The organism is Neptunomonas marina (assembly GCF_004005935.1).
In the GTDB taxonomy this organism is placed as follows: Bacteria; Pseudomonadota; Gammaproteobacteria; order Pseudomonadales; family Balneatricaceae; genus Neptunomonas; species Neptunomonas marina.
In genome coordinates this window covers 804,791-920,133 of sequence record NZ_SACQ01000001.1, presented here as the reverse complement: position 1 = coordinate 920,133, position 115,343 = coordinate 804,791, and the positions used below count along the sequence as shown (strand labels likewise).

113 protein-coding genes and 1 pseudogene (2 of these 114 running past the window's edge) are annotated in these 115,343 nt (G+C 50.2%); 47 read left to right on the top strand and 67 right to left on the bottom strand.

Annotated elements, in window-relative coordinates; translation table 11 throughout:
* On the bottom strand, positions 1 to 101 hold the start of the coding sequence (gene hisI / locus EOE65_RS04390; RefSeq protein ID WP_127693069.1) for a phosphoribosyl-AMP cyclohydrolase. It extends 322 nt beyond the left edge of the window; the window shows 101 of its 423 coding nt (coding positions 1-101); the start codon lies at positions 99 to 101; its stop codon lies off the left edge, out of view.
* A gap of 137 nt (positions 102 to 238) precedes the next feature.
* Here hisI and EOE65_RS04385 point away from each other — a divergent pair, with 137 nt between their 5' ends.
* Positions 239 to 916 (top strand): DUF1826 domain-containing protein, encoded by a 678-nt coding sequence (locus EOE65_RS04385; protein WP_127693068.1) that lies wholly within the window; start codon positions 239 to 241, stop codon positions 914 to 916.
* 81 nt (positions 917 to 997) lie between these two features.
* Here the strand turns inward: EOE65_RS04385 and EOE65_RS04380 are convergent, their stop codons facing one another.
* From EOE65_RS04380 to aptA, 5 genes are all read right to left on the bottom strand, one after another.
* Positions 998 to 1,486 carry a DUF2569 family protein gene (locus EOE65_RS04380; protein ID WP_127693067.1) on the bottom strand — a complete coding sequence of 163 codons (489 nt, stop codon included), beginning with the start codon at positions 1,484 to 1,486 and terminating at the stop codon, positions 998 to 1,000.
* Positions 1,487 to 1,543: 57 nt separating this feature from the next.
* The gene (locus EOE65_RS04375; RefSeq protein ID WP_127693066.1) at positions 1,544 to 2,365 is read right to left on the bottom strand and encodes a 2-keto-4-pentenoate hydratase; all 822 of its coding nucleotides are present in this window, start codon (positions 2,363 to 2,365) and stop codon (positions 1,544 to 1,546) included.
* 26 nt (positions 2,366 to 2,391) lie between these two features.
* The gene (locus EOE65_RS04370) at positions 2,392 to 3,084 is read right to left on the bottom strand and encodes a hypothetical protein (RefSeq protein WP_127693065.1); all 693 of its coding nucleotides are present in this window, start codon (positions 3,082 to 3,084) and stop codon (positions 2,392 to 2,394) included.
* A gap of 180 nt (positions 3,085 to 3,264) precedes the next feature.
* Complete coding sequence (locus tag EOE65_RS04365; protein ID WP_127693064.1) at positions 3,265 to 4,755, bottom strand: CoA-acylating methylmalonate-semialdehyde dehydrogenase; 1,491 nt, start codon at positions 4,753 to 4,755, stop codon at positions 3,265 to 3,267.
* 51 nt (positions 4,756 to 4,806) lie between these two features.
* Complete coding sequence (gene aptA / locus EOE65_RS04360) at positions 4,807 to 6,153, bottom strand: omega-aminotransferase AptA (protein ID WP_127693063.1); 1,347 nt, start codon at positions 6,151 to 6,153, stop codon at positions 4,807 to 4,809.
* A gap of 514 nt (positions 6,154 to 6,667) precedes the next feature.
* On the opposite strand from aptA, the gene EOE65_RS04355 reads away from it, so the two are divergent.
* The 5 genes from EOE65_RS04355 (at position 6,668) to EOE65_RS04335 (ending at position 9,004) form a co-directional block, all read left to right on the top strand.
* Positions 6,668 to 7,264, top strand: coding sequence for a hypothetical protein (locus tag EOE65_RS04355; protein WP_127693062.1), 597 nt, complete (start codon positions 6,668 to 6,670; stop codon positions 7,262 to 7,264).
* A 140-nt stretch (positions 7,265 to 7,404) separates the two neighbouring features.
* Positions 7,405 to 7,593, top strand: a complete 189-nt coding sequence (locus EOE65_RS04350; RefSeq protein WP_127693061.1) for a hypothetical protein — start codon at positions 7,405 to 7,407, stop codon at positions 7,591 to 7,593.
* Positions 7,593 to 7,772 carry a hypothetical protein gene (locus tag EOE65_RS04345; protein WP_127693060.1) on the top strand — a complete coding sequence of 60 codons (180 nt, stop codon included), beginning with the start codon at positions 7,593 to 7,595 and terminating at the stop codon, positions 7,770 to 7,772. Before EOE65_RS04350 ends, EOE65_RS04345 begins: the two co-directional genes overlap by 1 nt.
* 113 nt (positions 7,773 to 7,885) lie before the next feature.
* Complete coding sequence (locus EOE65_RS04340) at positions 7,886 to 8,371, top strand: RDD family protein (RefSeq protein WP_127693059.1); 486 nt, start codon at positions 7,886 to 7,888, stop codon at positions 8,369 to 8,371.
* A 93-nt stretch (positions 8,372 to 8,464) separates the two neighbouring features.
* Positions 8,465 to 9,004: a cold shock domain-containing protein gene (locus EOE65_RS04335; protein ID WP_127693058.1), complete on the top strand. Its 540-nt coding sequence runs from the start codon at positions 8,465 to 8,467 to the stop codon at positions 9,002 to 9,004.
* Between the two features lie 302 nt (positions 9,005 to 9,306).
* Here the strand turns inward: EOE65_RS04335 and EOE65_RS04325 are convergent, their stop codons facing one another.
* The 8 genes from EOE65_RS04325 to EOE65_RS04290 form a co-directional block, all read right to left on the bottom strand.
* The gene (locus tag EOE65_RS04325) at positions 9,307 to 9,447 is read right to left on the bottom strand and encodes a VOC family protein (RefSeq protein ID WP_206052603.1); all 141 of its coding nucleotides are present in this window, start codon (positions 9,445 to 9,447) and stop codon (positions 9,307 to 9,309) included.
* Positions 9,448 to 9,546: 99 nt separating this feature from the next.
* Positions 9,547 to 9,852: a ribbon-helix-helix domain-containing protein gene (locus EOE65_RS04320; protein ID WP_127693056.1), complete on the bottom strand. Its 306-nt coding sequence runs from the start codon at positions 9,850 to 9,852 to the stop codon at positions 9,547 to 9,549.
* Positions 9,853 to 10,067: 215 nt separating this feature from the next.
* A complete protein-coding gene (phnX, locus tag EOE65_RS04315; protein ID WP_127693055.1) occupies positions 10,068 to 10,898 on the bottom strand; it encodes a phosphonoacetaldehyde hydrolase in 831 nt (276 codons plus the stop codon).
* 18 nt (positions 10,899 to 10,916) lie between these two features.
* Complete coding sequence (locus tag EOE65_RS04310; RefSeq protein WP_127693054.1) at positions 10,917 to 12,035, bottom strand: 2-aminoethylphosphonate--pyruvate transaminase; 1,119 nt, start codon at positions 12,033 to 12,035, stop codon at positions 10,917 to 10,919.
* Between the two features lie 143 nt (positions 12,036 to 12,178).
* Complete coding sequence (locus EOE65_RS04305) at positions 12,179 to 13,888, bottom strand: putative 2-aminoethylphosphonate ABC transporter permease subunit (RefSeq protein ID WP_127693053.1); 1,710 nt, start codon at positions 13,886 to 13,888, stop codon at positions 12,179 to 12,181.
* Entirely contained in the window at positions 13,885 to 14,964 is a 1,080-nt protein-coding gene (locus EOE65_RS04300; protein ID WP_127693052.1) for a putative 2-aminoethylphosphonate ABC transporter ATP-binding protein, read from the bottom strand. The genes EOE65_RS04305 and EOE65_RS04300 overlap by 4 nt, the downstream gene beginning before the upstream one ends.
* A gap of 79 nt (positions 14,965 to 15,043) precedes the next feature.
* The gene (locus tag EOE65_RS04295; protein ID WP_127693051.1) at positions 15,044 to 16,069 is read right to left on the bottom strand and encodes a putative 2-aminoethylphosphonate ABC transporter substrate-binding protein; all 1,026 of its coding nucleotides are present in this window, start codon (positions 16,067 to 16,069) and stop codon (positions 15,044 to 15,046) included.
* Between the two features lie 131 nt (positions 16,070 to 16,200).
* Complete coding sequence (locus EOE65_RS04290) at positions 16,201 to 16,920, bottom strand: UTRA domain-containing protein (RefSeq protein ID WP_127693050.1); 720 nt, start codon at positions 16,918 to 16,920, stop codon at positions 16,201 to 16,203.
* Positions 16,921 to 17,091: 171 nt separating this feature from the next.
* Here EOE65_RS04290 and EOE65_RS04285 point away from each other — a divergent pair, with 171 nt between their 5' ends.
* Positions 17,092 to 18,006, top strand: a complete 915-nt coding sequence (locus EOE65_RS04285; protein WP_127693049.1) for a patatin-like phospholipase family protein — start codon at positions 17,092 to 17,094, stop codon at positions 18,004 to 18,006.
* Here EOE65_RS04285 and pdxR read toward each other — a convergent pair.
* A complete protein-coding gene (gene pdxR / locus EOE65_RS04280; RefSeq protein WP_164847009.1) occupies positions 17,975 to 19,417 on the bottom strand; it encodes a MocR-like pyridoxine biosynthesis transcription factor PdxR in 1,443 nt (480 codons plus the stop codon). The two genes, EOE65_RS04285 and pdxR, sit on opposite strands and share 32 nt — an antisense overlap.
* A 113-nt stretch (positions 19,418 to 19,530) precedes the next feature.
* Between pdxR and EOE65_RS04275 the strand changes: the two genes are divergently transcribed.
* From EOE65_RS04275 to rimK, 4 genes and pseudogenes are all read left to right on the top strand, one after another.
* Positions 19,531 to 20,124, top strand: coding sequence for a pyridoxamine 5'-phosphate oxidase family protein (locus EOE65_RS04275; RefSeq protein WP_127693047.1), 594 nt, complete (start codon positions 19,531 to 19,533; stop codon positions 20,122 to 20,124).
* A 102-nt stretch (positions 20,125 to 20,226) separates the two neighbouring features.
* Entirely contained in the window at positions 20,227 to 20,697 is a 471-nt protein-coding gene (locus EOE65_RS04270; RefSeq protein ID WP_240656905.1) for an Lrp/AsnC family transcriptional regulator, read from the top strand.
* Positions 20,698 to 20,865: 168 nt separating this feature from the next.
* Positions 20,866 to 21,285 (top strand): annotated as a pseudogene (locus EOE65_RS18105) (ATP-dependent zinc protease family protein); the annotation flags it as partial.
* A gap of 81 nt (positions 21,286 to 21,366) precedes the next feature.
* Complete coding sequence (rimK, locus tag EOE65_RS18100) at positions 21,367 to 22,266, top strand: 30S ribosomal protein S6--L-glutamate ligase (protein ID WP_206052614.1); 900 nt, start codon at positions 21,367 to 21,369, stop codon at positions 22,264 to 22,266.
* Positions 22,267 to 22,321: 55 nt separating this feature from the next.
* Here rimK and EOE65_RS04260 read toward each other — a convergent pair whose 3' ends face one another.
* The 5 genes from EOE65_RS04260 to EOE65_RS04240 all read right to left on the bottom strand — a co-directional run bounded on the left by EOE65_RS04260 (position 22,322) and on the right by EOE65_RS04240 (position 30,128).
* On the bottom strand, positions 22,322 to 23,209 hold the full coding sequence (locus EOE65_RS04260; RefSeq protein ID WP_127693045.1) for a DMT family transporter: 888 nt from the start codon (positions 23,207 to 23,209) through the stop codon (positions 22,322 to 22,324).
* Between the two features lie 270 nt (positions 23,210 to 23,479).
* Positions 23,480 to 24,451: an IS5 family transposase gene (locus tag EOE65_RS04255; RefSeq protein WP_127693044.1), complete on the bottom strand. Its 972-nt coding sequence runs from the start codon at positions 24,449 to 24,451 to the stop codon at positions 23,480 to 23,482.
* A 123-nt stretch (positions 24,452 to 24,574) separates the two neighbouring features.
* Positions 24,575 to 26,281 carry an MBL fold metallo-hydrolase gene (locus EOE65_RS04250; RefSeq protein ID WP_127693043.1) on the bottom strand — a complete coding sequence of 569 codons (1,707 nt, stop codon included), beginning with the start codon at positions 26,279 to 26,281 and terminating at the stop codon, positions 24,575 to 24,577.
* 260 nt (positions 26,282 to 26,541) lie between these two features.
* Complete coding sequence (locus EOE65_RS04245) at positions 26,542 to 27,825, bottom strand: IS1380 family transposase (protein ID WP_127693042.1); 1,284 nt, start codon at positions 27,823 to 27,825, stop codon at positions 26,542 to 26,544.
* A 194-nt stretch (positions 27,826 to 28,019) separates the two neighbouring features.
* Complete coding sequence (locus EOE65_RS04240; protein ID WP_127693041.1) at positions 28,020 to 30,128, bottom strand: methyl-accepting chemotaxis protein; 2,109 nt, start codon at positions 30,126 to 30,128, stop codon at positions 28,020 to 28,022.
* 226 nt (positions 30,129 to 30,354) lie between these two features.
* On the opposite strand from EOE65_RS04240, the gene EOE65_RS04235 reads away from it, so the two are divergent.
* From EOE65_RS04235 to EOE65_RS04225, 3 genes are all read left to right on the top strand, one after another.
* The gene (locus EOE65_RS04235; RefSeq protein WP_127693040.1) at positions 30,355 to 30,780 is read left to right on the top strand and encodes an immunity protein Imm33 domain-containing protein; all 426 of its coding nucleotides are present in this window, start codon (positions 30,355 to 30,357) and stop codon (positions 30,778 to 30,780) included.
* Between the two features lie 120 nt (positions 30,781 to 30,900).
* Positions 30,901 to 31,320: an Hsp20 family protein gene (locus EOE65_RS04230; protein ID WP_127693039.1), complete on the top strand. Its 420-nt coding sequence runs from the start codon at positions 30,901 to 30,903 to the stop codon at positions 31,318 to 31,320.
* A 143-nt stretch (positions 31,321 to 31,463) separates the two neighbouring features.
* A complete protein-coding gene (locus tag EOE65_RS04225; RefSeq protein ID WP_127693038.1) occupies positions 31,464 to 34,148 on the top strand; it encodes a glycosyltransferase in 2,685 nt (894 codons plus the stop codon).
* Here EOE65_RS04225 and EOE65_RS04220 read toward each other — a convergent pair.
* Together EOE65_RS04220 and EOE65_RS04215 are read right to left on the bottom strand one after the other, a co-directional pair.
* On the bottom strand, positions 34,090 to 34,548 hold the full coding sequence (locus tag EOE65_RS04220) for a macro domain-containing protein (protein WP_127693037.1): 459 nt from the start codon (positions 34,546 to 34,548) through the stop codon (positions 34,090 to 34,092). The genes EOE65_RS04225 and EOE65_RS04220 overlap by 59 nt on opposite strands.
* Complete coding sequence (locus tag EOE65_RS04215; protein ID WP_127693036.1) at positions 34,545 to 35,486, bottom strand: LysR family transcriptional regulator; 942 nt, start codon at positions 35,484 to 35,486, stop codon at positions 34,545 to 34,547. The genes EOE65_RS04220 and EOE65_RS04215 overlap by 4 nt, the downstream gene beginning before the upstream one ends.
* A gap of 117 nt (positions 35,487 to 35,603) precedes the next feature.
* On the opposite strand from EOE65_RS04215, the gene EOE65_RS04210 reads away from it, so the two are divergent.
* A complete protein-coding gene (locus tag EOE65_RS04210) occupies positions 35,604 to 36,626 on the top strand; it encodes a zinc-binding alcohol dehydrogenase family protein (protein WP_127693035.1) in 1,023 nt (340 codons plus the stop codon).
* A 38-nt stretch (positions 36,627 to 36,664) separates the two neighbouring features.
* Here EOE65_RS04210 and EOE65_RS04205 read toward each other — a convergent pair whose 3' ends face one another.
* On the bottom strand, positions 36,665 to 37,084 hold the full coding sequence (locus EOE65_RS04205) for a BLUF domain-containing protein (protein WP_127693034.1): 420 nt from the start codon (positions 37,082 to 37,084) through the stop codon (positions 36,665 to 36,667).
* Positions 37,085 to 37,173: 89 nt separating this feature from the next.
* Between EOE65_RS04205 and EOE65_RS04200 the strand changes: the two genes are divergently transcribed.
* From EOE65_RS04200 to EOE65_RS04190, 3 genes are all read left to right on the top strand, one after another.
* Positions 37,174 to 39,021, top strand: a complete 1,848-nt coding sequence (locus EOE65_RS04200) for a sensor histidine kinase (RefSeq protein ID WP_127693033.1) — start codon at positions 37,174 to 37,176, stop codon at positions 39,019 to 39,021.
* 103 nt (positions 39,022 to 39,124) lie between these two features.
* Positions 39,125 to 39,793, top strand: a complete 669-nt coding sequence (locus EOE65_RS04195; protein WP_127693032.1) for a carbonic anhydrase — start codon at positions 39,125 to 39,127, stop codon at positions 39,791 to 39,793.
* A 108-nt stretch (positions 39,794 to 39,901) separates the two neighbouring features.
* Complete coding sequence (locus EOE65_RS04190) at positions 39,902 to 40,672, top strand: glycerophosphodiester phosphodiesterase family protein (protein WP_127693031.1); 771 nt, start codon at positions 39,902 to 39,904, stop codon at positions 40,670 to 40,672.
* Here EOE65_RS04190 and EOE65_RS04185 read toward each other — a convergent pair.
* From EOE65_RS04185 to EOE65_RS04125, 13 genes are all read right to left on the bottom strand, one after another.
* A complete protein-coding gene (locus EOE65_RS04185; protein ID WP_127693030.1) occupies positions 40,625 to 41,032 on the bottom strand; it encodes a DUF2391 family protein in 408 nt (135 codons plus the stop codon). The two genes, EOE65_RS04190 and EOE65_RS04185, sit on opposite strands and share 48 nt — an antisense overlap.
* A gap of 24 nt (positions 41,033 to 41,056) precedes the next feature.
* Positions 41,057 to 41,599: a hypothetical protein gene (locus EOE65_RS04180; RefSeq protein WP_127693029.1), complete on the bottom strand. Its 543-nt coding sequence runs from the start codon at positions 41,597 to 41,599 to the stop codon at positions 41,057 to 41,059.
* 82 nt (positions 41,600 to 41,681) lie between these two features.
* Positions 41,682 to 42,170, bottom strand: a complete 489-nt coding sequence (locus EOE65_RS04175) for a DUF1003 domain-containing protein (RefSeq protein ID WP_127693028.1) — start codon at positions 42,168 to 42,170, stop codon at positions 41,682 to 41,684.
* Positions 42,171 to 42,234: 64 nt separating this feature from the next.
* Positions 42,235 to 42,720: a GNAT family N-acetyltransferase gene (locus tag EOE65_RS04170; RefSeq protein ID WP_206052602.1), complete on the bottom strand. Its 486-nt coding sequence runs from the start codon at positions 42,718 to 42,720 to the stop codon at positions 42,235 to 42,237.
* 83 nt (positions 42,721 to 42,803) lie between these two features.
* Positions 42,804 to 43,370, bottom strand: coding sequence for a biliverdin-producing heme oxygenase (locus EOE65_RS04165; RefSeq protein WP_127693026.1), 567 nt, complete (start codon positions 43,368 to 43,370; stop codon positions 42,804 to 42,806).
* Positions 43,370 to 44,815, bottom strand: a complete 1,446-nt coding sequence (locus tag EOE65_RS04160; protein ID WP_127693025.1) for a GAF domain-containing protein — start codon at positions 44,813 to 44,815, stop codon at positions 43,370 to 43,372. The genes EOE65_RS04165 and EOE65_RS04160 overlap by 1 nt, the downstream gene beginning before the upstream one ends.
* A gap of 18 nt (positions 44,816 to 44,833) precedes the next feature.
* Complete coding sequence (locus EOE65_RS04155; protein WP_164847008.1) at positions 44,834 to 49,294, bottom strand: EAL domain-containing protein; 4,461 nt, start codon at positions 49,292 to 49,294, stop codon at positions 44,834 to 44,836.
* Positions 49,295 to 49,486: 192 nt separating this feature from the next.
* A complete protein-coding gene (locus EOE65_RS04150; protein WP_127693023.1) occupies positions 49,487 to 49,969 on the bottom strand; it encodes a GNAT family N-acetyltransferase in 483 nt (160 codons plus the stop codon).
* 8 nt (positions 49,970 to 49,977) lie between these two features.
* Positions 49,978 to 51,522, bottom strand: coding sequence for a cryptochrome/photolyase family protein (locus EOE65_RS04145; RefSeq protein ID WP_127693022.1), 1,545 nt, complete (start codon positions 51,520 to 51,522; stop codon positions 49,978 to 49,980).
* Positions 51,519 to 51,722, bottom strand: coding sequence for a DUF2256 domain-containing protein (locus EOE65_RS04140; RefSeq protein ID WP_206052601.1), 204 nt, complete (start codon positions 51,720 to 51,722; stop codon positions 51,519 to 51,521). The genes EOE65_RS04145 and EOE65_RS04140 overlap by 4 nt, the downstream gene beginning before the upstream one ends.
* Positions 51,673 to 53,160, bottom strand: a complete 1,488-nt coding sequence (locus tag EOE65_RS04135) for an FAD-binding domain-containing protein (protein WP_127693020.1) — start codon at positions 53,158 to 53,160, stop codon at positions 51,673 to 51,675. Before EOE65_RS04135 ends, EOE65_RS04140 begins: the two co-directional genes overlap by 50 nt.
* A gap of 6 nt (positions 53,161 to 53,166) precedes the next feature.
* On the bottom strand, positions 53,167 to 54,534 hold the full coding sequence (locus tag EOE65_RS04130; RefSeq protein ID WP_164847007.1) for a DASH family cryptochrome: 1,368 nt from the start codon (positions 54,532 to 54,534) through the stop codon (positions 53,167 to 53,169).
* A 45-nt stretch (positions 54,535 to 54,579) separates the two neighbouring features.
* On the bottom strand, positions 54,580 to 55,068 hold the full coding sequence (locus EOE65_RS04125; protein ID WP_127693018.1) for a MarR family winged helix-turn-helix transcriptional regulator: 489 nt from the start codon (positions 55,066 to 55,068) through the stop codon (positions 54,580 to 54,582).
* 251 nt (positions 55,069 to 55,319) lie between these two features.
* Between EOE65_RS04125 and ectA the strand changes: the two genes are divergently transcribed.
* From ectA to EOE65_RS04105, 4 genes are all read left to right on the top strand, one after another.
* On the top strand, positions 55,320 to 55,850 hold the full coding sequence (ectA, locus tag EOE65_RS04120; RefSeq protein WP_127693017.1) for a diaminobutyrate acetyltransferase: 531 nt from the start codon (positions 55,320 to 55,322) through the stop codon (positions 55,848 to 55,850).
* A 57-nt stretch (positions 55,851 to 55,907) separates the two neighbouring features.
* Positions 55,908 to 57,221, top strand: coding sequence for a diaminobutyrate--2-oxoglutarate transaminase (ectB, locus tag EOE65_RS04115; protein WP_127693016.1), 1,314 nt, complete (start codon positions 55,908 to 55,910; stop codon positions 57,219 to 57,221).
* A 15-nt stretch (positions 57,222 to 57,236) separates the two neighbouring features.
* Positions 57,237 to 57,632, top strand: coding sequence for an ectoine synthase (locus EOE65_RS04110; RefSeq protein WP_127693015.1), 396 nt, complete (start codon positions 57,237 to 57,239; stop codon positions 57,630 to 57,632).
* A 120-nt stretch (positions 57,633 to 57,752) separates the two neighbouring features.
* Complete coding sequence (locus tag EOE65_RS04105) at positions 57,753 to 59,189, top strand: aspartate kinase (protein ID WP_127693014.1); 1,437 nt, start codon at positions 57,753 to 57,755, stop codon at positions 59,187 to 59,189.
* 71 nt (positions 59,190 to 59,260) lie between these two features.
* Here EOE65_RS04105 and EOE65_RS04100 read toward each other — a convergent pair whose 3' ends face one another.
* From EOE65_RS04100 to EOE65_RS04090, 3 genes are all read right to left on the bottom strand, one after another.
* Entirely contained in the window at positions 59,261 to 59,593 is a 333-nt protein-coding gene (locus tag EOE65_RS04100) for a hypothetical protein (protein WP_127693013.1), read from the bottom strand.
* A complete protein-coding gene (locus tag EOE65_RS04095) occupies positions 59,586 to 60,134 on the bottom strand; it encodes a Spy/CpxP family protein refolding chaperone (RefSeq protein ID WP_127693012.1) in 549 nt (182 codons plus the stop codon). The genes EOE65_RS04100 and EOE65_RS04095 overlap by 8 nt, the downstream gene beginning before the upstream one ends.
* A 125-nt stretch (positions 60,135 to 60,259) precedes the next feature.
* On the bottom strand, positions 60,260 to 60,856 hold the full coding sequence (locus EOE65_RS04090; protein WP_240656904.1) for a hypothetical protein: 597 nt from the start codon (positions 60,854 to 60,856) through the stop codon (positions 60,260 to 60,262).
* Between the two features lie 224 nt (positions 60,857 to 61,080).
* Between EOE65_RS04090 and EOE65_RS04085 the strand changes: the two genes are divergently transcribed.
* Together EOE65_RS04085 and EOE65_RS04080 are read left to right on the top strand one after the other, a co-directional pair.
* Positions 61,081 to 64,407 (top strand): MHYT domain-containing protein, encoded by a 3,327-nt coding sequence (locus EOE65_RS04085; protein WP_127693010.1) that lies wholly within the window; start codon positions 61,081 to 61,083, stop codon positions 64,405 to 64,407.
* Between the two features lie 21 nt (positions 64,408 to 64,428).
* Positions 64,429 to 65,415: a response regulator gene (locus EOE65_RS04080; RefSeq protein ID WP_127693009.1), complete on the top strand. Its 987-nt coding sequence runs from the start codon at positions 64,429 to 64,431 to the stop codon at positions 65,413 to 65,415.
* 71 nt (positions 65,416 to 65,486) lie between these two features.
* Here EOE65_RS04080 and EOE65_RS04075 read toward each other — a convergent pair whose 3' ends face one another.
* The 4 genes from EOE65_RS04075 to EOE65_RS04060 all read right to left on the bottom strand — a co-directional run bounded on the left by EOE65_RS04075 (position 65,487) and on the right by EOE65_RS04060 (position 67,693).
* Positions 65,487 to 65,888 (bottom strand): MAPEG family protein, encoded by a 402-nt coding sequence (locus EOE65_RS04075; RefSeq protein WP_127693008.1) that lies wholly within the window; start codon positions 65,886 to 65,888, stop codon positions 65,487 to 65,489.
* 193 nt (positions 65,889 to 66,081) lie between these two features.
* Complete coding sequence (locus EOE65_RS04070) at positions 66,082 to 66,420, bottom strand: zinc ribbon domain-containing protein YjdM (RefSeq protein WP_127693007.1); 339 nt, start codon at positions 66,418 to 66,420, stop codon at positions 66,082 to 66,084.
* 132 nt (positions 66,421 to 66,552) lie between these two features.
* Positions 66,553 to 67,329: a GFA family protein gene (locus EOE65_RS04065; protein ID WP_127693006.1), complete on the bottom strand. Its 777-nt coding sequence runs from the start codon at positions 67,327 to 67,329 to the stop codon at positions 66,553 to 66,555.
* A gap of 166 nt (positions 67,330 to 67,495) precedes the next feature.
* Positions 67,496 to 67,693 (bottom strand): hypothetical protein, encoded by a 198-nt coding sequence (locus EOE65_RS04060; RefSeq protein WP_127693005.1) that lies wholly within the window; start codon positions 67,691 to 67,693, stop codon positions 67,496 to 67,498.
* A gap of 308 nt (positions 67,694 to 68,001) precedes the next feature.
* Here EOE65_RS04060 and EOE65_RS04055 point away from each other — a divergent pair, with 308 nt between their 5' ends.
* Complete coding sequence (locus EOE65_RS04055) at positions 68,002 to 69,624, top strand: methyl-accepting chemotaxis protein (protein ID WP_127693004.1); 1,623 nt, start codon at positions 68,002 to 68,004, stop codon at positions 69,622 to 69,624.
* On the opposite strand, the gene EOE65_RS04050 is transcribed toward EOE65_RS04055, so the two are convergent.
* Both EOE65_RS04050 and EOE65_RS04045 read right to left on the bottom strand, forming a co-directional pair.
* Complete coding sequence (locus EOE65_RS04050) at positions 69,614 to 70,018, bottom strand: nuclear transport factor 2 family protein (protein WP_127693003.1); 405 nt, start codon at positions 70,016 to 70,018, stop codon at positions 69,614 to 69,616. The genes EOE65_RS04055 and EOE65_RS04050 overlap by 11 nt on opposite strands.
* A gap of 11 nt (positions 70,019 to 70,029) precedes the next feature.
* A complete protein-coding gene (locus tag EOE65_RS04045; RefSeq protein WP_127693002.1) occupies positions 70,030 to 71,337 on the bottom strand; it encodes an MFS transporter in 1,308 nt (435 codons plus the stop codon).
* Positions 71,338 to 71,751: 414 nt separating this feature from the next.
* Between EOE65_RS04045 and EOE65_RS04040 the strand changes: the two genes are divergently transcribed.
* Positions 71,752 to 72,219 carry an SRPBCC family protein gene (locus tag EOE65_RS04040; RefSeq protein WP_164847006.1) on the top strand — a complete coding sequence of 156 codons (468 nt, stop codon included), beginning with the start codon at positions 71,752 to 71,754 and terminating at the stop codon, positions 72,217 to 72,219.
* 132 nt (positions 72,220 to 72,351) lie between these two features.
* Here EOE65_RS04040 and EOE65_RS04035 read toward each other — a convergent pair whose 3' ends face one another.
* From EOE65_RS04035 to EOE65_RS04025, 3 genes are all read right to left on the bottom strand, one after another.
* A complete protein-coding gene (locus EOE65_RS04035) occupies positions 72,352 to 72,711 on the bottom strand; it encodes a cupin domain-containing protein (RefSeq protein WP_127693000.1) in 360 nt (119 codons plus the stop codon).
* Positions 72,712 to 72,721: 10 nt separating this feature from the next.
* The gene (locus EOE65_RS04030) at positions 72,722 to 74,104 is read right to left on the bottom strand and encodes an NAD(P)/FAD-dependent oxidoreductase (RefSeq protein WP_127692999.1); all 1,383 of its coding nucleotides are present in this window, start codon (positions 74,102 to 74,104) and stop codon (positions 72,722 to 72,724) included.
* A gap of 238 nt (positions 74,105 to 74,342) precedes the next feature.
* On the bottom strand, positions 74,343 to 75,104 hold the full coding sequence (locus EOE65_RS04025) for an SDR family oxidoreductase (RefSeq protein WP_127692998.1): 762 nt from the start codon (positions 75,102 to 75,104) through the stop codon (positions 74,343 to 74,345).
* 192 nt (positions 75,105 to 75,296) lie between these two features.
* Between EOE65_RS04025 and EOE65_RS04020 the strand changes: the two genes are divergently transcribed.
* Positions 75,297 to 76,148 carry a DMT family transporter gene (locus EOE65_RS04020; protein WP_206052600.1) on the top strand — a complete coding sequence of 284 codons (852 nt, stop codon included), beginning with the start codon at positions 75,297 to 75,299 and terminating at the stop codon, positions 76,146 to 76,148.
* Here the strand turns inward: EOE65_RS04020 and EOE65_RS04015 are convergent.
* From EOE65_RS04015 to EOE65_RS03980, 8 genes are all read right to left on the bottom strand, one after another.
* Positions 76,128 to 76,535: an MmcQ/YjbR family DNA-binding protein gene (locus EOE65_RS04015; RefSeq protein WP_338067667.1), complete on the bottom strand. Its 408-nt coding sequence runs from the start codon at positions 76,533 to 76,535 to the stop codon at positions 76,128 to 76,130. The genes EOE65_RS04020 and EOE65_RS04015 overlap by 21 nt on opposite strands.
* On the bottom strand, positions 76,536 to 77,072 hold the full coding sequence (locus tag EOE65_RS04010; protein ID WP_240656903.1) for a uracil-DNA glycosylase family protein: 537 nt from the start codon (positions 77,070 to 77,072) through the stop codon (positions 76,536 to 76,538).
* Positions 77,073 to 77,107: 35 nt separating this feature from the next.
* Positions 77,108 to 78,028: a hypothetical protein gene (locus EOE65_RS04005; protein ID WP_127692996.1), complete on the bottom strand. Its 921-nt coding sequence runs from the start codon at positions 78,026 to 78,028 to the stop codon at positions 77,108 to 77,110.
* 125 nt (positions 78,029 to 78,153) lie between these two features.
* A complete protein-coding gene (gene tcdA, locus EOE65_RS04000) occupies positions 78,154 to 78,933 on the bottom strand; it encodes a tRNA cyclic N6-threonylcarbamoyladenosine(37) synthase TcdA (RefSeq protein ID WP_127692995.1) in 780 nt (259 codons plus the stop codon).
* 13 nt (positions 78,934 to 78,946) lie between these two features.
* A complete protein-coding gene (locus EOE65_RS03995) occupies positions 78,947 to 79,165 on the bottom strand; it encodes a hypothetical protein (RefSeq protein ID WP_127692994.1) in 219 nt (72 codons plus the stop codon).
* Between the two features lie 5 nt (positions 79,166 to 79,170).
* Positions 79,171 to 79,866, bottom strand: coding sequence for a TIGR01621 family pseudouridine synthase (locus tag EOE65_RS03990; protein ID WP_127692993.1), 696 nt, complete (start codon positions 79,864 to 79,866; stop codon positions 79,171 to 79,173).
* 7 nt (positions 79,867 to 79,873) lie between these two features.
* A complete protein-coding gene (gene hda / locus EOE65_RS03985) occupies positions 79,874 to 80,581 on the bottom strand; it encodes a DnaA regulatory inactivator Hda (RefSeq protein WP_127692992.1) in 708 nt (235 codons plus the stop codon).
* Entirely contained in the window at positions 80,568 to 81,695 is a 1,128-nt protein-coding gene (locus tag EOE65_RS03980) for an AI-2E family transporter (protein WP_127692991.1), read from the bottom strand. The genes hda and EOE65_RS03980 overlap by 14 nt, the downstream gene beginning before the upstream one ends.
* A 248-nt stretch (positions 81,696 to 81,943) precedes the next feature.
* On the opposite strand from EOE65_RS03980, the gene purM reads away from it, so the two are divergent.
* The 5 genes from purM (at position 81,944) to EOE65_RS03955 (ending at position 84,981) form a co-directional block, all read left to right on the top strand.
* Entirely contained in the window at positions 81,944 to 82,999 is a 1,056-nt protein-coding gene (gene purM, locus EOE65_RS03975) for a phosphoribosylformylglycinamidine cyclo-ligase (protein WP_127692990.1), read from the top strand.
* A gap of 4 nt (positions 83,000 to 83,003) precedes the next feature.
* Entirely contained in the window at positions 83,004 to 83,657 is a 654-nt protein-coding gene (gene purN, locus EOE65_RS03970) for a phosphoribosylglycinamide formyltransferase (protein WP_127692989.1), read from the top strand.
* A gap of 27 nt (positions 83,658 to 83,684) precedes the next feature.
* Positions 83,685 to 84,389, top strand: coding sequence for a DUF3108 domain-containing protein (locus EOE65_RS03965; RefSeq protein ID WP_127692988.1), 705 nt, complete (start codon positions 83,685 to 83,687; stop codon positions 84,387 to 84,389).
* A gap of 2 nt (positions 84,390 to 84,391) precedes the next feature.
* Positions 84,392 to 84,655, top strand: a complete 264-nt coding sequence (locus tag EOE65_RS03960; protein ID WP_127692987.1) for a YfcL family protein — start codon at positions 84,392 to 84,394, stop codon at positions 84,653 to 84,655.
* An 83-nt stretch (positions 84,656 to 84,738) separates the two neighbouring features.
* The gene (locus EOE65_RS03955) at positions 84,739 to 84,981 is read left to right on the top strand and encodes a hypothetical protein (protein ID WP_127692986.1); all 243 of its coding nucleotides are present in this window, start codon (positions 84,739 to 84,741) and stop codon (positions 84,979 to 84,981) included.
* 41 nt (positions 84,982 to 85,022) lie between these two features.
* Here the strand turns inward: EOE65_RS03955 and EOE65_RS03950 are convergent, their stop codons facing one another.
* Entirely contained in the window at positions 85,023 to 85,568 is a 546-nt protein-coding gene (locus tag EOE65_RS03950) for a hypothetical protein (protein WP_127692985.1), read from the bottom strand.
* A gap of 84 nt (positions 85,569 to 85,652) precedes the next feature.
* Positions 85,653 to 86,714, bottom strand: a complete 1,062-nt coding sequence (locus EOE65_RS03945; RefSeq protein ID WP_127692984.1) for a hypothetical protein — start codon at positions 86,712 to 86,714, stop codon at positions 85,653 to 85,655.
* 299 nt (positions 86,715 to 87,013) lie between these two features.
* Here EOE65_RS03945 and mltA point away from each other — a divergent pair, with 299 nt between their 5' ends.
* Genes mltA through radD form a run of 3 tightly spaced genes read left to right on the top strand, consistent with a single transcriptional unit; the run spans position 87,014 to position 90,769 of the window.
* Entirely contained in the window at positions 87,014 to 88,171 is a 1,158-nt protein-coding gene (mltA, locus tag EOE65_RS03940; protein WP_127692983.1) for a murein transglycosylase A, read from the top strand.
* A 13-nt stretch (positions 88,172 to 88,184) separates the two neighbouring features.
* Complete coding sequence (locus tag EOE65_RS03935) at positions 88,185 to 89,030, top strand: endo alpha-1,4 polygalactosaminidase (protein WP_127692982.1); 846 nt, start codon at positions 88,185 to 88,187, stop codon at positions 89,028 to 89,030.
* On the top strand, positions 89,030 to 90,769 hold the full coding sequence (gene radD / locus EOE65_RS03930) for a DNA repair helicase RadD (protein WP_206052599.1): 1,740 nt from the start codon (positions 89,030 to 89,032) through the stop codon (positions 90,767 to 90,769). The genes EOE65_RS03935 and radD overlap by 1 nt, the downstream gene beginning before the upstream one ends.
* Before the next feature lie 20 nt (positions 90,770 to 90,789).
* On the opposite strand, the gene thrH is transcribed toward radD, so the two are convergent.
* The 4 genes from thrH to rluC form a co-directional block, all read right to left on the bottom strand.
* On the bottom strand, positions 90,790 to 91,407 hold the full coding sequence (gene thrH / locus EOE65_RS03925) for a bifunctional phosphoserine phosphatase/homoserine phosphotransferase ThrH (protein ID WP_127692980.1): 618 nt from the start codon (positions 91,405 to 91,407) through the stop codon (positions 90,790 to 90,792).
* A gap of 81 nt (positions 91,408 to 91,488) precedes the next feature.
* Entirely contained in the window at positions 91,489 to 92,463 is a 975-nt protein-coding gene (gene cysB / locus EOE65_RS03920; RefSeq protein ID WP_127692979.1) for an HTH-type transcriptional regulator CysB, read from the bottom strand.
* A 99-nt stretch (positions 92,464 to 92,562) separates the two neighbouring features.
* Positions 92,563 to 93,654 (bottom strand): DNA-binding protein, encoded by a 1,092-nt coding sequence (locus EOE65_RS03915; RefSeq protein WP_127692978.1) that lies wholly within the window; start codon positions 93,652 to 93,654, stop codon positions 92,563 to 92,565.
* Entirely contained in the window at positions 93,651 to 94,652 is a 1,002-nt protein-coding gene (gene rluC, locus EOE65_RS03910; protein ID WP_127692977.1) for a 23S rRNA pseudouridine(955/2504/2580) synthase RluC, read from the bottom strand. Before rluC ends, EOE65_RS03915 begins: the two co-directional genes overlap by 4 nt.
* 460 nt (positions 94,653 to 95,112) lie before the next feature.
* Between rluC and rne the strand changes: the two genes are divergently transcribed.
* From rne to EOE65_RS03865, 9 genes are all read left to right on the top strand, one after another.
* Entirely contained in the window at positions 95,113 to 97,896 is a 2,784-nt protein-coding gene (rne, locus tag EOE65_RS03905; RefSeq protein WP_206052598.1) for a ribonuclease E, read from the top strand.
* 96 nt (positions 97,897 to 97,992) lie between these two features.
* Entirely contained in the window at positions 97,993 to 98,811 is an 819-nt protein-coding gene (gene ppsR / locus EOE65_RS03900) for a posphoenolpyruvate synthetase regulatory kinase/phosphorylase PpsR (protein WP_127692976.1), read from the top strand.
* A 69-nt stretch (positions 98,812 to 98,880) separates the two neighbouring features.
* Complete coding sequence (locus EOE65_RS03895; protein WP_127692975.1) at positions 98,881 to 99,633, top strand: TetR/AcrR family transcriptional regulator; 753 nt, start codon at positions 98,881 to 98,883, stop codon at positions 99,631 to 99,633.
* Positions 99,634 to 99,687: 54 nt separating this feature from the next.
* On the top strand, positions 99,688 to 102,000 hold the full coding sequence (locus EOE65_RS03890; RefSeq protein ID WP_127692974.1) for an efflux RND transporter permease subunit: 2,313 nt from the start codon (positions 99,688 to 99,690) through the stop codon (positions 101,998 to 102,000).
* Positions 101,997 to 102,794, top strand: a complete 798-nt coding sequence (locus EOE65_RS03885; RefSeq protein ID WP_127692973.1) for an outer membrane lipoprotein-sorting protein — start codon at positions 101,997 to 101,999, stop codon at positions 102,792 to 102,794. Before EOE65_RS03890 ends, EOE65_RS03885 begins: the two co-directional genes overlap by 4 nt.
* A complete protein-coding gene (locus tag EOE65_RS03880) occupies positions 102,795 to 104,000 on the top strand; it encodes a hypothetical protein (RefSeq protein ID WP_127692972.1) in 1,206 nt (401 codons plus the stop codon). It begins immediately after the preceding gene.
* Positions 104,001 to 104,150: 150 nt separating this feature from the next.
* Entirely contained in the window at positions 104,151 to 104,705 is a 555-nt protein-coding gene (locus EOE65_RS03875; protein ID WP_127692971.1) for a GbsR/MarR family transcriptional regulator, read from the top strand.
* Between the two features lie 356 nt (positions 104,706 to 105,061).
* Positions 105,062 to 105,604 carry an isochorismatase family protein gene (locus EOE65_RS03870; RefSeq protein WP_127692970.1) on the top strand — a complete coding sequence of 181 codons (543 nt, stop codon included), beginning with the start codon at positions 105,062 to 105,064 and terminating at the stop codon, positions 105,602 to 105,604.
* Positions 105,594 to 106,574 (top strand): GlxA family transcriptional regulator, encoded by a 981-nt coding sequence (locus EOE65_RS03865; RefSeq protein ID WP_127692969.1) that lies wholly within the window; start codon positions 105,594 to 105,596, stop codon positions 106,572 to 106,574. The genes EOE65_RS03870 and EOE65_RS03865 overlap by 11 nt, the downstream gene beginning before the upstream one ends.
* A gap of 73 nt (positions 106,575 to 106,647) precedes the next feature.
* Here EOE65_RS03865 and EOE65_RS03860 read toward each other — a convergent pair whose 3' ends face one another.
* A complete protein-coding gene (locus EOE65_RS03860; RefSeq protein ID WP_127692968.1) occupies positions 106,648 to 108,117 on the bottom strand; it encodes a S41 family peptidase in 1,470 nt (489 codons plus the stop codon).
* Positions 108,118 to 108,213: 96 nt separating this feature from the next.
* On the bottom strand, positions 108,214 to 109,440 hold the full coding sequence (locus EOE65_RS18185) for a helix-turn-helix domain-containing protein (protein ID WP_240656915.1): 1,227 nt from the start codon (positions 109,438 to 109,440) through the stop codon (positions 108,214 to 108,216).
* Positions 109,441 to 109,634: 194 nt separating this feature from the next.
* On the opposite strand from EOE65_RS18185, the gene EOE65_RS03850 reads away from it, so the two are divergent.
* Positions 109,635 to 110,381 (top strand): DUF1294 domain-containing protein, encoded by a 747-nt coding sequence (locus tag EOE65_RS03850; protein ID WP_206052597.1) that lies wholly within the window; start codon positions 109,635 to 109,637, stop codon positions 110,379 to 110,381.
* 80 nt (positions 110,382 to 110,461) lie between these two features.
* Here the strand turns inward: EOE65_RS03850 and EOE65_RS03845 are convergent, their stop codons facing one another.
* Positions 110,462 to 111,523, bottom strand: coding sequence for a PLP-dependent cysteine synthase family protein (locus EOE65_RS03845; protein WP_127692966.1), 1,062 nt, complete (start codon positions 111,521 to 111,523; stop codon positions 110,462 to 110,464).
* 140 nt (positions 111,524 to 111,663) lie between these two features.
* Between EOE65_RS03845 and EOE65_RS03840 the strand changes: the two genes are divergently transcribed.
* Positions 111,664 to 112,122, top strand: a complete 459-nt coding sequence (locus EOE65_RS03840; RefSeq protein ID WP_127692965.1) for an Lrp/AsnC family transcriptional regulator — start codon at positions 111,664 to 111,666, stop codon at positions 112,120 to 112,122.
* Between the two features lie 120 nt (positions 112,123 to 112,242).
* Here the strand turns inward: EOE65_RS03840 and EOE65_RS03835 are convergent, their stop codons facing one another.
* Positions 112,243 to 114,906 (bottom strand): SbcC/MukB-like Walker B domain-containing protein, encoded by a 2,664-nt coding sequence (locus EOE65_RS03835; protein ID WP_127692964.1) that lies wholly within the window; start codon positions 114,904 to 114,906, stop codon positions 112,243 to 112,245.
* Between the two features lie 39 nt (positions 114,907 to 114,945).
* On the opposite strand from EOE65_RS03835, the gene EOE65_RS18290 reads away from it, so the two are divergent.
* Positions 114,946 to 115,080 (top strand): hypothetical protein, encoded by a 135-nt coding sequence (locus tag EOE65_RS18290; protein ID WP_276317496.1) that lies wholly within the window; start codon positions 114,946 to 114,948, stop codon positions 115,078 to 115,080.
* 144 nt (positions 115,081 to 115,224) lie between these two features.
* Here the strand turns inward: EOE65_RS18290 and EOE65_RS03830 are convergent, their stop codons facing one another.
* Positions 115,225 to 115,343: the final stretch of an AAA family ATPase gene (locus tag EOE65_RS03830; protein ID WP_127692963.1), read on the bottom strand. Its footprint extends 598 nt past the window's final position; the window shows 119 of its 717 coding nt (coding positions 599-717); the start codon falls outside the window, past its right edge — the gene reads right to left on this strand; the stop codon is at positions 115,225 to 115,227.

Here is a 115,343-nt window from a genome sequence, read left to right as displayed (position 1 = left end):
AAACCCTGTTCATTGAAGTTCAGCTGCTCGATAACATCCGTTAAAGGAAATGTCGTATTGTGTGCTGCGTGCTCGATATTCGAAAAGTAAGAACGGCTCATGATTAACCTTAGTACAAAGCAAAAAGTGCAAAGCGAAACGCTCATGTGAGGAGGTAAGAAAGCAACCAGAGGTAATACTGGCAGCTCTTTTTTTGTTACACTATAACATATCATTAAGATAGGAACAGGTGAGCCTAATGAACGCATCGCTGCAAACGAGTTCTACCCAAGCCAACATCCCAGCTAACCCTATTCATGTTGCGCGTGGCTCCACTGCCGAAACACTGCCCGCTATTTTTCAGGCATCGGTCAACTTAGTTATCTTCGAGCGAAACCTAGCCCACAGCGTCACTCGCTATTGCGAAAGCCTTATGGCAGAGCGGCCAAGCTTTAACCTGCGCCGCGCTATTCCGCTGGCAGGCGTTGCGAAAACACTTGCTACCGCCCTGCCTGATCTTCCCCACCGCGATGCCTTTGTAGAGGATTTAACGCTGCTATTAGAGATGTACGCGTGTCTATTCGATCTTGAAGAGGTGGGTACCCGTGTTCAGGTACTCGACCGTGCAATGTGTCCGCGCTTTCACACCGACAAGTTAGGCTGCCGTTTAGTATCGACCTATGTGGGTGCCGGTACAGAGTGGCTGAGTGACTCGGTTATCGACCGCTCAAAACTCGGTAAAGGCAACGCAGGTTTAAGTGATACCGAGTCAGGTTTAATACAACGCGGTGCAACAGTAGAACAGGTTAACGCAGGCGATGTGGTGCTGCTAAAAGGTGATGGATGGTTTGATAACGACGGACGCGGAGCCGTGCACCGCTCCCCTGCTGTCGGTGTGGGTGAAAGCCGCATGGTTGTAACGCTGGATTTTGCGTGATGCCCCTGTAACTCAGCAGAGCGGGTTCAAGGGAGATACACCACTATCGCCCTTGAATAAATAACCGCTAACGCCCTCTCGCTAAGAGGGCCGCCCCTCGACAAAGGTCGCTTTTACCCGCTTTGAAACGCTTAGGTAGATCATATAGGTCGGTAAAGAGATGAAAGACTTTATCAGCTGCGCTTGAGTTTCGTTGTCATAGAGAGGGTCCTCAGGGAAAGCCCAATGGGCCAGATAACAATCACCGATTAATAGCGCGATAGCCGCGAGCAAAAAAGCGATAAAGTAGATGGGGAATTTATAATGGTGCGCAAAGAACAGATAGCAGACATACAATGATCCGAGCACCAAGGCTGCGATTATAGAGATCTCGGCGATGATCACCATAGCCGCTTCTGGAAAGTAACCTTCACTGTTCGGGTTTGCCAAATAAGCAAACGTCCCATCCATTAAAAGAGGCAAAAGAGTGCCTGTAATCTGAAGGCCAAAGGCGACCGGCAACACCATCACATTCAATGCCAGCAAAATCAGCCAACCTCTAATCCCTTTAAGATCATTACGAATCACCATATACAACTCCTTTTGTTAACTATTTAGCTCTTCCTGAGCAGGCGTCCTGCCTGCGGTTCACGTGTTCGTAAACTGAACCTCCAACAAGGGTAGTTCAAAGCCCGGCATAATCACATGCCAACGCTGCCCTGCTGCCACCGGAAAAACAGCGGTGAGTGTGCCGGTTGTGACCACCTCACCTGCACGAATCGGAGCGGTTGGGTGCTCTGTCGCTAGCAGTGCCACCAAATGCTGTAGCGCCTTGAGTGGGCCGCCTAGCACGTTAGCGCCGCTGCCTTGGTCTTTTAGCTCATGGTTGCAATACAGCTCAACGGAGCAATTCGCCAGCACCTGCGCAATATCGCCCTTTAACCCCTCTAGCGGGATAGGCTGGCCCACCAGCAGCGCTGCATGAAGGCCTGCATCGATGATCGTATCCGCTGCGGTAAACTGCCAGTTCGGATAATGAGACTGCACAATCTCATAGCCAAATGCACACCAGTCTATCGAGGCAATCAACTGCGCTAAGGTTGGATTCTGAGGGGGTGTTTTAGCGAAGTGAAAGATGATCTCCGGCTCGATGCGCGGTTCACAAAAGCCATTCAGCGCACAGGTCATTTTATCGTCTTGCGCATAGTGCACGTTGTGCGCATAGACCGGAGCCCAAATGGGCTGGTGCACGCCAAAGTGCTCCCAAAGCTGATGATTGGTAAAGCCGATCTTGCGCCCGACAGGTTGCCAACCTTGCGCAATCCGCTGCGTATTAACCAGCGCTGCAACATGGTATGCCGCATCTAGCGTTAACGTATCAAAGCGGTGGCTAAATGGCTCAAGAGATTGAGCAGAATCCTGTGCCGCCATAATTTGTGCGGCAATGGCGCTAAGCGTTTGCGATTCCATAGGGCGTACTATCCTTTGATAATCTATTAGGGCTGGCCGGTGCTGCTGGGCAGTTGCGTTTGGCTGATCTGCTTGAACGCGTTGAGATCAAACAACGCTCGATACCCAACGCCTTTGTAACGATAAAGCACAAAGAGTTGGTTGCCGTTTGTTAGCTTTTTGCCTAACAACTCGTTCATGGCTGGAATCACCTCCACATAACCGGTGCCATCGGGGCGCGACAGGGCCAGCGTTTTGATATCAGATGCGGTGAGGCGTTTATCCTTATTGGAATCTGCGTTAACCACCTGATACAGCTGAGCGATAACCGGCTCGGGCGGGTTGATGTAATCGTCGTGGCTAAGGGTTTCTCGGCTAACAAACAGCGAGCGGTTATGAGGCAGCAACCAATGCTGCGCTTCGCTTGTAGCATCCACAAAAAGATAGTTACGTGCGGCCTTTGCGCTCTTACTGTAATAAGACTCGTCCCGTTTTTGATCAGACACCAGCGGCATGACCAGATAATCGCTGCCAGCAATGTGGGAGGCATGTTCAAGATGCCACTGCTCCGCCTTGAGAGCCTCCACATTGACAATCTGATGCACAGTGCGATCCCGAGTGAGCTCACCGTAAACCTGATACGCGCCAAACACCATCAACCCAATCGCCAGCACTCCTGCCAGCGCAATCATAATGGCGTTAAAGCGCCACACCCGTTCAAAAAACTGATCTTTATCCATAAATCCCCTACCAAGACTGGGCCGCTAACCATGCCATTTTAAAAGGCGCGCTTAAGACTCCCATATCGGGGGAAAAATTCCAAAAAAAAGCAGGCGTTACCGAAGTAAGCCTGCCAAAAAGTTTAGTGTCGGGGGAGTAGAGAGTGCCCCTTGAAGATCACTAACGGAGATAAGAAAAACTTAGCTAGGGAAAGAGAACGATACGCCCTCACGCACGCCACTGGATGGCCAGCGTTGTGTAATCGTTTTACGCTTGGTGTAGAAACGTACCGAGTCAGGGCCGTAAGCGTGCAGATCACCAAATAAAGAGCGCTTCCAACCACCGAAGCTGTGGTAAGAAACCGGCACTGGCAGCGGTACGTTGATACCCACCATGCCTACTTGGATATGATCAGAGAAGTAGCGTGCTGCTTCGCCATCGCGGGTGAAGATACAAGTACCATTGCCATACTCGTGATCATTGATCAGCTGCATCGCCTCTTCCATGCTTTCTGCACGAACCACCTGCAAAACGGGGCCAAAGATCTCTTCTTGGTAGCTGTTCATCTGCGCAGTAACACGATCAATTAAGGTTGCGCCCACGAAGAAACCGTTGTCGTAGCCTTCTACCTGAGGCGCGCGGCCATCAACCACCACCTCGGCGCCATCCGCTTCAGCGCTGTTGATGTAACCCACCACCTTCTCTTGGTGCGCGCGGGTAATCACCGGGCCAAAATCGTTGCTCTTATCAGAGAATGCACCCACTTTAAGCGGCTTCATCGCCTCTTTCAGTTTTGATACCAACGTTTCAGCCGCTTGATCACCTACAGCTACGGCAACAGATAGCGCCATGCAACGCTCACCGGATGAGCCAAATGCCGCACCCAGCAGTTGGTTAACCGCGTTGTCCATATCCGCATCTGGCATCACAATCGCGTGATTCTTTGCACCACCCAGTGCTTGGCAACGTTTGCCGTTGGCATTAGCGGTTTGGTAGATATATTCAGCAATCGGTGTTGAACCAACAAAGCTTACCGCTTTAACTCGTTCGTCAGTCAGCAGCACATCAACTGCGGTTTTATCGCCGTTCACAACGTTCATTACGCCATCTGGCAAGCCCGCTTCTTGCAGCAATTGTGCGATAAACATCGTGGATGTTGGATCACGCTCAGAAGGCTTCAACACGAAGGTGTTACCGCACGCAATCGCCATAGGGTACATCCACAATGGCACCATTGCTGGGAAGTTAAACGGCGTAATGCCTGCAACAACACCCAACGGTTGGAACTCGCTCCAAGAATCGATACCTGGGCCTACGTTGCGGCTGTGCTCGCCTTTTAGCAGCTCAGGAGCACCACAAGCGTATTCGACGTTTTCGATACCGCGGATCAGCTCACCCATCGCATCGTGATGGATCTTGCCATGCTCTTCACCGATCATTTCACAGATTTTATCGGCGTTTTGCTCTAGCAACGCTTTAAAGCGGAACATCACCTGCGCGCGCTTTGCTGGCGGCGTTTCGCGCCATGCTGGGTACGCCGCCTGTGCTGCAGCAATGGCTTCTTCTACGGTTTCAACGCTTGCAAGTGCAACCTGCTTCGTTGCTTCGCCCGTAGATGGGTTGAACACGTCTTGTGTGCGTGCAGCATCTTCGACGTTCTTACCGCCGATCATGTGACCAATGATTGTCATAGCTTTTCCTCAAATTTTTATTGTGGCCCCGCTAAAACGGGGCGTTACTGCTTAGTCGAGTTCGTTGATCGAGTCGCCCAGTGCGTTGATCAGACGGTCGATCTCGTCAATTTCTGATGTGAACGGCATACCGAGCTGGATGGTGTCACCGCCATAGCGCACATAGAAGCCCTTCTCCCAACACTTCATGGCGATCTGGTAAGGACGCAGCGCTGGCTCGCCCGGTGCAGCCTCAATCGTCAGTGCGCCAGCTAGGCCGTAGTTACGAATATCCGCAACGTATTTCGTACCTTTAAGGCCGTGCAGCATCTCTTCCAACTGCGGCGCTAAACCGTTAACCCGCTCAATAAGGTTATCTTTCTCTAAGATATCCAGCGCCGCTAAGCCCGCTGCACACGCCACCGGATGTGCCGAATAGGTATAACCATGCGGTAGCTCAAGCATATATTCTGGGCCACCTTCGGCCATGAAGGTATCGTAGATATCCTGCTTTGCAACCACTGCACCCATTGGCACAGCGCCGTTGGTGAGCTGTTTAGCAATGGTCATCAGGTCTGGCGTCACACCAAAAGCCTCAGCGCCTGTTTTACTGCCCATACGGCCAAAGGCGGTGATCACCTCATCAAAGATCAGCAGGATATTGTGCTTATCGCACAGCTCGCGTAGGCGCTTGAGATACCCCTGTGGCGGTGGAATAACACCGGCAGAGCCTGCCATCGGTTCAACAATCACAGCGGCGATATTCGAGGCATCATGCACCGCAATAAGATGTTCTAGCTCATCCGCCTGTGTGGCACCGTGGGTTGGCATCCCTTTAACAAAGGTGTTTTCTGGCAACATGGTGTGCGGCAGGTGAATGGCATCTAGCCCTTGGCCATAAAGCGCACGGTTAGGGCCGATCCCCCCCACGCTGATACCGCCAAAGTTGACGCCGTGGTAACCCTTAGAGCGGCCAATTAAACGTGTTTTCGTGCCTTGGCCACGCTTACGCCAATAAGCACGGGCAATTTTGAGCGCCGTTTCGACCGATTCAGAGCCGGAACCTGTAAAGAACACACGGTTTAGACCGACTGGCGTAAATTCGGTAATACGGTGTGCCAGCTCAAAAGCTTTTGGGTGGCCAAACTGGAAAGCCGGCGAATAGTCTAGCTCTCTGATCTGTTTGCTGACCGCCTCTGCAATCTCGGGGCGGTTGTGGCCTGCGCCACATGTCCAGAGGCCTGCTAAACCATCAAAAATTTTGCGGCCATCGACATCAGTGTAGTAGTTGCCATCGGCGCCAGTAATAAAGCGAGGGTTTTGTTTAAAGTCACGGTTGCCGGTAAATGGCATCCAGAAGGCATCAAGCTGCTCTTGAGAGAGGCCCAACGCGGCAAGTTGTTCGTTTTTATTGTTCATAAAGCCACCTATGATGAATCTGTCTTAGTCGTAACCTTTAGATCCATTATGGTGCGTTATTGAATTCTATAAATTTCAAATTACTGAATTTAAGTTAAGCATTTACTTAACTTTCCAATCTAGCATTTCCCCCCTGCTCTACCTTAACAGGCGTGCAGCCCAAAAAGCCCCGCAACACACATAAGCCAAAGCCCCTAAAACGCGCCGCATCTTGATCAAAACTCTATATAAGTAGATACTGTTGCTAGCACGCGCCACTGGCGTAAAAGGGAAAGGATGCAACCACATAAAGGGACGTTGATATGTACAACTACAACAACCGCTACTTGGCACTATTTTCAGCAAGCAAAACGGCAGGTTGGCCGCTCTAACTGAAAGTGCAATTTAGAAAGGCAATGAGTTCAATTACTTACATAAAAAGCAATAAAGAAAATACAGATAAGATGAATTCATTTAAATAATTATTATGATGCCGGCGTGGCATCATAATCACACTGTTATAAGCCTCAAAGATATGATTGAAGAAATTGAAGGAAAACTCACTCAAGTTCGTGCTAGTGGAATAGCCGATTTACTTGCAGTCGTAACTGAACAATTCGTATTCCACTGTAACACTGTGAACCAATTGTACGAAAAATATGGGAAGATACCTGAGGATGAGTGCCTAGTTCAGGATAATTTGACCGCAAAGAATCAAGCAATTATTTCCCAAGTTTTTACGGCAATGATAATAGAAGCTTTTTACTTTGATTACTATCATGGTAAAAAGTCTAAACCCAAGGCTGATGTGTGGTCTAAGCAAAGCCCGGTGAAACAATTCTTGTCTCTTGCACAAGAGTTTTGGGGCATTAAAAATGTCGAAGAAACTAAACTTTATAGCCAGCTAAATGATTTGAATAGAGTTAGAAAAAGGTGGGTTCACAACCAAAGTACTCAACTAGGTAAGTATGCTAAAGATCTAAATTATCTTTCAGCGGACGGTTGCATCGATTTTCTTAGAAGGTTTTTCAAGTTTGTTAATGAGCAAGATACTTCATACAAAGCTGCAAAATTAATTTCAGATCACTTGTCATCTTTGCAGTTACAAATGAAAGGTTACACCGGCTTATAACAAATAAATTAAGTCGCTCGCAAGCTTGCTGGGACACAAATATGGCGACTGTGTCGCTTCGCTCCATTATAGCCGCCATGTTTGTGCTCCTTATTTGGGCGTTAGTTTTTTTTCACCACCAATCAGTCAAGGAGAGTTGTGTGGTAGTAGTAGAAGTAATAATTGCATTAGCAATTTGGTTTGCAAGTGGTCATGCGATAGAAAAAATTTATTCTAAAGCAGGCTTTAAAGATACACCTAAATTCGTTTTTTGGATTCCAGCTTTAAATCTTTCATTTCTTTTGTATTTGGCTTTTGCAAAATGGCCTACATTCAAGGAGGAATTATAATGGCTTATATTATTATTGTTTCCATCTGGGCATTAATTGCTTTTGCTGGTTGGCGTGTATTTTCAAGAGCGGGTTTTAAAGGAGCAATGGGTATTTTGTTCTTAATTCCTGTTGCTAACTTTGTAGCGTTACTTTATTTAGCGCATAAAGATTGGCCTGCAATTGACACCAAAAACTAACAAGTTGCTTAAACGGAATTAAAACAGTTGTCCATCGCTTCGCGGTTATTGCCAACTGTTTTTATCCGCTTAGAAAGGCGTTAGGTTTCCATTAATAAAATCAAGGAGTGAACATGAACAGTGACGTACCCGCAACAATAGGCGATGTAAATAAATACACCGGATTTTGGCCACGTGTTGGTGCTTGTCTAATTGACACAATTATTTTAGTTGTCATCACTTATCCTATTCTGATTGCTATTTATGGCTGGAACTACTTCGATGGAGGGGATCTCATTGCTGGCTTTGCCGATTTTATTATTAGCTGGGTTTTCCCATTAGTTGCTGTCATTACATTTTGGGCTTATCGCCAAGCGACACCAGGAAAGATGGCCGTCTCTGCACGAATTGTTGACGCGAAAACAGGAGATAAGCCAACTCTCCTGCAATATGTAATCCGCTATCTGGGGTACATCATTGCAACTATTCCTCTAGGTCTTGGCATATTTTGGGTTGCATGGGACAAGAAAAAACAAGGATGGCATGACAAGCTTGCCGGTACTGTTGTCATTAGCCCTAAAGACAACAACCCACAAGAAGTTGCCTTTGAAGGCAAGTAACCTAACAAAAAACAGGCAGTTGACGCGCAATGCGCTCAACTGCTGTAAGCGTTATGAGTAACACCAAACTAAATAAACAAGTAAGAAGTAACGATGAAAAAACATGGAAGCTTGAAAAAATGGAACGATGATCGAGGTTTTGGATTCATTGAATCTCCTCAGCATGAAGAGGAAATATTTGTACATATATCAGCTTTCCCTCAAGATGAAGCTCGCCCAAAAGTTGGTGAGCTTATCTCCTTTGACGTTCAAATTGATAGTAAAGGAAAAAGCCGAGCTATAAAGGTACAAAGACCTACTAGTAATAAATCAAAAAAAGCTAATCACAGGAAGAAAAGCGGAGGCATACTCAGCTCAGCATTGGTGATTATAATATTATTAGTTATAAGTTTTTTTGGTTATAACCAATTTATAAATACTAAAGAATTTAGTGTGAGCCCTGTATTGGTAGACCAGAATAAATCAGCTCCAGTTCAAACACCAACTGCTCCTAAATTTAGCTGCGATGGAAGACAGCATTGTAGTCAAATGACATCACGAGCAGAAGCAGAGTTCTTTTTAAGAAACTGCCCCAATCCTAAGATGGATGGAGATGGCGATGGCATTCCATGCGAAAACGATTCTAGGTTCTAACAAGTGGCTGTAATCGCCATGTAAGTATGGCTTAATAAATCCGAAGGGTTGTTCCTCAGTCTTGGGTACAACCTGTTTTACGACTTGTTCAATGAGATCATGATGGATGATTTCTGGGAAACAGAGGATTGCTATAGGTTTGGCAAAGTGTCGAACATCTTTGTGGTTTATGTCGAGCAGCAGTTGACTACCTATCACCGTTCAACCATGAGTGTTGCACTTATTATCTGAAACCCCGATTTACTCTTAGTAATGCCAGTAAAAAATAAGGATATTACATGCGAAAAATGATTATCGCCTCGTTAGCTGTTGCGCAGGTACACGAGGGTAAAACCATCGAAGTCGAAACGCTCGGCAACGTCCAGATCTAGGGCTTCTTTGTAAAACGAAATGGAACGATCTAGGTCGTAAACCCGAATCATTGAGTGAATTGCTTTTGCCATTAAAGAATTAACCTCATCTGTTTGATGAGGCTAAGAATAATTCTTTAGAAACGGCTGAGGTGGTACTGGAGTACTACACGCAAAAAAGTGATAACACGGTTAACCTGTTGCCGCTAGTTGTTCACGCACGGTTTCCATCACTTCGCTGGGTTGTTCAAGATAGAGTGCACACGCACAGCGCAGCAACGAGGCAAAATTGGGTACATCGCCATTGATATCTAGCGCTTCATCATAGATGCGGGATAGAAACTGTGGCGTTGTCATCTCTTGCTCTGCCGCCACCGCGTCGAGTATCTCCCAGAATTTTGCTTCCAGTTTCACGCTGGTCGAGTGCCCTGCTAAACGAATGGAGCGGGAGATAAACTTATAGTTTTCAGGGTTTTGCCCTGCAAAGATATGGCACATGGCTGCTCTCTTAGTATGGGTTCTTAGCGCCAAGGTTAACAGGAATGACAGCGCATAAGTAAGTGCACAATGGTTAATTTATAAAGTAAACGACAGCCAGTTGAAGGCATAAACCGAAGCAAAGCAACGGTAGATATTTGAAGAGAGCATATTAGTGTAACGCACAGAAACTGAGCTTGGCCTACGCTTTAAGCCAAGCTCAGTGCCGCTGAAGCTTAAGGCTGTTCACCTACCGCTAGGCGCGCTTCGATGTCTTCAACAACCTCTGGTAGGTCCGCTACCGTGTTGATGACATAGTGTGCTCCGCTGGCATGGAATTTCTGCTGCGCAGCAGCACGCTTAGCGTCTTTTTGCGCTTCAGGTAGTGCTTCCCAGCTCGCTAGATCCATACCCACTTCGTTGCCGCTATCGATAACACCAACGGTCCAGCAGCCTGCGTTTAGGCCCTCTTCGATACCCGTAAGCGTATCGTCAACCTTGATCACAGACTGTACCGCGCCCACTTCCAACTCCATGATGTTCTTCAACGTCATGTGTGGGAATGGGCGAGCTTTTTGAACGTCTGTTGCGCACACCACCGAGCTTGGCTTGTAACCTTGCTCTGCAGCAATACTGCGCAGATCAACAATCATCTCTTGGCTGTAGCCTGTGTTGGCACCCACCTTGATACCTTTATCTGTTAGGTAGTCGAACGTCTCTTTCACGCCCGGGATTAACTGCGCACACTCAGCAATACAAGCAACCTGTACGTTGACAAACGCATCGTAAAGCTCATCTACTTTGGCATCATCCGCTTCGCTACCGTGGTGTGCAATCCATGCCTCACGTACACGCGGCATATCCAACAGCGCTTGGATATGTTCGCGCTTTTCAGCGCCCATTGGCGCACGGGCTTCTTCTGCGGTAATCGGTACACCAAACTGCTCAAACAACTGGCAGAAACCTTTGATTGGCGCCAATGAGCCAAAATCGACGGTTGTACCCGCCCAGTCAAAAACAACTGCTTGAACGGGGCCTGCATATACACGTTTGTAGAGGTAAGTCATTGTCGGGTCCTACTTTTCTTAAGCTACTGCTTTTAGGGTGATATTCATCTGCGCTAGCGTTTGTGCTACCGCTTCCAGTAACGCATTGATCTGCGGCTCATAGAGCTGGCCGATACATCCAACCCGGAAGCTTTCTGCTTCAGTTAGCTTGCCCGGGTAGATAATTAAACCTTTCTCTTTGAGAAGGTTGTAAAACGTCTTGAACTCAAACGCTGGGTCCGTTGGGCTCATAAAAGTGGTGATAATGGGTGATAGCCATTGATCTTCGAGCAAGGTGGCAAAACCCATTGCGCGCATACCGTTTACCATTTGGTCACGGTTGCGGGTGTAACGCGCCAAGCGCCCTTCGCAGCCACCCTCTTGGGCGTGCTCGTTCAGCGCTTGCTGGAACGCAACGATCACATGCGTTGGCGGCGTGAAGCGCCACTGGCCAGTCGCTTCCATATACCTCCACTGTTCGTAAAGATCGAGACACAGGGAGTGGGCACGGCCTTTACACTGTTCCAGGGAGTCACGGCGTACGATCGCGTAGCCAAAACCCGGTACGCCTTCGATACACTTGTTCGCCGCCGAAATGACCGCTTCAAACGGTAGGGTTTTCGCATCAACCGGCAGTGCACCAAAGGCACTCATGGCGTCGATCAGCAAGCGTTTGCCCGCCTCTGCCACCACCGCTGCAATCTCGTCGATGGGGTTTAAGATGCCAGAGCTTGTTTCGCAATAGACCACCGCAACGTGGGTGATAGCGGGGTCTTCAGCAAGGGCCAAGCGGACTTCATCGCCACGTGGTGGCTCGTAATCGCCTTTGTCGATAACCGCATAGTCGCGGCCTATATACTCAAGGCTCTGCGCGATACGTTTACCGTAAGCACCGTTGATCAGTACTAGCACTTTGCCATCTTTTGGCACCAGCGTGCCCAGCGTCGCTTCAACCGAGAAAGAACCGCTGCCCTGCATCGGTACGCAAACGTGCGTGTCGCTGGCGTTGGCCATCGCTAACAGACGCTCACATACATCACGCGTGATCGCATTAAAGTCCTGATCCCACGAGCCCCAGTCCGCCAACATCGCTTCTTTGGTGGCATCGGACGTTGTTAACGGTCCTGGTGTTAACAAATAAGGTTGTGATTGCTTCATAACTCTCTCTGCTTTTGTCATTTTTGTGCGGTAACGTTCTGCTACGCACATTGTTTAATTAGCATCTCAAAATCTGGTATATACCAGCCAAATTGCGTATTAAAAATCCGCTCAGCCTTGGACTGACCGGATCCTCTTTTAAATTACGCTTTACGCCACGCTTGCGTGTTGTTGATCAATTGACGTGATAGTAACCAGTGCAATAATTTCACGCCCATGCACGTTAGCATCAGCAATACGCCCATCGCTGCGGCGGGGGCAATATCACCGGCGTCGTCCATATTTAGGATCGAAACCGATGCCAGCGTTGTGTTAGCTGAGTACAGAAACACGACCGCTGATACTGTGTTTACCGCATTAACAAATAGATAGATCCCAACCTCTAACAGCGCCGGTAAACAAAGTGGTAGTGTTACCCGCAAGAATGTTTGGTAGAACGGCACTTTCAACGATGCCGATACCGCCTCAAACTCTTTATCGATCTGCTTTAGTGCAGTAATCGACGTTAAATGACAGACCGTATAGTAGTGCGCGATCGTGCAGATCACCAAGATGCCCATCGTGCCATATAGACTATTGAGTGGGTTATTGGGCGCATTAAAGAAGAAGATGTAAGCCAAACCCAGCACAAGCCCAGGTACCGCCAGCGGTATCATCGCAAATAGGTGCACCAAACCACGCAGTGCACGCATCCCTTGCACTTTCTCAACCAGATACGCGTTGGTAAAGATCAAGAACGAGCCAAACAGTGCAGTGTAAAACGCCATCTCAATCGAGTTGAAGTAGGCATCCCAGCCGCCGCCGTCCATCAAGTCGAACTGGTAGTTATTCAACGATAACGACAGGTTGTAGGGCCAAAATGTCACGAATGATGCATAAACTGCTGTGCCAAGGACGCCGATAACAATCGCGATAATCGGCAAGCAAAGCGCTAGCATCGACACATCTTTGCGCCGATTCGGCTCAGCACGATAAGGCTGCGCACGTGATGTAACAAGCGCGACCTGCTTTTTTTGCACCCAACGATCCGCGGCAAATGCCAGCATCGCAGGTAGCAACAAGATGACTGATACCACCGCACCCATCTGGAAGTTCTGCTGGCCAATAACCTGTTTATAGATATCAGTTGCCAACACATCGTACTGGCCGCCAATCACTTTGGGGGCACCAAAATCGGTGATAACCAAGGTAAATACCACGAATGAGGCGCTAATCAGGCCATACTTGATCGATGGTAACGTCACCGTAAAAAAGGTCCGCCAGCCCGAGGTGCGCAACGCTTTTGCTGACTCATAGAGGCGTGCATCCGTATTGCTCAACGCGGTGATCAAGATCATCAACGCATGGGGGAAGCACCAAAATGAGAGGCTAATCACGATACCGATCGGGCCATAGATACTTTCACCGAAGAGCCAGCTCTTTAGAAAGCCTTGGTTGCCGAACAGATACACCAGCGAGATCGCCGGTAGTAGCGATGGTGCAAAGATCGGCCCCATCATCAGTAAGCGAATCACACCTTTAAACGGCATACAGCTGCGGGTGAGCGCATAAGCGGCAAGCAGCGCAAGAGTGATAACGATGACTGTAGTCAGTGAGGCGATAAACAGTGAATTAAGCACTGAATCAAACAAAGACGGCGAACTGGCGTAGGCGATGAAGTTTTCAAGCCCCACGAAATCACCCGCTTTGTTCTGCACACTCTTCGATAGAATCGCGTAGAGCGGTAACACCATTGCCACCAGCAGAAAAGCTGCCGCTATCAGCAACCCTGCCGCTTGTACCCACTGATCCTTGTGCAAGAAACGGCGCGATGCGCCACCCACAGCATTCATCGCGATAGAACGGCTACTCATGATGCTTCTCGGAATACATGCAAACGATGTTTAGGGATGTCTAGGTGCATTTGAGCACCACAGCAGATGTTGTGATCGCGTACATCGTTCATCGAGAAATCGGCAACGATCGGCTGATGGATACCATCCACATCAAGCTCTGCGCGAGCAAACGCACCTAAGTACTCAAAGCCTCTGACTGATGCGCGTAGCGTGTTGGTTGCATCGCCATTAAAACGCACACGGATATCTTCAGGGCGGATCGCCACGCTAACTTGAGTGTCCTGCTCCATATCACCGCAGGCATCACAGCTTAGGTAGGTTTCGTCCACTTGCACACGGTTGGTGTCGGAAACAAAGCTGTTGAGAAAGTTCATAGTGCCCACAAACGAGGCAACAAACGCCGACGCAGGCGCGGCATAGATCTCTTCTGGGGTGCCCACTTGCTCAATGACACCGTTGTTCATAACCACGATCTTATCGGCCATGGTGAGCGCTTCTTCTTGGTCATGCGTCACCATGATGGTGGTGATACCAAGAGTACGCTGTAGTTCTTTAATCTCGCGGCGCAGATGGACACGCACGCGGGCATCCAACGCTGATAAGGGTTCATCCAACAACAATAAACCCGGCTTCGTGGCGATAGCACGCGCCAAAGCAACACGCTGCTGCTGTCCACCGGACAGCTGAGATGGGTATTTATGGTTAGCACCCGCTAAGCCGATCAGCTCAAGGAGCTCATCCACACGCTGGGTGATCGCATCACGCTGGCGTACTTTTGCATCGCTGCTGTTTTTTAGGCCATACGCGATGTTGTCAGCAACGGTTAGGTTGGGGAACAAGGCGTAAGACTGGAAGACGATGCCAAAGTCACGCTGATCAGGCGGCAGTTGAGAGATATCCCGTCCTGCTTGGTGGATGCTGCCTTCACTTTGCTGATCAAGACCTGCAATGGCGCGTAGTAGTGTGGTTTTACCGCAGCCTGAAGGGCCTAGAAAGCAGACAAACTCACCCTCTTTTATATCAAGAGAGATATCCTGCAGTGCGGTAAATTCACCAAAGTGTTTTTTTAAGTTTTGAATCGATAGATAGCTCATCGTGACCTTCCCGTTACCTGAATCTGTTAGATACTAGAAAGCCCTCATGACGAGGGCTTTACATCAAAAAGCCCAGTATCTATTTCGGGTCAGACTTGCTGTCGTAACGCGTTTGCCACTGCTTCAAGATCTCGGTGCGGTTGCTCGCAGCCCACTCGAAGTTGTTGTCGATCATCAGCTCAGCAGCATTCTCTGGGAAGTACTGCACTGGCTTAGCGATACCCGGCATCGCAACAACGGCGTAACCTTTGTTGTACAGGCGGTTGGCTTCTTCAGAGATAGAGAAATCCATCAGCTTCTTAGCCGCATCCAGATTGTCTGTGCCTTTAACAATTGCGCTGGCTTCCATATCCCAGCCTAGGCCCTCTTTAGGGAAGACAAGATCTAACGGCGCACCTTTTTTCTTCAGCTTCGCACCACGGAATGCGAACGAGATACCGATGGGCGCTTCACCAGCCGCCGCCAATTTACAAGGCTTGGAACCGGAGTGCGTGTAACGTGCAATGTTATTGTGCAGACGGTCCATATATTGCCAGCCGTTTTCTTCACCGAACATTTGCAACCATGAGGATACGTCTAAGAAACCCGTACCTGATGAGTTAGGGTTAGGCATTACAATATGGCCTTGGTAAACCGGCTTCGTTAGATCTTCCCAAGACGTAGGCTTAGGCAGGTTGTGCTTTTTCGCTTCAACGGTGTTGAAACAAACCGCAGCCATCCATGCGTCCATACCGACCCAAGACGGTGTTGCATCTTGGTCGTAGAATTTCTTAGACAGTTTTTCGACACCTGCTGGCTTGTAAGGCTGAAGCATCTGCTCGCCTTTCAGCACCAGCAAAGAGGTCGCTGCCAAACCCCAAACAGCGTCAGCTTGTGGGTTTTCTTTTTCAGCCAACAGTTTTGCGGTCACGATACCTGTAGAGTCGCGAACCCAGTTGATTTTGATATCAGGGTGCTTCTTGTTAAACGCTGCGGCGTAACGCTTTAGATCTTCCGCTTCCAACGCTGTGTAAACGGTTAACTCAGAACCTGCATGGGCAGACAAAGCAGTTGCCGACATCAAAGTCGCCAGTGCCAGTTTGGTGAACGTCGCTTTGTTAGTCATCTCTCATATCCTCAATGGTTAACTGGTATAGACCAGATGAGGAAAAAGATTAGCGCCAGTTTTTTACAAAGATGTGACAGATTTGCGAAACATTGTTTGCAGCGATAAAACGAATCGATCGCTGCCGCGCACTAAGGTGTGTCAATCACGGATAAACTTAACTCAACGGTATCATGGCGCCACGCTTCAAAATCCACTTCAAAAACACGCCCTTGTGCATTACGCACGATGCGTCGGATATTCAAGCAGGTGAAGTTAGCCGGTGCGCTTAACGTGGCCGCCTGTTGGGAAGATAGCGTCGCGGCGCGAATGTCTAAATCGCTCGCAGCATACTCTTGGCCATACTCCCCTTTCACAACTTTACTCACCGATAGGGTTAAGTCGTGTTGCTCAATCTCGGGAAGGAGGTCACGGTTTAAGAAGATACGCTCAACATAGACGGCTCGGTTGTCGGCTCCACGCACCCGCTCAATGCAGGCCACATCGCTGCCTTCGGGTATCTCGAATAGCTCACTGAGGTAGCTATCTGCAGGGACAAGTTCGCTCGATAACAGGCGGCTAAAAGGTATAAAGCCCTGCTCCGCCACATAGTCCATAAAGAAGCCCGGACAACTTGGGTCATACTTAACGCGTGGCGAGGTAACAAACCAGCCACGGCGATTAGAGCGATACACCACGCCCTCAGACTCTAACTTTTTCAGAGCTTCACGAATGGTCACCCGAGATGTCGAAAAGCGCTCGCTAAGAATACGCTCAGAGCCTAACTTGTCTTCGGGTTGTAAATGCCCGTTACGGATTTCATCTCGTAAGCAGCGCATGATGTGAGTGGCAGAGGCAGTCGCAGAGGTCATGAAGCGGTCAGAATCGTTGCTGGTAAGTATTTGATTAATAGTAAACGAGGCACCATAAACTAGCCACTTTGTGTGACGTTCATATGACACTCTTTGGTATAAGCTGAGCTTGCGAATAACTTTGGCTATAATTTAAACATATGTAGCCAGTCCCATTGCTGGAGGCCGCTTGTGTCAGATTCCGTCTTTCGTGTTGATACGCCCGCCAACCACCCTCATAACCACCCTAGTGTCGTGCCCGTGCTTGCCGGTGGCGGCAGCCGTTTGTCAGCCCATATTGGTATTTTGAGCGCACTCGAAGAGCTCGATTACCGTTTTCCAGCGCTGGTGGGAGTATCGGGTGGCTCCGTGGTGGGCGCGCTCTTTTGTGCGGGTTACTCACTAGAGCAGTTGCGCGTTATTGCCGAAGAGACCGACTTTCGCCAATTCTTAGGCCAAGGTTTTTTCCGCTTGTTACGCACGGGTGGGCTATCTTCTGGGGATCTTTTTGAACAGTGGCTCGATGAAAAGCTGGATGGCAAAACCTTTTCCCAGCTATCCGGTGATTTTCATGTGGTGGCAACTGATCTACGCGCCAGTAAGCCAGTGGTCTTTAACCGGGCGAACTCGCCTGATATGAAAGTATCGTTAGCGGTGCGCTTCTCAATGTCGATTCCGCTGCTGTTTAGCTTTAAGGAGTACAAACAGCAGCTCTTAGTGGATGGCAGTATCTTATCTGAGGAAGCACTGCAACGAGACTGGGCAGGCAATGGCACGCCGGTATTAGTGTTTCGCCTCAGCTGTGTTCAGCACGCGCCCCGAGACGCAAAACCGCCACTCATTCCGTTGGTATCGCACCTTAGCCTACTCATACGCACCTTTATGACAACGATGTCTCAGGAGTACATTAGCGAAACCTTTTGGCAGCAAACCATCGTGGTTCACACCGGCAGTATCTCACCTGTTGAGTTCAATATTACGCCCGAGCAGAAAAATGCACTGTTCAAAGCAGGCTATGACACGGCCAAGCGCATCGTGCCGTTAAAGGTTGCCCGCCAGCAAACAGCTAGCTCCCCTAGCTCGTCGTTTGCGCCAAGCACCCGTTAAGCGCATGCTGTAACCGCACCAGATGCTCATCTTCAAGTGCTGCATAACCAAGAATGATACCTTTATCTGCCAACGGCGCGCGCTCGTAGCTTGATAACGCCCGTGCACCAATTCCCGCACGGTTCAGCCCCGCAGCGATTGCAATGTCATCGCCTTCCAAACGAAACACCAGATGCATCCCCCCCGTGGTTTCAAGGGGCTTCAAGTTGGGGAAGTGCTGCGCCATAAAGCTCAATAGTTGGGCCTTTTTCGTTTGATAGTGTTTACGCATTCGGCGCAAATGGCGTGCATAATGGCCCTGCTGCATAAATAACCCCATTGCGTGTTGCTGTAGTGTTGGCATGCCGCCTTCGGTGTAGCGCCGATAGGTATTGAACACCTCAACCAACGCTTCGGGTAGCACCAGATAGCCCGTTCGAATGCTTGGAAACAGTGTTCGGCTAAAAGTACCGGTATAGATCACACGCCCAGAGCGATCCATGCTCTGAAGCGCGGCAATGCTGTGGCCTGAAAAGATAAACTCGCTATCGTAGTCATCCTCAATTAGCCAGCGATCAGCCTGATATAGCCAGTCTAGCAATGCAATACGCCGCTCCAGCGATAGCGTGCCACCCATAGGAAAACAACGGCTTGGTGTTATCACCATGACACGGGCTGTGTAAGCTGCCAGATGATCGGTGAGCACGCCATGGTCATCACAAGGCATAATCTGCGGCGATGCGCCGATGCCAGTTAGGGCACCATCGATGCCCGGATAGCCCCGATCTTCGAGTAAAACGCGCTCCCGCGGATTCACCAAAACCTGCAACGCCATTGCGATACCATGCAACGAACCTGAGGTCAGCATGATCTGCTCCGCGCTGCAGCGAATGCCCCGTGTCAATGATAGGTAATCTGCAAGCTCCTGACGCAACAACTGATCACCCATTAAATCGGCACGATCATAGTCGTGTTGACGTGCTGCCTGTTGCGTACAGCGCTGCCACGCTTTGTGAGGAAAAAGCGCTGTGGGAGGGTTGGCTGGCAACATGATGGTGCCGCTACGGTGATCACTTTGTGCTGCGGCAAAAGCATCAATACGCCCCATCGCATCGGAAAGGCTATTAGTTTTCACCACTGTCGTGCTGGTTTCGCCCCGGCGCAACACCGGAATTAACCCTTCAAGGTGAGCCACGAACGTACCTGCTCCATGGCGTGTTTCCAAAAAACCCTCGGCCACCAGCATCTCAAATGCGGTAATCACCGCGTTACGCCCAATACCCAACTGCTGGCTCAGATCCCGAGTCGCGGGTAGTTTATCGCCTGCTGAGATGCGGCCATCTAAAATGGCCTCGCGCAGCAACTCGTAGAGCTGCTCATATTTTGGGGTACGTGAATCAGAGGTTTTCGACAGCAAGGGTTGGAACAGCACGGCGTTGATCTCGCAAAGTGGTTCTTATTTTAATCTTAGAATTGGATCTTCTTAGATACCACTGGCCACTATACGCTGTTCCAACCGATAACGACAAAGCTGAGAGTGGAACTATGCAGCCCCAAACACAGGTGAAGCGCGGTTTAAAACGTGCTGTTTATAATCGAGAGCAGATCAATCAAATCCTTGATGATACATACCTTTGCCACATCGGCGGTGTGGTGGATGGTTACCCTGCGGTGCAGCCCAACCTGCATTGGCGTATCGGCGATACGCTCTATATCCATGGCTCCAGCAAAAACGGCCTGATTAACGCCATTCTAACGGAGGGTAAAACTTGCATCACGGTATCTGCACTTGATGGCATTGTGTTTGCGAAATCAGCCTTTCACCACTCGGTTAACTACCGTTCGGTCATGCTGTTTGGCACGCCTAAATTGGTTGAAGACGAGCAAGAGAAACGCGAAGCGTTAGATGCCCTGCTAGAGAAGTTTAAAAAAGGCCGCTCAAAAGAGACGCGCCCACCCAATGCCACCGAGATGAAAGCCACCAGCGTCATTGCCATCTCACTGGAGCATGTCTCTGCAAAAGTGCGCGCAACAGGCCCTGAAGACGATCCGGCAGATCTCGATTTGCCGTTCACATCCGGTGTTTTACCCATTCATCAGGTTTATGGCGAATTTGAACCCTTTGACCCCAACGCCTGAGCAGAGCGTTGTTCGCGAAGCGACTCTGGCATGGAGCGCTTCGCCTTTTTTTGACACCGAATCGCTTGTCGGAGGTGCTACGAATTGCGATAGTAGCGCGCAGTGATAACGACATTTCCAAAGGCAACCATGGTCGATAGTATCAATCGCAAAATTATTTCCGAATTACAGAAAAATGCACGTATCAGCTACGCAGAGCTTGGCAAGAAAGTGCACCTTTCCGCGCCCGCTGTTGCCGAGCGTATCCGCAAACTGGAACAGGCAGGTGTGATTACCGGCTACGCGCTCAAAGTTGATCTCGATAAGCTTGGTTATCCTATTGTTGCGCTCGTTCAGTGCAAGGTTTACCAAACTAAAGAGCGCGCCTTCAAAGCACTGCTGCTTAACTGCGATGAAGTGATCGAATGCTTAAACGTCACCGGCGAGCAAGCGTTTCTTGTGAAGCTCGCGGTTGAATCCATGGCGCAACTGGATGCGATTCTCGAGTCTTTTATCGACATGAGCGATACCAACACCATGATGATCTTATCAACACCGGTAGAGCGCGTCGTGCCAGCGACCTTCTCCTCTTAGCGCCATATACACCGGATAATCTGCCGCGTAATTTACGTACCGTTACATACAACGCGCCTTGAATTATTGCGTAACCTCAAGTTTCACCGCGGTGGTATCAGCTGCGCTAAAATAAAGATTGTTTCTTTTTAAAAACAAGGTTCAAATTGCACTATTCAAAAACTATCAGTGAGGATTAAGCGCGTGACGATAGAAAAAAACCTGTGTGGCGCCGAAGAGTGGTGCAAGTTCCCACAACTTGCCATTCCAGCAATTAAAGCCAGAGTCGACTCAGGTGCTAAGACATCGGCCATTCATGCGTTGAATATTCAGCCGTTCCAGCGCGATGGTGTTAGCTGGGTACGCTTTGACGTCTGCCCTTTGCAAGACAACAGAAAAACGTTGGTCAACTGCGAAGCCCCTATTTTTGATCGTCGCAGCGTGAAAAGCTCCAGCGGTAGTTCTGAAAAGCGCTACGTGATTAAAACCAGTATCGCCATTGGTGACCAGAGCTGGGATGTAGAACTCACCCTAGCTAATCGAGACGCTATGGGCTATCGAATGCTGCTTGGGCGCGAAGCGATGTCAGGCAAACTGATCGTAGATCCCGATCAGTCCTTCGCATTAGGTAATTACTCGCAAGAGCAGTTAAGCGAGCTTTACGTGCCTAGAAAATCGCCCAAGAAAGGCATGAAAATTGGTGTACTTGCTAGCAACCCAAACCTTTATAGCAACCGCCGTATTATTGAGGCGGGTGAGGAGCGCGGCCACGAGATGGTCTTCCTCAATATCAAACACTGCTATATGAAAATGGATGCGGGCAACCCGGAAGTTCACTATCGCGGCGGTAAAGTACTCAACGATCTAAACGCGGTTATTCCGCGCATTCGCCCCAGTATGACGTTTTACGGTTGTGCGCTGACGCGCCAGTTTGAGTCGATGGGCGTATTTTGCTTAAACACCGCTGAGGCGATTACCCAGTCGCGCGACAAGCTGCACTCTTTACAGCTGTTGTTTGAGAGCAAGATCGACATCCCGATCACAGGCTTTGCAAACTCGCCCCTAGAAACCGATGACCTTATCGATATGGTGGGTGGTGCTCCATTGATCATTAAACTGCTTGAGGGAACTCAAGGGCGCGGCGTTGTGCTAGCCGAGACGAAAAAAGCCGCCGAGAGTGTGATCAACGCGTTCAAGAGCCTGAAAGCTGACATTCTTGTGCAGGAGTTCATCAAGGAAGCCAACGGCAAAGATATCCGCTGCTTCGTTGTGGATGGCAAGGTTGTCGCATCGATCCAACGTGAAGCAGAGCCCGGTGAGTTTAGAGCGAACATCCACCAAGGCGGCACCGCAAGTTTGATCTCTCCCACTGCGGATGAGAAAAAGATCGCTATTAAAGCCGCTAAATCGATGGGATTACAGGTGGCGGGGGTTGATATTATCCGCTCGGCAAAAGGCCCACTATTGTTAGAGGTCAACTCCTCCCCTGGCCTTGAAGGAATCGAAGGTGCGACAGGGAAAGATGTTGCGGGCTTGATGATTCAAGCGATTGAGAAGAAATTAAAGTGGAAAACTGACGCATCAGAGTAGGCGAATGTAAACCTGCGCATATCAGGGTAGGCCCAATAAGGCCTACCCTTTTTATTTAGCTAAGGGGCTCAGCGACAACGTCGTTACGGCGTTTAACCGGCCACTGGGTGACCACCATACCGATCATCATTAAGCCACAGCCTAGCGCCTCTTTCGCACCAAAAGGCTCATTGAGTAACAAGCAGCCCCCAAGCACTGCAAATACAGCCTCCGTAGAGAGAATCAAGGCAGTCACGCTCGGCTCTACTTTACGTTGCGCAATCGCTTGCAGGGTAAACGCGATACCACTTGAAGCCACACCGGCATAAACCAGCGGCAACCATGCGGAGGTGAAACCACCCATGTCAGGGGTTTCGAGCGCTACCGCGAAGCCGGTAGCCAGCACAGTTGCAACGACAAATTGAACGATGGAGAGGCTGATGGCATCCACTTTGCGAGAGATCCAGCCAATAATCAGGACGTGCCCGGTCCAGAAAAAGGCACCAATTAAGACCAGTAGATCACCCTGCCCCATCGAAAAGTTAGGCCCAATCGTCAGGCTGTACAGCCCAAGCACTGCCAAGATCAAACCTGCCCACGTTTGCATGTTCGTGGAGTGGCCAAGCAGCACACCCGCAATGGGCACCAACACGATATACATACCGGTAATAAAACCGGCGTTACCGGCGGTTGTATCAAGTAAACCTACCTGCTGCATGGTAAAGCCACCAAACATGACAATACCCGCGGCGATACCGCCCCAAATAAGCGCTTTGCCCTGCTTTTCACGCTTGTGGCGCATCATAAACCACAACGGCAACAGCGAGAGTGTGGCTAGCAAGAACCGCGCAGCGTTGAAGCTATGCGGACCTAGGTGGTCCATCCCTGCGCTTTGCGCAACAAATGCAAATCCCCAAATGGCCGCAACAGCGATCAGGAGTAGATGTGAGACTGAAAAAAACACGCGTCATCCCTCGGTAAAAAATATGGCGTTATTTTATGAGGCTCACATCAATTAACACAGCATTTTTCTAACGATTAGTAAGTCATATACCTAAATTTCAAAGGTGATTTAGACATAAAACTTACGAATCGAAAGCATAAACTATGGAACGTATGAACAAGTCCCCGATGAGCCATCAAAACGGCTTTTTCTCTGTATCTGGGGCATAAAATGCGCACATTTACCCCTTTTTAACCGACTGCAACCGCCTTTTCAGACAGTACAGACGGATTATCCCTGCGCTCTTAACATCTGGTCTACCCTCACAACGTTGGCCAGCGCGAACAGCATGGCCAGCTTGCAGTCATTTTTCTTCAGGCCACGGTAGCGTGCTTTTACAAAACCAAACTGGCATTTGATGATCCGGAACGGATGCTCGACCTTGGCGCGGAGGCTGGCCTTCAAATACTCGGTGCGGATTCTGACCTTATTGATCCGAGGGTGTTTTTTGAGTGTCTTCAGCTTCCCTGGCTGTTCGGCGATGTACCAGTCCGCGCTGACATCTTTCAGCTCGTCTCGCTTTTCGGCACCCCGGTAACCCGCATCAGCAAAGATGAATGCTTCTTCACCGTGTAGCAGTTGATCAACCTGATTAAGATCGTGCTCATTGGCCGCAGTTGTCGTGAAACTGTGCGTGATGCCGGTGCGGGCATCAACCCCGATGTGAGCCTTCATCCCGAAGTGCCACTGATTGCCTTTTTTGGTCTGGTGCATCTCGGGATCACGCTCGCCCGTTTTGTTCTTGGTGGAGCTAGGGGCTTCGATGATGGTGGCATCGGCCAGTGAGCCCTCTTTCAGAAGGACACCGGCCTCAGACAGCCTTTGGTTCACCTCTTCAAAAACCTGTCGGGCCAGATCGTGGCGTTCGAGCAAGTGCCGAAACTTCAGAATGGTGGTGTGATCGGGAATGGCTTTATCCAGTGACAAGCCTGCAAACAGCCGCATTGAGGCAATCTCGTACAGCGCATCTTCCATGGCTGGATCACTGAGGTTATACCACTGCTGCATGCAGTGAATGCGCAACATGGTGGACAACGGGTAAGGCCGACGGCCATTTCCAGCCTTGGGATAGTGGGGCTCGATAACAGCTTCGAGACGCGCCCATGGAATCAGCTTGTCCATTCGGCCCAGGAACTTCTCCTTACGGGTCTGACGGCGCTTGTTGCTGAACTCGCTGTCCGCGAATGTAAGTTGCTTATCCATCTTATGCGTCCTCGATCATGTGCAGTCAGATTATCCCATGTGGCGGACTTGATCACAGCTTCCCTAATGAAAGGGGAACGCCTTTCGCCGCACATTCGATAAAATTAATGGTTCTCGCGATGGTTATCGGCGAACCCTATCCAGTTGCAAGTTTGCCAGCTCGTCGGTTAGTCGAGACAACTTGTCTTCGATCGATGAGAGGCGGTCAATAAGCGTATCTCCTCTATCATTTGACTCCTCTAAGTAGCGACCACTACTCAGATCAAACCATGAAGATCTCGCGATTTCTACAGAGGAAACCAGCCTATCTCCCTGCTTCGCTTGATCCGCTCTATGCCGTATTGCACCCTGCAAACAAGACTTACTAGTAGCCTCGCCATGGTTTATAAACACGCGTGCTGAACGAGAATCTGCACCAAGCGTCCCTAGTGAAAAAATATAATCTACAATTTTTTCCTGATCTCCATGTGCAGAATAAAACCCAGACATGTTAACAATATTAGCACCTGTTTCGTTACCTGGCGCAGCCTCTGACCTTTCTAATAAGTATCTACCCATTGATCCTTGAGACTGATAACCCGTTAACACAATTGTGTTGTTCGGATTTCTACTAATTTCCTTTAAGTAACTTACTACTGGACCATGATCACACATGCCAGAACTAGCTATAATAACCCCATAGCGTTTAATATTTTTATTAATTCTTTGATTAGATTTTTTCTTTTCACGATCTTCAGGACGAAGACACTTAACTATATGGCCATTACGATAGATCCAGCCATTGCTATCTAGATCTCTAAATATTCTTGCTACTTCTTTTTCATCGCTTTTCAACCGGTCTGCTAATTCAGAGTTGAGATATTGATATTTACCATTCGCCAATATTTTAAGTAGCTGCTCACCATAAACTTTATTAACTTTAGATCCGAGAGGGCTGTCACAAAGCACTCTTAAAGGACTTTCATAAGTGCTACTTTCATCTTCTTTTTTTATAAGCGCTCCCATCAGATCCTTACTTGAACTTTCCCCCCAGTACTTCCATTGCCATGCGAGTATATCGAATATTAGCTCTTGTGTTCGATGGAAGGAAAAAGCTGGTATCAGCACGGTGCCATTATTCTCAAATACAGTCTTGCTTATAATAGACCCAAGTTCGTTTATACGGTTTTCATGGTTTTTAAAATGACTATCTCGTTCAGTAGCACCATACGTCGACTCTACGACGATATAATCGGACTTAGGATATGGATAATGATCATCTTTCATAATCGGAAGATAACAATTACCTTCAATTTGAGATCCGATATCGCCACTAAAGTGGATACTTTTTAATCCTTCATGATCTTTATCAGACCACATAATAGAAACGCTACAGGCTCCTAATACGTGGCTTCCACGCTTATAAACAACTGAAAGCCCATCAGAAAGACGCAGAGTTTTATTCCAATGAAAGCCTCCTACATCTATAACATGCCACTTTATTAAATTTACATCCGACTCGTTAAATAGATCAGATATCTTAGCAGCGTCTCGTAACATCAGTTCTGCGATATCTCGCGTCGCTTGCGTACAGTAAACCCAACCTTTGAAGCCATTCTTTACAAGCTTTGGTAGCAACCCACAGTGATCAATGTGAGCGTGTGTTAGCAATACATACTGGATCTTACGAGCTTCAAACTCAAACGGCTTGTAGTTTTTCCATTCTTCCTCATGTGTTCCTTGATGCATACCACAATCCACTAGGAACTGAGTATCTGAATCTGTGTGCCAGAGCCAAGAACATGAGCCAGTGATACCTTCATACGCACCTAAAAATTTAACCTTCAGCATAATCTATCCTCGTATGTATGCTTAACCTGAATCAGTGACTTCATCTGTCGTTGCGGTGTCACTGCCCTGAGTATGACCGTGCCCTTTAACACCGCTCGATCTTATCCGGATTCTGCCGCCGCGTCTGCGCTACTGCAGCATCATTCACCGTCTTCTCCGACGTTTTTTTGCTCTGAATGCTATCGGGAACCACAAAATATCCTGCCATGCATGGCGCTTTGTGGCTTGGCGGTTGAACGAGGTGAGTTAAGCCGAGTGGATCAGATCGACTCGTAGATGCAACCGAACGCCCTGAACCCGGGGCAATGTTGGCCAAAACGCAGGTAAAGACGGCGACCGCTGCTGACCAGGCGGCAGGCCATATACATCAGCTCCCGCATGACGGTCTTCAGCCGCCGACGTTTAGCCGGATGACGCACCGGCGCATCCGGTCCCAGCAGTACGCGCTGTCCCATCCAGCGCAATAGGTTGTAGCCCAGTACAGCAAACGCCATGACTAGGTCGTTGGTATCGAACTTCCCTGACGGCAAACGTTCGAGATCCAGATCAGTCTTGAACTCACTGTGGAACTGTTCGCTGGTGGCGTGATCCTGGTAGAGCGCCATCACCTTGGCATGATCCACCGCGTCCGGCTTGAGCGAGGTCGTCCAGCCTCCCAGGCTCACCTCGGGCTCCAGAAACAGCTGCCCTGTACTGTCACTGTGGCGCACCGTCACCTTGACGATCAGGCGGTCTTCAGTGCCATCCAGCCGCTCGCTCAGCAGCGTTTCCATTTTGCCCGGCCGAGTATGGCACCAGAGTGCGCCAGCCGCATGAGCCTTGTCAACCCAGGCCAAACCATCTTGCGAGCGAGGGTTCCACTTGATCAGGTAGTCCACCCCGTGCGTACGGAAGTACGCGCGGTTCTCGGCGGCATCATGGGCGCTGTCAAGCCGTACCAGTAGCGGTGCATCGGTCAGCTGACGCACCCGAGGCAGCAACTCCTTGTTGGCGTGTTGGTTACCCGGTCGCAGCTCACAGCCCAGACACCAGCCCTCCGTGCCCAGGTAGGCCGCGATGGGGGCGTAGCCGTCGTGCCCCTTGTAGGTGTAGGCCACGCCCTCTTTCTTAGTGTTGCTGTTGTCCATGGGGAATACGTTTATATCCAGCGGCGCGTGACCGGTGGCAAGGGTGCCGACAGGTACAGACGCCTTGCACAGAAACTCGACACTGGCTTCATCCAACAACGGGATCAGTACCCTGGCATCTTCATCGAAACGCTGACGCAGCCGAGCGGATGAAGGTGATTGCTTGATGCCCATGGCCGCTTTAAAGAAGGGGTCATGGCGTGCGTGCTCGACAGCTTCGAAATCGCTCTTGCCCAGGCAAATCAACCCCAGGTAGGTGCGAATGAGATCGATGTTGGCGATGCCATGGCGCTTGACGATGGTGCGTGAGGTCTTAGCCAGGGAGGTCATTCTGTTGACACTGTGGCCAACCAGCGCCAGACCGCCGTGGGGTGTGATAATCTCGGTTTTGGACTGTTCCAGCTTGAAGGTACGCATAGTCAGATATCACTGTCTGGGTGAATCGAGAATGGCGTCCATTTTACCGCCGCAGGCCGCGTGTTTACAGGTGTGTGGAGATGCGAGCTGAGTTTTAAGTCACGGAGTCAGGTGTAAAAGAGAGGAATAAAACGAACTATTGTGAGGAAGAGGAAAAAGAAGGCGGCAACCACACTGGCTGCCGCCGCGATCTTTTAAAACTTAAAGCGTTTTAACTGGCTTTCAAGAGATTTCACCAACGCTAGCAAACGGTGGCTCTCTTCGTCTGTGGAGTTGGCATCTTCTGCAACAGCGTTAACCGCCGCTGAGATACGCTCAACGTTTGCAGTCACGTCTTCGGTTACAGCACGTTGTTGCTCAGATGCACTAGCGATCTGCGTGCTCATCTGATCGATTTGGTTGATCGCCGACACCACAGCATCTAGCTGTTGCGCCGCCTCATCCGCCTGAGAGATACAACTTTGCGTGTACTCTGTACTCTTCTCGATCTCTACCACCGCTTGAGCAGAGCGCTCCTGCAGCTTATCGATCAGTTGCTGAATCTGAGCGGTTGATTGCTGTGTTTTCGTTGCCAGATTACGTACTTCATCAGCAACAACCGAGAAACCACGTCCTTGATCACCCGCACGCGCCGCTTCAATAGCCGCGTTCAGCGCCAGTAAGTTCGTCTGCTCAGAGATATCGCTGATCACCTCAACAATGTGGCTGATACCTTCGCTATCTTTGGCAAGCTGATCCATCACATCACTCACCTGATCCATACGAGCGCCCATAGAGCGAATCGTCGATGCATTCTGCTGCACGTTACTAGCGCCCTGTTGCACGGCTTCCGTGGCTTCATTCGCAGCGGTTGCTGTTGCCGCGGAGCTTTGAGCCACTTCACCCGCCGCAGAAGACATCTCATTGATCGCAACCGCAATCAACTCAATCTCTTGGCGCTGGGATTGTACGCGCGCGTTGGTATCTTGGGAGATAGCCGACGCACGGTTTGCTGAACCCTCAACGCTGTTCATCTCACCGGCGATATCCTTCACGATATGGTGGGTTTTCTCAATAAAGCTGTTGATACCCGTTGCGAGATAACCGATCTCATCCTTACGATCTGCCATATCGATACGCTGGGTGAGATCGCCATCTTGGTTGGCCAGCGTGTTCACCAGCTCCGCCGCAGACAAAATAGGACGAGCAATAGAGCGTGCCACAATCGCCATCAAAATTGCGCCAACCAGTGCCACAGCAAGCCCAGAGATCAACATCGATGTTAGGTTGCTTGCAAAACCGGCATCCAGTACAGAGCGCGTCTCTTCAACACCTGCCAACGCAAGTTGTTTCGGCACATTGATGATGACGCCCCATTGGGAATCCAATGCAGGCACAAAGATTGGAGCAACCACCACCAAATCATCGGGGTGATCAACGACAGCAACCGTATTAGAAGCCAGTAGCTGCTGAATATTGCTGATGTAGTCATCACTCAACGGTTGGCCGTTGTTTTCAGGCGCCAACGAATCTGCGCCAATCAGACCTTTTGCACTGACAACTCGAACGCGGCTTTTACCATCGTACAGGTTATCTGACGTCTTCTGGGCAAGGGCGGTGAGGTAGTCCAGCACGATATCTACACCTGCCATACCAACCACTTCCCCTTTAACAGTCACCGGTGCAGTGATCGATGTCCCCACAACCGTTTTACCTTGCAGTTTCCAAGTGTAAGGCTCGGTTAAACAGGTTTTATTCGTTTGTAGTGGGCAGGTATACCAAGCGTCACTGCTTGCTGTGCCAGATTGACCGCTGGCAGGAATACCAAGTGGACGTAGCGCCATACTGCCATCGGCGGCACGTGACCAATAAGGAGCAAACTGGCCAGATTCATGAGTATGATCTGCTTGGCCGGCGTACAAACTGTCAGAGCCGTCCACTTTATTTGGCAGCCACGCGATATAGGTGCCGGCCACACTCTGGTTTTTTGCCAGAATATCGCCTGTTAAGTCGGAGATATCAGCACGGCTGACGCTTTGCGTTAATCCACGCTCAATAAAGCTCTCCATCACTTGCTTTAGGCTTAGCGCAACATCCGTGCTGTTCGCCATCTCCTGAGCGATGCTATTTGCCTCTGCCCGTGCGATAGCGGATAACTCAGCGGTTGCGTTAGCGGTCAGCCGTTCCGTGGCCTGTTCAATCACATCATCATGAAGCCGGTCATTTCCCCACTTAACCATCATTAGCATCACTGCGACAGCTACAATAAGGAAAAATGCCGAGAGTATTGCGATTCTGTTTTGGATCTTATGAAAAAACGTCATAAAACGATCTCGTCGTTAGCGAAGTTATGGAACGGCCGAATGCCTTTGATTTAAGGTTACGTGTTTCCCAGCCAAACCGTTTAGGAAAGCTGTACTAAATTGAGCCTAGTCAAGTATAAGGTGTTGTCAAAGTAGAACAGAAAAATCAATAAGCTAATGCATTTTCAAGCGTTTAATGACGGTCTAAAATAGGTCTTTTTTTCGTGTATAAAATACGGGGTAGTGGATGAAATCTCCTGACGTAGATAAGCCAATAACGCAAGAGAGTGAAACGAATCAAACGAAAAACGGCTTTTTAGCGCTTGTTTCCAAAATGGTGTTCGATGAAACCGTACCCGTGCGTTTTATGTTCAAAACCGTCCCTGAACACTTAAACGATACAGGCTGGCGCATGTACTGCGGATATGAAACCGAAGAGTATCTTGAGAATGAACTGGCCAATATGGTTCCGGTACCTGTTAAGAAGATGTGTCAGCTAGACCCTAGCCTAACAGAGCTGGTGACATACAACGCAGGCACCGTGTGGGAACGCACCCCAGGTAGTGATAAGTGGGAGCGCGTAAATGACTTCCGTATCCCAACCCCCAGTGTTGATGTTGACATTACTAACGACGTTGATCGTTTTAATATCGATCCAGAAAATACGCACTAACCCTTGAAATGTTGCGGCATACCCCAAGATAGAAGTTAACCGGCGCTCACAGGAGGCCGGTTAACTAGCCCGATCATTACGATGGGCAACCAACATATTGCTATCTATGAGGATATGATTATGCGTAACTTTGACCTTTCTCCCCTGTACCGCTCTGCGATTGGATTTGACCGTTTGGCCAACATGATCGATAGCGCCAGCCGCAACGAACAACAGCCCTCTTACCCACCTTACAACATCGAACTTCTGGGTGAGAACGAATACCGCATCACGATGGCTGTTGCTGGTTTCTCCCGCGAGGAGCTAACCATCCATTCGGAGCAAAACAGCCTCACAATCAAGGGCGCTAAACAGCCCGAGGACGATGAGAAAACGTATCTGTATCAAGGGATCGCAGCACGTGGTTTTGAGCGTCGTTTCCAATTGGCCGACCATGTGAATGTCGTCAAGGCAAACCTTGAGAATGGCCTGCTGCACGTTGATTTAGTGAGAGAAATCCCTGAAGCGATGAAAGCGCGTTTGATCGAAATCGATCATTAAACACACTCACATCCGAGTCAGAAGGCCAGCCTATCCGCTGGCCTTTTTTGTTACCGCACACTCCAGTCGCTGTCACATTTCCTACAAGAAACGCTCCTATACTCCGGCCATCACTTTGAGTAATCGCTAGGCGGAGATATTTTTTGACGGGCAACAGCACCTTCCATACGGCCATTCGTGAGGCGTATGAACAGTTTTTAGAGCACGCGAGCCACCGCTTCCCGCAACAAGACACGCTGCGCGTTGATCTCCATTGTCATGACCATAACAGCGATATCCCAGATGAACTTTGGGGCCGCCTACTGCGTTTGCCAGAAACCTGGTTAAAAACCGACCAACTAGTCGCGACGTTACAGCGCAACCACACTGACCTGATAACAGTGACCAATCACAACAATGCTCGGTCCTGTTGGGAGTTGTTGGACAAGGGGCACGATATTCTCGTGGGGGCTGAGTTCACCTGCCACTTTCCCGACTCTGCGCTCAGTATTCATGTGCTTGTTTACGGCTTCAGCCCCGAGCAGGAGGGACGGCTCAATCAGCTACGCCACAACCTGTATCAGTTTTGTGGCTATCTGCACGAGCATCAACTCCCTGCGGTATTGCCACACCCTCTGTTCTTCTATACCCACAAGAGCCGCCCATCGCTTGAGATACTTGAGAAGTTTGCGGTGCTATTCAAACGCTTTGAAGTACTGAATGGGCAGCGAGGTTATTGGCAGAACCATCTCACCGAACGCTGGGTGGCAAGCCTGACGCCTGAAAAGATCAGCGACTACAGCAAAAAGCACGGATTAAACCCCGAAGACTTCAACGTTAACCCCTATGAAAAGTCGTTAACCGGCGGCTCCGACGACCACAACGGCATCTTCGCTGGCCGCACAGGATCTCTGCTGTATGTGCCAGACTTAGCAGCGCGGCGCCAAGATACCCCATTATCCGCTCTTGCATTGGATGCACTCAGAGCAGGACACACCATGCCCTATGGTGAAGTGGGCGAAGAGGAAAAGCTCACCGTTACCTTCTTGGATTACTTCGCTCAAGTGGCCACCCACATGGATGATCCGGGACTACTGCGGATGCTGCTGCACAAAGGCAGTTTGCAAGATAAGGTGGCTTGTTTTGCCATCAGCAACGCAATGCAAGAACTAAAGCGCCATAAATATACGCTAACCTTTTTACGCACCTTCCACGACGCACTGCACGGCAAAAAGCCCGCGCTGCTCGCCAACCTAGGCGTGACGAAGGAGTTCAAACCGGCGCTTAAGATCATTAAGCATATCGCCAAGACCCAGCGAAAAGAGCCGGACGAATTTTTAAATGTTATCCGCAACGGTATCCCCGAGTTACACAATGTTGTGTCCGGTGTATTGTGGCGCCGCCTGCATCAACAACTCGATCAACTGCCAGCACAGCAAATTGGTGATATGAGCACAAATGAGTTGATCCAGCGGTTTGAGCTACCCACCCATATGCGCACGCTATTTGGTGGTGAGCCCACCAAAACCAACACCCAAATGACCCAGTTAGATCTTGGCAAGCTGTTTGATAGTTTGACTTTTCCAGCACTGGCCTCTGCGGTGATTGCTGGGGCGTCATTCGCGGCAAGCCAAGTGATCTATAGCAACCGCGAGTTTCTGAATGAGCTGGCAGGCGAGCTAGGTGAAGGACAACACTCACAGCGCATTCTGTGGCTGACAGATACCTTTGTTGACAAAAACGGGGTGGCAAGTGCTTTAAATACCACATTAAAAGCAATTCAAAAGCACAACTATCCCATCGATATCCTAACCTGCCACCCGACACTTGAGCCCCAAGCACATCTCAAAGTGATGCGCCCAGTTAGCCATTTTCAGATGCGCAGCTTAGGTGAGCAGACCTTCTATCTGCCCGATCTACTTGAGTTACAACGGGTGTTTGAGCACAACGGATATGACCGTATCATCTGCTCCACCGAGTTTCTAATGGGTGGTTTAGCGCTCTTTCTTAAACATGCATTCTCGGTACCCGCCCACTTCTACATGCACACAGATTGGCTCGAGTTTCTGAGCCAAACAACGCAGCTCGCACCAGCGGAGATCGACCGGATCCGCCGCATGTTGCGCACGTTTTATCAGCAGTTTGATGGCATCTTCGCACTGAACTCCGACCACGGCGCTTGGCTATCAGGCCCAGATATGGGCATTAACTCCGATAAAATTCACCTCACAGCGCACTGGATACCTGAAGCGTTTGGCGAAACAACCCCGTTCGTTCGCGAAGGTCGTCGGCCACGGCTACTCTTTGTTGGGCGCATCAGCGAAGAGAAAGGCGTGATGGATCTGCCTTTGGTATATCATCGCGTGAAAGAGCAGATCCCCAATATCGAGCTATGGATCACAGGGAATGGGCCCGCGCTTGAGAACCTGCAAGCGATCCTCCCCGAAGCGCATTATATCTCTTGGGTCGAATACGAACGCTTACCGGAGCTTTACAAACAGGCTGATCTTCTTTTGCTACCCTCACGCTTTGACACTTTCGGTTGTGTCGTATTAGAAGCTCTGAGCTGCGAGCTGCCGGTCATCGCTTATAACTGCAAAGGTCCGAAAGATATCATCGAGCACGAGCGCTGCGGCTATCTTGTTGAGACACCCGAAGAGATGGCGATGCGCGCTTGCGCCTACCTAAAAGATACACAGCTTCAAGAGGTAATGCGCACAGCGGCCAGAGCGCGCAGCGACACTTACCACGTCGAACGCATCATGCGGGATTTGATTGCAGCCACCGGTATTAGCGATCAGGCAACATCACCAGCGTATGATCTTCCTGATCTAAGGCATGCACAATAAGCCTGCGAATTCGTTGCCAGCCACCGCCAGCGAGACCTGCGCCAATTAGCGGGTAGCCGATACGCGCACCCGCAAAATCTCGCTTGATTGCCGTAAACACCTGCTCAATTGCGATGTAGTCCACTAGCACGCCACGCCCGCGCCAATGGTACTGGGTGTAGGCGTTCACAACTACAACCTGATAAGCGCCACACTGGACCTGCGCACTACTGTAAGTGCCAAGCTTTGCCCGTTGGCCCTCTGCTGTTGCAAGGTCTGCTTGGTACGCCTCAGGAAACGCCTGCTTTATTTCCGCAGCAATCCCCGCTCCCATTGCACAAAAACAGTTACAGCCGTGTACGATAACGTCAAATTCACCCTGCTTAGCGAGTTCGATTAAATCTCCAGTGATCTCTTTCACAAGCACTCCGAGTCGCGATGGGCTGCCACGTTGTGGCCCTCTATATACTGGGAGAATCGCTCCCGGAGCAGGTCCCTGATAATAATCACCGCTGGAGTCACTTGTGCGCGCGTTGGGCAGATCAAATAGAGCTCAACAGGGGCCGAGCGGTAAGCCGGTAACAGCGGTACTAGCCGCCCAGCAACTAGATCATCGTGAATATCGATACGCGACTTGTACGCAACCCCTTCCCCGTTTAGAGCCCACAGCCGCACGGCGTCTGCATCATTGGTTTTGCGATTACCAGAAACGCGCATGGTGGTATGTTCACCCGGGTTATCGCGTCGATAAAACTCCCAAAGGTCATTGAACCGGTTGCTTAGCTGGTAACGCAGGCAGTTGTGCGAGCCAAGCGCTTCAGGTGTATCAGGTTCACCAAAGCGCGCTAAATAGCTTGGCGATGCACATAGCACCCGCTCGGTGGTTGCTAGATGGAACGCTACTTTACTTGAGTCTTCTGGGGTGCCATAACGAATGGCCAGATCAACACGGTCAAGATAGAAGTCCGCCAATGAATCCCCTAGCAGCAATGTGATCGTCAAGTCTGGGTGAGCGGCCATGATCTCATCAATCCACGGCAACAGCAGGTTACGTCCCAAATCGGACGGCGCTGATATGCGCAGCTCTCCAGCCGCTTTGCCCTTGAGTGCACGCATCGCGGCATACCCTGCATCCAACGAGTGCAGCGCCTCACGGCAATGCGCTAAAAACTGCTCTCCCTCTTGGGTCAGCCGTATCTGGCGTGTTGAGCGGATAAACAGTGCTACGTTGAGCTGCTCTTCAAGCCGCTTGATAGCTGCACTGGCGGCAGCAGGCGTTATTCCAAGACGGTCACCGGCTCGTGAGATACTCCCACTGTCCGCCGTTTGGATAAACAGTTGCAGATCTTCTGTTTTCATTATCAAATATTTTTTGAATATGTTTATCTTATTACCCTGTTTATAGCATAGCTAAGACGCTGAATAATATCCCTATCGCAGGCGTATCGCCCTGCTGCATAACTCAACGAGGTTATTATGAAAGCAATTGGTTACACCGCAGCCCTTGAAATATCCGACCCAAACGCCCTGCTTGATATCGAACTAGACACTCCGGTGGCCACCGGAAAAGACCTACTCGTGCGAGTTGCCGCTATTTCAGTCAACCCCGTGGATACTAAGATTCGCGGTAACGTGGCACCGGAAGGCGACGCACCTAAAGTGATTGGTTGGGATGCTGTTGGTGAAGTGGTTGCCGTGGGTGAGCAGGTTGAGAACTTCCAAGCCGGTGATCGTGTTTGGTACGCAGGTGATCTCACTCGCCAAGGCTCCAATGCTGAATACCAATTGGTTGATGAGCGTATCGCTGCCCTTGCACCGGCAACCTTAAGCGATGCAGAAGCCGCGGCGATCCCGCTAACCGCTATTACCGCCTGGGAGCTGCTGTTCGATCGCTTAGGCTTTACCCCAAACCAAGATGCGTCATCACGCAGTGCCAATGTGCTGGTGATTGGAGCCGCCGGTGGCGTTGGATCTATCTTGGTGCAGTTAGCTAAACAGCTCACTCATGCGACAGTTATCGGCACGGCATCACGTGATGAATCGGCTGCATGGGTTACAGCGCGTGGCGCTGATCATGTCATTAACCACCGACAGCCCCTTGCACCGCAACTGGCGGCACTTGGCATTGATGCTGTTAGCCACGTGATCAGTCTGACGCACACATCCGATTACTTCGATCAAATCGTCGAGGTACTAAAACCTCAGGGTCAACTTGCACTTATTGATGAAGTGGGCAGCGAGGTCGATATTATGAAGCTCAAGATGAAGTCGATCTCATTGCATTGGGAGTTTATGTTTACCCGTGCGATGTTCACCACAGACGATATGAACGAGCAACACCATTTGTTGCATCAGGTCACGCAGTTAGTCGATAACGGGGCGTTAAAGACAACACTTGGAACACACTTTGGCAAGATCAACGCTGAGAACCTGAAAAAAGCTCACAGCGCGATTGAGAGCGGCCAAACCGTGGGTAAAATTGTGCTGGAAGGCTTTTAAAACGGCGGCCGGTAAAGCAAAACGCTTTACCGGCTACTTTACACTTCTGTTTGAAAGGCAGCCATCGCTGTTAAAAACTCAACGGCTTGCTTCGCGCTCATGGCAGCTGGGTCAAATTCACTTTGGCCATTCTCCTTGAGTAGCGTGTAAAACGCATCGGACCCGGCAGAATAGCCCATTTTCCACTGCTCAAAGGTCGGCTTTTCAACCTCTGCATAACTAATGATGATGATCTCATCATGGCGCGCATCGTCGGCAATATCCAAGTAAAGCTCATTCACAACAGCGCGCTCACCCTCTAACGCCTGTAGAAAGTAACGATTGTCATAGCACAGCATCCCACACACATCGACATCACCGTTGTTGTCGCGCGCGGTTTGCAAGATGTCACGCAGATCCGAAAGGCTCATATCGCGTGTTGCCTTGCTGTAATAAACCAACCGAACGGCCCTCGCCATAAACACCTCCCCTAATCACATGCCATCAATAACAGCTAATAAAGAAAAGTTAGCTATAGTTTAGTAAAAGCACAAGGAGAGGTAAGCGAATGTCTGACATGCCCGCGTCTACATCACCACTGCTGATAGTGTCTTTAGATCAAGCACCGCTTGTTTCACTGTTGTCCAGCCTCAATCATGCCACGGTATCTGCAGGTGCACCGCGGGCGATCAAAAAAGCTCTACGTAACGAGTCCACCGGCGTGATCGTGTTTCTGGTTACAGACCCTCAGAGTGCAGAGCTGGCCGAGCAAGGGTTTGATTACATCCGCCATGGTCTAGCCGACAAGGACAGGCTATTGGTGGTGGCACACAGCTCAGACTACGAGCCGAATGCCTTGCACTGGATCGAAGCGTTCGATATCAACCACTTCCTTTGCTTGGAGCCGGCGCGCGAAGAGATCAATTGCCATATCATTCAACGGTGCGTAAAAACGTGGTCACGGACGGTCCAGCTACGCGCTCAATATCGTGCTGAGAGCGACCTACTGATGAGCGTAACTCGTCTGTCGCGCTCAGAGGAGCGGCTGCCAGATTTACTCGCATCGTTTTGTGATTCGCTGGCGCAGATCAGCTGTGCAGCGGCCCAATGCCGCATCAGTATCGACCGAGACGGCTCAGCAACGCTTAAGCACCACTGGCCGCAACAGGAGCAACATAACGCGAGTTTTACCAAAGCCCTGCAACTTCCTAGCTTACCCAGCTATTTGCAGCGCGCACTAACCGAATGTAAGCCACAGATAGACCTACTACCTGAGCAGTCGATGTTCAGCGCGCTTGCCGATCAACTAGAACGCCCCTTGAGCAGTTACCTTGTGTTTCCCTTGGTGGTCTATGATCGAGTTGTTGAGCTTATGGTGTTCTTAATCCCCGAAGATGCGATGGATTCGGTCTCTATCCGGCAGATTGATGTGATCACAAAAGCCTCTGAACAACTCACCATGCTACTGGAGCGGCGCGAAGCTGAGCGCAGGCTAAAACAGCAGTATATCCGCCTCAAAAACACACTGGTTGAGCTGAAGCAAACACAAACACAACTCGCTCATTCAGAAAAGATGGCCACCGTTGGTCAGCTCGCGGCGGGCATTGCGCACGAGATCAATAACCCCCTGGCGTTTGTTCTCTCAAATTTTGGTTCAATGAACGAGTACCTTGATAGCATCTTTACGATGCAGTCACTGCATGAGCAGTTTCTGGCGGCCATCGACCATGGAAACCAATCACTCAGCGCTGAGCTGAAGTCGCAGATTAGTGCCTCGCGCGGCGAAATGGATATGGAGTTCGTTTGTGATGATATCCGCGATATTGTGGCGGAATCACGCGATGGGCTAAACCGTGTCAAAGAGATCATTGCCGACCTGCAGTCCTTCGCACGCGGTAACGACGCAACGCCCGTTCCGTTAGATCTTGCTACTTCGATTAATCAAACGCTCAAGCTGCTGAAGCCGTTTATCGACGAGCAAGTGACCATTCAAGTGGACCTCGCCGAGGCACCTGATCTCAAGTGCCATGCAGGTTTCGTACAGCAGATCCTTACCAACTTAATCAAAAATGCGTTACAAGCGTTGCAAGGGATCTCACATCCAGACCCCAACATCACCATTAGTTCCCGCATTAACGGCGAAACACTCTTCATTTCGGTACGCGATAACGGGCCGGGTATCGCGCCCGATGCACAAAAGAAGGTGTTTGATCCTTTTTACACGACCAAGCAAGTTGGCAAAGGCACAGGGCTTGGACTATCAGTAACGTACAACTTAGCGCGTAAATTGGGCGGCGATATAACACTGCGCTCCAACCCTAACGAGTTTTGTGAGTTTACGCTGTCACTGCCCTACCCTGAGCAACAACCGCAAGTAGCATCTGCTAGCAAAGAGACTGCACCGCTCTCTGATTAAATAGGTAGATATACCTAACTTAACAAGGCAAGTTGTTGCGACCTACTATATACTTGGCCCCCAACTTAAACTTGCTTTACTGATGTTGTGTTGGATGTCCTGAATGAAGAAGATTGTCAAAGGTGTACTTGAGTTTCGCCAAAACGTTTACCCAAAGAATAAAGACCTTTTCGGTACGCTTGCCGATGGGCAAAGCCCAGATACACTGTTCATCACCTGCTCGGACTCACGTATCGATCCAAACCTAGTCACCGGTACAGAGCCGGGCGATCTTTTCATCTGCCGTAATGCCGGTAATATCATCCCGCCTCATTCCAACGAAACAGGAGGCATGACCGCTTCTATTGAGTACGCGGTTGCTGTTCTGGGCATTAAACATATTATTATCTGCGGACATACTGACTGCGGCGCAATTAAAGGCGCACTTGATATGTCTGCGGTCGAGGGGCTTCCCCACGTCAAAGAGTGGCTAAGCCATACTCGCTCTGCAATGGAGATCGTCCGTGAGCGCCATGATATTGCCTCTGGCCAATCTATCGGCCACGAGCACCTGAATGAAGCGATCGAAGAAAATGTTCTGCAGCAGGTGCAGCATATCCGCACTCACCCAATTGTTGCGGCAAAACTAGCGACTAATAAAGTTGAGATACACGGCTGGATCTACAACATTAAGAACGGTCAGGTTCGCTGTTGCCGCCAGGATGGCACCGAGTTCCAAGATTTCGAGACGCTTTATTCGTCACTTATTGAAGAGATCAATAACGAAGCCTAGCCCACCGATTAGTGCACTACCTTGAATGCTGGGTTGTCGTTTACGTCACAAGCTAGCATTCAAGCACAACGGGGTTTATTTCTAGTAACAGGTCAGGAGCAAAGGGCTGTGATCACTCCAGCGAGCATAATGGGCCACCGCGGCGTACCCAGTTTAGCGCCTGAAAATACCCTGTCAGGCTTTCGTAAGCTACACGAGCTAGGCATAACGTGGGTTGAACTCGACGTCACATTGCTGGGCGATCACACGCCTATCGTCCATCACGATGATAGCTTTGATCGTTGCTGCAATATATCTGGGGCCCTGCGCGATTTTGGCCGAGATGACTTAAAACAGATTAACGCCGCTGCGCGCTTTCCAGAGCTACCACCTGAGTCACCACCCACACTTGCAGAGGTTGCCCTGTTACTGAAACAACAAGGTACTGGCTTGAACTTAGAGATGAAGCGCCACGGCTTTTCAGCTCGCGACATGGCGGTTACTGCTATTGATACGCTACAAAGAGCAGCCTTTCCCTCTGAGCAATTAATTCTATCGAGCTTCGATTTCGAAACACTGGCTGAGTGCAAGCAATATGCACCCCATCTGGCCCGAGGGCTGATATTTGATACCTTGCCAAGCGACTGGGAGATTCTGGCAAAAGAGATCGGCGCTTTCAGTATCCACTGCGACTGGCAAAGCCTGAATTACCAACAAGTGCGGGCCGTTAAAAATGCGGGGTATCAATTGTATTGTTGGACGGCTAACAGCCCTGCCGCCGTTACTAGTTTATGGCAATGGGGTATTGATGGCGTCATGTCCGATCGGCCACAAGACTTTTTATCGGTGCCGCTACAGCTCCTCTTTATCAAAGCTATCAACAACGATTGCACCCATTGACGCGGGCATTGTGATAACAATAATTCGCCTTAGCGATAGCCAAGGATCTTCAAGTAGCGGAAGCTTATTTAACGACAAGAGGACTAACGCCACCACCAGCGCCGTAAGCGTGTACGCGATTATTATTCGCGCAACAAAAACGATCCTGCGGGCACGAATGTTATCGCCGAAAACACTGTGATAGGTGTATAGAGCCAAGAAGAAAAGAGAAAGGACAAAAAGGAAAATCAGGTTCGCCAGCGGCAGCGTCTCACCAAGCCGCCACGCTTCCTCGGTATACCCAATAGGCACAGCAAGCGCGAACGCTCCTACCGCTATTTGACTTGCATCCTCCAAGTTAAAACTCAAACGCGTAACCACGAAAGCTCCTTTTTATTAACCTTTTTATAGCGCTCGTGCTGACTCCCAGAACGTTTCAGGCTCCACACTTTGGTACCAACGCTCGAACTGTATTTGGTAGTTTTTCAAAGCTACCATACTGACGTCACCGCCACCGGTCTTCGTTAGCCGATATGCCAAGCCCTCAGCGAACCAAAGCGGTACTTTGCTACCATGCCACTCACCAAACCGAGAGTTCACACTGTAGTGAACCATCATGTGGACCAGCTCTTCGGTCTGCCACCCTTTGGGGCCCACTAGAATTGCAATCGAGCCCACCGTACGGGCGTTATCATCGTCATTGAAGCCAAAGCGCTTTACACATGCAGAGGTCTCACAAAAAATGACTTTCGGTGGCGTATCGAACTTGGCAATACTCTCTTGCAGTACCTCGGCGGCCTCTGCGTAGAGCTGGGCTGCAACTTTGATCGACGCCGGATTTTCAGCACAAATATAGTGGTTGACACAGACAACATCGTTAAACGATGGTGCAAACAGCCTAATCGGCTTATAGAAATACCACGCGCCTGCGGCCATCGCAGTCAACAATGATAAACTCCAAATATAAGCTCTAAACACGGTCTAGCCTATGCATCGACAATAAAATGTTTAGATCATACGCGGGCTTTCTTTAACGGTTGCTGATCTCTTTTTGCAAAACATCAACTTTTTCATGCAGACGCATCAACTCAAGCTCTAGCTTTAAGTTGATTTCGTAGGTCGCCTTTTGTTCCAAACGATCCTTTGCTGCTTGGCGGTTCTGCGACATCATAATAATCGGCGCTTGAAACGCAGCAAGACTCGATAAACCGAGGTTTAACAGTATAAAGGGGTAAGGGTCAAACGCGGTGTCGCCAATCAGCCAAACGGTATTAACGACCATCCAACCGATGATAAAGCTAAAGAACAGAGCGATAAATGACCATGATCCTCCAAAGGCAGCGATCTTATCAGCCAGCACTTGCCCAAAGGTTAAGCTCTCCGAAAAAGTTTGATTGACGTTTTCCGATACTGCGCGGTGCTCAGCGATACTTTCAATCACTTTCTGTTCGCCTGATGAAAGCTCTCCATAGGGTTGATTGAGCAACGCACGTGCTAAGTTTTCAAAGTATTTTTTCATAATCTCGCTCGATTTATCTCCCGGAATGATCGCTGGCACCGGGTAGCAATTTCAGAGGCCTTGTTCAACGTTGTTGTGCGAGTCGCTGCAGCGCTTCCCCTTCGAGGCGGTAGCCAATCCATTCTTTTTGGGCCACTGCACCTAAATGCTCATAGAAGTCGATGGCGGGTGTGTTCCAATCCAAAACACTCCATTCAAAACGGCCACAGCCCTTACTAACTGCAATACGCGCTAAATGCTGCAGAAGAGCTTGCCCTGCCCCTACACCACGGTAAGCAGGAGAGACATATAGGTCTTCTAAGTAAATCCCATGCTTACCCAACCAAGTCGAATAGTTAAAAAAGTAGACGGCAAAACCGATGGCAACACCGTCTTGCTCACAGATTAGCGCTTGGGTCGTACTCTCTTCGCCAAACAACGACGCCTCTATATCTGCGGCACTAGCCACAACCTCCTGCTCCGCTTTCTCATAAATCGCTAGGTCCATGACAAAACGATAAATAGTGGCTGTATCCGCTTTCGTAGCGGTACGAATCTCAAGCTGTGACACTGACATACTCCTCGACTGACAATTTCGCCCCTCTCGCCAGACACACATCCTCTGCAAGTAGGCAACTAAAGGCCAGAATCATATCATTGGCTGCAACGTTTAGCTGAATCAATAAATATATCAAAGGTTTGGCACGCTGCTGCTGCAACTTTTTGGGTAAAGCTAGTGGATGGCTCCTGCGCTTCAAGGAGTGCCCAAAAGGGCTCTAGTGACGTTAGCTGATGCCCTGCAGAGAAAAATGATGTAGGTAGCCGTGACCCGTTTTGGATGATTTGTCGCTCAATATGAATACTTCCTCGCTTGCCGCCCTCTAATACATACAGGGCGCCTAGAAGCGCGGCTAAGCTATCAACGATTGTTAGGCTTTCGTGTACCTCCGGCGCATAACCTAAAGCCATTAAATCGTCTGACAATGCTGCGGCACGGGGCTCGAAGTGATAGTCAACCCCATATTCTTGAATACCTCGGAGGACTTCTGACTCTACTGCCAAATGAGGAGCATACAACGCCATTAATGCAGTCACATAACGCTCACGGGTGAGATCAAGCTCGCCTCTGAGCACGCAAAAACAAGGCTGAGAGTCCAACTCGCGGTGGTGAGACGCTACAGTTTTGCGTAGTATGCGGCGCACATCTAAGTCAGCCGGCATTACAGACTCCTTATAAAACGGCTTTCTTCAAACAGTTTACGATAGTGGTGTAGTCTAAGAGCTACCAATGAGGACCAAGGGCGCGAGTGACCTAGGCGCTTCTCAACCCAACGAGCAAAGGAGGAGCGCGGGGATGTCGGAACCCCTGCACCTGCCGTTTCTTTAGGTTTGTTTGGGTTTCCACCCCAACTCACATGATGGATAAACTCCTGACGACAGCAATAAACGCGTAAGTGGTTCACCTGCCCTAGCCTCACTTTAAACGCACAAAACCCAGCGACTTGCGATAGTAACGGCTCATCCGTCAAGCGGAGCAGTGAGTCTGTAGCGAAAATACTCTCCTCCTGCTCGACAAACCAGCCGTCCACTAATTGGAGAATATCGCTCTCAAAGCTAATACCGTGGCTGTACAGCATCTCATCTGTACAGATAACCACACCATCGGCTTCAAACTGCTGCATGAGAACGTTGATGATCTCAGACCAAAGTCCATCATTGAGTTGAGGTTGCCCCAATAAACTTTTAAGCGCTGCGGAGCCAAGATTGAGTGTGTCTAAAAAGGCAAACCGCGCCTGAGACTCCCAACCGCGTTCGCGTAAAGAAAACGTGTCGACGATACTCGATATGTAATTCAAAAGCTCTAACGATAAAGTGCGAGGCGTCATAGACTGACAAGAGAGCAAGGCTGTCAGGTTATTCTGGCTTACTATTGAAAAAGAGACCGATGACTCGACCCCCATGTTGCTCATATATTGAAGATGATAGGGCGAAACACTTCGTAAGCAACTCAGTGTGAGATCAAGATGGCTTTCCCCCTTTATGGGAACAGCTTCGGACGTTGCATCAGCAATTTGGCGCCACGGTGTCTTCTCATAAATACGCCGAGCCACTTTGGGAATATCACTGGCAGGAAAATGCAGATCCAAATAGGACCCCTGCACATCTGACGCGACGTATTCATCGACTACTTGACCGTCGCCCTCCTCAAGAAACTGATAGTACATGACGCGTTGATGACCAGTAACATGCGCTACCCATTCGAGTAGCTGGTGTCGATAGAAGTTACGCTCATCTTCATCACGAAAGGCTGGAAACTCAGGCTCCGTGATAGTTACAACACTCCCTTCAGCGGCCTTCGCGAACTCCAGCAAAGTCCCCGTCGGTTGCGGTGTCACCCAAACAGAGAAAGCTTCATTCACGCCAGAAAAACCAAAGATAGACGTGCACGAGGTACTTTGATAATTACGCAGCAACGCGTCAATCGGCGCACACACCCGCTCGCCGACCTTGGGCGTTTGCTCGGTGATAGCTAAGGCTGAAAAGTTTGCGCTAACATGGCGTACGCAGCTCTCATGATCCACCATCAGCAACGCTCCGAACGCCTGAATATGGCCGCTTAAGTGCAGCTGCTCCTGTTCACATGATTCGATAAAACGGTCCGTCATCCGTGACTCCTTAGTTTGTTAGTTTCGCAACACGAGGAGCTTCTCAAAGTCATGATTTTCCAGCGGTTTCGCTAACAAGTAGCCCTGTAAGTAATCACAGCCCTTCTCCTTGAGCCATGCCTGCTGTACTGCATTTTCAACACCTTCAGCAACCACACTAAGCCCCAATGCTTGTGCAATCGACAAAATAGCTTGGCAGATCGCCTCATCATCTTCATCGCTACCCAGTCCGTCGACGAAGCTCTTGTCTATCTTAATTTCGCTAAGCGGCAACTGTTTAAGGTAGCTAAGTGATGAGTAACCCGTTCCGAAATCATCAATCGAAATCTCAAACCCACTCTCTGTTAAACGGTTTAAATTATCGAACGTTATGCTGGAGCTATCCATCAAAGAGCTTTCTGTCAGCTCTAACTTAAATAACTCATAAGGGACCATATACTGATCAATCATACTGGTCAGCTCGTTCGCGTACCCTTCCATTTTGAGGCATTGGGCCGAGACGTTGAAGGAGATTTTCGGTACATGAACACCTGTGTTCAGCCAACGCGCGATCTGCTCAGCAAGCATTTCCAAAGCAACATTGCTCAACTCAATAATCGCTGAACCTCGCTCAGCTATAGGCACAAACTCAGCGGGTGAGATATCACCCACGCTAGGGTCATGCCAGCGGAGCAGTGCTTCGGCACCGACGATTTTGCCCTCATCGAGTGCAGAGAACTTAGGCTGGTATACCAAACGGAACTGGCGATGCCGAATCGCTTCTTTTAAAGAGCTCTCAAGTGTGGACTGGCGCAGTAACACATCGCGCATCTCCGAGTGGAAGAAGCAGTAGCGGTTACGCCCGGTCTCTTTCGCTTTATACATGGCAGTGTCCGCAGATTTAAGCAGACCATTCGCGTCGGTTGCATCACTTGGAAAAAGCGAAATCCCGATGCTTGTCGAGGTAAATACCCGCCGATTCCCAAGCTGGATTGGGTTATCAAGCGCTGTAATGATCCGTTCGGCTACGTCTCGCGCATCTGCTGGCTCACACTCACCTAAGATCACGGTAAACTCATCACCACCGAGGCGCGATACCGTATCCACATCACGCACCGTTGACAGCAGCAGCTGAGATACTTCGACTAACAGCTCATCACCGGTATCATGACCGAGGGTGTCATTGATACTTTTGAAGTTATCTAGATCGAGATAAAGCACCGCCAGAATGCTGCCGGAACGCTTGCTGCGGGCTATCGCGTTTTCCAAACGATCAGAGAAAAGATTTCGGTTCGGCAACCCTGTGAGTGCATCGTGGGTTGCCAAAAACTCAACTTTGCGCTGCGAATCTTTCAAGTTGGAGATATCAGAGAAAACGGCAATAAAGTAATCAGTATCATCAACCTCATTGAGAATGCGGTTAATCGTCAGCCACTCTGGGTAAATATCCCCATTTTTACGCTTATTCCAGATCTCTCCTTGCCAGTGTCCCTTCTCGTTGATGGCCTGCCAAAGAGTTAAGAAAAAGTCTTTACTGTGGCGTCCAGAGTTAAGCAGGCTACCAATCCTCTTACCCAGCGCTTCCTCTTCGTTATAGCCTGTAATATCGGTGAATGCTTCGTTAACCGATAGAATATGCGCATTTTTATCAGTGACCACGATAGCTTCGCCAGCTTGCTGATAAACCTTCGCAGCGATTTTAAGCTTCTCTTCGGCTTTTTTGCGCGCAGTTACATCCTCGGATTCAACGATAAGAATACTTGGTTGTCCGGCGTGATCTCGCAGCATAATGTGTCGCGTGCTGTAATGGCGCATCTCCTCGCCCACGAGCAAGCTCAGCTCAGACTCAACCCGACCTAGCGTGCGAATTGCGCGCAGATCAGAGGCCCAAAGCTGCGCCGCGAATTCATCAGGGAAGAGATCAAAATCGCTCTTCATATGATAGTCACTATCGGTCAGACCATAGCCTGTCATGAAGGCTTCATTTACATAGATATAACGTCCGCGCAGATCTTTCATTGCGATCAGCACGGTCGTGTTGTCCATCACGGTTTGCAGCCGCGTTTCGGTCTCATCTAGCTCGTGACGCGTGGTATGAATATCCGTTACATCGATAAGATTTAGCACCACAAATTTAGTGCTACCCTGATCATCTAGGCCGGGGTTAACAACGATCTGGTAAAAGCGCTCGTTATTCTCAACCAATTGCTCCTGCTTCTCGCACTGGTTCAACGCCAGTGCCAACAAGCCCGCCACATCACTTAAGTAAGTAGGAAAATGGATACGCTCCAAGCTGGTGTTAAGTGCGTTTGGACGCAAGTTGAAGGCAAAGGTGGCAGCCGAATTAAAGCGCACTAAATGCAGAGATTCGTCAAATACTAGTACAGGGAAGTCGAGCGAGTCATATAGATGGATATACTCAGCATTTAGCGTGGATAGTTGCTGAGTCTTGGTACTGAGTTCGTCATTAACGCTGACCAGCTCTTCGTTGGTCGACTGCAACTCTTCATTGGCGGCTTCCAGCTCCTCATTGGTTGCTTGTAGCTCTTCGTTGGAAGCTTGTGCTTCTTCGTTCAACGACTGCATCTCTTCATTGGCGGTAGCAAGCTCCTCGATCAGCGATTGCAACTGTTCTTGAGTGACTTGAAGCTCATCGGTGTAATACTGCGACACATGTGCGTCAGGCTTGGCTACAGTGACCTGTTCGTGCGGCATAATAAGCAATAGAACCCGATTTTCACCGCTCACTTTGGTGTAACTCAACAGCACCTGCCACGTTTTGTCGGCGAAGAGCATAGGCCGGCTCTTCTGTGGCTCGCCACTTTTCTTGAGAAGATGCAACATCGACATCACATCACTTTTGAAGACAGGTGTAATCACATCGATAAGAACGGTATCTGATGACCCCACCGGGAACTGGAAAAACAGCTCAACTTTGCCGGATGTTTGCAGCACCTTCCCGTCAACGGTGCATAATGCTGCTGTTGCGGTGAGTGCGTCGGTTACCGCATTCACCAATAACTGAGGAGACTCTCGACGTTGTACGCTGACCTCGCCAAGGCGCGCTTTGAGAGACTTATTAAATCCGGGGCGTCCTCCCCCTGTTTTTTGAAAAATACGTTCACGGCGGTCAACGTAGTTAAAAAGCGACTCCGCTTGGGCAATGCTCTCCGAACGGCCAAGAAATAACCCGCCATCATCATTCAGCGCAAAATTAAACCGCTGCAACACACGCGATTGGGTTTTATTATCAAGATATATCAATACATTGCGGCATGTAACGAGGTTTAACCTTAAAAAAGGTGGGTCAGATATCAGATTATGCCGCGCAAAGATGATGATATCCCGCAACGTCTTACCGGCCTCATACTTCCCATCACCTCGATAAATGAAGTAGCGATCTATCAACTCCTGTGAGACTGTTTTTAAGCTCGCTTCGCTATACATCCCCTGTCGTGCAACAAGCAGAGCCTGCTCATCAATATCAGTCGCGAAGACCTGGACTTGGCAACGTTTGTCAGCATCACGTAAAGCTTCCAGTATCAATATCGCAACGCTATATGCTTCCTCGCCTGTCGCGCAGCCCGCCACCCAAACTCGGTATTCATCATCATTACCCAGCACTTTCGATTGCTCGATAATCAGCTTTCTCAGCGATGAGAAAGCGTCTTGATCCCGGAAGAACGCAGTGACAGAGATGAGAATATCTTTGGCTAACAGGTCAACCTCTTCACTCGAACTCTTCAACAATGCGAGGTAGCGATCCATCTGCTCACAGTCAGTCGAGGCCATGCGCCGACAAATTCTGCGTGATAACGTACCTAGCTTATACCCAGAGAAGTCAACTTGCCCTTGCCTCTGCAGCAGCGCAACAATCTCTTCCAGTATCGAGGTAGGGATTTCAGGATCTTGATCCTGCTCTGATGACAAGGCAGTTAGTTTATTTGCAATCTCTTTGGGCGACAGGCTGTAGTCAGATACGCCTGCATCAAGCGCCGACTTCGGCATACCATCATACTTGGCCGACTCTAGTGTTTGCGTAATGGTAATACCACCACGCGCCTGAATCGCTTGTAGCCCTTCGGTGCCGTCAGTTCCTGTACCCGATAAGATAACGCCAATCGCATCTTGACTATAAAACCGCGCTAATGAGGAGAAGAAAGCATTAATGGAAGGTTTAGGAGCTATCTCTGGCGGCGCATCTGATAGCATCATGTAGTCATCTTCTACATACGCATTTTTGCCAGCTGGAACAACATAGACACAACCCGCTTCTGGGCGGGTCTGGCTTTTAAGAGGCACTACATCAAGATCAGTGGCTCGATCTAACAACTCTGGCATCATACTGCGATGATCAGGAGACAGGTGCTGCAACACAACAATCGCATAACTGATGTCGGGCGCGATGTATGAGAGCAGCTCAGAAACCGCTTCTAGGCCACCAGCGGAAGCCCCAATAGCGATAACGGGGACGCGGGATACCGATAACTGACCTTCCATGTTCATCTACCCAAATAAAAAATAAGATCTTAACCATTTAGCACTGAGTTCACTATAGCCTAATCTCGTAGAGCTGATAGACATCAATGCTTTAGCCTATCGAGTTTCTAAATAACACTTTATCGACCGTAATACACTGACGTAATTTAACGTTAGTCGAATCATAACGATATCGGTAGTTTTTCTGTAAATTCAATCAGTTCCTAGTGAGTAAAGATCATTTGTGACATTCGCTACAGTAATCGGTCGCAGTACCTTAAAACCCAATCGTGTCAGTACCGCAGCCGACTTTGTATTTGAAGGCCGACAGATTGCCAAAATTTCGCTGTCGTTAGCGCTATCAATGACGCACTTTGCCGCCTCAAAGGCATACCCACACCCCCAAGCATCAGGCAGAAGCGCATAGCCTAAATCAGGCCTTGGCAGCTCATCTCTTTGAATGAGGCCACACACCCCTATCGCTTTCGAATCCGCTTTAGTCTCTACGACAAAAAGACCAAGACCCGCCGCCTTTGCAAACGGGCCATCGCATAGGTATTGCTTAGCTGCATCGAGGGAATGAATATTTTTATCAGCGATATGCTCTTTAAAACTCGGCTCGTTATAGAGCTGGTAAATAAAAGGCGCATCCTCGGCTGTGGCTGTTCTGAGTATTAAGCGGGAGGATGCCAACATAGACGCCTCTAAAGTTCGTTAAGGGAATGAAGATAAGCCTGCGCGCGTGCCAGCGTCTCAGTTTTAGCCGTATCTGCCATCTTATCCCAAGTACGATAAGGAAAGGCCATACGCGGGTTTGTACCTAGCGTTGCTTTGTTCTGCGCCAAGAAATGCCAATACAAACTCATGAACGGGCATGCATTGGGCGCACTGCGCTCTTTTACGTTGTAATGGCAAGATTGGCAGTGGTCGCTCATCTTATTGATGTAATTACCGCTGGCAGCATAAGGCTTAGTCGCCACCCAACCGCCATCCGCAAACAACGCCATACTGCGCGTGTTGGGCTGCTCGACCCACTCAATCGCATCGATATAGATACCGAGATACCAGGCTTCGACCTCATCCGGCGAAAGCCCTGCGATGAGTGCAAAATTACCCACCACCATAAGCCGCTGAATGTGATGCGCATAGGCATAATCGAGTGACTGGGTTATCGCCTGAGATAAGCAACGCATCTTGGTATCCCCATCCCAAAACCACTCAGGCAAAGACCGCTCAGCTAAAAGGAAGTTTTGCGCATCGTACTGTTCACTGTTAACCCAGTACACAGCCCTTACGTACTCACGCCAACCGATAATTTGGCGTACAAACCCCTCGATCTGGGCGATATTGATAGCGTCATCAGCCTCGTATGCTGCTAATGCCGCCGCGATCACTTGGCCCGGATGCAACATCTTGCTGTTGAGCGCAAAGCTCAGCCGCGAATGATATAAACTCCACCCCAAGGGCGATTGATCCGTCATCGCATCTTGAAAGCGGCCAAAGTTGGGTAGGCAAACGGTGCAGAAGTGCGCCAACAGCGCCTTGGCTTGCCGCCTGTTGATGGGCCACAACAGCTGCGCCTGCGCTTTACCAAACGTACACACCCCGTGACGCTCGAGGCGCGCTAGTATATCGGTGACATCATTAGCAAAGCACAAGGGCTCTGGCACGTTAGCAAGATCATCTTTGCGCAAGGGTTCGCGGTTATCAGCATCGAAGCTCCATTGCCCCCCCTTTGGCTTGCCCTCCTCCATCAGGATATCCAAACGCTTGCGCATTTTACGATAGAAGCTATCCATACGGTTATGCTGCCCCGCTTTTATAAAGCGCGGAAACTCAGCTTCAGGGAGTAAAAAGTGCTCCGTTTCAGCGGCCGAAATAGCCACGCCCTCCAGCGACAAACGACTGAGCTGATCACGTAACCGGCGCTCATCTGGCAGTTGATACTGAAAGGTTGCCACCTTGTGCTGACTGCAAAGATCAGCGATTAACTCCGCCAGAGTTGCGTGGTGCTGGGTTTCATCTAGCGTCAAATAGATAACATCGTGACCTGCCGCTTGCAGCGCAGCCGTAAACTCACGCATGGCAGCGAAGAATGCACAAACTTTCTGGACATGATGCTTCACGTAGCCCACCTCTTGGGGAAGCTCAGCGATGAGGTAGCTAACTTTGTCGTCCTGCTGCTGATACCAAGAGTGGCTCGCGTTAAGCTGGTCGCCCAATATTAAGCGCAGTGTTCTTGTACTCATACCCAACTGTCCTCAGCCATACAGGTGCGCTTTTCGCGCCGACAGCGCTCAGAACAATATTTTACCTCCCCCCAAACACGCTGCCATTTTTTACGCCAGCTAAATGGCCGCCCACAGCGCACGCAGACTTTCGAGGGTAAGTTCACTTTCTTATGAGCCACGTCTGTTCTCCTTGTTTCGTCTGCCACCGGGTCGCACATGGCGCTTAAGAATACGCCTTGCTTCGGCTTGCACATCAGGGCGCTTCTTAAACTCCCACAACACATCGCGCATATAGGGCCCTGTTTTTTCAATATCAATAATGGGAGCGGGATAATCATCGGGCAGCGTAATACCCCACATGGCTTGCTCCATGGGGGTTAGCGTCCACGGGGTATGCACAAGCTCACCGGGAAGCACAGCCAGTTCGGGAACCCAACGGCGGATAAACTCGCCATCGCTATCATGTTCTTGGGATTGTTTAACCGGATTGTAGATGCGCAAAGTATTGGTACCGGTGACGCCCGCCTGCATCTGAATCTGCGGGTAGTGGATGCCCGGCTCGAAATCCAAAAACTGGCGTGCAAGGTAGCGCGCAGCACCGCGCCAATCGAGCATCAAATGATGGCAATAGAAACTCACCAGCATGGCGCGCATCCGAAAGTTGATATAGCCCGTTGCGTTTAAACAGCGCATGCACGCATCAACCAGCGGATAACCCGTCAAACCTTGCTCCCAACACGCGTGATAGCGTGCCGCTTTATCGCCACTCCGATAGTGGAGCTGTTGATAGGCACGATTCACTGGCTCAAACTCCATTGAACACTCACTTTCAAATTTCTGAATGAAGTGACAATGCCAATGCAATCGCGACGAGAGCGCAGCCAGCGCGCGGCGCCAACCTCGCTCGTTCCAGTGGGCAAGTAAGCGCTGATAGCACTCGCGCAAGCTAAGATTTCCCCACGCCAAATAGGGCGACAAACGGGAGCAAGTTTCGCGGCTAAGCTGCGGTTTTGAAATACCTTTTTGGTAGTTTCGCCCCCTCTCAGCATAGAAACTTTCGAGCGTCATACGCGCTTGGGTAGGGCCGCCAAGCTGAAACTCAGGCACACAAACCAACCAGTCCGGTGGCGGGGTAAACACGGGCAAACTGTGCAACTCAATAGCGTTGAGCTGGTCGAGGTCGGGATCAGCACAGGGGTTGCGCATCACAGCCTTCCAGTGCTTATCCCAATCCTGTCGGGTACTCGCTCCGCGCACCACCGCACCATAGGGCGTTTCGCACCATGTTACGCTGTGTTTTTTACACCACTTCGCCACCAAGCGATCACGCTCAAATGTGTTCGCAAGACCAATCTCTTGATAGCTGTATATCGCCTCAATCTGAACTTGCTCATAAATGGCGGTAAAGACTTTGCAAGCTTCACCACAACTAACGACTATCCGAGTACCGAAATTCGATAGCTGCTTGTTCAGATCTTCCAAAGATTGCCACACAAATCGCCAATGGCGATGCTCGTAATGCGGATCATCCAACAGCATTGGCTCAAAGATATAAAGCAGTAACGTAGGACGCTGCGCTGCGATGGCCGCAACCAACGGCTCATGGTCGGTCAAACGTAGGTCACGCTTAAACCACACCACGCTGATTGGCTCCATGGCAGGTTACCGTGCTAACGGCCAGTCAGCAGCATCAACCACATCGAGTGCTACGCTCTTCGTTAGCTCGCTGCCAAGCCAATGCCTGACGTAATCGCCCTCTGGATCAAATTGTGCCACCTGCTTTCTGATATCAAAGCGGCGTCCGCCACGCGGATCGACACCCACCCCAGCGATGTACTGCCAGTTGCCCCAGTTACTGGCTACATCGTAATCAACCAACTCTTGTTCAAACCATGCTGCGCCATAGCGCCAGTCGAGTTGCAGCTCGTTAACGCAATAACTTGCTGCGATCTGCCGCGAACGATTGGAGATATAACCTGTTTGCGCAAGCTCATGCATAATCGCATCCACAAGCGGCTCGCCCGTTGTCCCACTACACCAAGCGCGAAACCGGTGAGCATAAAAGCTGGTTAACGGTTGGCGCTTCGCGATACCTTGGAAGCGATACAGCTGAGTACCAAGTTTTCTTGCCAGCCATTGGAAATACTCCCGCCATAGCAGCTCGACATACAACCATTGTGTCGATTCGTTTGCCCCGTGAGTGCGTTCGTATTCAGCAATGGACTGCCACACATAGCGCACCGACAGGCTTCCCGACGCTAACCATAACGAGAGCTTTGACGAGTTACTCCAACCAGAAAGCGCATTGCGCGTCTCCTTGTAATGGCTAGCCGCACCGCAGTGTAAATATTGTTTGAGATGCTCAAGACCCGCTTGCTCAGTGCCGATAAAATCTAGGCTAAAAACATCCTGTGCAGCAAAGCTCCACTCATCTTCACTCTGTAACGCGCTGGGCGGTAAAGACTCAACCGCAGCCATAGGTGCAGCTGTATCAGCCTGCTCCGCTGATCGGCGGAACGGCGTATACTGGCGAGGCAACTTCTCTGCAAGCCACGTGTGAGCTCCTTCTGAGAAAAGCGTATATGTATCAAACATCTCGATCTGCAGGGCTGGATTTGCCGCTTGGATCGAAATCAGCTGTTCGCACTCATACCAGCCGACCGGGCGAGACATAATCAGCGTTTGCGCTCCGCTCTCTTGCACCAACCGATTGACTGCTGCGACGAACTCCCCCGTCCGAAGCACAGGCTTATTGCCGAGGCCCTCACATGCGGTGTGGAACCCTTCCATCGCTTGTATCGTAAAGCTCCAGCGTTTCGGCCCAATGCTTTTCGTTTGATAGCGAGTTGGCTTAAACCAGCGGGGGTCATAGATCAGTGCAATACATGCCGTATCGAACTGAGCCACTCGGGTTAAACAAGGGTTGTCATGAATCCGCAAGTCGTGCGTGGGAATGTAGAGCGCAGTAGCCAACTCGGTATCCTTCTGTCCGTTTACCGCTAATACGGCCGACAGAGCAAAATAGTTCACCGATATTCGCGTACTGCGCGGGTGCAGAGAATACTGCTAATAGGATTACTTATTGCCGACTTCGGCTCTATCGATCTGGCCCACATCGAGCATAGGGGCAGCATCCAGGTGCTGAGCATCTAGCATGAACGCAACACGCTCTAGCGCTGCGATAACCATTGATTGCTCCCAGCTTTGCAGATCATCAAAGCGACGGGTAAACATATCCTGCTGCGTTGTAGGCGCCCCCTTCATCAACTCCCACCCCTCGGTGCTGAGGTTGATCCAAACTTTGCGCTTGTCCTCAAGACCCCTTTCACGCGTTACTAAGCCTTTCTTCTCTAACCGATCCAAAATACTGGTAACAGTCGCCTGAGTTATCGAAACCTCTTTGGCGAGCTCTCCGGTTGTGATAGGCGCGGTGTGGCGCAGTGCCTGCATCGTCATCAATTGCGGCAATGTTAATCCGGTACTGCGGCTGATCTCTTTCTCTTGCATATCGGCAGAGCGAAAAATTTGCCGCAGCAATACCAGCGCTTCCTGACTCTTTTCCATCGTAAACATGCTCTTTTCATCATTCTTGCAAGGATTTTACCTAATCTCCTCACACGACGCCATTACTTAGAAACACAAACAATATCTACTTAGAAACACAAAACAAATTAATCTGAAAAATAATAAAATCTCGCTATAAATAACGAAAAACCCTAATAAAAAGCCGATATTCGGGTTGAAAGAACGAAGCATTCATGTTTTAAAATATATACGAATACTAAATATTCGATAAACAAAACATTTGAGATACTATGCACAACATTCACTATCGCAAACCATCGTCGCTCGATGGTCCTGATATTCATAACCTGATCCGCCGCTGTCCGCCGCTCGATCAAAACTCGCTGTACTGCAACCTTTTACAGTGCACCGATTTCGCCGAAACGTGCATTGTCGCAGAGAGCGATAACGGAGAGGTCGCAGGCTTTATTTCTGGTTACATCAAGCCTCACGCCCCCAACACCCTGTTTATTTGGCAGGTTGCTTTAGACGAAAAGTACCGCGGCCTTGGTATCGCTAGCACAATGCTGAGTGAGCTTTTTAACCGCAACTCCACCGTGACTCACATGGAGACGACGATCTCGCCCAGCAACCACGCATCTCAAAAGCTCTTCGAGACCTTTTTCAAGAATCACCACATGCCTGTTGAAACACGTGTGCTTTTCGAAAGCGGTCGCCACCTTGATTCCGAGCATGAAGATGAGGTGCTTTACAGCGCTGGGCCTGCCAAGCAGCTGCGCCCAATCAAGGCGCACAGCCAGTCGGGTGCCCACCTCAGATAAGCCCGATGCAGCCACAAACACTTTCGCATTAAAGCAATACATTATTTAGGAAAGATCATGGAAATCTTTGAGAAGATCGAATCAGAAGTACAATCTTATGCACGTTCATTTCCGTGCGTATTCAACCGCGCAAAAAACGAATTTCTTTACGATGATGCAGGTAACGAGTACCTCGACTTCTTAGCAGGCGCCGGTACCCTTAACTACGGGCACAACAACGACGCGTTCAAACCCGCCCTGCTGCACTATATCGAGTCAGATGGCATCTCCCATGGCTTAGACATGCACACCAAAGCCAAGGAGGAGTTTCTACACGCGTTAAACGACAAGATCCTGAAACCGCGTGATCTGAACTATGTTGTGCAGTTTACCGGCCCCACCGGGACTAATGCGGTGGAAGCGGCCCTGAAGCTAGCACGTAACGTGACCGGACGTGAGAATATTATTTCATTCACCAACGGTTTCCACGGTGTCAGCTTAGGTTCGCTCGCCACCACAGGTAACTCGCATCATCGCGGCGCAGCAGGCACATCACTTGGCGGTGTCAGCCGTTTGCCATTTGACGGTTACCTCGGAGACGAAGTCGACACGACAGAATATCTCGACAAGGTTCTGTGCGATACGAGTAGCGGTATCGATCTACCTGCTGCCGTGTTAGTCGAGACAGTCCAAGGAGAAGGTGGTATCAATGCTGCAAGCTTCGAATGGCTAAAGAACCTCGAAAAGGTCTGCCGTAAACATGACGTACTGCTCATTGTTGATGATATTCAAGCCGGGTGCGGGCGAACAGGCTCGTTCTTCAGCTTTGAGGGAGCAGACATCAAGCCGGATATGATCACAATGTCGAAATCGCTCAGCGGCTATGGTTTACCTTTCGCTGTAGTGATGATCCGCCCAGACCTCGACCAATGGAAGCCGGGTGAACACAACGGTACTTTCCGTGGCAATAACCTTGCTTTTATCACCGCGAAAGCTGCCATCGACACGTTTTGGTCGGATAACCAGTTTGCCCAAGAGATTCAAGCCAAAGGTGAATACATCTCCAAACGCCTTGAGGCGATTGTGGAGCAATATGGTGAGGGCAACTTTACCACCCGTGGTCGCGGTATGTTCCAAGGCATTAACTGTGTAAGTGGCGAACTGGCCGCCCAGATTACCCAAAAGTGTTTTAAGAACGGGCTCATTATCGAAACCAGTGGCGCAGACGGCCAAGTGGTTAAGTTCCTCTGCCCGCTTACCATCAAGCAAGAAAATCTAGAAAAAGGGATCGATATTGTCGAGAGCGCCATTAAAGAGGTGTGCGCAAAAGAGGATGAGATCCCAGAGGACAACTGCTATTTCGATACTGTCTACCTACAAGAAGCGTCTTAAAAGAGGGACTGAGCAATGATTTTACGAACACTTAAAGATGCAGAACAATCCGAGCGCCGTGTGGTTTCACCTGATGGAAACTGGGAGAGCACACGCCTGCTACTCAAAGATGACAACATGGGATTCTCGTTCCATATAACCACCATCTACGCAGGAAAAGAGTCGCACATTTGGTACCAGAACCACCTTGAGTCCGTGTATTGCATCAGCGGTGAAGGAGAAGTGGAGACGCTAGCCGATGGCAAAATCCACCCTATCAAGCCTGGTTCGATCTATATCTTGGATAAGCACGACGAGCACCTGCTACGCGCCCACTCCGAATTAAAGTTAGCTTGTGTATTTAATCCCCCTTTAAACGGTAAAGAGGTACACGACGAAAACGGCGTTTACCCACTAGAGGAAGCCTCTTAAAAGCTTAGGGGTTCAAACTATCAGGGAATCTGGTGAGCATATTCAGCATCATCCGATTCTCTGAGAACACCCTCAACCCTGCCAGTCACAAGCCAACGAATAGGTACATCACGAATTATTATGTCTCATACTGTAGAGAAAATTGGCGGCACATCAATGAGCCGCTACCAAGATGTTTTACAGAACATCTGGTTAAAAGAGAGCAACAACACCCTGTTTAATCGAATATTTGTCGTCTCCGCTTATGGCGGCGTTACCGACCGGCTCCTTGAACACAAGAAAACCGGGGAAGCCGGTGTATATAGCTGCTTTGCCGAGGCTGAAGAGCCCTACGCATGGCAAGAAATGCTCTCAGAGGTTGAAGAGCAACTGGTAGATATCAATACAGAGATGTTTTCTGGTGCCACGCTCGCCCAAGCGAATAGCTTCATCCGCACCCGTGTCAGCGAAGTCAAAAACTGCATGACCAACCTGCACGCACTATGTTCATACGGGCACTTCCAACTACAACAACACTTGGCCAATGTGCGCGAAATGCTCGCGTCCATCGGCGAAGCGCACAGTGCTTACAACTCCACCCTGCTACTGCAAACCCACGGCGTGAACGCACGCTTTGTGGACTTAACCGGCTGGAAGCAAGCAACCGAACTACCCATTGATCAACTGATTACCCAGACATTCAGTGGTATCGATTGCAGCAAAGAGATAGTGATCGCGACCGGTTACGCAAACTGCCAAGAGAAGCTGATGAAAACATTTGATCGCGGCTACAGCGAAATGACGTTTTCTAAGATCGCCTCTATTACCGGCGCACGCGAAGCGATTATTCATAAAGAGTTTCACCTTAGCAGTGCCGATCCTCGCATCGTAGGGCCGAATAACGCTGTGCCGATTGGCACAACCAACTTTGATGTTGCAGACCAACTATCAAACTTAGGGATGGAAGCCATCCACCCGAAAGCTGCCCAAGGCATACGTAAGTCAGGCATCAAGATTCGTGTGATGAACACCTTTGAGCCGGATCATTTGGGTACAATCATCGATAACGACTACTGCAACCCCAACCCATGCGTCGAGATCATCGCCGGAAGAAATGATGTGTTTGCCATTCAGGTGTTTGATCAAGAGATGCTTGGCTCCCCCGAACATGACATTGCCATCAGCCGCCTTATCAAAGAGCTGAAATTGCAAATGGTCAACAAAGAAGCCGACGCTAACAGTATCACCTTTTACCTTGCCGGCAACCGGAAAATGGTTAATCGCCTTGTGCGCCTGATAGAAGAGACCTACCAGTACGCAGAGGTTGAGATTCAGAAGGTAGCCATGGTGTCAGCCATCGGCTCAGATTTGAAGATTGAAGGCATCCTTTCACGCACTATTTCTGCGCTCTCAAACGCCGGTATTAACGTGGTTGCTTTGCACCAAACTATTCGCCAAGTCGAGATGCAGTGCATTGTTGCACAGAGCGATTACGAGCGAGCGATTAAAGCGCTGCATCATGCTTTGGTTGAGCAAGAGAATCATGGCGACGTGATCAGCGAGGCCATTGCCGCTTAGTGCGCAGGCACTCTTTATTGCAAAAGAATACTTCCTTTTGGCGGGTCTACCCCGCCTTTTTTTACCTACCTCTAACGAGATACCGCCTGCATTTTTAACCAGAATGCTTGTTGGCAACGATTCGTAAACTGTTTCATGGCCGGTTCAATCACATTTTCAGGGTGCTCAAGCACACGATAGGTCAGCCAATATTCTGCACAAAGCGCATCATTTTCGTCATCATCTGACTCCTCTGTACAGCAGATAATCGCACCATCACTAAACTCATACCGCGATGCAGTACACGTCACATTCGTGCCCGCATCTTCATACGAGTGATCAGCCGAAGAGACTTTAACAACACTGGGTAACCCTTCTTGCTCTTGATAAGCGATAACATGAAGATAACGGTATAAACTATTCATGATGATGCGAGCTATGATGGTGCATTTTATTGGGGCTGCCGCCTAGGTAGCCACGCAACCGATCATATTCATTACGCTGTGATTGCGATAGCAACTGTGTTTGCTCAAGGTGGGCATTAAGGTGCACATAACGCAGTGCCGCCTCCAGTTGGCCCAACTGCTCAAGAATCGTTCGCAAAGCTGTTTCTTCAATAGCTTGGCTTGCAAAAAGTCGGTTGAGTTCATACTCAAGATCTAGGATCTCGCGCCCAAGTGCTTTGGCGCGCGCCCGCATGCGCTGATAGATCACATCAGTCTGCTCTAGCTGCTCGCCGGAAAGGTTCAACTCGCGCTGCAAATCCAGTACGTGCCGAGGCCCAGGATAGTGATTAAGCTCGGCAGCTTTCGCATACCCTAAGCCCTGCCCTTCCTTATAACCAACAACACGCTCAGGTGAGAGTGCTTTAATCTCACGCAGCTCTTCACCCGAATAGGGTGATTGGGCAAGGCACAGCGTGCTGAACGCACACAATAAAACCCCTTTAAGAAACTCACCTCTCATCCGTCGTCCTCCTACATAACTATCAAGAATAGTATAGCGAAGCCTTCAATCAGCACTGGCATGCACGAAAGCACGAGCTAGCCTGCAGCATTCCTTGGCGCGCCTTTATTTCTTAGCTACTGAGACTAACGTCGCACAATATCGACATGCTCAACCCAAATAAGCTCACACGCACCATTACCGGTATCATTACGTGTGAGAGAGCTGCGCCATACCCAACCATCTTTTGAGGTTGCCTGCACTAAACTACCAGATAACTGAACAACATCCCCCTCTCGGATCTCATCCATATCACGCGCTACATCATCATTCGCGGGAATGAGGTGCATATTGGCACTATGGGTTTCGATCTCTTGGCGAGGAATAGGAAAGGCATCAACCCGCCAAAAGTAGAAGCGCCCTGATTGGCGAATGTTGATATCCGCCAAAACGCTTTCATCAGACATCCTGCCCCAGCCAAGCGCCAGATCCATAGGCGAAAGCTCTGCGCCTCGATCACTGCTGTAATTTTCACGCCCAAGCACGCGTGCCTCGATATCAAAGCTCGCTAGCTCAGTAATCGAATATCGGTCAAACGTGAACGAAGGGGGCGCGGAAAAGTCTCTTTGCACTGGCGAACTCGGCGCAACGATACCGGGGCCATACGTGGCAGGCCCTTCTTTGTTGTACCACATGAACCCACAAGCCAGCGCAATCAAAATAATGATATTTCTTAAAGTCAACTTACCATCCTTCAACCCCGACTTAAGCGGGCATTATCGTATATGTCACACACGTATGCGCTTCATGTTCCGCACCTGTGTAGCATAACTTGCGCACATTGCTTTCTGCTTTGCCGCCATTTTTAACGTAATATCATGATTTCAATCATTAAGTCATAAAACACTTTTAAGTTCCAAGTCTTAAGCTATCCTTGATAGCACATCTTATGCAGTAATGGATCGTTATGCTCGATTGGATCTCCGCCCTCTTTACCATCCCCCCAGACAGCACTCTCATATACGGAAACTACAACCCTTGGTTAGTTGCGTTGTCAGTGTTCATTGCAATGTTCGCGTCATTTATGGGTTTGCTTGTCGCCTCACAGACGGCACAAACTCAATCCACGATACGTAAGCAAACCATGCTTTTGGTTGGCAGTATCGCCTTGGGCGGCGCTATTTGGACGATGCACTTTATCGGGATGCTCGCGTTCGACCTATGCACAGATGTTTCCTACGGATGGCAACTGACACTCGCATCTTTGTTACCCGGTATCGGTGCATCGTGGGTAGCGCTTAACTATATCAATAGCCATAGGAAAGGGTTCTTTCCTCTGTTGCTCGGTGGCGTTCTGGTTGGCTCAGGAATCGGTACGATGCATTACACCGGCATGGCGGCCATGGAGATGGCACCACTACTGCGCTACAACCTCCCTATGTTTGCTTTGTCCATTATCGTCGCCGTGGTTATGGCGATGCTGTCGCTATGGATTCGTTTCGGCTTACATACACTTTGGAAAACCAAATACCCCACGAGCCTTGCAACACTTTTTGCCAGCATTGTGATGGGCTTAGCGATTTCGGGGATGCACTACACCGGTATGGCAGCCGCTCGCTTCGTACGTCCTCCAAGCCTTGAGCTAAGCGAGCAAACCTCAGAGATATCGATCTACCTAGCCCTTGGTGTTGGCGCCACCACCTTTGTCATCATCAGCTTAGTGCTAGGTTTGAACCTGATCTATCGCTACAAAGATAGCTCTCAGCGCGCACTTGAAAGCGAGCGACGCTTGCTCGCTATGATGGATACGGCGGTTGATGGCATTGTTACGATCGATAGCCGCGGGCACATTATCAGCGTGAACCAAGCCACCGAACGTTTACTAGGTTGGAGTGCCGAGGAGATGCTTGGCAACAACGTGGTAATGCTAATGCCTGCCGCCCTTCGCCACGAACACGATAGCTATCTGACGCGCTACTTAGAGACGGGAGAGGCACGCATTATTGGACAGGGTCGAGAGGTTGAAGCCGTTCACAAAGATGGCTACCGCGTCGCTATCCGCCTTGCTATAGGCCATGTCAAAGTTGGCAGTGACGACTTCTTCGTTGCCTTCATTACCGATATTCGTCAGCGCATCCAAATGGAATATGCACTGCGTGAAAACGAAGAGAAGTTCCGTTCTCTCATCTCAAATATACCGGGTGTCGCCTATCGCTGTATGGATACCACTCACCAACCGATGGTCTTTATCAGCGACGCCATCGAAGAGATTACCGGCTTTCCCGCCAGTGACTTTCTTGGCAGCGAACCCAAACGACAGTACATCGACATCGTTCACCCTGACGACCGGGACTTAGTGCAAAATACATCGCCGCTAGAGGGGGTTTTACATATCGAATACCGCCTCATCGCACGCGACGGTCAGCTGCGCTGGATGATTGAACAAGGCCGCATGATAACCGATGAGGTATCAGGGGATGTCTGGCTTGATGGCTTTGTGTGGGACATCACCGAACGTCGTGAAATGGAGCAGCAACTGCGGCAAGCCAAAGAGACAGCAGAGCAAGCAGCAACCGCTCGCGCGGCCTTTATGGCCAATATGAGCCATGAAATTCGCACGCCGATGAACTCAATCATTGGCTTTAGCGACATTCTTCTAGAGTCACCTCTTACTCCAGAGCAGCAGCGCCAGCTCACGACGATCAACCAATCTGCGAAATCCTTACTGCACCTTCTAAACGATGTTCTCGATAGCGCTAAGCTCGAAAAAGGCAAAGTAGAACTCGAAGTTCGCGATTTCTCTCTCATTGAAGAAGTGGATGCCGTCGTTTCGACATTTTGGCTACAAGCCCGCACCAAGGGACTCAAGCTAATGGCGGATATGTCACCCAAGCTAAAGTCCCGCTATCAAGGCTCCCCAGAGCGCATCCGCCAAGTTCTCACCAACTTGATCAGTAATGCGGTGAAATTTACCCAAGAAGGTCAAGTCACGCTGACGGTCACGCCGCTGGAAAACGACGATATAGAGTTTGTTATCCAAGACACCGGTATCGGCATGACAGCTGAACAACTTCAGAGCGTATTCGACCCATTTACGCAGGCAGATGCCTCTATGAGCCGCCGCTTTGGTGGTACCGGCCTTGGCACTACCATCAGCAAGCAGCTGGTAGAGTTAATGGGTGGCACGATCGGTGCGCAAAGTGAGCCAAATGTCGGCAGCACGTTTCGCTTTGTGCTGCCACTATCAACAGCAAGCACCACCCATCAAGATGAAGCACAGAACCGCGTTTTCTTGCCACCCATGACGATACTTGTTGTAGATGATATCCAACAAAATATCGAGCTACTGACTCTGCTGTTAGAGCGCGATGGCCACCGCGTTATGACCGCTCGTGACGGCCAGCAAGCGCTGTTACGCATGCAGTCTGAGCACACCATCGACCTTGTGCTTATGGATGTCCAGATGCCGGTTATGGATGGTTTAACCGCCGCCCAGAATCGCCGCAAACAAGAGCGTGATCACGATCTACCCACGATACCAATTATCGCTTTGACCGCCAGTGTCCTCGAAGATGACCGCAATGCAGCCCGAGAAGCGGGGATGGAAGGTTTTGCTAATAAGCCGATCGATATGGCACAGCTCACCCACGAAATTGCCCGTGTCATGGGAATGGAGATCGCTGCACAGCCAACACAGACACGAGCCAACTCCCATGGCAAGCTCATAGACGAGACGAAAGGTATCGCTCTTTGGGGGAGCGAGGACGCGTATTACAAGCAACTCGCACTTTTTGTTGAGCAAAGTGCCACGCTGTTCGCTGATTTATCCTCGCTGTGCCACGATGAACAGTGGGATCGTCTCAAAGCGTTAGCCCATAAGCTAAAGGGGATCTGTGGTAACCTGTCGCTAACCAGCATGATGCGTGCTATACAAAAACTCGAGGCGCTATTAAACAGCCACCCACACCAGAGCGCCCAAGTCATTGCGGAAATAAACGCGCTATTTGCGCAAGTTCAACACCAAGTTAGCAACCACTGCTCTATCACCACCCCCTCATCGGAGCCGGCTAAACAGTCTGCAAATCTCAGCCAATTCAAAGACATACTCCTATTGGTGCGCCAGACAACCCAGCAAAACGAAATTGAGGAAGCGCTTCTTGAGCAACTCGTAGCATCAAGTTCGGCGCGTTATGAAAACAAAGCCACGTATATTAGCCAAGCGATAAACGATTTCGAGTTTGACGAAGCACTGGCGTTAATTGACGCTCTATTAGCGCAGCTGCCTTCTGAGTAGAAAGAACAAGGACATCCCTAAATGCAAAGTATGCAACAAACAATACTCATAGTTGATGACGAACCCGCCAACTTACGTGTACTTAAAGAGATCCTCAAAGGCAACTATCGGCTCGTATTCGCCAAGAGCGGCGCCGACGCCCTGCGTGTGGTTGATCAGCAGCGCCCTAACCTGATCCTACTTGATATTATGATGCCTGACATGACCGGGTTTGAGGTCTGCCAGCAACTCAAGCAAAATCCTGAATTTGCAGCAATACCTGTGATTTTCGTCACCGCACTCAGCGAAGAGCAGGATGAAGCACAGGGGTTTGCGATTGGTGGCGTAGACTATATCACCAAGCCCGTATCCCCTGCCGTTGTCGAGGCCAGAGTTCGCACGCACCTGTCATTGGTTCAGGCCGATGAGTTACGAGCTACCCGTTTACAAGTCATCCAACGCCTCGGGCGCGCTGCTGAATTCAAAGATAACGAAACGGGTATGCATGTCATGCGCATGAGTCATTTCTCTAAAGTGCTCGCCATCGCTTACGGATTTAGCGAGCACCAAGCCGATATGCTGCTGCACGCAGCGCCGATGCACGACATCGGCAAAATTGGCATACCCGATAGCATCATGCTAAAGCCCGGCAAGCTGACCGATGAAGAGTTCGCGGTGATGAAAACACATCCACAGATAGGCGCTGATATCTTGGGAGATGAAGACTCCGGGCTGATAAGCTTGGCCAAAAAGGTCGCGCTAACACATCATGAACGCTGGGATGGTTCGGGTTACCCCAAAGGATTGAAAGCAGACGAAATTCCCATTGAGGGCCGCATCGTCGCCTTAGCAGACGTATTTGATGCACTCACCAGCCGCCGTCCATATAAAGAACCTTGGCCGATCGATGAAACACTGGACTATCTTCGCGAACAAAAAGGGAAACACTTTGAACCCAAGCTCGTTGATCTATTCGAGGAAAACATCGATGAAATTCTAGCGATCCGAGCGCGGTTTAAAGATGAATAACTCCCTAAATACTACGCCTATTTTCCTCACGTAACGACATGAAAGGCAACAAAGTTACCTTTCATAGGCCTTTATGAAACATGAGCCACCAGCAGCACCCACATAACCGCCACGCTAATCAAAGAGGAAAAATAGGATAGCGCTCGCGCTCTGACATTGTTGTCAGTGAGATGGACAAACGCTTGTACGGCGCGCGAAACGACAAATAGCCAAGCAAACAGCAGCATCGCAGAGCCCGTAGCACCTGTCACTAACGCAGCCACGCCCGCGGCAAAGAAGAGCGTTGGAACTTCAAAAAGATTGTTGAAGCAGCGCGTTGATTTAACCACATCATCTGGGGCCGCTTCTCCTCCCATCAGCTTGAAGTATTTAATGCTGAGCGCTTTACTACGCACCGCGCGAATACGCGCACCGAGGGCATAAAACCCAACAAGAAAGATCAGCAGCACCATCGCGGCCATCGGATAGATCATAGTCACTCCTTGTAACCTAAATTTTGATATCGCTTCTGCGATAGTACAGCATAAAACCCCGTGCGTACGGGATTATAAGCGAGGCTGGAAACTGAAGAGCGGCCCTGTAGGAGAGAGATGGAAACAACAAGAAGAGGCAGAGCTGGCAGGAAAACCAAGAGAGCTGCATTACCCGCTCTCTTGGCATAGATCATTAGGCTTTTTTAACAAACGCTGCCGTCACCATCATTTCGCCAGCGCCATCCACCTTGCAATCGAGCTGGTGATCTTTACCTTCAACAATGCGACGGATGAGCGCTTTAGTGCCAATTTTAAGCACTTGAGAGCTACCTTTGACCTTAAGATCTTTCACTAAGGTGACTTTATCGCCATCGGCCAGCAATGTGCCGTTTGCATCTTTCGCTGTAATGACATCATCCTCTTCTGGTACCTCATTTGGGTTCCACTCATGGGCACACTCAGGACAGATCAACATCTCTTGATCTTGATAGACGTATTCAGAACTGCAGTTTGGGCAAGGAGGCAAAGACATAAAAACAACTTCTTTTCTGTGGGTTAATGTTGCGAGCATGGTAGCCCCAAGCGCACTAAATTCAATCAATTTTTCAATTTTGTCTGAAAATTGCGGAAAAATCACACGATTATGCGTTATCGCTCTCTACCTTCAGGAGTCTCTCCCATCTGGAAACGCTGGCAGATCAGGGTCCAGCACACACCAGTTTGCTTTATAAGCGGTGTAGATTTGAGCATCAATCGTTACGGGGATCTCGGAATCGAATGTCGCGATCGCTAGCTCCATCTCGTCCAGCTCAGCACCCTTAACGCGAAAGCCCAGACTAGAACCACAGCACGAGCAAAAAGAGCGTACCGTGCCATTTGGAGCCGTAAATTCTTTTAATAGCTCACGCCCCGACAACCAACGTAGCCCCTCAACGGCAACCAAGGTACCAAAGGCCGCTCCGTGAAACTTTCGACACATGCTGCAGTGGCAGTTGGCAGCTTGAGAGCTGAACTCCGCAACAGAAAAGCGCACGCCTCCACACAAACAAGAGCCGGTGTAATGCCCATCACTCTGCTGCGAAGGCTCGGCTGGCCCCAGCTTGTAGGTGCGCTGCCCATCAACTTCTTGATGAATCAGCACATAGACATTAACGACAGATTCAATGGGCAATTGAGGGATATTCGCAAGAGGCTGACGCCACGGCTTGTGCTCATCAGGTTCAAGCCACTCCAGTTGCGCTGCAAAGCTCAGCGGGCTTATCTCCAGAACCATCGGCTTTTCTTCAGGCGCGAAATAGAGCGCGGCAACATGCTCGACCGCCTCGCGCACATTGAGGTGGATCCGATCGGCGTTATTATCATTGCCACAGCGCGGGATGAACTGCCCCTTACGCACTTCGTGCCATTCCTCTTGCCGAATAATTCGATACAAACTTTCCATACTCTGCCCCTCCTGCACGAACCTGTTATCTCTCAAAAGGCCCAAAATTCTAAGCTAGACAATCAGATAAATCGAAGATCTCCGCTCGACCAAGCCCCCTTCTACCCTGAACTAAGCACCGCTCACCTCACACAGCTATCGTTTTCAACACCGCCGTATAGGCCACTTAATTCTTTTGATCCTGCTGAAAACTTAGCTCACCAAGCAATTGATACAGGGCGCCGAGTTTATCAGAGGCTTGTTCATAAAGCGCTTTTGCCTCGGGATGATGATGAATGACGGGATGCTCACCCAAAGCGGCTTCTAATTGACTGGCTTGGATGAAAACACGATCAAGTGCCTCATGGTAAGAATATCGGTCCATATAAAAACTCCTTGGGCTCACACGTCAAAACTCACGCTGAGGATAGTGGCCTGCTAACAAAGTGGCCTATCAGCGCGAGCGCCACGTTAGCATGTCTGTTGATCACTAAGCTATGCACCACGGCATTTTCGTAACCTGCAAACGACACTCATAATTCTGACTTGCGTCAAAAGTGATGCCAATTAGCACCATATGTTAGTTGGCATTCTGTGATTCGACAGCTACTTTTGTTTCTTGAACGCTCATACAGGTAAGTTGCTTCTCTGCTAAGCGTCGCTGTAGTCATCAAACCATGTGAAGGAACCACGATGAAAAATCTCTCCGTTCGAAATCGGCTCAATACTTTAGTCATTGTTGCAGTACTGGCGATTTTAGTGACCGAGTTGTTCGGGCTATTTTCTAGCCACAAGGATCTGGTGGAGGCACGCAAAACCGAGATCAAGTCCCTTGTGGAAACCGCCCTAGGTGTTGCACAGCAGCAATATCAACTCGTGCAGCGCGGTACTATTTCGGCAACAGAAGCCCAAGAGAACACGCTCGCTGCCATAGAAACAATGAAGTACCGGGGTCAAGAATACTTCTTCGTGCTAGATAAAAACGCCACGATGCGTGGCCATGGCAGCGATAGTCGCGTTCGCGGTAAAAACTTCAGCGACACTGTCACCGCATCTGGAGAAGCAATCTTTGTGCAAATGGCAAAACTCGCCGCACGCCAGAGCGCAGCCGAGTATTTCTCTTACGATTGGCCAAAGCCAGGATTCGACACCCCGCAGCCAAAAATCACCTACGCACAATCATTTGCACCCTGGGCGTGGGTGATTGGCACCGGCATCTACATAGATGATCTTGATGAGGCATTTCGTAACGAACTACTTAAGTTTGCCGCATCAGCCTTCGTGATTGCAGCTATTTTGCTGGGCATCGCGATTCCTATTGTAAAAAGCATCACCGGCCCGTTAGCACGTATCGAGACCGTAATGAAAGCAGTGGCACAAGCAGACCTCACGCAACGGGTTAAGATCGACACCCATGACGAGCTAGGCCGTGTTAGCCGCAGCGTAGACGACATGCTAGAACGGTTCCAACGCCTGATTATAAGCCTTGGCCAATCCATCCATCAGCTGCAAACCAACTCTGCCCAACTGGCCGCCAGTGCTGAGCAAACCAGTTCTGGGGCAACACAACAGTCTTCGGAAACCGAACTGTTGGCTGTTGCGATGGACGAGATGACAGCAACGGTGCAAGAGATATCCAAAAGCGCCTCCGAATCTGCCAGAGCAACCGACCGCGCCGACCATGAAGCAGAAACCGGCAACAAAAACGTTGATGAGACAATTGTAAAAATTCAGTCACTCTCCCAAGAGGTGTGCCACTCGGAACAGGTAATACGGACATTGGAACAGGATACCGAAGAGATCAGCAAGGTTTTAAGCGAGATTCAAGGGATATCGGAGCAAACCAATCTACTGGCGTTGAATGCTGCCATTGAGGCCGCTCGTGCTGGCGAATCTGGCCGGGGTTTTGCGGTCGTCGCCGATGAAGTACGCCAGCTGGCCATGCGCACCCAAAACTCCACCAGCGAGATCCGTGATATGAATGAGCGTCTACGCTCAGGAACTAAACGCGCCGTTCAATCGATGCAGCTATCCACTGAAAAAGCGGAAGATAGCGTTAACACAGCAAAATATACCGGTAGCGAGCTAAGCAGCATCGTTGAGCATATGTGCCAAGTCCGCGATATGGCCGTACAGGTTGCAGCCGCCACCGAGCAGCAAACGCAAGTGGCAGAAGAGATGAACCGAAACCTCGTTAATATCTCAACCGTTTCAAAAGAGACCGCCGCCTCATCTGAAGTGGTTGCTCAAAGTAGTGAAGAGCTATCCCGCCTTTCAACCCAACTAGAGCACGAAATAAAGAAATTCAGAGTTTAACTAGCTCCGCCTCTGAGAGGGCGTCTGGTGTGGACGCCTCACAGAGGTGCAAGCTCAGCACTTGCCAGCGTCCGCCCCTGTTGCCCCACAACTCATTGATATAAAGATCACGTATCACGTTTCCCTTCGCGATCACTTGGCTCCTGCCAACCACTTGATAAAGATCTCCTCGTGCCACAACACGCACATCGATATCTTGGATCTCAGCACTTTGCTTAAACCACCGCTCTGCTTCACCTCTTGCAACGATAGCGGCGTAACGTGTATCACGCGTTTCGATACCCATCTCAGAGACGGCGATAAAGTCGTCCGCTTCGATCTGTTTTAGCTGCGGAACGTCCGCTGCCAAGAATGCGTTTAACCACTGTTCGCGGACAGCTAGAAGGCCTTCCATGGGAGTATCCTCTATTCAGAAACAGATTTGAGCTGGGAGCTCAGCACCGCAGCCACTAAGCTAAGTAAGGTGAAAAACGCTAATACCGCCGCCAACGAGTACTGGGCAATAGCACCGCTGATAATACCCACCACTAGCAATAGCACGCCAATCAACGTATTGCTGACCGAGACATAATCGGTGCGTTTATTGCCGCCTGCCATATCAACCAAGTAGGTTTTTCGGCCTTGGCGCACCCCTTCGTGCACCACTGATAGCACGAAGAACAACCCTAGATAGAGGTAGAAACCACTACTAATTATCGCCGCCAGCGCAGTGCCCACACCGCAGACGATGACCGTTAGTATCGCCGTTAAGGTAATCAGCTGTTTACTGTTACTATCAGCAAGACGCCCCCAAATGTTACCACTGATGAAACTGGCAACACCGCTAACCACAATCAGCAGACCTAACGCGTGTAAACCGCTACCCTCCTGAGCCTGCGCCATCAGAACGAAATAGGGAGCCGCCAAACCCGAACTGATCATAAAACCACGTACCAAAACAAAGCGTGTGAACTCCGCGTCTTTGCGCAGCAAACGAATGTTCTCTAATGCCACCTGTACCGCGTTCACACCGCCTTCAGTGGCGCCCGCAAACTCTCGTATGCGTGCATAGCTCAGCGCGCTGGCCGCAAAACAGGCCGCAGCGAGTATCAGCAAATAGAGCTCGCCACCGTTATCGAGCCAGCCATACATCAGCGCCGCGCCAAAAATAATGCTCACCAAGCCCGCAATACTGGCTGCATTACCACTGACGCGACCGCGCTGCTGCTTAGGAATAGTTTTTCCGATAACATCTTTGTTAGCGATTGACGATATTGCCCTTGCAAGACTAAATAACGCCGTTAACAATACTATAGCGATACCCGCCGCTAGCGCATCTAAACTAATCGCTACCCACACAAACCCTGCAATAATCAGCGCTTGTAATACACCGCCCAGTACCAAAAAGCCCTTGCGGATAGGCTTTTTCCGAACATAGGCACCTAACAACAGCTGCGGCAGCATTGAGCCAGATTCACGAATAGGCACCAGTAATGACGTCAGAAACAGCGGTGCGCCTGTGGCAGCCATTAGCCAAGGCAAGACAATTTTTGCGCTAGCGAAAGTATCAGCGATTTTGCTGAATACGAGCGCCAAGAGCATGAGACGCTCGTTTCCCGGCACCACGTGGCAGGCATCTTCACCAATATCTTTGCAGGCTCGCGCTTCGTGCTCGTCCTCTATGAGATAGCGGAAGCGGGAAAAGTAACTCGGCTTTACTTTTGTCGTCGACATGGAGGTATCTGGTTAGCTTGTTTGGAGGGCACATTATAGCTAGCTACGTGAAAATAACGTGCCTTAGATGAGTTAAAAGCAAAAGAGCCGCGGCAAGATCGCGTGTCACCATGGCGATTTAAAACACGGATACGCGTGAAACGTACGATCCAGTCGTAGCCTGAGTATAAGCCGATAGACCTATGCTCGCTATCAGGTGCTACACCAAAACAAACTTATCTCTCAGACGTTGGAGTGATGTTTTTACCTACTCCCCGCTTGCCTTTTTGCGTTTAAACCCGAATGGATAAGCCAAACAGCGCTTTGGTGCTACCGCTATCCGACACTTTAGGTGTGCTGCACAAGAAGAATAGGTTTAGCCCCCGCACTAGGGCAGTCTTATCGCAACATCATCACAATAAGAAAAGGCATAACATGGACAAGCTTCTCCCCCCTCTTGTGTTAGGTACATCACTACTAGCTGCATCTACATTGCATGCTGAAACCATTAGCGTTAAAGAGAGCATCTCCCTAAACAGTCAGCCAGCCGCTGTTTGGGCCTTAGTGGGCGACTACAACGGCCTTCATCGTTGGCATCCAGCCGTTAAATCCAGCACTCAGGATGGCAATATTCGTATCCTAACGTTGCAAAACGGTGCCCAATTTGTGGAGACGCTCACCGAGCAAAGCGACAAGCAGTACAGCTATATGATCGATAAATCCCCTTTACCGGTCTCCGGATATAACTCCACGATCAGCGTCACCCGTGGCCCTAATGGCACGGCGCAAGTCACATGGGGCTCAAGCTTCGAAGCGAATGGAGTTTCCGCCGAAGAAGCGGCAGAGATTGTCCGTGGGATCTACCAAGCAGGTCTGAACAACCTTCAGGCGCTGTACCAATAGCGTCTGCAAACGCGTGCTAGTGACCAGCTAATAAAAGCAGTTGACTGGCGATAGACGTTGTAGCGGAGGCGTAAGCCTCTCAAAAGATCAAGATAGGGTCAGCAGCCGCCATCACCTGCGGCTGCGGTTCGATTAATCTTGCAGAATCACAAAGTACTTACGGCAAAATTCGGTAACTTCCCAGTAACCTTTAAAGCCATACGGCAACATAAACGAATCACCTGCGGTATAGACCTTTTCACCACCCGCCTCATCCGAAATTATCACGCGGCCTTCAAGGATGACGCAAAACTCACGTCTTTGCGCCACCGCTTCCCATTTGCCCGGCTCACTCTCCCATAAGCCAGCAATCAGCTTGCCATCTAACTCATTGGTATATAGCGCGATGGTTTGCGCAGGGTCGCCAGCAATCAGGCGCTCTGGCGGTGTCACAAAAGGCTGCAGCGGTACTGGATGGTCGTTAAAACTCACAACTTGGTCGATAAGTGCCATGCTTAGCTCCTTACTTGTATTCGTCACGTAGGTGGAAGTATTGGTACAGCATCCGTTGGCCCATACGCCTAAAGGGTGCAAAGGGGAACTTCTTAAGCGGTTGGTTATAAAACGGTAGTGGGGGTACCTCTTTATCACCCGCGATCTGCTGAGCTAGACGCCAACCCGCCTGCAATGAGAAAGAAACGCCGCTGCCGCCATATCCCATGGCATAGAACACCGAGCTATCATCCGGTAGTTGACCCACATGGGGCAGATCATCGTAGGTGACGCATACCCAGCCTCCCCACTTATAGTCGATGCCGATCTGCTCAAGCGCAGGAAACTTACGCTGCAAGCTGTCTACCAGCATCTCATCATGGCGGGGGTTGAGGGCATCTTTACCGGTAATCGCGCTGCGCCCGCCAATCAGAATTCGGTTATCTGGCAACTTACGATAGTAGTAACGTAGCGTCCGAGTGTCGGTGATAATTTGATTGGTCTTGAACCCTGTTTCTGCTAGTTGCGCATCGCTAAGCGGCGCGGTGACGAGCACGTTAGAGAGCACTGGGAAGGTGCGGTTTGTTAGCCCTTTATGCAATTTAGGCGAGGTATAACCGTTGGTGGCGCACACCACTTTCGCAGCAGTGACAGAACCTTGAGGCGTATGCAGAACATGGCGACCCTCAACACTTTCCCAGTGGATAACGGGGCTCGCTCGGTAAAGCTTTATGCCTTGGCGCATCGCCATCTGCACATAACCTTGCATCAGCTTCATTGGGTGCAGACCAAATCCATCAGGGAAGCGCAACGCGCCTGCCGCCTCTGGGCTTTTAAAGTACCGTTGCGCTAGCGCTTCGCTCGATAGCAACTCGGTCTCGTAACCGAAAGCGCGTTTCAACAGTTCAGCCTCAGACTTAGCGGTCTCCATCATCGCAGGTTTGTGCGCCACCCAAAGATGGCCATCTGCTTGCGGTTCGCAATCGATGCGTTCATCGTCAATAAGCTCACGCAGGCGTCGAAGACCTGCAAAGGTCTCGTTGAACATCGCTTGTGCGCCAGCAAGGCCAAAACGGTTGATCATCGCTTGGTAGCCCATACGGCCACCCGCTTTAAGGGCAAAGCCTCCATTGCGCCCACTGCACCCCCAGCCCGCCTGATTAGCTTCTAGCACCACGCAGGAGAGATTAAATGTCTTAGCAAGGTAGTAGGCTGTCGCAAGGCCTGTGTAACCACCACCGATGATCGCAACATCGGCGGCTTCCTGCTGGCTGAGCACCCCACTATCTGCGGCGATATCGGTTGTTGCACTCCAATAAGAGTCAGGAAGCTGCCATCCGGCCCCGGGGTAATTCTCCAGTAAGGGATCGTAACTTGCCGGCGTTGCGATAGCGTCTGTTTGTTTCGCTGCCATCTTTTACCTCAGTTATTCTTGTTGTGTAAGCAGGCCGCCAGCGTATGAGAAACAAAAATGAAATAATATTGTATTTTTTCATTTATAAGACTTTTTAGCGAAAAGTATTCACCAATTGCGCACACTCAAGCACACAGTAAGCAGGTACTCATGTGTTAAATTTAAGAGCATTAGAAAAGAGGAGTGAAAAGAGAAGAGAGACCGGCCAAGAGAGCTCCTAGCCGGTAGAGAGAAGTGATTAGATACGTAAGCCGCCATCCATCTCCACAACACGGCCAGTGAAGAAGTCGTTCTCGATAATGTATTGCAGAGTATGCGCCATCTCGGCTACCTCGCCTAAGCGCTTTAGCGGTACCGCTTGCACCATGCGATCAATCGCTTCAGGCTTCATCTGCGCTGTCATTTCGGTCGCTATAACACCCGGTGCAATGCCACCTGTGCGGATACCGAAGCGCGCGAGCTCACCCGCCCACGACACCACCATCGTGGCTACAGCAGCTTTCGTTGCTGAGTAGTTGGTTTGGCCCATATTGCCTGCGCGCGACACAGACGAGATATTGATGATGACACCGCCATCGCCTTGTAACGCCATAATACCTGCCGCTTCGCGACCACATAGGAATGTGCCGGTCATATTGACATCCACGACAGATTTCCACTGATCAAGCGCCATACGCCCCACCAGCTCACCATTTTTCACTTTGATCAACATACCATCGCGCATTAAGCCCGCGTTATTAACCAAGCCATCTAAGCGGCCAAAATCCGCTTTAATACCCGCAAATGTATCTTCGACTGCTTTTTCATCAGTGATATTGCAAAGGTAACCACGTGCTTCTGCACCCGTTTCAGCTAGTTTCGCTACGCCAGCATCCAGTTCATCTTGGTTAATATCGATCAACGCTAGTTTTGCGCCAAGACCAGCTAGATGCTCAGCCATTGCGAAGCCTAAACCGCGCGCGCCACCGGTGATAACAAATACGCTACCTTTAATTTGCATGTGGTTTGTCCTTTTAAATTACTTTTATTATGACCTTAACGTAAACGTCAATTTATACTGCAATCTGCCTAAAAATTCCATCAATAATAAGTGGATACCCTTATTCGCTATTCATCGTGCGAGTTTGCTCATCACAAAGCGATAGGTTATAAACAACAGCCCCTTCTTACCTTACGATGGAACGCCTAACGAATGCAGGAACTCAGATGGACTTCAGTAGCTTTCATCATTTTCGGCATGAGCTTAATACCCCTCGGGGATTCGGCGGGTAAGATCTTAGCCATCGGGGGGATGTCGCCTCTGTTTATCGCGTGGAGCCGCCTGTCTGTGGGCTTTGTATGCTTACTGCCCTTCAGCCGACTGACCAAAACGGAGTGGCGTGATCTCTTTAATTGGCGCTTAGTGTTCCGTGCTTGCTTATTTTCTGGTGCTATCAGTTGCATGCTTTCAGCGTTAAAAACAGAGCCTATTGGTGATGTCTTCGGCGTATTTTTTATCGGCCCGATTGTGGCGTATTTTTTGGCTGCTCTCGTCCTTAAGGAGCCGATCACTCTGGCCCGTTCGCTACTACTGTTTGCAGGCTTCGGCGGTGTTCTACTGGTGGTAAAGCCGGGGTTTGGGATGAGTTCAGGGCTATTGCTCGCCCTTGCTGCAGGAACGCTCTACGGTTGTATGCTAGTAACCAATCGCTGGCTCGCTGGCACCTACCGGCCGCGCGTTATTCTGCTATCAACACTACTCTTTGGCAGTTTGCTGCTCGCGCCTAAAGGCTTGTCGATGCTCCCTACCCAGATAGACGGCTTTACCATCGGCTTAGTGTTGGTAAGCTCACTCGCATCCGCACTCGGCAACCTAATTATCATCGATGCGAACCGGCGGCTAAATGCAAATGTCGTCGCCCCTTTCGTGTATTCGCAGCTAGTCGCAGCAGTGGTGTTGGGTGTACTCCTCTTTAGCGAACTACCAGATACGTGGAGTATGTTAGGACTAGCGATTATCTTCGCTTCAGGGATTTGGTCTTTTCTATTGGTTAAGCGCACGTAAGCGCCCGCGCATAATGCGCTCTTCACCATGGGCTAAAAACAAGCGATGACGTGCCGCTTTTGGTAGGCCCTGCACAACACAGGTATAGGAGTGGTCCACTAGGCGAAGAAGCTCGCCATCGGGTAGGTCCCCTGCTAGGTCCACGCTATTCCAGTGCTTCTTATTCATATGATAACCCGCTGTGACTGCTGTAAATATGTCGCGCAGTTCCACCGCATGGAGAGGATCGCATTTTAGGTTGATGAACCTGCGCCCCTCGCGTTTAGCCACCAACGCAAACATCTTACCCTCGACTTTAAACACGGGTACATCTGCACCAAAAGGAAAGGTTTCTTCGCTACCAGGGATCGCTTTAAGATAAGTTAACAGTTCATCGTGCTTCATCATCTAATACTCAAGTATACTACGTACTCGATTCTGCAATAACGGAACGCAGCGCTCTTCAAACCATGGGTTGCGGCGCAGCCAGATATTGTTGCGCGGACTTGGATGGGGCAGCGGAAAATAGCAGTTGCCCACATAGTTCCAATCAGCAACAACCGAAGTGACAGCAGGGTTAACGATACCAAGGTGATAGCGCATTGCATACTTGCCCACCACAAGAATCAGCTCACAGGCTGTTAATTCGCTTAGGAGCGCTGCATGCCAGTGCTTCGCACATTCGGGGGATGGTGCTAAATCACCGCTTTTACCCCTCCCCGGATAGCAGAATGCCATGGGCAATATGGCAACCTGCGTTGCATCGTAGAAGATATTTTTCGTGATCCCCATCCAACTGCGTAAACGCTCGCCACTGGCATCTTGAAACGGTACACCCGCATCATGCGCTATCTGTCCGGGTGCCTGCCCTGCAATCAGTATTTTAGCCTTTGGATTAAACTGGAGTATCGGTTTAGGTGGATTGGGTAGTTGAGCGGCGCACACCGTGCACCGCTTAACGTTCTCAAGCGTAGTCAACGTTAGGAAGCGCTCGCAGAGGCATTAGCAGGATCAAGCAAACAGTTCAGTGTGGCTTCCAACCATTCACTATCATTGCCCTGTAACCAAACCTGCGACAGTTCTTTCTCTAGGATCACCCGCCATTCACACATCTGCATCCGCTCAGCAATGGACAAGCTATTGGGCAAACCCGCCAAAATCGAGTAGCACTCAAATGGAATATGCAGGGTGAAAAACTGGGTTTTCGCCCAGCGCTGCAACTGCTGTCCGGTGCAACGCGTTGGGTCGATAGCAGGGCTCGCTACGATTTGCATCCAAGGATCAATACCGTTAATACCCAACTCCTCAACCGGCAGCGGGTTGATACCAAATAAATTAAAGGCACGCAGGTAGATTTGGCGCAAATAGGAAGCGTAGCAACCCGTTTCAACAGCTTCTTCACGGGTTACGCCGCTCATCGTTTGCACATCTAACGAGGCGCTAGCGAGCGCGTAAGGGCGACCAAGCTTGGCAATCGCCTCGATCTCTTGAGCATGTTTTCGTACCCAGCACGCAATCGGCCGCTCGTAGCGCCAACGGTTATTAAGGGCTGCCCGATCAAGATCAAAAGGGATCCCAATATCCCAAGACGCGCCGCCTACACCAAAGCGTATTGTTGCAGCGTTATCTTTCATCAGTGGCACGATGGTTTCGAACATTCGCCCCGCTTGCTCATGAAACGCGAGGTAGTCATCTGCGGTCGTATCTAACGCAGCATCCGGTAGATTGAGAATGTCTGTGAGGTTCTCTACTGGCCACTCTTTCAGCAGTTTCAGCTCTTCAGAGGTGACCAGTGGGGTTTGTGCCTCGTTGGCAGGTTCCTGTGAGGTTAGGCCACTCTGCAGGCGTGCACCAAAGCCGCTCTGCGAGGGTGCCATAAGAGGTTGAAGTGGTCTTAGCATATCCGCTTGCCTTCTGCTCGTAACATGAGGCGCTAAACATAAAGCGGCTTGTCAGGCATTGCTTAGCTCACAACTAACTACAACTAAAGGATAGCTCGAAATCTGGTGCTTTGTAAAAGGCTAATTCAAGCCTTAGCGCGCTCAGCTATGCGATTTAATGCCCGTGACGCGGCGATCATGCCGAAGGTCGCTGTGACGACAGTAGCGGCACCAAAACCACCACTGCAATCAAGGCGTGTTTGACCGTCGGTTACCGTTTTTTGATTGCACACCGAGCCATCAGGCTGAGGATACTTCAGCTGTTCTGTTGAGAAAACACACTCAACCGAGAACTTCTTACCGGTCTTGTTAAAACCATAATGCCGGCGTAAAAAGGAGCGTGTTTTTGCAGCCAACGGATCATTATACGTTTTGGAAAGATCAACCACAGTCACGGCAGTTGGATCGACCTGTCCACCCGCTCCGCCCACGGTCACGACAGGAACCTTATTCCGACGACAATGAGCGATGACAGCTGCTTTATCTTTAACGCTATCGATAGCATCAATGACATAATCGAAGCGATCATCAATAAGCTCTGCGACATTCTCTTTGGAGATAAAGCACGCTTCTTCATGCACCAAGCACTCAGGATTAATGCCGTATATACGCTCCGCCATGACAGTGTTTTTATCGCGGCCCACGGTATCAGTGACTGCGTGGATCTGACGGTTGATGTTCGTCTCGCATACATCATCTTGGTCGATGAGGGTAATCTCACCGATGCCAGAGCGCGCTAGCGCCTCAGCAACCCATGATCCAACGCCTCCAATACCGATGACACACACATGTGCATTCTGAAACGCAGCAAACGCATCTTCGCCATATAATCGGACAATGCCACCAAAACGCAGATCTACACTCATGGGACTCTCTTAACTAAATGTCATCATCGGTTAGTTCAGTGTAAACAGGCTCACCACAGCGGCTGCAGCGCCCCTCGACGAAGATCGTGCCTTCGATCTCATATTCGATGGGGGTGTGCATACCAAGGTCAGCAGCTTGGCAGTTATCACACCACGTTTGCTGCAAAAACGCTTGCTGCTCTTCACTATCACGCGCGGTGAAATCGCGTTCAATACGTTCTGATTGTGTCATTCTGTTTAGTCCTTCATTTTTCCGGGCCAGCTCAGCGCATTTGGCTGCGCCCAGCTCTCTAATAGCGTATCAAGCGCGCCACCAGAAAAGAGTTCGCCAACTGTTGGGTCAGCACGAAAAGTATAGGGTTCGCCCAAATAGTTAAAGTGCAACTGCCATGCGTGAAGGTAAGCGCGGTCTGCCGGCGTACCACCGTATGCAAGATCGCCACAGATCGGCGCGCCAATACTCTTTAACGCCACCCGAATTTGATGCGTTTTACCAGTTGCGGGGCGGATACAGTACAAACGTTTTCCTGCAATCAAGGCACCGCTAACAATGCGTGAAACAGCAGGGTTGTCGCGCGTTTTTGTGAGCTTCCAACAACCGCGTCGCGCTTTAACCATATCTCCGATGATGATCGCCTGTTTCTTTTTGGGTTTTCTATCGCTAATAGCAAGATAGAATTTATCAACCCGTCGCTCTGCGAAGGCAGCAGAAAGCAACGAAGCTGCCGCCGAGCTTTTCGCTAACAGCAACAAACCAGATGTCACTTTATCAAGGCGATGAACCGGGAATAGCTCACATCCGAGCTGCTCCGACACTTGCATCACTAGCCCAGTGTCATTGTCATCTTTATGGAAGGAGATGCCCGGCGGCTTATCGATAACAACGAAATCGGGATGGTCGCCTACAACAGAAAAAGCGCTTGATGCTCGCAACGCGGTTTTACCACCCCATCTCTTGTTTAATAAACGGGATCGTCACTTTACGCTGCGCCGTGAGGGACGCTTTATCAAGGTGATCCAGCATTTGGCATAGGTCATTCATGCTGCGGCTGGCATGGTGTACGAGGTATTTGGCAACATCATCAGGCAATTTAAAGCCACGCAGATTAGCACGTAGCTTGATCGCTTCAATTTTGTTTTCATCATCCAGCGGTAGTAACTGGAATACAACACCCCAGCTCAGTCTGGAAACCAAATCAGGTAGCGCGATCGGCAACTGCCGCGGCGCCGCATTACCACCGACGATCAGTGTGTTGTTTTCTTGGCGAATTCGGTTGAATAGATGAAATACCGCCTCTTCCCAAACCCCGTGCCCTGCGATCAACTGAATATCGTCGATACACACTAAGCTCAGATGCTCCATCCCCTCTAGAATGACTGGGCTTAAGTGGATAATTTCACTCATGGGCAGGTAAACGGCGGGACGGCGAAGTGGCTCTGCAACATGACAAGCGGCTTGCAGCAGGTGCGAGCAACCAACGCCCTCGCTGCCCCAAACATAAAGAAACTGCTCTCCCTCGCCAACAGCGGCTTGGCGAATCATACCGCAAGCAAGGCCGTTATCCCCTACTTGGTAATTCTCAAAACGCGCCTCATCTCTGAGCGACACACCCAACGGTAACTGTTGCGGTGCATTAGTGCTGTTCATTAACGATATTTTCCTGTTCGTACTCTGGCTCATCTTCAGGTGGTTCCACCTTTTCCGAACCATAAAGATGGCTTCTTTTATAACCATCGTGCAGATGACGCAAAAATACCATAATTACGGCAGCAACGGGTAGTGCAATCAAAATCCCAACAAAACCAAATAGTTGACCACCCGCCATAATCGCAAAAATCACCGCAACCGGATGCAAGCCAATCCGGTCGCCAACCAACAACGGCGTTAACACCATCCCTTCAAGCGCTTGGCCGATACCAAATACTACACCCACCCAAACCAAAATAATTGGGTCTTGGAACTGCATATAGGCGGCTACGCCAGAAGCCACAATACCCACGATAAAGCCCATATAAGGCACGATACTCGCAAGGCCCGCCAACATACCGAGTAGTAGCGCAAGGTTCACACCCACTAGCCACAAGCCAACCGCGTAAACTGTACCCAGCGCCAACATAACTAACAGCTGACCTTTGATGAAGGCACCCAGCACCTCATCACTTTCTGTTGCAAGCATCGTCACTTTAGGCTCGATGTTGCGCGGCAGTAGTCGGCCAATTTTGGCCATCATCACATCCCAGTCACGCAACAGATAAAAGGTCACAACAGGAATGAGAAGCAGGTTCGCGATCCAGCCCATTACCGCCAAACTGGACTTAGTCACAGATTTGGCAAGCTGCGTCATTATATTGCCGGTCTCTTCCCAGTTGCCTGCAATCAGCGTTTTAATCATGCTGAAGTCACCGATTTGGGCATCTGTTCCTAGGTAGGTTTGTAGCGCAGGGAAGACCTTATTCTCAAAAAGATCAATCACTTGTGGGATCTGTTGCATCATCAGCTGAATCTGCTGGCCTAACTTCGGTAACACCATCAAGACAGCTAATGAGAAGAAAGCGCCCAGCACAATAAAGACGATAATCACCGCCGATGTGCGCGACGCGCCCATCTCTTCAAGGCGATCGGCCATGGGGTCTGTAAGATAGGCGAGCAGGGCTCCCACTAAAAATGGCGACAGTATCGGCCCAAGCAGATAGAACAAAAACGATACTGCGGCCACAACAATCAGCAAAAACCATTTTTGCGATGTAAAAACACTATCCATACCCACGTTTACAAACTCCACTGATCAGTTGTCGCGAAGGGTAACACGTTTAAACGATATATCACCTACTTATAGCCGCTTCACTGATCTTACCTAGCGTATCGGAGCCGGCCATTTTATGTATTCACTTGCATAGCGGGCATACCCGCAACCTGTTAAAATAGCGCCTAATTTTTTAAACGCTGCCATCGCAAGCCAAAAGCGCTCCGATGCGCGGTGCATTTTCCGTTTGATAAGGTTGAGAGTCCATGTCTACAGGTTCTGACAAAACGTCCCTAAGCTACAAAGATGCCGGTGTTGATATTGATGCAGGCAACGCGCTTGTTGATCGCATTAAAGGCGTTGCAAAACGCACTGCTCGCCCGGAGGTGATGGGTGGTCTTGGAGGCTTCGGTGCACTGTGTGAAATCCCAGCAGGTTACAAGCAACCCGTTTTGGTATCAGGTACTGATGGTGTGGGCACAAAATTGCGCCTAGCAATGGACCTTGGCAAACATGACACGATCGGTATCGACTTGGTTGCCATGTGCGTGAATGACCTTGTTGTTGCCGGCGCAGAGCCGCTGTTCTTCCTAGATTACTACGCAACAGGCAAGCTGAACGTGGATACTGCCGCAGACGTGGTCACAGGTATTGGTAAAGGCTGCGAGCTTGCAGGCGCAGCGCTAGTGGGTGGTGAAACGGCCGAGATGCCTGGCATGTACGATGGCGACGACTATGACCTCGCAGGCTTCTGCACAGGTGTGGTTGAGAAGTCAGAGATCATCGACGGTTCTAAAGTTGCTGCAGGCGATACGCTAATCGGCCTTAAATCCTCCGGTCCCCACTCAAACGGCTACTCATTGATCCGTAAGATTCTTGAAGTTGCTGATGCTGATCTTGAGCAATCAATCGATGGCACAACACTCGGCAACGCTCTGATGGAGCCGACACGCATCTATGTGAAATCTATCCTGAAACTGATGAAACAAGTACAGGTTAACGCTCTATCTCACATCACTGGTGGCGGCCTGTTAGAGAATATTCCACGCGTTTTACCTGCAGATACAAAAGCGGTGATCAACACTAGCTCATGGGTTATCCCGGGCGTGTTCCAGTGGCTTCAGTCTGCTGGTAATGTTGACTCCAAAGAGATGTATCGCACGTTTAACTGCGGTGTTGGTATGGTGATCTGCGTGCCATCAGCGCAAGCCCAAGACGCGCTGAACTGCTTAGCTGAAGCTGGCGAAGAGGCATGGGTGATTGGCGAAATCGCTAATGCCGCGAGCGATGAAGAGCAAGTAGAACTGGTTGATGGGGAGTAACCCAATGCCAGCAAAGCGCATTGTTGTTTTGATCTCCGGTAGCGGATCAAATTTGCAAGCGATCATGGATGCCATTGATGCGAACCGCATCAATGGCAACATTGTACGCGTCATCAGCAACAAAGCTGACGCCTACGGGCTGACACGCGCAAGCAACGCAAACATCCCTACTTCCTTCATCGATCATCGTGAGTTTGATAGCCGTGAGGCGTTCGATGGTGAAGTACAAAAAGTTATCGATGCCGAGCAACCAGACCTTATCGTACTCGCTGGTTTTATGCGTATCTTGTCGGCAGGCTTTGTTAGCCATTTCGTAGGTCGTATGCTCAACATTCATCCCTCGCTTTTACCCAAATACAAAGGGCTGCATACCCATCAAAGAGCGCTAGAAAATGGCGACTCGGTACATGGCTGCACCGTTCATGTGGTAACTGAAGAGCTCGATGGTGGGCCTCTCCTCATTCAAGCTCAAGTGCCTATCCTAGCGGATGACACCCCAGATACATTGCAAGCAAGAGTTCATACGCGGGAGCATGTCGCCTACCCGCTCGCCGTTGAATGGCTATGCAACGGGCGACTAGAGGTCACCGATAGCGCTATCTTGCTTGATGGGGAACCTTTGCCTGCCAACGGTTTCACAGTTCCTTACGAAGACTAGATTGCCTAACGACTCGGAGGCTTGCCCATGCTTATAAGAACTGCCGGTTTATTTACAACGCTACTTGTTAGCAGTGTATCGCTTGCCCAAGAGCTACCAATATCACCCTTTAAAGCCACGTATGCTTCTAAATGGGACGTTGGTGTGGCGCTAGATGGTGACGTGACGCGCTCGCTAACCAAAACTGAAGATGGACAATGGCACTTCGAAACCCAAGCAGCTGCGCTAGTGGCATCGATTAAAGAATCGAGCAAAGTAGCGGTAACTGAGCAACAAATCACACCCCTTGCGTATCGATACAAACGCAAGGTCTTGGGTAAGAAGCGCCTTGCTGAGCTGGACTTTGACTGGAGCGCCCTAGAGGTCAGCAACAACGTTGAGGGCAAGCCTTGGAAGATGGCCATCCCGGCGCTAACACAAGATAAACTGAGTTATCAGCTCCAGATGCGGCTTGATCTGATCAATAAAAAGCAAGGGCCCTTCACCTACCAAGTCGCCGATGGTGGCAAGCTGAAAACTTATCACTTCAGTATTCTTGATGCAGAGCGTGTCACAACCCCTGCCGGCGAGTATGAAACCGTTAAGGTTAAAATGGAAAGAGGCAAGAACTCAGACCGCATTACTTATATCTGGTTTGCCCCAACACTGGAGTATGCCATCGTCAAACTGGAGCAAACCGAGCCGGACGGTAAAAAGTATGCCCTGCAACTCAAATCTTTGGAAAAACTATAACGATGCAAGACTTTAACTGCCCTGCTCTTTACCAGTGGCTGCTAAACCAAGAACAACAAGATGACGATAACCGCCGCTTCTACTCTAGCTACCTTTTAGGCCATGTTAGCTTGGCTGAAGCCGAGTTCGAAGACAACCCAGCTGAGTGCTTTGAACTGCTCAACAGCAACGTGGATACAGCACTTGCCGAAGATCGCCTCAGCGACGAAGACCGGGCAGGCATTCGCGCACTCTTAAACGAAGGTTTAGTTGCACAAGCTCACTAGAAATGTTTGTGCAATGCAACAAACCGCGTTATACTTTGGTCAAATTTTCGACAACCAAGTAATAAACACGCTGGAGTGTTGTTATGAACCTAAATGGCATGAACTTTACAGGTAATGCTGCTGACGACCGCCGTATTGCAGCTGAGCTACAGGCAATGGGCGCTTTTGATGAGATGCAAGAGAAGCAATCACGCTTTGGTGAAGCTCTCGAGGCCGTAGGCCAGTTCATCACATGGATGCGCTGGAAAGGCGAAGTCGGTGTTTACGGCTGCCGTGTGGGCGCAGAATATGCCCGCCGCCAAGAAGCTCGCCAAATAGTGAGTTAAGCAGATAAAAAGGTGCCTCAAGGCACCTTTTTTGTTATTGTTCAAACACCATCCACTTCAATACCTAACGCCCTAGCGCGCTGTTTTATTGCCTTATTCAACATCCCCTCACGTAGCGTGCCACGCTCCACTGAAATGCGGATAATTTGCTCACACTGATCTCGCATTCGCTCGAGGATAGCGTTCCCTGTGATAGAGTGTTTCCAGTCCATCGTACTCTTACGGCTTTCAACATATTGCTGACTAAAGTTTTGCAGCGTCATGGGTGGATCAACATCAAACGACTGGTTTATCTTAGCGATGAAAATATCGGTCATCAGCATAGACGCCGTAGACTGGCGAAAGACGCTGCTTTGATCGATCCCCGGCCAGACCATTTTTAGCTGCTCCAGCCCCGCCGAATCCGCATCTTTCTGCATACGATGCAGCAGCGCGTAAACCCCATCATAAAAACCAGTACAACTTGCACCAATTTCAGATGCTTGTTTCATCTGCTGCAAACCCACAGCGGACTTCGCATCAGCGGCAGCACTCACACTTCCAAACATGGCCAAAATAGCAATACAACTACGTAATCGGTTGTTCATACCAAACCCTTTGAGCAAGACTACCGCTAGTTTAATGCGATAGGCACAAAGCCTACAATAGCCGTCTTGCTCAAAGGGGAATCACTACACCGCCATATCAACTTGATGCATGGCCTTAGCTTCACCCGATTCAGTCAGATACATACCCGATCGTGCAACACGAGCCTGCGTTTCGTTTGCATCATCTTTGATAGTGAAAGGCGTCTGCTGAGATCCTAGATAGATGGCCCCGACATCTCGATCTTTAAGCGAGGTAAGCTGATCAACATCAGCTGTTTTTTGCCAGATACCCAGACTGGAAAAGATATCATCTGCCTCGTCGATAAAACCATTTTGGTCATCATCATAAGCTGCCAAATCCTGGAAGCCGTTGCCACTCAATCCGCCAAAAAGCTCACTGCCATCATTGATCGTTCCATCACCATTGCGGTCATAGGCCAACCAACCATCATTACCCGTTAAATAGTGGAGCCAATCGCTCTCACCATCAGCATCGATATCAAACTCAAAACGCTTATCATCAAGCTCGACACCATCTCCGTCAAACGCCAACATCAACGGGTCCTTAAACTCGATTTCACGCGTTTCACGATAGGTGCTGCTGGATTCGTACGAACGGGACATCGACACCGATAATCCGACTGCAAGCTCGCGCCCATCTGCCGTTTGGATGACACCTCCGGCTTGGAATTGAGACGACTCATGCTCCTGATAAACTTGAGTCACACCCACCTCCATCGACACCTTAAACGAGACACCCAGCCCGCGCGTCGCTTCAGAAAATTGCACCCGACCATTTTCATCATTGACGACACCACCGGTATCTCCAGCATCCGCATCTGGCAATTCCGTACTAGGGATCTCCTTTCCCGTTAACGCTTTATACAGCGCCGCAAACAGCTTCGATGCTGTATTTTGCTCAGCCAAGGTTGTGTTCTGCTCATCCGCTGTGGTTTCACGAAACTTATAGCCCTCGTCAGTCAACACCAGCAAAGATGGAACGGTTCGTGGTTCAGCGTTTTCTGCTGAGCCTGCCTGAGCAAACATCAGATCAAACAGACTTGCCTGCCCTTCGACAACCTCATGCGTTGCTGCGCTGAAATGATGTTCCGAGGACATCTGAATATTAGATTGTTTAATAATCATATATTTCTCCAAGAAGCGGCAAGACAAGATAGATAGCAGGCAAATGCCTGCCGCTCTATCGTGTGTATACCTTCATTCTCCCTTGAACTAACTGCGCCCACACTCCTCCAAAGCGACTGACTCAATGCCCAGCATTTGGCGCTTTAAGCCTCAGCCACACAGAGCTTTGCGAAATCACAGCTCGCTAATGATTGCAAAAAGCCGGATAAATTTAGCCGACTATTGCAACCCAACAACGAAAGAAGCAAGATGCACGCCTACACTGGCACTTCTCTTCAATGAGATAATAAAGGAGAATCATGGGACCACTATTTGTTCGCCTAGCGCTACTGACTGGCATGGCACTATTGGCCGGATGCAGTGGCAAAGTTGCACCACCTCCCTCTCCCGGATTAGGTCCTGCAGTGTGCTGGGATAACCTGCGTGGGTGGAATACAGATAACCTCATCGAAGCGAAACAAGCCCTAGAGCATCAGTGCCCACGATTAGCCAAGAAATCAGAACACTGGAAAACCGCTTGCGACGCACTAACCAGTGGCCAAATTGACACCAACAACGCCTTAAGCGCGCTTTTAAAACAGCACTTTCAACCCCACACGCTGATTGGCTTACAAGGCAAGAATGAGGGCCTTATTACAGGCTATTACGAACCCACTCTGAGAGGGAGTTTTAATCGTGATACAACATACCACTACCCTCTCTATAAACGCCCAGAACAGATGCTCACGATCGATTTTGGCGACCGACTGCCGGAGCTGAAGAAGCAGCGCTTAAGGGGCCGTATTGAGAACAACCGAGTGGTTCCTTTTTACAGCCGCCAAGAGATCGACTCCTCCAAGCAGCCACTAAAAGGGGAAGAGCTACTCTGGATCGATGACCCTAACGCAGCATTTTTCTTGCATATTCAAGGCTCAGGCCGAGTTGAATTACCGGATGGCTCGTTGGTGGGCGTCGGCTATGCCGATCAAAATGGACAACCTTACTACGCTATTGGCAAAGCGCTGGTAAAACGCGGCTACATTGATGCTGCAGATATATCATTGCAAAGTATTCGCGCGTGGTTAGAGAGCAACCCTGCAAAAGCCGATGAGATTAAAAACCTTAACCCTAGCTATATTTTCTTTACATTAAGACACGACATGGAAAATGGGCCGCGTGGCTCGCTTAATGTCCCACTTACGCCAGAACGGAGTATTGCGGTCGATCGCAGTATCATCCCGCTAGGAACGCCCGTTTGGGTCGACACCGAGCTGCCAAAGAGCAAACAGCCGTATCAACGACTCATGATTGCTCAAGACACCGGCGGCGCCATCAAAGGTCCAGTGCGAGCCGATGTCTTCTTTGGCAGAGGTGAACGCGCCGAGCAACTGGCAGGACATATGAAGCAACGCGGGCAACTGTACGCCTTAATTCCAAAACAGATAACAAACAATACAGCAGACCTCAGCTGTAACTAAGGAAACCCAATCTATGCTGCGCCTTCCAAAATCGCTGACACCTCTCTTGCTGATTGTCTGCACCACAAGCCTGATCTTAACCGGCTGCGGGGGCGGCGGTGGCGGAAGTGAGAGCACTACGGTCGTCAAAACCTGGTATCAGCCAAGCATCAATACCTCTTGGCATTGGCAATTGCTGGGCGACATCAATACAGATTACTCCGTCGAGCTTTACGATGTTGACCTCTTCAATACCTCAAGCGAGCAGATTGCAGCACTACAAGTTGCTGGAAAAAAAGTGATCTGTTACTTCTCGGCGGGCAGCCATGAAGCATGGCGTGAGGATGCAGCCCTCTTCCCTGAAGCAGCCATCGGCAGTGCACTGCCTGAATGGGACCGCGAACGCTGGTTGGATATTCGCTCAAGCGAGGTGCATCAGCTGATGCTAGCACGCCTTGATCTTGCGAAGAGCAAAGGCTGTGACGGGGTTGAGCCCGATAACACTGATGCCTATTTAAATGATCCTGGCTTTCCGATCAGCCGCGCCGACCAGATCGAGTACCATCGCTTTCTGGCTGAGCAAGCCCACGCACGCGACCTAGCGATTGGACTCAAGAACAACAGCGAGAACGCGGCTCAACTGGTTGACCTCTTTGACTTCACGGTAAACGAGCAGTGTTTTGAATACAATGAATGCGAAGCACTGAGCGTATTTATTGCTCAAGGTAAACCCGTGTTCAACGCAGAGTACAGCGCCAAGTACAAACAAAATACCACCGAGCGCAACTTGCTTTGCGCATCCGCAAATGCACTGCAGTTTCAAACGCTGATTCTTCCACTTGAATTGAACGATAGCTACCGAGATAGCTGCACGCTCTGATGGCTGGATACACCCTGCGCAGCTACCAAAAGGATGCGGTTGCTGCGACTTTAGCTCACTTTAGGAAACGCCCAGACCCCGCGGTTATAGTACTTCCGACCGGAGCAGGCAAAAGCCTTGTGATCGCAGAGCTCGCCCGTTTAGCAAAGGGCCGAGTGCTGGTACTCACGCACGTTAAAGAGCTCGTTGAGCAAAACCATGAGAAGTTCAGCGCTCTGGGCGAGCAAGCAGGGATCTTTTCAGCCGGTTTAAAGCGCAAAGATACGCAAGAGAAGGTTATCTTTGCGAGCATCCAGTCAGTCGCACGCAATCTCGATCGCTTCACGCAACCCTTTAGTATCGTTATCGTTGATGAGTGCCATCGGATTAGCAACGATGATGATAGCCAGTACCTCAAGACAGTGGCTCACTTAAAGGCGAGCAATCCAAACCTGCGCTTACTCGGCCTAACCGCAACCCCTTACCGTTTAGGTAGCGGCTGGATATACCAGTATCACCATCGCGGTTACGCACGCACTGTCGAGAGCCCCCCATTTGGGTACTGCATTTACGAACTACCGCTGCGCTACCTAATCAAGAAAGGCTACCTTACGCCACCACGCTTGGTTGATGCGACCACAGCTCACTATGACTTTTCATCACTGACCCCAAATAGTGATGGCCACTATGCCGAGAAGCCGCTAAATGAGCTGCTGGGACGCCACAAACGGGTCACTAAAGCGATTATTGAACAGCTTGTTACCTTAGCTGATGATCGAGCCGGCGTGATGATCTTTGCTGCTACGATTGAACATGCGCACGAGATCTTAGGCTACCTTCCGCAGGAGATAGCCGCTGTTGTCACCGGCGATACACCGACAGATATTCGCCAAGCAAACATCACGCGTTTTAAAGCGCGGGAGTTAAAGTACCTCGTCAATGTCTCCGTTCTAACAACCGGCTTTGATGCGCCTCATGTGGATCTTATCGCCATCCTAAGACCCACTGAGTCGGTCAGTCTCTATCAGCAAATTATAGGCCGCGGCCTGCGTCTAAACCCCAATAAAAACGATTGCCTCATCGTCGATTACACCGGCAACCAGATTGACCTCTTCCGCCCGGAAGTGGGCGAACCAAAACCCCACAAAGATGCCCAGCCCGTTCAGGTATTTTGCCCGCTATGCGAACATCCGAACCTCTTTTGGGGGAAGCTCGACGCTGACGGTGATCTTGTTGAGCATTATGGCCGCCGCTGTCAACGCATTACCGAAACCGACGCAGGGCCAGAGCGCTGCGAGTTTCGCTTTAGATTTAAATCCTGCCCGCAGTGTAATGCCGAAAACGATATTGCTGGCCGCCAGTGCCACCAATGTGGGCACCTACTGGTGGATCCTGATGATCAACTAAAGCGCGCCTTGAGCTTAAAAGACGCCCAAGTTTTGCGCTGCGCCGGGTTATCATTACAACAGCAGGATCAAAAGCTCGTCGTCACCTACCGCGGTGAGCAAGGCGAAAGCCTGAAAGAAACCTTCTGGTTCGACAATCCCGGCAGCTTAGAGCGGTTCAATAGCCTTTACGGACAACGGGTCGCACAAGGCACTCAGCCATTGCAGTTTAAATCGTGTGAAGAGGCGTTACGTTTTGAGCACGTACTGGTGAGCCCTGATTTTGTTATCGCACGAAAACAGGGAAAGTACATGAAGGTAACCGAACATATATTCGATTATGAAGGGCGCTACCGCAAAGCTAACCAGCAGTAGCGCTTTTTCTAAGCGCTAAATTACAGCGACAGCGAACGGTTGCTTGCCTTTAAGAACTCTTTCTTCAGATCTTCAAAGGTGTGGACAGCAGGAAACTGAGGGAACTCATCGATCACATTTTGCGGCGAGTGGAACAAAATACCCGACTCAGCTTGCGTCAACATGGTGGTATCGTTGTAGGAATCACCCGCAGCAATAACGCGATAGTTCAACAACTGGAACGCGCGCACAGATTGGCGCTTCGGATCACGCTGGCGCAGCGTGTAGTCTGTGATACGACCATTCTCATCAACTTCAAGCTTATGGCAAAGCAGTGTTGGGTAGCCCAATTGCTTCATCAGCGGCGCAGCAAATTCGTAAAAGGTATCCGATAGAATAACAACCTGGAAACGCTCACGCAGCCAATCGATAAACTCGCGTGCACCTTCTAGCGGAGACAAGCGACTGATCGTATCTTGAATCTGCGGCAATGTGAGGCCGTGCTCATCTAGAATACACAAGCGCTGCTTCATCAGAACGTCATAATCGGGAATATCACGGGTTGTTGCTTTTAGCTCTTCAATCCCTGTTTCTTCCGCAAAAGCGATCCAGATTTCGGGAATAAGTACACCTTCAAGGTCAAGACACGCCAGCTCCACAAGCTACTCCTATTAGCTGTTCAAAAAGAGCTGGCAATTTAGCGCGATAAACGGAACGATGCAATGCAGCATTCGTCGGGTTTAGTGGAACGGCAATTCCTGGTTGGCGAATAGCGCGTCGATCTCGTGACGATTACTACACGCCTGCACCTGCTTAACCACCTCTGGCGTCAGATGGGGCGCAAACTTTTGAATAAAATCGTACATGTAACCACGCAGGAAGGTGCCCTTCCTGAACCCAATACGCGTAGTGCTTTCTTCAAATAGGTGGCTAGCATCCAAACACACGAGATCTTTATCCAACTCTTGGTCATATGCCATTGTCGCGACAATACCAACACCAAGACCTAACCGAACATAAGACTTAATCACATCCGAATCCACAGCCGTGAAGACCACTTTAGGCTCTAGCCCCTCACGGTTGAACGCATCATCAAGCTTAGAGCGGCCTGTGAAACCAAAAACATACGTCACAATTGGGTGTTCTGCGATATCTTGGAGTGTGAGCTTAGAAATTTGCGCAAGCGGATGGGCTTTTGGCACAACAACAGATCGATTCCAGCGGTAGCATGGCATCATGATCAGATCGCTAAAGTGCGAGATCGCCTCGGTTGCAATCGCAAAGTCCGCGGTACCATTTGCAGCCATCTCCGATATCTGAGTCGGCGTACCTTGGTGCATATGCAGAGAAACATCGGGATAAGCTTTCATAAAGGACGTTATCGTAGGCGGCAAAGCATAGCGAGCTTGCGTATGCGTAGTGGCAACATCTAAGCTACCAATTTTCTCATCGCTAAACTCTTGCGCCACCTGCTTGATACTCTCGACCTTTTGCAGAATTTCACCCGCGATCTCAAGTATAGATTCCCCGGCGGGTGTAACTCGCGTTAGGTGCTTGCCACTACGTGCAAACACCTCTACGCCGAGCTCATCTTCTAGCAGCCGGATTTGCTTACTGATACCAGGCTGTGAGGTATATAAACTTTGCGCGGTGGCAGACACGTTCAAATCATGGCGCGCAACTTCCCAAATGTAGCGCAGCTGCTGGAGCTTCATAGCAATACCTTACCTGTTTAACCGATATCAATAACATTGCATAATACAGGGTATTATATAACTGTAAAGAATAAAAAAACCGACCAAATACAAATGCTGTTATATCTTGGCATTGAGGCGCCGAATCTCTTCATCCTGACCAATAATTCGCTTTTCAAGACTACTGGCACGCGCCTGAGCACGAATAAGCTCGTCGTCTTTATCCTTCAAACTGTTGCGAATCACGTTCTCGCGGCGGCTCCAATCGCTGGTCGCATGCAAGTACTTCTGATTAAGACGCTTGATCTCGGTTTCAAGCTCCTGAATACGATCTTGAAGCCGCTTAGTTTTGTTGGTTTCGCTCAATAATGAGGCGTTTACCTTGGCAAGCTCTCGACTCTGATTACCGGCGTCATGCTTGAACTGCTTCAGCTCATCCTCTTGACTACGTAGCTGGGTGACCTGCGTTTCTAGCTTAACGTCACGTTTAGCGATTTCACCCTTCAAATCATGAATGTCTTTGGTTAGGGCAGACTCTTTTTTGCCCACCTCGTCGCGCAGCTTCTCCAGCGCATTTTTATAGTAGCGGACATCCACCTCCGCTTTACTCACCGCCTCGAGCGTATGTCTTTGCTCATCCTTGATACGCTGATCAAAGGTGCGCTTGGTATCTTCGTGTGTTTTGCGCAGGTGATTTAATTCATGCTCTAAGTTGGAACGAATCTGCTCCTCCTGCTTCAGCATCGTAGTTTCGCTAGCGATACCTGCTTTTAATACCGAAACCTCAGCCTCAAGTGCTTTGTTTTGCGTGGTTAACTCATCTAAACGAGCACCCTGTTCACGTAAACGATTCTCTAACTCTTGGCGGCGCTGCTGCACCTCATTGAGGGTGTCATCCGATATTCTGCGGCTCTCCTCTTCATGGACGCCGACCTCCCGCTCACTGCGTTCAAAATGATGGCGCGCCTCGTCCACGGCCTGCTGCCAAATATGACTAACAGCAACTGTAATCACCTCTGGGACACCGGGTGACATACCATCATCCTGATCACTCATCCGCACTCGCGTGGGCAGCGCACTCTGCCATGCAGCAAAATCGATCACAACCTCATCTGTTTCCATTCCACAACGCTTTGCTACGCTCTCAACGCTGGGTAACTCACCCGAGCGGAGAATAGAGTCAGCACAATCAAAAATCTGTTGTTTCTTCATTTATCTACCTCTGAGGATCCCGTCTCAGTACTACTCGCTAAACCACTCAACGCAGCGCTTAACTCATCACTTAATGGCGCCGTCACACGCAAACGCTCGCCATCAGGCAGCGTCAAATTCAGCTCAGCTGCGTGCAAAAACAAACGACGCACGCCTTTGACCTTCATCGCCTTATTAACCGCTTCAACCCCATACTTGTCATCGCCGATGATTGGGTTGCCAGCAAACTGGCTGTGCACACGAATCTGATGCGTACGACCCGTTACAGGACGAGCCTCCACAAGCGTTGCTTGTGCAGCAAAGCGGCGTAGCACTTTAAAGCGCGTTACCGAAGGCTTACCTTCAGCATGCACCTTTACGATACGCTCACCCGATTTGAGTTCATTTTTTAGTAGCGGCGCATCCATGTGGTTATGACGCGACTCCCAGCGCCCAACGACCAATGCATGGTAAATTTTGTTGATCGTCTTGTTACGCAGACCCTCGTGCAAAAAGCGCAGCATGGAGCGCTTTTTAGCAATCATTATGCAACCCGACGTATCGCGGTCGAGGCGATGCACAAGCTCCAAGAAACGCTCATCCGGACGCATTTGACGAATCGCTTCAATCAAACCCAGTCCGATACCACTGCCACCATGTACCGCCAAACCCGATGGCTTATTAATGATCATGAGCGCCTTAGATTCATAAAGAACACTGCTCTCTAGCTCATTAAGCAAGCCTTGGCTCGCAACAGGTTTTTCGGTGACTTGAGCGGTACGTATCGGCGGGATACGCACTATATCGCCTCCTTGCACGCGCCCATCGGGTTTAATGCGTTTTTTGTTTACGCGCACTTCACCCTTTCGCAAGATGCGGTAGATCATGCTTTTTGGCACACCCTTTAACTGGGTACGAAGAAAGTTATCGATACGTTGACCGGACTGATCTTCATCCACTTCAACAAATCGAACCTTTTGATTTTCAACAGATTGAGTATTTTCGTGTTTATCTGACATTTAACGAGCTATGTTCCCAGTTGATGCTATAATGCGTAGCTGCTACATTGTAGCGCCGCTGTTGACCGTTGGCTCTAGCTATTTGCAGAAAAAACGGGTGTTGAGCCGTCGTGAGAAACTCCGAATTGTCGCTCCACCGATCATGCCACACAGCGGTTCGATGAAAATGAATAAATTTTGAAAGTGCCTACCCCACCATACTCTGCCGGGTCATGTTGGAGGTGGAGATGTGCTACAGCCTAGAACCTGCGCTCAAGAATAATCGCGTGCAGTTACAATCACTTAGAAGAAGAACATTGGCTGTTAGATTCCTCCACTGTGTATGCATTCATGCGCAGTCGCTATCATCTATAGCGTCTGGCACTTGTTAATTCGCATCAAAAAACTGACCGTGTAACAAAATCACCGGGGCTTTTGATTGGGTAGCAAGCACTTTCTGTAGACTGAGACCCCATTCAAAATGAAAAGAATGCTAATCAACGCAACTCAACCTGAAGAGTTGCGTGTTGCACTTGTAGATGGCCAGCGCCTCTATGATCTTGATATCGAATCCCAAAGCCGCGAACAGAAAAAAGCGAACATCTACAAAGGTAAAATTACCCGCGTAGAGCCTAGCCTTGAAGCGGCATTCGTTGATTACGGTGCAGAGCGTCACGGTTTCCTGCCACTTAAAGAGATCTCACGCGAATACTTCCACAAACAGCCTGATCGCGGCAGCCGCCCAAGCATCAAAGATGTTATCAAAGAAGGCACGGAAGTGATCGTACAGGTCGATAAAGAGGAGCGCGGCAATAAAGGCGCTGCACTAACCACCTTTGTCAGCCTGGCAGGCCGCTACCTCGTGTTGATGCCTAACAACCCACGTGCCGGTGGTATCTCCCGCCGTATCGAAGGTGAAGAGCGTAATCAGCTTAAGGCAGCACTGGATAGCGTAGAAGTACCTGACCGTATGGGCATCATCGTGCGTACAGCCGGTGTTGGCCGTTCTGGCCAAGAGCTACAGTGGGATTTGGACTACCTAAAAACGCTTTGGGACGCGATCAAAGAATCTAGCGATAAACCAGCACCTTTCCTGATCTACCAAGAAAGTAACGTTGTGATCCGCGCGATTCGCGACTACCTGCGTGCTGATATTGGCGAAGTACTGATCGACCATGAAGAGGTCTATAACCAGGCGCTTGGTTTCGTCCAGCAGGTTATGCCAACGTACGAGAGCAAGCTGAAGCTCTACAAAGAACAAACTCCGCTATTCAACCGTTTCCAGATCGAAAGCCAGATCGAAACGGCCTTCGAGCGTGAAGTTAAGCTGCCATCCGGTGGCTCGATTGTTATCGACCCTACTGAAGCACTGGTATCCATTGATATCAACTCCGCTCGCGCAACCCGTGGCGGCGATATCGAAGAGACCGCGTTGCAGACCAACCTTGAAGCCGCAGAAGAGATCGCGCGCCAATTGCGTTTGCGCGATATCGGTGGTCTGGTGGTTATCGACTTCATCGATATGAGCCCAATCAAGAATCAGCGCGCAGTCGAAGACCGCCTGATGAGCTCGCTGAAGCTAGACCGTGCCCGCGTACAGATGGGCCGCATCTCACGCTTTGGCCTGCTCGAAATGTCACGCCAACGCTTACGTCCATCGCTAACAGAATCTCGCGGCTCTGTATGTCCGCGCTGTAATGGCCAAGGCAGCATTCGTGATACTGAATCCCTCGCGCTCTCAATCATGCGTTTGATCGAAGAGGAATCAGCGAAAGATCGCACTGCGCAAATTCGTGCCATATTGCCCGTTACCGTTGCAACGTTCTTGCTTAACGAGAAACGTAGCGGCGTGCATGAGATCGAGCTACGCCACAATGTCCGTGTTGTGATTGTGCCAAATCCAAACATGGAAACACCTCACTACGAGGTTGTACGCCTGCGTGATGACCACACGATCACCACAACCAATGACGCAAGCTACACGCTGCAGCCTGAGCCAGAATCAGAGCCTGAAGAGATCCAAGCAAGTAAACCAAAGCCACGCGAAGTTGCCGCAGTTAAAGGCGTATCACCGAAAGCGCCTGCGCCTGTCCAAGCCGAAACGCCAGCAGAGCCTGCTCCGGTCGCTGCTACCGATGCAGGTAAGCCAGAAGGCCTACTCAGCCGTATTTTCTCGGCACTAAGCCTCTTCTTCAGTGGTGGTGCTGCCGCTGAGAAAGAAGAACCTGCACAAGAGGAGCAAAAGCCTCAGCGTAACGAGCGCAATGGCCGTAACGACAACCGCCGTGGTCGAAATAAGAGCCGCCGCAACAACGGTTCGCGTGACAACAACGATCGCCGCCGCTCATCTCGCTCGCAAGATGAGGTGATCACCGTTACCTCTGAGGAAGCGCCTCAGGCCGTTGGTACTGGAGATAACCAAAGCGAAGAGAAGCCAAACAAACGCCGCCGTCGCCGCACTCGTAATAAGTCTAACGACGATGCACAGACGCAAAAGGCAAGCGAAGAGCAGACGCAAGAGTCCTCGAACCGCGATGAAGAAAAGCAGGCCGAGAAGCCGCGCAGCCGCCAACGTGGTCGTCGCCGCAGAAACGGCGAGCGTAGCGCAAAACGTACATTGGTAGCTGATTCTGATGCGCTAATCGAGAGCAAAGCTGACAACACAACGCCAGAGTCAAAGCCTGAGCAGAAGCAAGAGCAGAAAGACGTTACGAAAGCTGAGCCTAAGCCGGCAGATTCCGCCCCTGAAGCACCAGTTCAAGAAACAACTGCTCAAGCAGAGCCAGCGCCAGTTGCTGCAGAGGCAGTACCGACTAATGAGGTCGTGACTGAAGATACAGCTGAGTCTAAAGCTGCGGATGCTGCGCCGCAGGCAGCGGAGCAAACGACAGCCGAAGCTGAGCCGCAGCCAGAAGCTGCTGAAAACGACGCTGATACTGCCGAGCAAGCAGAAACGCAGACAGCAACGGACGCTGCACCAGAACCTGCTGCAGAAGAGACGCAAGCCTCAACTGATGCAGTTGCGCAGGCGCAACCTGAGCCTCAGCCAGCAACGGAAGCCGCCGCACCTGCTGAAGCTGCCGAGGAGCAACCCGCTACTGAGGCAACTGAGACAGAAGCGCCAGCGGAATCAGTAGAGCAAGCCGAAGCGGATGATGCTCAAGCTGAAGCGACCGAAGAAGCGCCTCGCCGTCGCCGTCGCAGCCGCCGTGCAGCAAACGACCCACGCGAGAAGCGTCGCCAAGAGCAAGACTCGGCGCAGTAAGCTCGTTCACACCCAGCCAAGCACTCGCTGCTTGGCTGGGCTTCTCCGTTTTTAGACTCTTCCAACCCACGTGTATCTGGATGGAGTGACCACTCTATGACGCGTAAAGCATTCTTTATCTCCGATGGCACCGGCATCACCGCCGAAGCGTTAGGCAACAGCCTTCTCGCGCAGTTTGAAAATATCGAATTTGAAAAAGTCACGCTGCCCTACATCGACACCGTAGAAAAAGCGGAAAAAGTGGCTGCAGATATTTCAGCCGCCCACCACGAAGACGGCGAGCGCCCTATTCTGATCGACACCATCGTCAACGAAGAGATTAGACAGGTTTTAAGTAACACTGATGCTCTTAAGATCGATATCTTCTCTACATTTATTAAACCGATGGAGCGCGAGTTCGGCGTTGACTCCTCCTATTCCGTGGGCAAATCCCATGGCATTGTCGAGGCAACACGCTATAAAGAGCGGATCGATTCCGTTAACTTCGCTATCGACAACGACGACGGGGCTCGCACGAAACAGTACGATCAGGCGGATATCATTTTAGTGGGCGTATCGCGCTGCGGTAAAACGCCAACGTGCCTGTACATGGCGCTCCAGTTCGGTATCAAGGCAGCAAACTACCCCCTTACCGAAGAGGATCTTGAGAAGGAATCGCTTCCCGATTGCCTTAAGCCCTATGAAGATAAGCTCTACGGCCTGACAATTGATCCTTTCCAACTCGCAGCGATTCGCCATGAGCGCCGCCCTAACAGCCGCTATGCATCGCTAGATCAATGTGACGCCGAGGTCCGCTTTGTTGAGCGCATGCTGAAAAAACAAGGTATCGACTTTATCAATACCACGACCTTCTCAATCGAAGAGATCTCAACGCGCATCATGGCTGATCGAGGCCTAAAACGCCGTATTAGTTAATTAAGGGCTTTACCCAGCCCTTTTTTTGAACTATTTTTGACGAATCGTCATTTATAGCATCAAGAACCTATGTCACCAAGAACACTCGACGCAGACGCTTTCGACCAACGCGAGAACGATATTCTCGAATGCGCACTCAATTTCATTAGCCAAGAGGGCATCGCGGCGCTCACCATGGATAAGTTGGTCAAAGCGCTACCCTACTCAAAAGGCACGGTTTACAACCACTTCTCCGGCAAAGAGGACCTTCTGCTAGCACTTTGTAACCGCGGCATGAAGATATTGGCGGAGATGTTTGACCGGGCCGCCACCTTCGATGGCATTCCACGCGAACGCGCCCTTTGCATGTTTTTCGCTTACATGCTCTACGCCAAGTTAAGCCCGACGCAGTTCATGCTGGTCCTCACAGCAAAAACGGATAGTGTCACAGAAAAAGCATCAGTCGCGCGGCAAAATGAACATTTAGAGTTAGAGGGCAGATTGATCAAACCTGCGGTAGAGATCTTTGCAAGCGCCCAAGAGCGCGGCGAACTCAACCCACCAATCCCATTGACCCTACAACAGATTACGTTCATTTGCTGGAGCCAGTCTTTTGGGACCAATGCACTGCTCAATGCGGATACTGACCGCTGCAGTGCACGACAAGGTATGTTGATCGAAGAGGAAACCATGAACGGCATGCATATTCTGCTCGATGGTCTCAACTTCTCCCCCCGCTCCGACCAGCATGACTGGTCAGCACTGATCGAACGCATTAAGACCGATATTTTTCAAACCGAGATCCAACAACTGGCCCAAATGGGCGTGGTTTTGGCAATTTAACCGATAGCTCATCCTTGCCGAGCACCCAAGCAGGATGAATCAATGGAGATTTTTATGAGGGAGCGCATCTATCACTTTGCACTCAACCACCCCATTATCGTCTCTCTTTTCAGCTTATTGCTGATCGTTGCTGCCGCAGCGGGAGGGAAAAATTTGGTGTTCAAGAGTGACTACCGCGTGTTCTTTAGTGAGGAGAACCCGCAACTAACGGCTTTCGAGTCGATGCAAAAGGTTTACAGCAAAAGCGATAACGTCGCATTTGTTGTGTCTGCCAAATCAGGCGACCTTTTCACTCCAGAGCACCTTGCCGCAATCCATAGCTTAACCGAAAGCGCTTGGCAGATTCCCTACTCGAACCGAGTTGACTCAATCACCAATTATCAACATACCGTCGCCGAGGAGGATGACTTAATTGTTGAGGATTTGGTGCTAGAAACCGAAGACCTGCCCAATGCCGATATGGCAAAACTTAAAGCGGTCGCTACCAAGGAGCCATTGCTGGTCAATAAGATTGTATCGCCCGACGGCAGCGTCACTATCGTCAATGTGACTGTACAACTCCCAGGCGTCAATCCTGTTGAAGAGCTACCCGAGATTATGAGCAAAGTGTATGAGGTACGCGATGCTTTCGTATCCGCCAACCCTGATTTGGAACTGCGCCTATCAGGCATGGTGGTGATGAACAATACGTTCGCTCAATCATCTCAGAACGATGCAATGACACTCATTCCACTCATGTTCGCCATGGTGGTACTGAGTATGATATTTCTATTGAAAACAATCAGCGGCACATTAGCGACCGTTGTAATCATTATCACAACCATTGCCGCAACGATGGGGCTTGCAGGATGGGGAGGCATCTTCTTAACTGGTGCCACGGCAAGCGTGCCAACCATGGTTCTTACCCTTGCGGTGGCAGATTGTGTTCATATCCTAACCACCTGTTTTTACGAAATGCGCCACGGAGCGACGAAAAAGAACGCACTGGAAACCAGCTTGCGTATCAACTTTGGGCCCATCTTCCTCACCAGTATCACAACCGCTATCGGCTTCTTGAGCATGAACTTCTCAGACTCACCGCCATTCCGCGACCTCGGTAATATGGTAGCCAGCGGCGTAATGATCGCCTTTGTACTCTCCATCACGCTTTTCCCAGCCCTACTGATGTTGCTACCCATGAAGGTTAAACAACGTGAAGAGGGGCATTCGGACAAGCTGGATTACCTCGCAGATTTTGTTATCAGCAAGCGTAAAGTTTTGCTCCCGAGTATGGCTGCTGTCATCATCGGCTTGTTACTGTTTGTGCCTCAAAATGAGCTAAATGACGACTTCGTAAAATACTTCGATACGTCTGTGCCATTCCGCCAAGCGACAGATTACATGCAAGATAATCTGTCGGGGATGACTACTATGGAGATCTCCATTGATGCGGGCGCATCCAGTGCCATTAATGAACCCGAATTTTTGCATGCCACGGAAGCGTTTAGCGAGTGGCTACGTCAACAACCTGAAACTGATCACGTCAACACGCTGACCGACACCATCAAACGCCTAAATAAAAACATGCATGGCGATGATGAGTCTTACTACCGCCTGCCAGAGTCACGGGAGTTATCTGCCCAATACCTGCTGTTGTACGAAATGTCGCTGCCCTATGGCCTCGACCTCAACAACCAGTTGAACGTTGATAAATCATCCCTGCGTATCGTGGGTACCTTCGAGAACATCACCAGTAACGACCAGATCTTGCTAGAAGAGCGTATCTATGATTGGTTTGACGAGAACGCTCCCCAGTACCAAGTCCATGTGGCCAGCCCAAGTTTAATGTTCGCTCACATCGGTAAGCGCAACATCGAAAGTATGCTCTGGGGTATTACCCTAGCGCTGATCCTGATTTCAGCGCTGCTGGGTGTCGCACTCAAATCGGTGCGCTATGGCTTCATCAGCCTGCTGCCAAACCTTGCACCTGCGGCGATGGGTTTTGGCCTTTGGTACTTTATCGACGGCCAAGTCGGCCTAGCGCTCTCGGTTGTGGCGGGCATGACGCTGGGTATTGTGGTTGATGATACCGTGCACTTCCTGAGCAAGTATCGCTATGCCCAAACTCACCGTGGCAAAGACCCTGTCGAGGCGGTGCGCTACGCTTTTGCGAGCGTTGGTCGCGCGCTTTGGATTACCACACTGGTGCTCGTCTTTGGCTTTATGGTACTGGCACAATCCAGCTTTAAAGTGAACGCGGATATGGGCTTACTTACCGCCATCACTATCTTTATCGCGCTAATCGTTGACTTCCTATTCCTCCCACCGCTGCTAATGCTGCTGGATAAAGGCAGCCGCAACAAACAAAACTCTGGAGCAAACGCATGAACTTAGCTATGACATCTCTATCAACGTTGATGGCTACCCTTCTCGTTGCAACGCCATTGATGGCACAAACAGACGCACAAGCTGAAAAAGGTCTAACGATCTCGAAAGAATCAAAAGCACGTGACGAGGGCTGGGGGGATATGCAGGCCGACATGCTCATGGTCCTGCGCAACAGCCAAGGCGAAGAGAGTATCCGCGAAATTCGCCTCAAATCCCTTGAAGTCGATAACGACGGCGACAAAAGCCTCAGCATTTTCGATAAGCCGCTGGATGTAAAAGGTACCGCATTTCTGAGCTTCTCCCACCCCGTCGGCGCCGATGACCAATGGCTCTACTTGCCCGCGCTCAAGCGAGTGAAGCGTATTGCATCGCGCAATAAGTCGGGGCCATTTATGGGTTCCGAGTTCTCTTATGAAGACCTCGCATCCTTCGAGATCGAGAAATACACCTATAAGTACATCAAAGATGAAGCGTGCGGCGATGATACCTGCTTCGTGGTAGAGCAGTATCCCGTTGATAAATACTCAGGCTACACCCGCCGTGTGGTCTGGATTGATCAATCAGAGTACCGCCTGCAGAAAGCAGTCTTCTACGATCGTAAAGATGCGCTACTCAAAACTTTGACCTACCATGATTATCAGCAGTACCTTGATAAATACTGGCGCGCTGACCTGATGAAGATGGTGAACCACCAAACAAACAAAAGCACCGATCTAAAGTGGAACAACTACCAGTTTAAAACAGGCCTAAGCGATAGTGATTTCAATAAGAACACGCTAAAAAGAGCACGATAAATGGAACGATCTACGCCTAAACGTCTCGCTGCGCTGTGCTTTTGCACCGCGCTAGCGGGTTCTGCCTACGCGCTTGAAATGGATGCCACCGGCAAGGTGACACTTGAGGGGCGCGCCTTCTTTGATGATGGCGCCTACCCCGAGCAGAGCCAAAACAGCAACCTCTCAGTTACGATCGAGCCGGATCTCTACTGGGAAACTGACGACCGCAACCACACCTTCTACTTCAAGCCTTTTTTGCGCCTTGATCAGCACGATGACGAGCGCACCCACGCTGATATTCGCGAGCTGAGTTGGACCTACTACCAAGGCGATTGGGAACTGCGTGCCGGTTTAAGAAAGGTGTTTTGGGGCGTCACGGAGTTCCAGCATCTTGTGGATGTGATCAACCAAACCGATGGTGTTGAGGATATCGATAACGAAGAGAAGCTCGGCCAACCGATGATCAACCTTTCGTTGGTACGCGATTGGGGTATCGTTGATCTTTACCTGCTTCCGGGCTTTAGAGAGCGCACCTTCGCCGGCGCAGATGGCCGCCTAAGAGGGCCATTGGTGGTCGCAACGAATGAAGCGGAATATGAGTCAGGTGCCGGTGATCATCATACAGATGTTGCTGTGCGCTGGAGCCATACCATTGACGCTTATGATATCGGCGCGCACGTTTTCCACGGCACCAACCGCGACCCGATTCTCTCGCCGCGAGTCATCAACGGCCAAACCGTGCTCGTGCCCTACTACGAGCAGATGACACAATTTGGCGTTGATCTGCAAGCAACGCTAGATAGCTGGCTTTGGAAAGCTGAAGTTCTATGGCGCGACACCGACCGCGAGGACTACTGGGCCACCCAAGCGGGATTTGAGTACACCTTTTATGGCATCAACGAGTCTGACGCCGACCTCGGGGTACTGCTCGAATACGGTTGGGATGAGCGCGGCACCGATGCCACCAGCCCATTCCAAAACGATCTCTCTTTGGGTGCACGCCTCACCCTGAACGATGCACAAAGCAGCGAACTGCTTGCCGGTATCATCTATGATCTGGACTACGACAGCACCACCTTCCAAATCGAAGCGAGTCGACGGCTGGGCGCACAGTGGAAAGTCAGCCTGGACTTACGCTACTTTGATGCCAACGACACCCGCGACCCATTAACCGCCTTCAATGATGATAGCCACATACAGCTAACTATTGAGCGCTACTTCTAATGCCGCTGGTTTCACATCTAAAAACACACTAACAAAAGGCCCGTTACGACATCTAACGGGCCTTTTCTTTGCTCCCTATCAACATGATTCCCAATTAGTTGTGTTAGAATCTTCAGAAACTTACATTTAATCATAAGTAAGATCTTGACGATGGAATTGACGCCTCAACTTGAAGCTTTTGTTTTTCATTTCGGTGAAATGGGTAGCCGCTGGGGCTTCAACCGCACCGTTGGCCAGATGTACGCCCTAATGGTCATCAGCCCTGAGCCACTAAACGCCAACCAGATCTCTGAAGCACTCAGTGTTTCACGCGGCAATGTCAGTATGGGCATTAAAGAGCTCCAATCTTGGCAGCTCATCCAACAACACCACATCCCCGGCGACCGCAAAGAGTACTTCTCGCCAAAAGGCTCCATCTGGGAGATGGCCAGCACAGTATTTGAAGAGCGCCGCAAACGCGAGGTAGACCCAACTCTGCAACTGTTGCGCGGTGCACTCGACACCCCACCTAAAGACGCCGCAGAGTCTTACGCCCAAGAGCGTATGCAAGAGATCCATGATCTACTCGAAAGCGTGACTGAGTGGGCGGGCGAGCTACAACAGATGGACCCTGAAAAACTACGCACCCTCATGAAACTGGGCGCAGGCGTTACCAAAGTGCTCTCGCTTAAAGAACAGCTGCTCGGTAAAGGCGATAAGAGCTAGTAGTTAGGCCGCACCGATCCACTTGGCTATGCCTTATCAATCGGTATAGCCAAGTATATATTGCCTATTAACACTCATCGTTTTACCAAGTGAGGCCCATTCAACCTAAAGGCATAAACAACGATCAAGAACCTTACGGCAAACTAAATAAGCGGCAACCACTTCCCACATCCCCAGCATAAACGATATACGCTCTACTAAACTATTCGCCCTCTCTTTCAGTAAACACCGCTGTTGCAACCAGCCAAGGCGTTGATGTCCGCTTCCGTCCTATTTTAGACCGAGAGCTATCTCATCTCCGGTATTGATCTTTGGAACACTATCGCTAACTTAATCAGTGATAGAGGGAACAGGTGATGACGACTACCGCATTACTCGTAATTGATGTGCAAGAGTCCTTTAAACATCGGGATTACTGGAACGAAGCGTACTTCGCGCAATATCAAGCAAAGCAGAACCAGCTTATCAGCCATGCTCGCCAGAAAGGATGGGAGGTGATTTTTGTACTACATAACGAGGAGAGTGGCGTTTTCTCTCCGGCGTCCGGTTACGTCCGTTTAATGGACTTTCTTGATAAACAAGCAGATGATCTGGTGTTTAATAAACATGTGCATAATGCATTACTGGAAAGCGGCTTACACGAACACTTACAGGCACAGCAGATCACTAAACTGATCATCAGCGGGATTCGCACCGAGCAGTGCTGTGAGACCACCGCACGGGTTGGTAGTGACTTAGGATATGAGATTGAATTTGTTGTAGATGCCACCCTCACCTTTCCAATGCATGACCCTTTCACTCAGCAAGAGGTCGGTGTTGAAGAGATTAAGCAGCGCACGTGTCTGGTGTTGAATAAGCGCTTTGCAACCATTCGCAGGACAGAGGAGTATGCAGACTAAGCGGCGTCGGATCTATCTGTTGGTGTTGCCCAGAGTTCATCTGCTTGATCTGGCAGCACCAGCACAAATTTTTGCCCACCCAGCTCTAGAAGACACCCTAGAGCTGCATTACATCTCGCCCACGCCGGATGTGTGCTCGAAGCAAGGGCTACATCTGGCGCGGTTGGAGCCATTGCCTGTAGCCGTCCATCCAGACGATTGGTTGCTGCTGATTGGTACTAGCCGCCTTGATCGGCACCTTCATGAGGCGGCTTATCAGCAAGCGATTAGTTGGTTAGCAGATGCTGGAATGCAATGCGGTCTGTTGGCTGGGATCTGCTCCGGTACGATGCTCGCAGGTAAGGCGGGGCTATTGGATGGCAAACGCTGCACAACACACCACGATTTAACTCGTACGCTGGCTCAGGTTGCACCTAAGGCGCTCGTACAGGAGGACTGTATCTTTATCGCTGATGGGCATATCTGGACCAGTGCAGGTATTACCACCGGTTTGGACTTGTGCTTACAGCTGGTCGCCGAGCATTGGGGCCAGAACAGCGCGCTCACCATTGCCAGAGAGATGGTGCTTTACCAACGCCGTTCAGGAAACGAACCACAACTCAGCTTTTGGCTACAGCACCGCAACCATACCCAATCGCGCATCCACACCGTGCAAGACTTGATTATGCAAGCTCCTGGGCAAGATTGGAAAATCGCTCAGCTCGCCGAGATGGTTTACCTCAGTGAGCGGCACCTGCGGCGCCTATTCACCGAAGCTACCGGCTTTAGCGTACAGCAATACCTTCAACAGGCCCGGGTGGAGCTCGCCCGCCAGTTGCTAGAGCAGACTAGCTTTTCGCTGGATATTGTCGCTGAGCGCTGCGGTTTTGCAGCAGAACGAAGCCTGCGCCGCGCGTGGGAGCAATGGATGGACGGCACGCCCAGCAGTTATCGCAAAGCCTTTACCCAAGCGGATCACAACCCACACTGAGCCGCTGCACACAAGTCGCTATGCGACTGTCAGCCGCCTGTATCGTATTGGCGGCTGACCTGCTTAGCCTATATCACAGCTGACCTGTAAGCAGTGCGTAGGCGGTTTCGATTCCGAGATCCTCTTCAGCTTGGCGCTGCGCGCGATCAAGATAAGGCACCTCAATATCCACCGCTACACCTTGGTGCTCTAACCACTCACCTTCTGGGGTGTAGTAAAATTCATTGGATAACGTAAACACGATGCCACTGGGCAAACGCTTTTCTAAGGCGTCAGAGAACTCCCCTTGTGTGCTTTCCCCTATCAGGGTGACGTTCGGTAAAGCGCGCATCCCTACTGTAAACACCTCGGCAGCACTGGCGGTGGTGTTGCTGGTAAGCAGCACAATAGGTTGATGATAGGTAACGTTGGCGGGTAAAACGCGCACCTCTTTCAAGGCCGTTTTGCTCGCACCTAATCGCGCCTGCTTAGAGAACATCAGTTGCTCGTTTTGGATAAAGTACGAGAACAGCTTCATGCTCGCATAGTCGTTACCGCCAACGTTGCTGCGGATATCGACTATCAAGCCGGCGGTGTCGCTCATGTCAGATAGCACCGTTTGCATCGCTTGCTCTATCGCGGCCAGCTCAGAGGCAGGAAACTCATCTCCTGCGGCGAAATCCTGCATGCCGCTGATCTCTAGATAACCAATATTGCCTTGCTTGAACCAGTTAATGTTGCCATTGGCCGCGGACTTAACCTCGCTCTCGGCATAGCTGGTGATGATTTCAGCACTCAATTCAAGTTGTTCGCCCACATACGTATTTATGGTCTCGATGTCCGCATCCGAAAGCGGTTGGGCGATGTTGTACTGTGTAATCGCCTCTTGCACCAAGGTGCTGATAAAGCTCGGCTTGTTCTCAAAGCTCACCTCTTGCCCATCAGAAGAGGTAATGGCGATATGCCCGTCCTTGAGTGGCTGGACCGATTGATACAGCACGTCTAAAAACGCAGCTTGCGTCATGGAATCCTGCAAGTTCGTCAGTGCTTGTTGGCGGACACTGTACCAGTCCACACCTTTTAGCTCGAAAGAGAGGTAATAGTCGCTGAAAGTTTGCCAGAATATCTCATAATCTGAGAACCAATCTTGCTGATAGCCCGCCTCACCCGCTTGGACAGACGGCGTTTTGCAGAGCTCAGGTAAGCCTGCGATGGGTTGAAAGCGCAAACTCGGTGCATGAAACGTGGGAGTTCCGTCTTCGATAAGCGCCAAAATACCATCACTACCGAGATCAAAGAAGCGTTCAAAGTCCTCCTCGTCAACGTCATCTAGCCGCTCGTTCACTAAGCAGCTAGCCTGTGTGTAATCGTAAAAAGTGATATGGGTATTGTCGATCCAAGCGATTTTTCCATACCCTACCGCTTGCCAAAATCCGTTAAGTGGATTGCCCGAACCCGTGGCAGAATCCGCCGAATGACTTGATCCGCCTCCGCATCCAGATAGCAAACTAACAACCGCTCCCGCGATAAGAACAGATCGGCCAATATGAGTAAGTAGGTTCATTCCATGCCTCAAACATGCTATTTGTTTAAAGGCGAAATTATCTTTACTTACAGTGAGTTAGTCGTCTTATCCGGCAGGATAGGACACCCAAAAAGGCTATTTTAGGTGTTCTTTTTTATACTGGCTTGGCGTCACACCGGCATGTTTCTTAAACGCCGTATAGAAGGCAGATTTGGAGTTGAACCCTGCGGCCATCGCAACTTCAATCACGGTTAGCGCAGCCTCTTTGTCTAACAACAAAGCTTGAGCCGCCTGGGTTCGGTAGCTGTTAATGAAGTCAAAAAAATTATTACCGGTTTGTTCATTAATCGCCTGCGAAACATAGTGAGGAGGCAAGCTAAGTAGATAAGCCAACTCCGTGAGTGTGAGCTGCGGCTCAAGGTAGAGCTTCCGCTGTTCAACCTGTTGTCTTATCTCTCTGATCAACTGCCCGCTCATCTCAGCATCAACAGCCGACTTTGCATACTTAGATTCAACAACCATGGCTGGGGTTGTTTCTTCCGTCGGCTCTGGCTGAAGATCGCTGCTCGCAGGTACTGGCTCTGATGGATTCCGCGCTTTAAAAATCTCAGGCTGCTGCAATCCTCGATACCCCATCAGGTAGATCAGCAACAGCATAGAGAAGCCAAGCACGTGCTCCATCCAGCCTCTCAACAAGGTTTCAGTCACCACATACAGTAGATAGATCGTCAACAAAGAGATCAGCAAACGCTTTAACCAACTCAAGTTGATCTGCTCTATCTCAGAATAGTTGTTCAAGATTGATATCGAGTACCGCTTTAAATGCCATATCGACAGGCCAAGATAGATGGCAATACTTGCGAATGCGAGTACGGTTTCAAAGTCATCCAATAACCACGCAATCACTAACTGGCTGTAGCTCAGGCCGTGCGAGTTGGCACTGCCATCAAACACGATAGGATCAAGCCCGATAATCAACTGTTGTGTGTCCTGCGGTAGCACCAACAAAGACCATGTCACCACGATATGTAGCAAGCCAGGCAAAAAATGCAGCTGCTGCCGCCGTGAAAGTTGGCTCGGCGAGGGCCGCGTTAGCTCAATGCAGTAAAGGAAGATCAGCGGACCATAGAAAAACTCTTTCGGCCACAACAAGGTTGTGATGACCGGCCACTGCTCTGAAAGACCCGCAGTGTCCGCAGCATAGTCTACTAATGCAAGGCTAAAAAGCAGCGTTAGCAGGCAAAGATATCGGTTGGCTTGGTGATCACCCAGCTTAGAACGATACAGCAGTAGCGTAAGGAAAAAACCTTGGCTGGCAGCAATAATGTAAAGCACAGCAAGCGCTGATTGCAGAAGATCCATCACGTTATAAAAGTTCTAGTTAGTGGCCAAGGTTTAGGTGACATCCATTATCGGCAGCCATGATAAAACGCTTCAACCAGCTCTGCTAGCCCCACTTGCGTACGCAGATATCTCCCTTTTTTAGGAGGATGGTTCACTCGCGTCTCCCGCTTTCGCTGAATCACACCAAAGGGCGCGTGAGCGTAGTGGTGAATATGCTAAACTATCACGCTTTATGGGCGGCTGCTGTTGGAAATGCAGCTGATACAGGCCGCCCCACTTTATCTCGTCATAACACGCGCCCGACTGGGCCAAACACCAAGGATGATAGCTTGAAATATCAGGGAAAACTGACCCACTGGAACGATGACAAAGGCTTTGGTTTCGTCGAGCCTAACGGCGGCGGAGAGCGCTCTTTTGTCCATATCAAATCCTTCAAAAAGCGCTCGCGAAGACCTATAGAGGGCGATCTAATCGTCTATCAGCAAGTGAAGGACGCAAAAGGTAAATTCAAAGCGGTGAACACCATGCTCATCGCAGATAGAAAAGCCAGTTTAAACACGCCTAAAAAGCGCAGCAAAACCGGTGCTCCAAGTAAGTTCGCGGCATCCATTGCACCTGTTTTCTATTGTGTCTTACTCGGTGCCGTGTTGTTTAGGCTAATACCGATTGAGGTTTTATACCTTTATCTTGCAACGGGCTTGGTGACCTTTGTGCTCTATGCGAAGGATAAATCAGCAGCGCAAGCAGGAGGCTGGCGCACGCCAGAGAGCCAGTTGCACCTACTGAGTTTGATTGGTGGCTGGCCAGGCGCTTATTACGCGCAGCAAACCCTTCGGCATAAGTCCGCAAAAAGGGAATTTCGACAAGTATATTGGGCCACGGTGGTCATCAATATCGCCGCGTTTGCATGGTTATTCACCCAACAGGGTCGCCATTTACTGGCGGGCCTACTCGCTTAGATGCTCGCCAACGTTTTGGCAGCTATTGATGTGCAGTGCTCTCTCGTGCTGCACAAAATGACTGACCTTTTAGCAAGTTATCATTTCAATAGCATGCTGTTTAAGCGTGCTTGATAATCACCTAGCTGCGGGAACTGTTCGGCCACCCATGCAGGATTATGATAAGTATCCATATAACGCTGCCCGCCATCACAGATTAATGTCACTAGCGAACCTTGCTGTCTTGCCGCTCTCATCTTGATCGCCAGCGTTAACATGCCCCACAGATTGGTTCCGGTTGATGCACCGGCACGAATCCCCGTTTGCTGCTCTAACCAACGCAGTGCTGCGATGGATGCAGCGTCTGGGACTTTGTGCATTTGATCGATCACCTCCGGCATAAACGATGCTTCCACCTGAGGGCGGCCAATTCCCTCGATTTTACTACCGCACGCCAGTGTCAGCGATCGATCTTTGCTACGCCATGCGTCGAAGAAGACTGAGTTATCAGGGTCCACAACATGTAACTGCGTAGCAAAGCCTTTATAGCGGATATAACGGCCTAGTGTTGCTGAAGTGCCGCCGGTGCCTGCGCTCATCACAATAGCAGAGGGAATGGCGTGCGGCTCGTTCTGCATCTGCCGAAAGATACTTTCAGCAATGTTGTTATTACCCCGCCAGTCGGTAGCTCGTTCTGCAAAGCGGAACTGATCCATAAAGTAACCGTGGGTATGCTTAGCCAGCGCAATCGACTCAGCATGCATCTGCGTTGGACAGTCGACAAAATGGCAGCGTCCGCCATAGAACTCCACCTGTGCAATCTTAGACTGAGCAGTTTTGCGCGGCATCACCGCGATAAAAGGCAGGCCCAGCATTCGAGCAAAGTACGCCTCTGATACAGCAGTACTGCCAGAAGACGCCTCTATCACAGTCGTGCCCTCTTTGATGTGCCCGTTACACAGGGCATATAAAAATAGTGAGCGGGCCAGCCGGTGTTTTAAGCTACCAGTTGGGTGGGTGCTCTCATCTTTCAGGTACAGATCGATTCCAGCCAACTCTGGCACATTGAGCTTAATCAGATGCGTATCAGCTGAGCGTTGCGTATCGGCCTGAATCTGCTGCACAGCCCATGCTACCCAGCTACGCGCACTGCTATCTGTCATCGTCTCTCTCCTGTTTCAATACCCATGATCTAATAGGCTTAGTGTCGCGGTTTTACCGGAGAATTAGTTTTCTTTCTGATAGAAAAAATGGAATATTTATAGAATGATTTTCCAACTTAGACACCAATAAGAGAATAAACATGCTCGATAGCATCGATAAGCGCATTCTTGATCTCTTGCAGCGGGATTGTACCCTCTCGGTGAGCGATATTGCAGAACAGGTGAACCTCTCCACCACCCCATGCTGGAAACGCATCCGCAAGTTAGAGACCGAAGGCTATATTAAAGCTCGGGTGGCCTTGCTCAATAGCCGCAAATTAGGTGCGGGTGTCTCGGTATTTGTGCACATCAAAACGAAGCACCACGATGCTCAATGGTTGACACAATTTGCCGAAACGCTGCAGCAGTTTGATGAGATTATGGAGTGCTACCGCATGGCTGGCGAGTGGGATTACCTGCTGCGCGTTGCCACCAGTGATATCGAATCCTTTGATCACTTCTACAAGCAGTTGATCAGCGCCGTGGATGGTCTGGCCGATGTGACCTCTAGCTTCGCGATGGAGGAGATAAAATACACCACCCGCTTACCGCTAAAGTAAGTGTTGGGCGCTACCTCCATGTAGCTACCTCTATAGACAACATCAGCCGATGTTTATTTAGATGTTTCCCATATGCCTATAAAACCAATGGTTATAGCAACCAAGAGTTACAGCAACCGGCTAAGCCGCTGCGATAGCAAACTGATCTGCCAAGCGGCTCACGCCTAGTCCACTCATTTTAGTGACCTCTATTTGCGTAGGGATCCGCTCTTTCATCGCATCAACATGGCTGATTACACCCACCATTTTACCCGATGCATTGAGGTTATCGAGTGCATCAAGCGCGGTATCGAGCGTTTCTGCATCGAGCGTGCCGAAGCCCTCATCTAAAAAGAGCGAGTCAATCCGCGTTTTCTGGGATACCAGATCCGACAGTGCCAACGCCAATGCAAGGCTCACCAAGAAGCTCTCACCGCCCGACAGCGTGCGCGTATCACGCACGGCATCAGCCTGCCACGTATCCACCACCCGTAGCTCCAACGAATCTCCCTCACGACGCTCTAACTGGTAGCGTGCATGGAGGCGCTGTAAACGCTTGTTGGCGAGATAAACCAGATGATCGAGTGTTAACCCCTGTGCAAAGCGGCGGAACTTATCTCCTTTACTCGAGCCAATCATGCCATTGAGGTGGCCCAGCAGGTCTTCCTCTTTTGCAAGCGCATCACGCGATGCGAGTAACGTGTGCTGCTTTTCTCGGCGGCTTCGGTCATCGCTTAGCTGGCGATCAAGCTGGCCGATCTGTAGCAGCAGCTCACGCATCTGTACCTCATGCTCAGCCAGTGCCTGCGACACCGCAGCCTGCTCGGTCTCGGCATACTGGTTCGCATGGCCAGTTGCCTCATGCTGCTGAGTATCAGCGGTGACTTGCGCTACCCGGTCTTGCGCTATTTGCAGGCTATCGCTGAGCTGCTTAAGTGTACTCTCGAGCTGATCACGCTCGGTATGATCAAGCAACGCTGCTCGAAAGGCTTGATCATCAGCGAATAAGCTCTGTGCCAGCAAACGCTGCCACACCTCAGCAGCCTCGGTGGCTGACTCGCTAAGTAGCGCTATCTGCTCTGCCTTTGCACTCACTTTACCTTGAATGCTGGCACGTTGCGCATTCAGCTCATTGGCCTGTTCTTGTATCTGTTTCTTTTGTGTTTCAATAGCTTGTAGCGCTGCCTGCAAGCGCTCTCTCACCTGCTCTACCGAGTCATCGCTGAAAAGCTGTTGGCGCTGCTCGCGGTTTTTTGTGATCTCGCGTTGAGTGTTCTGTAGTAATGACCGCGCCTTATCGAGCGATGCATTCAGCTCTTTCTCGCGCGCTTTCGCATGTTCCTCATCACGCACTAAAACGTCGACTTTACTCTGCAAGTCAGTGATTTTTTGTCCGTTTTGCTGCCAGCGCTCACAGGCCTCTACTTGCGCTGCAAGCCATGTTTCGATCGGCTCTGAGCCGGGTGCGATCTCACCAAGCAGCTCGTGCAGTGCTGTGTCTAGCTCGGTGAGTTCACGAGCCACTTGAGCCTGTTGTGCTTGCTCATCCGTTAACTGCTGCTGGCTCTGGGCAAGCTTACCAGCTAGCAGTTTATAGTCGGCGTGTAACTGGTTCATTGCCGCCGTAGCGCTCGTAAGCTCGGTATTTGCAGCGTGTAGCTGCATGTTGAGTGCTCGGATCTGCTCAATTTGCTGCCGCTGGGTTTGGCGGGCCGTGCTAGCCACCTCCAACGCTTGTGCAAGCGCTGCGGTATCCGTGATAGCCAGCACCTCATCGAGCTGCACCATCGACGTCTGCCATGCTTGCTCCAGCGTAGCGATCTCTTGGCTGATGCGGTTCTGCTGCTCAGCCAAGTGTTTAGACCGCTCTTGAAGCGCCTCCTTCTTGGCCGTCAGCGGCTGTGATTGCGCGTGAATCGCATCACATTGCTGCTGCATAGCATCGCGGCGCTGCTGCGTGCTGTCGGTATCCAGTGCTTGATATTGCTCCACCAGCGGGTGCTCAGTTGAGCCACAGAGCGGGCAAGCGGTATCTGGTTGCAGGTTACGCCGTTCAGCTTCGAGGCTGGCGATATGGCGCTCTTGCTGCAGCAGTTTGTCTAAATCTCTAAGATGATCTCTGCTCTCTTTAAACTGCTTACGCAACACCTCTAGCTCGGCTTCGTTACGCTCGCGCTCGTTCTGCAGCGCAACGTGGCTCGTTTGGTTGTTATGCTGCTCTGTTACCTGTTGCAGGTAACGCTGCTGAGTATCCGGTAAAGCTCCTAGCAGGGCATGGCGTTCCACCAGCGCTTGGTAATCAGCCTCCCACTGTGCCAGTGTTTTATTGGCAAGTAATGTGGTGAGCTGAGTGTTTAGATCATTATGGCTTTGCTGCAATGACTGCTGGTTTTCTTCAGCGGTTTTGACGCCAGCAGTGACTTGTTTTAGCTCTTCGTCATGATGTTCAACTGCTTTAGATAAACCATTTAAGTTATTGTTTATATTAATCAATAATTGTTTACGGTCTTGAGCGCGCTCCACAAGCGTTTGAGCTTTGGGTAGCTTTGCCTGTAGCGCTTCACAGTAGGCTAGTGCCACTTGAGCTGTTTCTAGCTGTTGTAGTTCACCACGTTTTTGCACCACCTGCTGGGTAACTTCTGCTGCCTTTAACGCACTTTGATTGGCGCTATCTTGCAACTCGGCAACGCTTGCGCGCTGCTCCTCTTGCAGATTCGCTAAGTGGCTAAACTGATGATCCAGCGGCAGCACCTTTTCTTGAATCAGTTGCTCAGTTTTTTGCTGCTCTGCCTGCTGCTGATTCACAGCATCACTCACCTGCTGAAGTTGTGTTTGAATGTTTTGATGCTGCTGGTCGCACGCAGCCAGTTGAGTATTGAGCGTCTGAGCTTGTTGCTGTGCTTGGTGCAGCTCGCTATCCGCTTTTTGATGGGTGTTAAAAGCATCACGAAGCGGCTCAGCCTGCTTGGCAAGCGCTAGGCGCTGGCGCGTTGTGTTGGCCTGTTGGCTCTGCTCTTGTGCTTTTATTAGATTAGCCTGCGCCTCTTGTGCACGCGCCGCCAGCTTTTGCTGCTCAGTCCACCAGTGCTGGTGAGCCTCTAATTGAGTAACCGTTTGCTTGAGCTATTTCTCCCTTTCATGCAGCGCATTGAGAGAGGCTTCTAGCTCGGTGCGCTGTTCAGCGCTGAGCAGCTCCACCGCATCAAGCTGCGCATTTAATTGCGCTAGCTGGTTTTTGGTTT

Coding starts and splice junctions, on each gene's coding strand:
- EOE65_RS04385 (WP_127693068.1), top strand. CDS start 239: ATGAACGCATCGCTGCAAACGAGTTCTACCCAAGCCAACATCCCAGCT.
- EOE65_RS04380 (WP_127693067.1), bottom strand. CDS start 1,486: ATGGTGATTCGTAATGATCTTAAAGGGATTAGAGGTTGGCTGATTTTG.
- EOE65_RS04375 (WP_127693066.1), bottom strand. CDS start 2,365: ATGGAATCGCAAACGCTTAGCGCCATTGCCGCACAAATTATGGCGGCA.
- EOE65_RS04370 (WP_127693065.1), bottom strand. CDS start 3,084: ATGGATAAAGATCAGTTTTTTGAACGGGTGTGGCGCTTTAACGCCATT.
- EOE65_RS04365 (WP_127693064.1), bottom strand. CDS start 4,755: ATGACAATCATTGGTCACATGATCGGCGGTAAGAACGTCGAAGATGCT.
- aptA (WP_127693063.1), bottom strand. CDS start 6,153: ATGAACAATAAAAACGAACAACTTGCCGCGTTGGGCCTCTCTCAAGAG.
- EOE65_RS04355 (WP_127693062.1), top strand. CDS start 6,668: ATGATTGAAGAAATTGAAGGAAAACTCACTCAAGTTCGTGCTAGTGGA.
- EOE65_RS04345 (WP_127693060.1), top strand. CDS start 7,593: ATGGCTTATATTATTATTGTTTCCATCTGGGCATTAATTGCTTTTGCT.
- EOE65_RS04340 (WP_127693059.1), top strand. CDS start 7,886: ATGAACAGTGACGTACCCGCAACAATAGGCGATGTAAATAAATACACC.
- EOE65_RS04335 (WP_127693058.1), top strand. CDS start 8,465: ATGAAAAAACATGGAAGCTTGAAAAAATGGAACGATGATCGAGGTTTT.
- EOE65_RS04325 (WP_206052603.1), bottom strand. CDS start 9,447: ATGGCAAAAGCAATTCACTCAATGATTCGGGTTTACGACCTAGATCGT.
- EOE65_RS04320 (WP_127693056.1), bottom strand. CDS start 9,852: ATGTGCCATATCTTTGCAGGGCAAAACCCTGAAAACTATAAGTTTATC.
- phnX (WP_127693055.1), bottom strand. CDS start 10,898: ATGACTTACCTCTACAAACGTGTATATGCAGGCCCCGTTCAAGCAGTT.
- EOE65_RS04310 (WP_127693054.1), bottom strand. CDS start 12,035: ATGAAGCAATCACAACCTTATTTGTTAACACCAGGACCGTTAACAACG.
- EOE65_RS04305 (WP_127693053.1), bottom strand. CDS start 13,888: ATGAGTAGCCGTTCTATCGCGATGAATGCTGTGGGTGGCGCATCGCGC.
- EOE65_RS04300 (WP_127693052.1), bottom strand. CDS start 14,964: ATGAGCTATCTATCGATTCAAAACTTAAAAAAACACTTTGGTGAATTT.
- EOE65_RS04295 (WP_127693051.1), bottom strand. CDS start 16,069: ATGACTAACAAAGCGACGTTCACCAAACTGGCACTGGCGACTTTGATG.
- EOE65_RS04290 (WP_127693050.1), bottom strand. CDS start 16,920: ATGACCTCTGCGACTGCCTCTGCCACTCACATCATGCGCTGCTTACGA.
- EOE65_RS04275 (WP_127693047.1), top strand. CDS start 19,531: ATGCAGCCCCAAACACAGGTGAAGCGCGGTTTAAAACGTGCTGTTTAT.
- rimK (WP_206052614.1), top strand. CDS start 21,367: ATGAAAATTGGTGTACTTGCTAGCAACCCAAACCTTTATAGCAACCGC.
- EOE65_RS04255 (WP_127693044.1), bottom strand. CDS start 24,451: ATGGATAAGCAACTTACATTCGCGGACAGCGAGTTCAGCAACAAGCGC.
- EOE65_RS04250 (WP_127693043.1), bottom strand. CDS start 26,281: ATGCTGAAGGTTAAATTTTTAGGTGCGTATGAAGGTATCACTGGCTCA.
- EOE65_RS04245 (WP_127693042.1), bottom strand. CDS start 27,825: ATGCGTACCTTCAAGCTGGAACAGTCCAAAACCGAGATTATCACACCC.
- EOE65_RS04240 (WP_127693041.1), bottom strand. CDS start 30,128: ATGACGTTTTTTCATAAGATCCAAAACAGAATCGCAATACTCTCGGCA.
- EOE65_RS04235 (WP_127693040.1), top strand. CDS start 30,355: ATGAAATCTCCTGACGTAGATAAGCCAATAACGCAAGAGAGTGAAACG.
- EOE65_RS04230 (WP_127693039.1), top strand. CDS start 30,901: ATGCGTAACTTTGACCTTTCTCCCCTGTACCGCTCTGCGATTGGATTT.
- EOE65_RS04215 (WP_127693036.1), bottom strand. CDS start 35,486: ATGAAAACAGAAGATCTGCAACTGTTTATCCAAACGGCGGACAGTGGG.
- EOE65_RS04210 (WP_127693035.1), top strand. CDS start 35,604: ATGAAAGCAATTGGTTACACCGCAGCCCTTGAAATATCCGACCCAAAC.
- EOE65_RS04205 (WP_127693034.1), bottom strand. CDS start 37,084: ATGGCGAGGGCCGTTCGGTTGGTTTATTACAGCAAGGCAACACGCGAT.
- EOE65_RS04200 (WP_127693033.1), top strand. CDS start 37,174: ATGTCTGACATGCCCGCGTCTACATCACCACTGCTGATAGTGTCTTTA.
- EOE65_RS04195 (WP_127693032.1), top strand. CDS start 39,125: ATGAAGAAGATTGTCAAAGGTGTACTTGAGTTTCGCCAAAACGTTTAC.
- EOE65_RS04175 (WP_127693028.1), bottom strand. CDS start 42,170: ATGAAAAAATACTTTGAAAACTTAGCACGTGCGTTGCTCAATCAACCC.
- EOE65_RS04165 (WP_127693026.1), bottom strand. CDS start 43,370: ATGCCGGCTGACTTAGATGTGCGCCGCATACTACGCAAAACTGTAGCG.
- EOE65_RS04160 (WP_127693025.1), bottom strand. CDS start 44,815: ATGACGGACCGTTTTATCGAATCATGTGAACAGGAGCAGCTGCACTTA.
- EOE65_RS04155 (WP_164847008.1), bottom strand. CDS start 49,294: ATGGAAGGTCAGTTATCGGTATCCCGCGTCCCCGTTATCGCTATTGGG.
- EOE65_RS04150 (WP_127693023.1), bottom strand. CDS start 49,969: ATGTTGGCATCCTCCCGCTTAATACTCAGAACAGCCACAGCCGAGGAT.
- EOE65_RS04145 (WP_127693022.1), bottom strand. CDS start 51,522: ATGAGTACAAGAACACTGCGCTTAATATTGGGCGACCAGCTTAACGCG.
- EOE65_RS04140 (WP_206052601.1), bottom strand. CDS start 51,722: ATGTGCGACCCGGTGGCAGACGAAACAAGGAGAACAGACGTGGCTCAT.
- EOE65_RS04135 (WP_127693020.1), bottom strand. CDS start 53,160: ATGGAGCCAATCAGCGTGGTGTGGTTTAAGCGTGACCTACGTTTGACC.
- EOE65_RS04125 (WP_127693018.1), bottom strand. CDS start 55,068: ATGGAAAAGAGTCAGGAAGCGCTGGTATTGCTGCGGCAAATTTTTCGC.
- ectA (WP_127693017.1), top strand. CDS start 55,320: ATGCACAACATTCACTATCGCAAACCATCGTCGCTCGATGGTCCTGAT.
- ectB (WP_127693016.1), top strand. CDS start 55,908: ATGGAAATCTTTGAGAAGATCGAATCAGAAGTACAATCTTATGCACGT.
- EOE65_RS04110 (WP_127693015.1), top strand. CDS start 57,237: ATGATTTTACGAACACTTAAAGATGCAGAACAATCCGAGCGCCGTGTG.
- EOE65_RS04105 (WP_127693014.1), top strand. CDS start 57,753: ATGTCTCATACTGTAGAGAAAATTGGCGGCACATCAATGAGCCGCTAC.
- EOE65_RS04100 (WP_127693013.1), bottom strand. CDS start 59,593: ATGAATAGTTTATACCGTTATCTTCATGTTATCGCTTATCAAGAGCAA.
- EOE65_RS04095 (WP_127693012.1), bottom strand. CDS start 60,134: ATGAGAGGTGAGTTTCTTAAAGGGGTTTTATTGTGTGCGTTCAGCACG.
- EOE65_RS04085 (WP_127693010.1), top strand. CDS start 61,081: ATGCTCGATTGGATCTCCGCCCTCTTTACCATCCCCCCAGACAGCACT.
- EOE65_RS04080 (WP_127693009.1), top strand. CDS start 64,429: ATGCAAAGTATGCAACAAACAATACTCATAGTTGATGACGAACCCGCC.
- EOE65_RS04075 (WP_127693008.1), bottom strand. CDS start 65,888: ATGATCTATCCGATGGCCGCGATGGTGCTGCTGATCTTTCTTGTTGGG.
- EOE65_RS04070 (WP_127693007.1), bottom strand. CDS start 66,420: ATGTCTTTGCCTCCTTGCCCAAACTGCAGTTCTGAATACGTCTATCAA.
- EOE65_RS04065 (WP_127693006.1), bottom strand. CDS start 67,329: ATGGAAAGTTTGTATCGAATTATTCGGCAAGAGGAATGGCACGAAGTG.
- EOE65_RS04060 (WP_127693005.1), bottom strand. CDS start 67,693: ATGGACCGATATTCTTACCATGAGGCACTTGATCGTGTTTTCATCCAA.
- EOE65_RS04055 (WP_127693004.1), top strand. CDS start 68,002: ATGAAAAATCTCTCCGTTCGAAATCGGCTCAATACTTTAGTCATTGTT.
- EOE65_RS04050 (WP_127693003.1), bottom strand. CDS start 70,018: ATGGAAGGCCTTCTAGCTGTCCGCGAACAGTGGTTAAACGCATTCTTG.
- EOE65_RS04045 (WP_127693002.1), bottom strand. CDS start 71,337: ATGTCGACGACAAAAGTAAAGCCGAGTTACTTTTCCCGCTTCCGCTAT.
- EOE65_RS04040 (WP_164847006.1), top strand. CDS start 71,752: ATGGACAAGCTTCTCCCCCCTCTTGTGTTAGGTACATCACTACTAGCT.
- EOE65_RS04035 (WP_127693000.1), bottom strand. CDS start 72,711: ATGGCACTTATCGACCAAGTTGTGAGTTTTAACGACCATCCAGTACCG.
- EOE65_RS04030 (WP_127692999.1), bottom strand. CDS start 74,104: ATGGCAGCGAAACAAACAGACGCTATCGCAACGCCGGCAAGTTACGAT.
- EOE65_RS04025 (WP_127692998.1), bottom strand. CDS start 75,104: ATGCAAATTAAAGGTAGCGTATTTGTTATCACCGGTGGCGCGCGCGGT.
- EOE65_RS04020 (WP_206052600.1), top strand. CDS start 75,297: ATGCAGGAACTCAGATGGACTTCAGTAGCTTTCATCATTTTCGGCATG.
- EOE65_RS04015 (WP_338067667.1), bottom strand. CDS start 76,535: ATGATGAAGCACGATGAACTGTTAACTTATCTTAAAGCGATCCCTGGT.
- EOE65_RS04005 (WP_127692996.1), bottom strand. CDS start 78,028: ATGCTAAGACCACTTCAACCTCTTATGGCACCCTCGCAGAGCGGCTTT.
- tcdA (WP_127692995.1), bottom strand. CDS start 78,933: ATGAGTGTAGATCTGCGTTTTGGTGGCATTGTCCGATTATATGGCGAA.
- EOE65_RS03995 (WP_127692994.1), bottom strand. CDS start 79,165: ATGACACAATCAGAACGTATTGAACGCGATTTCACCGCGCGTGATAGT.
- hda (WP_127692992.1), bottom strand. CDS start 80,581: ATGAACAGCACTAATGCACCGCAACAGTTACCGTTGGGTGTGTCGCTC.
- EOE65_RS03980 (WP_127692991.1), bottom strand. CDS start 81,695: ATGGATAGTGTTTTTACATCGCAAAAATGGTTTTTGCTGATTGTTGTG.
- purM (WP_127692990.1), top strand. CDS start 81,944: ATGTCTACAGGTTCTGACAAAACGTCCCTAAGCTACAAAGATGCCGGT.
- purN (WP_127692989.1), top strand. CDS start 83,004: ATGCCAGCAAAGCGCATTGTTGTTTTGATCTCCGGTAGCGGATCAAAT.
- EOE65_RS03965 (WP_127692988.1), top strand. CDS start 83,685: ATGCTTATAAGAACTGCCGGTTTATTTACAACGCTACTTGTTAGCAGT.
- EOE65_RS03960 (WP_127692987.1), top strand. CDS start 84,392: ATGCAAGACTTTAACTGCCCTGCTCTTTACCAGTGGCTGCTAAACCAA.
- EOE65_RS03955 (WP_127692986.1), top strand. CDS start 84,739: ATGAACCTAAATGGCATGAACTTTACAGGTAATGCTGCTGACGACCGC.
- EOE65_RS03950 (WP_127692985.1), bottom strand. CDS start 85,568: ATGAACAACCGATTACGTAGTTGTATTGCTATTTTGGCCATGTTTGGA.
- EOE65_RS03945 (WP_127692984.1), bottom strand. CDS start 86,714: ATGATTATTAAACAATCTAATATTCAGATGTCCTCGGAACATCATTTC.
- mltA (WP_127692983.1), top strand. CDS start 87,014: ATGGGACCACTATTTGTTCGCCTAGCGCTACTGACTGGCATGGCACTA.
- EOE65_RS03935 (WP_127692982.1), top strand. CDS start 88,185: ATGCTGCGCCTTCCAAAATCGCTGACACCTCTCTTGCTGATTGTCTGC.
- radD (WP_206052599.1), top strand. CDS start 89,030: ATGGCTGGATACACCCTGCGCAGCTACCAAAAGGATGCGGTTGCTGCG.
- cysB (WP_127692979.1), bottom strand. CDS start 92,463: ATGAAGCTCCAGCAGCTGCGCTACATTTGGGAAGTTGCGCGCCATGAT.
- EOE65_RS03915 (WP_127692978.1), bottom strand. CDS start 93,654: ATGAAGAAACAACAGATTTTTGATTGTGCTGACTCTATTCTCCGCTCG.
- rluC (WP_127692977.1), bottom strand. CDS start 94,652: ATGTCAGATAAACACGAAAATACTCAATCTGTTGAAAATCAAAAGGTT.
- rne (WP_206052598.1), top strand. CDS start 95,113: ATGAAAAGAATGCTAATCAACGCAACTCAACCTGAAGAGTTGCGTGTT.
- ppsR (WP_127692976.1), top strand. CDS start 97,993: ATGACGCGTAAAGCATTCTTTATCTCCGATGGCACCGGCATCACCGCC.
- EOE65_RS03895 (WP_127692975.1), top strand. CDS start 98,881: ATGTCACCAAGAACACTCGACGCAGACGCTTTCGACCAACGCGAGAAC.
- EOE65_RS03890 (WP_127692974.1), top strand. CDS start 99,688: ATGAGGGAGCGCATCTATCACTTTGCACTCAACCACCCCATTATCGTC.
- EOE65_RS03885 (WP_127692973.1), top strand. CDS start 101,997: ATGAACTTAGCTATGACATCTCTATCAACGTTGATGGCTACCCTTCTC.
- EOE65_RS03880 (WP_127692972.1), top strand. CDS start 102,795: ATGGAACGATCTACGCCTAAACGTCTCGCTGCGCTGTGCTTTTGCACC.
- EOE65_RS03875 (WP_127692971.1), top strand. CDS start 104,151: ATGGAATTGACGCCTCAACTTGAAGCTTTTGTTTTTCATTTCGGTGAA.
- EOE65_RS03870 (WP_127692970.1), top strand. CDS start 105,062: ATGACGACTACCGCATTACTCGTAATTGATGTGCAAGAGTCCTTTAAA.
- EOE65_RS03865 (WP_127692969.1), top strand. CDS start 105,594: ATGCAGACTAAGCGGCGTCGGATCTATCTGTTGGTGTTGCCCAGAGTT.
- EOE65_RS03860 (WP_127692968.1), bottom strand. CDS start 108,117: ATGAACCTACTTACTCATATTGGCCGATCTGTTCTTATCGCGGGAGCG.
- EOE65_RS18185 (WP_240656915.1), bottom strand. CDS start 109,440: ATGGATCTTCTGCAATCAGCGCTTGCTGTGCTTTACATTATTGCTGCC.
- EOE65_RS03850 (WP_206052597.1), top strand. CDS start 109,635: ATGCTAAACTATCACGCTTTATGGGCGGCTGCTGTTGGAAATGCAGCT.
- EOE65_RS03845 (WP_127692966.1), bottom strand. CDS start 111,523: ATGACAGATAGCAGTGCGCGTAGCTGGGTAGCATGGGCTGTGCAGCAG.
- EOE65_RS03840 (WP_127692965.1), top strand. CDS start 111,664: ATGCTCGATAGCATCGATAAGCGCATTCTTGATCTCTTGCAGCGGGAT.
- EOE65_RS18290 (WP_276317496.1), top strand. CDS start 114,946: ATGCTGCTGGTCGCACGCAGCCAGTTGAGTATTGAGCGTCTGAGCTTG.